We start from the raw sequence: 113,417 nt of genomic DNA on the forward strand, positions 1-113,417 counted from the left end.
CAGTGATGCCCAGATCCCTGTATCCGGCCGCTTTTCAAGGAGCAGCTTGTCCTGGCTGCGGATCCATAAGAAATGGCCCTGGCGGGTTGGGGTATTTTTTTTAGGCTTGGGAGTGGGAAGCTCGGCAGTGCGTCCCTCAATATGAGCAATGCAGCTGTCGCTGAAGGGGCAGCGGGGACAGTCCGGACTCTTGGGCGTACAGAGTGTCGCCCCGAGATCGAGAAGTCCCTGAGCGAAGTCCCGGTTATCTTCGGTTGGTGTCAGCAGCTCCGCCAGCTGCCAGAGCTTTTTATCGACAACAGTGGTGCCGGGAACTCCCTCAATGGCGAACTGGCGGCAAAAGACCCGCTTGACGTTGCCATCAACTATGGGGCCCGGCCGATTATAGGCAAAAGAGATCAGGGCTCCGGCCGTATAGCGTCCAACCCCCGGGATTTTTAACATCCCGTCCACCGTGTCCGGAAACTCTCCCCCAAGCTCATCGATGACATAGCGCGCCGCTTTTTGCAGATTGCGCGCCCGGGAGTAATAGCCCAGTCCCTGCCATAAACTCAGAACCTCGTCCTCGTTGGCCCGGGCCAGGCTATGGATATCCGGGAATCGCTCCATCCAGCGCTCAAAATAGGGGATCACTGTGATCACCTGGGTTTGCTGCAGCATGATTTCAGACACCAGGACCCGGTAGGGGGTTGGATTTTCCTGCCAGGGGAGCTGGTGGCGTCCGTGGGATCTCTGCCAGTGGAGAAGGCGGGTGGCAAACTGTTTTGGATCAACGCAAAGCTGGGTCATAACATACTCCTTTGGGGCGGCTAGTGTACCAAAAAAGCCGGGGATGGCCATGAATCTGCCTTATCGCGTAAAATCCTCTTGCCTGGGGCCGCCAACTCTGGATAATGCCCCTTCTTTGTTGTTCATTTGCTAGACGATATAACCATGACCGAAGTGACCAAGCCGGAATACGATGCCGACGGAAAATACCTGAGAAAAGTTCGCAGTTTTGTTCGCCGTGAAGGGCGACTCACCACCGGCCAGCAGCGGGCTCTGGATGAGCTCTGGTCTGTTTATGGCGTTGATTTTTCAAGCTCACGGGTTGATCCTCAGCAGCTGTTCGCCAATGAGGCGCCTCTGGTTCTGGAGATTGGTTTTGGCATGGGCGCTTCACTGGTCGAGATGGCAAAAAATGCTCCGGATAAAAACTTTATCGGGATTGAGGTCCATCGCCCGGGGGTCGCAACTTGTATGATGGCGGCCGATGAAGCCGGTGTCAGCAATCTGCGTGTGCTCTGTCACGATGCGGTTGAGGTACTCGAGGATATGCTTCCTGAGCATTGTCTGGACACAGTTCAGCTGTTTTTCCCGGACCCATGGCATAAGAAGCGCCACCATAAGCGACGGATTGTGCAACCTGAGTTTGTAGCCATGCTGCAGCGCTCTTTGAAAGCTGGAGGCACTTTTCACATGGCAACCGACTGGGAAAATTATGCCGAGCATATGCTGGAGGTGATGAATGCAGCTCCTGGCTACCAGAACACCGCTGAGGCTGACTATGTCGAACGCCCCGACTGGCGTCCCCTGACCAAGTTTGAACAGCGTGGGCATAATCGTGGTCACGGCGTTTGGGATCTGATCTTCAAAACGATCTGAGTCATAGGATAAATGATCTGCTTCCAGGAGGGAGGCAGATCTCTTTTGCTGCGGGAGAAAAGCGATGATGCCAACCAAAAATCAGTTAGAGCAGCTGGTGGAGGAGGTTTGCCCTTTAACTGGCAAGGGTAAGGTGGCGGATTATATTCCGGCACTGGGCTCTGTACCCAGAGATCGTCTGGGCATCGCTGTTTGTACCGTCGATGGTGAGCTGATCTGTGCCGGTGATGCCGGGGAGGCCTTCTCGATCCAGAGTATCTCCAAGGTGTTAAGCCTGACTCTGGCCCTCACTCTCTATGAGGAGGATGAGATCTGGCAGCGGGTTGGCAAGGAGCCTTCGGGGCAGGCGTTTAATTCCCTGGTTCAGCTTGAGTTTGAACACGGGATCCCGCGTAACCCCTTTATCAATGCCGGTGCACTTGTAGTAAGCGACCTGCTGCAAAGCCGGCTCGCGGCTCCCAAGCAGCGGACCCTGGAGCTGACTCGTCATCTGTCTGCAAACCAGCATATAGTGGCGGATCCAGTGGTGGCCCGCTCCGAATATATGCACTCTTCGCGTAATGCGGCGATCGCATACCTGATGAAATCTTACGGTAATTTTCACAACAATGTGGATGCCGTACTGCGCAGTTATTTTAATGCCTGTGCCATTCGGATGAGCTGTTGCGATCTGGCAAAGACCTTTCTCTACCTTGCCAACAAGGGGCTGCCACTCAATAGTGAGATCCCTCTGCTGGAGCCTCGAACCACCAAACGGCTCAATGCCCTGCTGACCACCTGTGGCCTCTATGATGAAGCGGGTGACTTTGCCTATCGGGTGGGGATGCCCGGAAAATCAGGGGTCGGTGGTGGGATCATTGCGGTGATCCCGGGAGAGATGTGCGTGGCGGTCTGGTCACCTGCCCTCAATGAGAGCGGTAACTCCCTGGCCGGCACCGCTCTTTTGGAACGTTTTGCCGAGCGTTTCGGCCGCTCGGTCTTTTAAGGTCTACTCCGAAGAGGGCTGTTGAGCTCAAAGTAAAATAGCTGCTGCATCTATGGTTGAACAGGGGCTATCTTCCACAGCTCTTTTTGCCCCAGCAGTTGTTGACTCTTTTCGGATAACAGCAGGTTTTCCAGATCAAAAGTCCGGCGCTTTTGCAGCTTGAGTTTTTTAAGGGCCAGGGCGATATCCGGACTTGAGTAGAATAACCGATCAAAACTCCCATCTTTTCTCATCAGCTCCAGGCCATGGGCGATGCGTTCGGCCAGCAGAGAGTTCTCTTTGTAGACAAAGAAATAGTGTGGCGCCGGGTAGCGCAATAACAGCTGGCTTTCTATGGCCAGATCCTGCTCAGGATGCCCTTCAAGCTCGGCATAGATCTCGGTCACCCCCCTGGGAAAGTAATCGATTCGCCCTATTGAGACCAGGGTGAACATATTGTTGTAGTTGGTGCCGGCAAAAATATTGAGTCCGCTATCCTTTAAAATCGTGGTATCGGGCCAGTCATGTCCCTGAATACCACGGAGCTTTTTCAACTCATCCAGGGTCCTAATCTTATCGAACACAGGCTGTCTTTCCCCGGAGATTAGAAATACCCTGTGACCCAGTAGACCCTTGAGGGTCGGAAAGTAGATGGCTCTTAGCTGAGATTCACGCTTGAGTGAGGTCATACTCCACATCACATCGATCTCTTCACCGACCTCCAGCATGCGAACGGCACGGCTCTGTTTCATCACCCGTTTGGAGGGTATCAGCTTAAACTCTCCATATTCACCCCTGGTTCTCTCCAGGGCCTGCTGCAGTAGTTCGACAAAATAGCGTGAGCGGAGATCTTCCTGGGTGAAAGGTTTGGGGTAACGGATCTCCATAGTCGGAGAGGTTGCCCGGCAGATGGAAACAGCCATGAAAATAGACAAGGCAAGGATGATGTACCGCATAAGCAGCCTTGATGATTGACTCTACCTATATATTAGCAGTGGCATTTCGAGTCCATCGGCTTCGTGCGATTGCAAAGAGAGCCTATACAGGCTGGAGCGACTGAAATATGCTGAGGTTAGCTTTTAAGAGTTATAGGTTTGTATCTGATGGATTGTGAGATCCGCCCTTGTCGGATTGAAGAAGCGAAGCAGCTGGAGGAGATCGAGCAGCGCTGTTTTTTGCTGGAGCGGATCGGGCTTCGCCAGTTTCGTTACCTGCAGCGTAGCCAGAGCGCAACCGTGCTGGTGGCCGCTCAGGCAGAGCAGATCCTGGGATATGGGGTGGTGCTCAGGCGATGTAACAGCAAAATTGCCAGGGTGTACGCTTTGGCGGTTGATCTGCCTTTTCAGCGAATGGGCGTTGGCCAAAGCTTGCTGAATGCTCTGGAGCAGCAGGCCCTGTCATGGGGAGCTCACAATATTCGACTGGAGGTTCATCAGGCGAACTATGGTGCCCAGAAGTTGTACCTGGATTCCGGCTACCTGGAGTTTGCCCGGCTCCCTTATTACTATACGGACCTTTGCAGTGCGATCCGGATGGAAAAGTCTCTTATCAGAGGCGGGAGTCTTTAGCTGGCCACACCTGGCAATAGGCCTCTGGTGTGAGGCCTTGCGGATGAGTTGACTACTCTTCGATTAAAAGCCCCAGCAGTCTGTTCAGATAACGCTGACCCCGGGTGGTCAACCGCCAGTGTTCAGCACCCTCCTCGAGCAGGCCCTCCTCGATTGCTTTTGTAAAGGGCTGTTTGACTTTATCCAGTGACTGGCCGGTAAAGGCCAAGTACTCCTGTTTTGGGATCGCCTCGAACAACCGCAGCCGATTCATGAAGTATTCGATCGCCAGCTCTTCGGGCTCTATCTGCCAACTCGAGTCGGTGAAGGAGCGCTGGGGGTCCAGATAGCCCTTGGGGTGCTTGATCTTACTGGTGCGGATCACCCGATTTTGCTCTGGCAGGGTTAGCTTGCCGTGCGCCCCACAGCCGATCCCCAGGTAGTCACCAAAGCGCCAGTAATTGAGGTTGTGGCGACACTGATGACCCTGTTTGGCATAGGCGGAGATCTCATACTGAGTAAAACCATGTTCAGCCAGTAGCTCTTTGCCCTGCTCCTCAATATCACACAGGGCATCCTCATCGGGCAGGGTGGGAGGCTTAAACCAGAACTGGGTCTGGGGCTCGATGGTGAGTTGGTACCAGGACAGATGAGTTGGTGTCAGGGCCAGGGCCTGTCTGAGATCATCGAGTGCCTGCCCGGGAGACTGATCCGGCAGACCATGCATCAGATCCAGGTTGAGCTCATCGAAACACTCCCGCGCCTGGTTGGCGGCGGTGATCGCCTGTCCCGGGGAGTGGATCCTACCCAGTGCCTGTAGTTTTTTCTCATCAAAGCTCTGGATGCCAATCGACAGGCGATTAACTCCGGCCTTACGGTAACCGATAAAGCGTTCAGCCTCTGTGGTTCCCGGGTTAGCCTCCATGGTGATCTCGGTTTTATCGCTGATGGTGAGCTGTTGATTGATCCCATCAAGCAGCCGGGTGATCGCATCGGGAGAGAACAGGCTGGGGGTTCCCCCACCGATGAAGATGGAGTGCAAACCACGCCCTTCGGCCATAGGTAGATCTTGTCGGAGATCGGCGAGCAGTGCATCCACATAGGCTTTCTCGGGCAATGCCTCTTTCTGGGCATGGGAGTTAAAGTCACAGTAGGGGCACTTGCGTACACACCAGGGGATATGCACGTATAGACTCAAAGGAGGTAGAGCCAGGGGTTGGGCTGAACTCATAGGGGGTTAATCCTCAAGGGCCAGGAACTGAGCCAGCTCCTGGGATAGCTTACGTAGCGCTTCGCCTCGGTGGCTAACGGCAAGCTTCTGCTCTTTGGTTAACTCGGCCGCGCTTTGCTTCCCCTGCAGAGGCTTGAAGATAGGATCGTAACCAAAACCATTCTCTCCCTGCATTTGAGTGAGGATCTCGCCTTCCCATGAACCACAACAGATAAGCGGTGTTGGATCATCGGCGTGGCGCATGCAGACCAGCACACAGCGGAAGCGGGCTTTACGCTCCGGCTGTGGAACCCCTTGGAGTGCCGCAAGCATCTTGTCGATATTATCCTGATCGCTGGCTGCTTCACCGGCGTAACGAGAGGAGTAGATCCCGGGCTGCCCCTTGAGCGCATCAACCTCGATTCCTGAGTCATCGGCGATCGCAGGAAGGCCGGTGATCCGAGCCGCATGGCGAGCCTTGATGATGGCATTCTCCACGAAGGTGGTGCCGGTTTCCGGGACCGAGTCCACATCAAACTGGCTCTGGGGCAGAACCTCGACATTGAGGGCCGAGAGGCGCTCGGCAAGCTCGCCGACCTTTTTTGGGTTGCCGGTGGCAAGTACCAAAGTTTGCATAGTTACTCCTTGCTGAGATGTCATTGAGTCAGCCATTGGGCGAGTTCATCGGGGAGCCGGGTTGGATCACTGATAGAGAACTGTTTGTAACGGCTGGATTGTCCACGCAGCAGACTGACTCTTTGTTTGGGGACGCCAAACTGTTTGGCTAAAAAGCGGATCAGGTATTGGTTTGCTTTGCCATCGACCGGTGGGGCGGTAATGGCGAGTTTGAGGGCGTCGCCATGCTCGCCCATCCATTGGTCACGGCTGGCCCGGGGCTGCACATAGATGGATATCTGCAGCCCCTGGCCGATGTGACGAACAGCCTGGGTCACAGATAGCCCCAGCTGAAGATATGGGTCGCAAACAGGATATTCAGCGCCTGCAGGATCAAAAACAGTACCAGCAGCGACAGATCCAGCCCACCAATGGGGGGGATGATGCGGCGGATCGGCCCCAGGAAGGGTTCTGTCAGCTGATAGAGCAGAAATTCGATCGGGTTACGTCCCTGGCTGACCCAGCTCATGATTGCCTGGATGATCAGCAGCCAGCACAGCAGTACCCCGGCTTTTTTGATCATGGTGAGGACCGCCAGCATGCCGATCTGCACCCAGATCACCCCTATCTGTTGCCACTCAAAGTTGAGGCGTAACAGGACGAATATCAGCGAGACGACAAACGCCAAAATGATCGCAGGGGTATCGATGCGGGCGGGGGATGGGATCACCTTGCGCATCGGTGCCAGGATCGGATTGGTGAGCTTGACCACAAACTGGCTGACCGGGTTATAGAAATCGGCCCGGGCCAGCTGCAGCCAGAAGCGCAGAATTACCACATAGAGATAGAGAGTCACAATGCTCTCAATCAGGAATGACAGTGCACTCATTTAGGGTTTCCTCTGGGTAAAGTTAAAACTGTTGTTCCATTTCGCTGGCGCGGGCGATTGCTGCATTCATCGCATTCGCCACGCCCTGTCTGAAGTTGTGCTGTTCAAAGCTGTCGATGGCACAGGCGGTTGCACCTCCCCTGGAGGTCACTTGCGCTCTTAGCTCAGCCAGTGAAACCTCCGGGTTTTGCCTCGCCATTTCGGCGGCGCCCAGGGCGGTCTGCTGGACCATCATTCGGGCCTCTTGTTCGTTGAAACCCAGGCTCCTGGCATGATCGATCATCGCTTCCATCATCAGAAAAAAATAAGCCGGCGCACTGCCAGCGGCTGCGATGACGCCATTTAACTGCTCCTCATCCTGAGTCCACAGGGTTTCGCCCACGCAGTTTAGCAGTGCCTGACAAAACGCGCGATCGGAACCGGCCACTTCGGGGGCTGCGTAAAGGCCTGTGACCCCCATGCCTAGCTGTGAGGGGGTGTTCGGCATGGTTCGGATCACCCGCTGATGGCCCCTGAGCATCTCCTGGAGTCTCTCCAGGCGAATGCCGGCGGCAATCGAGATCACCAGTTGCTCTTCACCGAACTGTGATTGCTGCTGCAGTGTTTCCAGCATTCCGGCCATCAGTTGGGGCTTGACCGCCAGGATCACCACTTGGGCAAAGCTCAGGGCTTCTGCATTGCTTTGACTGGTGTTCACTCCAAAGGTTCGCTTGAGATCCTGAAGTTTTCCATCGGTTGGGTTGCAGGCCAGGATATGAGAGGCCGGGTAGCCGGTTTCAATCAGGCCACTGATGATGCTGCGGCTCATATTTCCGGCGCCGATGAAGGCGATTTTTCTGTGTTGCATAGCTCAGGCCTTGGTTGAATAGTTGCGTGCACCAAAAATAGCGGTTCCAATCCGGACCATGGTGCTACCATGATTAATAGCAAGCTCTAGATCTGAAGACATGCCGATCGAAAGGGTATCTATATCCGGATCTTGTTGCTGGAGCTCAAGATAGGCCTGATGGAGTGCCTCCATCTGTTTGGCAAGCTGCTGCTGGTCCTGAGTATTCTCAGGAATTGCCATCAGACCACGTAGTTTGAGATTGGGGAGCTGGCTGACTTCGGCGGCGAGTTCAGCTAATTGTTCAAGACTAGTTCCTGACTTGCTGGGTTCTCCACTAATATTTACTTGAAGGCAGATGTTGAGTGGAGCAAGTGTCGGGGGGCGTTGTTCCGAGAGTCGGGTCGCGATTTTGTAGCGGTCAACACTCTGAACCCAGTCAAAGTGCTCTGCGACCGGACGAGTTTTGTTGGATTGCAGTGGGCCGATGAAGTACCACTCAATCTTTTGAGTAAACTGAGGATCATCTGCAAGAGCCTGGATCTTTTCGATCCCCTCTTGCACATAGTTTTCGCCAAAGCGGGTTTGACCAGCCTCAATCGCCGCCTTGACGGCTGCCAGAGGCTTGGTTTTGCTGACAGCCAACAACTGGATCTGATGTGTTGGGCGCCCTGCTGTGGTGGCTGCGCTGTCGATACGGGCCTGAACTTGTTGCAGGCACTGTTTGATTTCACACATATACTGATCTTTAAAGGATAAAAGGGAATAAGGGTAACAATATGGATATTACAGAGTTACTGGGCTTTAGTGTAAAACATAACGCGTCAGATCTACATCTATCTGCCGGAGTTCCCCCCTGATTCGTGTCGACGGGGATGTGCGTAAAATCAACCTGCCAGCGATGGACCACCGTGAGGTCCACTCACTTATTTATGACATCATGAACGATCGCCAGCGAAAAGAGCTCGAAGAGAACCTCGAGGTCGACTTCTCGTTTGAGGTGCCGAACCTGGCGCGTTTTCGTGTCAATGCCTTTCACCAAGCGCGCGGGGTTGCGGCAGCATTTCGTACCATCCCCAGTGAAGTTCTGACTCTGGAGGCTTTAGCGGCTCCGGATATCTTCAAAGAGATTTCCGAATTACCCCGTGGACTGGTGCTGGTGACCGGGCCGACCGGCTCGGGTAAGTCCACCACCCTGGCGGCGATGATTGATCATATCAATGAAAATAAATATGACCATATCCTGACCATTGAAGATCCCATCGAATTTGTTCATGAAAATAAGAAGTGTCTTATCAACCAGCGTGAGGTGTTCCGCGATACCCTGAGCTTCAATGCCGCTTTGCGTTCGGCGTTGCGTGAAGACCCCGACATCATCCTGGTAGGTGAGCTTCGTGATCTCGAAACCATTCGTTTGGCCTTGACGGCAGCCGAAACCGGTCACCTGGTTTTCGGCACCTTGCATACCTCCTCGGCGGCTAAGACCATTGACCGTGTAGTGGATGTATTCCCGGCGGCGGAGAAATCCATGGTGCGCTCGATGCTTTCCGAGTCGTTGCGGGCGGTTATCTCCCAGACCCTGCTCAAGCGAATTGGCGGTGGGCGAGTCGCGGCCCATGAGATCATGATCGGGATCCCGGCGGTCCGAAACCTGATTCGTGAAGATAAGATTGCCCAGATGTACTCGGTGATCCAGACCGGAATGAGCCATGGAATGCAGACCATGGATCAGTGTCTCAAGGAGCTGGTGATGCGCAGTATCGTGTCTCAGCAAGATGCGAAATCCAAGGCGGTCGATCCTACCTCAATCTAAGGAGAGAGCTATGCAAGCGTTGTCACTTGACCATCTGCTGGAGACCATGAGCAAGCTCAAGAGCTCAGATCTCTATATTTCAGTCGGGATAGAGCCAAATGCCAAGGTTAACGGACGTCTGCAGCCTCTGTGCGATCATAAGCTTAACTATGATGAGACTCTCTCTTTGGTATGCGAGGCGATGAGCGAAGATCGATATGATGAGTATTGTGCAAAGAAGGAAGCCAACTTTGCCCTGTCTCGTGACAATATCGGACGTTTTCGTGTCAGTGCCTTCTGGCAAAAAGATAATCCGGGCATGGTGCTCCGGCGCATCGAGATGAATATACCAACCTTTGAGGAGCTGGCTCTGCCTAGGATTTTGCAGGATGTCACCATGACGATCCGAGGCCTGGTCCTGTTTGTCGGGGCGACCGGTGCCGGTAAGTCGACCACCCAGGCGGCGATGCTTGGCTATCGAAACCAGCACATGGATGGGCATATCCTGACCATCGAGGACCCGATCGAATTCGTCCACGAGCATAACCGCTCCATCATCACCCAGCGAGAGGTTGGCCTGGATACCGATTCTTTTGATATTGCTCTGAAAAACTCACTGCGCCAGGCCCCCAATGTGATCCTGATCGGTGAGATCCGCTCTCAGGAGACCATGGAGTATGCGCTGGCATTTGCCGAGACAGGACACCTGTGTATGGCGACCCTGCACGCTAACAACGCAAACCAGGCGATGGATCGTATCATGCACCTGGTTGCCGAAGAGAAGCACCGGCAGCTATTGTTTGATCTCTCCTTTAACCTCAAGGCGGTAGTGGCTCAGCAGCTGTTACCAAGAAACGATGGCGAGGGGCGGGTTGCCGCGTTTGAGATCCTGCTCAACACCCCGCTGGTTTCGGATCTACTGCGTAAAGGGGAGATGCACAAGCTCAAGGATGTGATGACTCGCTCCCGGGAGCAGGGGATGCAGACCTTTGATCAGGCGCTGTTTGATCTCTATCAGCATGGGCATATCAACTACAGTGAAGCGCTGGCTCATGCGGACTCACCCAATGATCTCAGATTGATGATCAAGCTCAGCGGAGATAAGGATCTGGACTCGGGGATGCTGGATAATGTAACGGTGGATATTTAATCGTCCTGATGTTTTTGTAGTCTTGGATTAATACTCACTAAGCAGAGGGGAGACCCTCTGCTTTTTTTGATCCAGATCTTAGGCGGGCTCAGCTGTCTGAAGCTCCTTCCCTGATTCGGGCTCGTCATCAATCATCCGGGCCAGCTTAGGCGCAAACAGGGCGCACAGCACGCAGATCACCAAGGTCGCCAGTGCCATATACAGGAAATAATGGCTGTAGTGGCTGAGGGTCTCAAGTGGGGTTGTTACCTCTCCAGCCGTTTCTGAGGTTGCCGAAAATGAGGCGACCCAGGCACCACTGACCGAGGCCAGCGCCAGGGTCATATTCCATGCTCCAAAACTAAAGCCTCGAATGTGGCGTGGGAACAGCTTGGCGATCATCGACTGGCCGAGGGCGCTGATCAGAAGCTCACCGATCGCAAAAAACAGGTGAGGGCCACCAATCCAGAAGGAGCTGAGCATCCCCTGTTCATCGGCAAAGAATCGTGAAACTCCGGCCATCCCAAAGGCGATGGCACAGAAAAACATGCCGAAGGCAAACTTGGCGGGCATGGAAGGATCTTTGCCACGATTGTCCAGGTAGTTGTAGAAGGAGGCTAATACCGGACTTAACACAATGATCCAGAAGGGATTAAAGGCCTGGAAGGATGCAGCCGGAACCGCAATCCCAAAGATCGACGGTTCGATATTGTGCAGCGCAAAGAAGTTCAGCGAGGTTGGCATCTGGTTGTAGAGAATAAAGAACAGATAGGCCTGCACCATCAATATTAATCCAACTAGCATATGGATCCGGGTTTTGACGCTCTCTTTGAGCAGTACCCGGATGATCATCACCAGAATCACCACCGCGGCGATCCCCATCAGGTAGTGGGTAATGGTCAGGTGCTTGAGCAGATAACTGCTGATCGCTACCGCCACCAGGGCGCCCAGGGTGTAACCTGCCATGCGGACGCTGGATATATGCCTGTGGTCGGCTTCGGTTCCGGCCTGGCGGGTTAGCTTACGCATCATCACAAAGCCGATGACGTTGATCGCCATGCCGATCCCGCTCAGGGCGAAGGCGGTGGGAGCACCAAACAGTTTATAGATGATGGGGGCAACCAGTTGTGCCAGGAATGCGCCGATATTGTTGATCATGTAGAGATATGTAAAGGCGCTGTCGAGCCGTGAATCCTTATCTTTATAGACACTGGAGAGGATGATAGGTGGGGCTGTGTTGCCTATGGCCCGACCGATCACCACAAAGCCCAACCCGGCATAGAGATAGATGTAGGAGCCACTCAGTGCGGAGTAGGCGATAAAAAAGTAGCCCAGGCATTGAAAGCTGAACCCAAGAGTAAGGGTGCGTCTGGCTCCCATTAGTTTGTCAGCCATCCAGCCCCGACAAACAGCAGGGCGGCTCCTAGGGCGGCATATCCTCCAAAGATTGCAAAGGACAGCTCTTCATCCATGTGCAAGCTCTTATTGAGGTAGATGGGCAGCAGTGACCAGAGGCCGTAAAAAGACATGGCCCAGAAGAATTGGCAGAAGTAGATGACACCCGTGGTTCCCCGGGTGGATCTGAATCTATCCTGTGGATTCAGCGATTGCTCCATAAATCAGACACTCCAATGTTTGATGTTCACCATGCTCAGGGTGATTCGAAATATGTTTTGGATTAGATATATTTTTATGAATATTGAGCGGATTTTTGAGTGTAATTTGCCCGAATTGAGCGAGCAAACATTTAATACACCAGGTTGTGCATTTGTGATGAGTGTTGGATAAAGGATGCGGGCTTGGCGGTTGGGTGTTGATTTTAGTTACATCCAAACTCGGTTGACGTTTCAGATTTGGTTCTGCAGGTGGCATCCGGGATCTTGATTCGGTTATGCTGGTGGCTAGTAGAGCGTTTCAAGTGGTTTGTCGTTGCCTGAATATCATGTAAGGCCACGCAGTGAATCCGAATCTCCGTCATGGGATTCTTTTCCTGCCCAGCTTCCTGCTTCGTGTGCGTTGCTAAAAAGCAACTTACCCATGTATGCTCGACGCCGGCATCCATGCTGGCAACGGGCTAAATGATATTTCAGGCGCCCGTGAAGCGATCGTTAAGGCAATACAGATCTAATGCTCTGAAATGATGTACTAGTCGCTGGATATAGGAAATCGAACCCTCATGTTAATGCTGTTATCTCCGGCCAAGACGCTGGATTATGAATCCCCGCTGATGACTCAGGAGTACACTCGCCCTGAGCTTCTTGATAAGTCGCAGGAGCTGATCGAGGTGTGCCGTACCCTCTCGGCCCAGGATGTCGCCAAGCTGATGAAGATCAGTGACAAGCTGGCGGCGCTCAATATGGCCCGCTTTGGCCAATGGCATAAAGATTACTCTCTGGGGGAGGGGCGCCAGGCGATTCAGGCTTTCAAGGGAGATGTTTATACCGGGCTGGATGCTCAGAGCCTGACGACCCTGGATCTTGATTTTGCCCAGCGCCATCTGCGGATATTGTCTGGTCTGTATGGCTTGCTCCGTCCCCTGGATATCATGCTGCCCTATCGACTGGAGATGGGATGCAAGCTGGAAAATCCGGCAGGTAAAGATCTCTATCAATTCTGGGGGAGCCAGCTCACCGAAAAGCTCAACGAGGTGTTTGCCGAGCTAGGGGCACCCTTGCTGGTAAATCTTGCATCTAATGAGTACTTTAAGGCGGTCAAGCCAAAACTGCTTGATGGGCGAGTGGTCTCTCCCGTCTTTAAAGATTGCAAAAATGGCCAATATAAGATCATCAGCTTCTACGCCAAGAAGGCCCGGGGATTGATGGCCCGCTATATCATTGAGAATCGAATTACCCGGGTCGAGGAGATCCAGAATTTTGATGTCGCCGGCTATTACTATGCTCCGGAGGAGTCGACAGCGGATCAGCCGGTGTTTAAACGCGAAGAGCTAAGATGAGCGCGTTTTTGTGACTCAAGGCTGGCAGCTTCAAGCGACCAGCCTTGTGGTTTCATGCAGTTGGATTCGGGGTGATATGTTTCCCCCTATCTTAGGGAGTCGTCTTTTGGGACGATCCCCCTGCCTCAACAGGCTGGCTATTTATGGAAGCTGGCAACCTTTTCCATCATTTTTCCGTTCATCGCGATCGCCGCCCTGGTGCTGATGAGATACTTGAGCATGAAGGCCATGATCCGGTTTTTGAGCCCGGGAACTATGACCACCTTGCGTCCCAGTCCCTTAAGGGCTATTTTTGCAACGCTTTGGGGGCTCATGATCGACATGGGTGTTTTCGCAAAGTCGACACCGGTTCCCTCCAGCATGGGGGTCGAGGTTGGACCCGGAGTGAGTACGGAAACATCAATGTTATAGCGCTTTAGTTCCCAGTTCAGTGAGTAACCCAGGTTCTGCACATAGGCCTTGGAGCCGGCGTAGTTTGCAAAATAGGGGCTTGGCATAATGCCCGACAGACTGGTGATCAGCAGGATCCCGCCTTTTTTTCTCTCCTGCATCTTCCTGGCAAAATGATGAGTCAGGGCATACACACTGATGACATTAAGCTGCAGTAGCCTGAGCTCATCCTCCGCCGCTATCTGGGTGAATTTGCCATTATTCTCCAGGGCTGCGGATGGGATAAACAGGCCAATCTCGTAACCTTCAGATTTATCAATGAGCTCCCGGTACGCATCTTTTTGACTCAGATCCACAGAGATGGTGGCCACTTCGATGCTGTGGCGACTTGTCAGTGACTGAGCCTGTTGCTCCAGCTTTTGCTGGTTTCTTGCAGCGAGTAGCAGGTTGATTCCGGCTTTTGCCAGCTCCTCAGCCAACGCCGCTCCTATGCCTGAGGTGCCGCCGGTTACCAAGGCCCATGGACCATACTTTTCGAGAAGTGTGTTTTTCATGATTAATACCCTGTGTCTGAATCTCTGGGTAAAGAATAGCCTATTCATAAATCAATGGAATGGCCTATAATTTGATATTGCTTTTGCATATTTTGCATAACAGAGGGGATGATGAAAGAGATTAACCGGATGAAGGTGTTTGTCGTGGCGGCCAGGGCCGGGAGCTTTTCTCAGGCGGGACGTCAGCTGAATCTTTCCCCCTCTTCGGTCTCCCGGCAGGTCAGTGCCATCGAGGAGGAGCTTGAAGTTCGCTTGCTGCATAGAACCACCCACCACCTGAGCCTGACGGAAGCCGGTACCCTCTATTATCAAAGGGTCACCCGTCTTCTGGATGAGCTAGACGAGATCCACCACTCTTTGATGCAGCATAAAAATCAACCTAAGGGACAGCTTAAGCTCAATGTCAGCGGTGAGTTTGCGAGCCTGTATATCTCGCCTCATATTGGTGAATTCCTGATGCTGTATCCGGATATTCGGGTCGATCTGAACATCAATAATGACAGGGTGAATCTGGTTGAGCAGGATGTGGATCTGGCGATTCGCTATGACAGCATGGAGGATTCATCACTGATTGCCAGGAAACTGCCGGTAGATCACGGGATCCTGGTGGGGGCCAGCCCCGCATACCTGGCCCGCAATGGACAACCCCGGACTCCGGAGGAGCTGCTTGAGTATCACTGTATTCTGGCTAAATCGGTGAACACCGATCTTTGGCTCTTTAGGAAGGGGCAGGAGGTCCGGGAGGTGAGAGTGTCGGGTCGGCTGGCTTCGAACAGCGGGATAGCCATAGTCAACGCAGTGAAGGATGGTGCCGGGATCGCCATGATGCCCCGCTGGATCGCCCAGCCTGAGCTAAGTAGCGGCGAGATTATGCCAGTATTAGGGGACTACACCTGCTTTAACGGCAGCCTCAGGGAGCGCTTTCTGTATGCTCTTTACCCGGATCGCCACTACCTTCCCCTGAAGGTGAAACTGTTTCTGGAGTTTATCGTCCAGAAAATTTCTGAGTCATGAGGTCTTGAATTAGGCTGGTTTTTCTCTTTCTGCTTCGGTTGGTTGGGGCTCGAATAGCGAGCCCCGATTCTTGCTATCTTCCGATTGCCAGGGTTTGCTGCCGGGTCGCGAGAGTTCTCAGAGGTTGTGGAAGAGGGCGCCCTACCAGGGGAATCGCCAGCGCTGAAATTAAACCGATTAACAAGGTACTTAGCATCAGGTAGTTGAGATAGCTTGGATCTATGCTGGTTAATTGGGTGGCGATCATCGGGCTGAAACCACAGATAGCCATGCCGATCCCATAGCTGGTACAGCAGCCGCTGGCTCGAACCTCCCGGGGGAATAGCTCTGAACAAAGAGGGGTGGCAACTCCACCAATCCAGCAGGCCAGAATAGTGTAGATCATCACTCCAGTGCCGACACCTAGTAGTGATCCAGACATTAGCAGCTGGAATGCTGGGTAAAGCAGTGCAAGGTTAGCGAGAACCCCTGCGATCAATAGCTGGCGCCGCCCAAAGTAATCGGAGAGATAACCGAACCAGGGGACCAGGATGCAGGCAGACAGGACTCCAACTGTATTGATCAGCAGGGAGTCGCTCATGCTCAGGTGGCTATATTGCACCACAAAGGTCACCAGGTAGGTGAAGGCCATGTAGAAGGTTGTGCCCATCAGGGCGCTGATCAGAACAACCAGGCTGAAGGCCAGCTTATGTTTTTGCCAGATCAGTTTGTAGCTGTTGCTGGTTTTGGGGGCTGTTGGACGCTTTTTCTCTTCGGCTGCATGCTCTTTGGCCAGGTAGAGATGCAGCACCAGCAGTAATCCACCCACTAAAAAAGGAATACGCCAGATATAACCACTCTCATGAGCCGGGACGAAATTGATCACTAGGTAGCTGATCCCCGCCGCCAGCAAAAAACCGACCATAGAGACGGCGTAAGCCACTCCGCTGTAGTAGCCGGTATTTTTCAATTTTTTATCTTCGGCGGTAATGACCAGTAGGTTTCCCCACTGACCTCCCGCGGATAACCCCTGAACTACCCTGAGCAATACCAGCAGTACAGGGGCAAAAATCCCAATGCTGGCGTAGCCTGGCAGAAAGGCCATCAGTACGCTGGCACCTCCCATCAGGATAATCGACAGGTTCATCGCAAAGTGGCGGCCAATGCGATCACCAAAGTAGCCAAACAGGGCGCCTCCGATGGGGCGGGCGATCATACCCACCGCAAAGGTTGCGAAGGCGAGTAGCAGGTTACTTAATTGGCTCTGGCTGTGAAAAAACACCTGGCCTATGGTTGCAGCAAAATAACCAAACAAACAGAAGTCATACCACTCAAGAGCATTGCCAAAAGATATCTTTAGTAAGCGAATTAGTTTTGAGGGGGCTTTCATCTGTTTTTGATCCTTCATCCTTGTAAGAGCTTCGTATACTAAGTTTTGTTTTATGGCTGAGTCAACTCTGAGACTGCCCAATATAGGTTATTTGAGACGTGAAATCCTGTCGGTGATGCGGGTTAAGAAAGGGGAGTGGAGGAGGGTTCGAGCAACGACTAACGGTCTATGTCTTTGATTTGAATCTGAATTTGTTTGTTGTGCAGTCTTGGCTTCTATTTTTTAGCTATGCCTGGCTTTTCCGGTAAGGAAAATTTTTTCGAATCATTCTTTTTGTGTGCTAATTAAGTGTCAGAAAACCCATTTGCATGGGTACACTAGGTTATCAGGGGTTCAGCCTCAGGGCTGAACCTCACGGTGAATCGGGTTTTGCAAAGAGATCAGGGTCTCGGTGGATTGAACCTCTGGGATGCTCTGGATCTTGTGGATCAGCACCTGCTGTAGATCGTCGATGGAACGGACCATCAGCTTGATAAAGATGCTGTAGGTACCAGTGGTGTAGTAGGCCTCCACCACTTCGCTTAGCTTTTCGAGCTGTGCCAGCGCCGAGGGGTAGTCCCCGGCACTTTTGAGGTTGATCCCGATAAAGCAGCACACATCATAGCCCAGACGCTTGGGGTTGATCTGGACCCGGGTTCCCTCGATAAAACCCGCCTGTTTCATCTTTTCGACCCGGACATGGATGGTTCCCGGGCTTACCTCAAAGCGCTTGGCAAGCTCTGCATAGGGGGTACGGGCATTGTCCATCAGGGCGGTGAGGATCTGTTTATCCAGATTATCGATTCGATAATTATCCGTCATTTTTTTGCTCTACTATTAACGATTAATTATTTACTACCATTATTGATTGATGATTTAAAGGTGTGCTTGCTATTTTTATTGATGGATATTGAATTGAATGTGTTCTTTGTTGAAGAATCGCCAAACAATCAGTTTAAAGATGGCAGGTTCATTCATGAAAAAGCAGTATATCCGCACCCAGCAACAGATAAGTTTTGTAAAAGATTATTTCTCAGCGCAGTTGGCAAACCAGCTTGGTTTAACCCGGGTCGAAGCGCCACTTTTGAGCCAGGTTGGGGATGGGGTGCAGGATAATCTCAGTGGCTGGGAGCAGCCGGTTCAGGTCTGTCTTCGAACCATGCCTGAGCAGAGTTATGAGGTGGTACAGTCTCTGGCAAAGTGGAAGCGTTTGATGTTGGGCCGCTATGGCTTTGAGTGTGGCGAGGGGATCTATGCTCACATGAAAGCACTCAGGCCTGACGAAGAGGCACTGAGTCCGATCCACTCTGTCTATGTCGATCAGTGGGATTGGGAGCAGGTGATCAGCCGGGAATTCCGGGATACAGAGTACCTCAAGGCCTGTGTGCAAAAGATCTGGCAGGCGATCAAGAGCACAGAACGGGCTGTTTGTGGCGAGTATGGGCTGGACAGCCAGCTTGCCGAGAGCATTCATTTTATTCACAGCGAGGAGCTGCTTGAAAGTTACCCGACCCTCAGCCCTAAAGAGCGGGAGCGGGCGATCACTCGTGAATTGGGAGCCGTATTCCTGATAGGGATCGGAGACCGGCTGAAAGATGGCCAGCCCCATGATGTTCGGGCACCGGATTATGATGACTGGAGTAGCCTGTGCTCAGAGGGCAAGCGAGGGCTCAACGGTGATATCTTGGTGTGGAGCCCTCAGCTTGATGATGTGATTGAGCTCTCATCGATGGGGATCCGGGTCGATCCCGAGTCTCTGAAGCGCCAGCTAGAGATAAGTGGTGAGCTACAGCGTCAGGAGCAGCCCTGGCACCAAAAGTTGATGGCCAGCAAGATGCCGCTGACGATCGGCGGTGGAATCGGTCAGTCTCGTCTTACCATGCTACTGCTGCAGAAACAGCATATTGGTGAGGTTCAGGTAGGGGTGTGGCCCGAGCAGTTGCGAGCAATGGTCAGTGGATTACTTTAGTGCCGCTAAGCGTCATGGTCTTTACCGCTTATGCTGATGTTCCTGATTTGCGGCACAGCAGCAAACCCCGTCGGGGGTGCCGATGTATATGGATATGCGAATGCAACGATAACCAGAGATGGTGTTATACCAAGCCAGATGATTAAGTGATCAGTGTGTTGTTCACTCCAACTTGGATAAGCTGTGAGCCATTTAGCCCGTTGGCAGCATGGGCGAAGTTGCTAAGTAACGAAGCGAGAGCGATGGACCGCGAACAGGAAGGGGTTACCAGGAAGGTAGCCGCTGGCATCGAGCATACAGGATGTACTTGCTGCGTGGCGCAAATGGCTCATGGATTATCAGGGCAATCCGATCACTTTTCTTTCGTGATTAGTATAACTTCGCCCATAGCTCAAATACTTCATGGTAGAGGTGGGAGGTTAAGGTATTTGAGCTATGCGGTACTGGTTAATAAGGTGAGGGTAAGGAGGAGTTACTCTTTGCGACTCATGCTTCATAAGGCCCACCGCTAGCCAACAGCTATCGGTGGGGTTTTAGCTCTGTCAGCTGCTGGCTTTCTTTGAAGGTTTCTGAGACTTCTTACGCTGCTTTTTGGCTATTCCCTTGGCTCCTTTACCCTTCTTTGGCATCTTACTCTTCTTGGCCTTTTTCGGGGGGCGCGCCTCTCTATGTTTTGGCGGTAGCTCGGCGATGGTGCGGCGCTTCATCGGGTGCTGCATATAGCGCTCAATTTTACCCAGGATCTCTATGTCATGGGCCTCCACCAGGCTGATCGCGGATCCCTTGGCACCGGCGCGGGCGGTGCGGCCGATCCGGTGCAGGTAGACATCGGCACTCCAGGGGAGATCATAGTTGATCACATGGGTCACATCCGGGATATCCAGACCCCGGGCCGCAACATCGGTAGCCACCAGGATATTGCTGCGCTTTTCACGGAACTTGGTGAGGGATTCATTACGCTTTTTCTGATCCATCTCGCCCCGTAGGTAGGTGCACTCCAGGCCAGCCTGGGTCAGTTGCCCTACCAGCTGATGTAAGCGCTCACGGGTTTTGACAAAGACGATGCTGCGATGCTCAGGATCCAGGCGTAGCAGGTGGGTGAGCAGGGCAAACTTGTGTTCGGCATGATCGGCCAGATGGATCCACTGATGGATTTTTCCCCGCTCCCGCTTGGGTGGTTCAGCATTGAGCTCGGCCGGTTCAGTGAGCAGCTCTTCACAAAATCTCTGCAGCCCTTCTCCCTCCAGGGTAGCGGAGAACAGCATGCTTTGGCGGCGCCAGCGACATTCACCTGCGATGCGGTGAACCTCTTTACTAAAGCCCATATCCAGCATGCGGTCGGCTTCATCCAGGATCAGGATCTCGACGGCGCGGCTGTCGAAACTCTCCTCATCCATGTACTCCATCAATCGCCCCGGGGTTGCGATCAGCAGATCCAGGTTCTTCTCCAGCAGTGGACGCTGCTCAGCATGGTCGACACCACCTGTGATCACCCCGCAGTTGAGTTTGCAGAACTGGCTCAGGGCTTTTGCCTGCTCCTCGATCTGCATCGCCAGCTCGCGGGTTGGGGTCAGAACCAGAACTCGGGGAGGCCCGGGCTGACGACGCGGGAAGTCCAGCATGTGTTGCAATGCAGGCAGGAGGAAGGCCGCGGTTTTTCCGGTACCGGTCGGGGCAGATGCCATGATATCCCGGCCGTCCATCGCCTCGGGCAGAACCATCTTCTGGATGGTGGTGGGGCGTGCAAAGTTGAGCTGCTCCAGTGCCCTTAGCAAGTTCTCGTCGAGATCGAAGTTTTCAAATGACATCTATTTTCCTGTTCTGCAGTACAAAATTAGTTGATTGATGGCTCATTATAGAGAGATCTCGCTGCAAACTGTACAACTTAAAGGTTTTGCATAAAATGAAGGATTTTTGAGGTTGCCATGAAGCGAAGCGGCTTTAGCTTTAAGCGTTTTCATCTGGAACATGATCGCTGTGGTATGAAGATCGGGACCGATGGTATTTTGCTGGGAAGCTGGGCTCCCTTAGCCAGGGTGTCTCGGGCTCTGGATATAGGGACTGGCTGTGGGCTGATCGCTCTGATGCTGGCTCAGCGCAGTCCGGACTCCTGCCTGATAGAGGGAGTAGAGCTGGATGTGGATGCTGCAAGCCAGGCCGCAGAGAATGTTTGCCGCTCCCCCTGGGGCTCAAGGGTTCAGATCCATCATCAGTCGATTCAAAAGTTCAGCGCAGTCCCCTTTGACCTCATCGTCTCGAATCCGCCCTACTACCCCTATCAGCACAGGATGGATAATCATGCCCGTCGCCATGCCCGGCAAACGGTGACCCTGGGAGAAGATGAGTTGTGCCTGGCTGCACAGCGACTGCTTGCGCCCGAGGGAAAGCTTGCTCTCATCATTCCTGCGGAATGTGAAAAAAATTGGTTTGAAGCAGCAGAGGCGAATAATCTTCATATTATTGAGCGTTGTGAAGTAATTACTCGCGAGGGTAAATTACCCACCCGAATTTTATTATTATTAGCTCGTCAATCTCAGCCTTTGATAATAAAAAAAATATTGGTACACCAGGCCGATGGTCTCTATAGTGAGCAGTTCATCGCTTTAACCCGCGATTTTTACCTAAAGATGTAATTCGTGTGAATTCGGCTGGCTAATAAAAAAATTAATAGCAGCCTCAGACAGGCACAAGTAATTTGTGAGGATGTACTGTGAGCCAAAAACTAAAACTATTTGATATTTTCGGACTGGGATTTATGACCTTTGCGTTTTTCCTGGGGGCCGGAAATATTATTTTCCCACCTAAGGCTGGTTTTATGGCGGGTGGGCAGATGACTCCTGCCATGTTTGGTTTTTTGATCACGGGTGTTGGCCTGCCGCTACTGGGGATCCTTGCGGTTGCCTTTGCCGGTGGTGGCTTACCGGTGATGACCCGGCTGCTTCCGGCCCGGATCGCTCTGATGTTTGGGGTTGCCCTGAACCTGATTATCGGTCCGCTGTTTGGTACACCCCGCACCGGGTTGGTTGCCTATGAGATCGGGGTTCGACCTTTTCTGAGTCACCCGGGTGCCTTGGCCCTGCTTATTTTTACCGTCGGCTTTTTTGGGATCTCCATGCTGCTGGCCCTGACTCAGGGTAAGCTGCTGGATGCGGTCGGTAAGGTGTTGACTCCGGTGCTGATCCTGCTGCTGCTGGTGTTGGCCTGTGCGGTGATTATTGCGCCTCAGGGGACGACACCACCGGCTACGGGGGATTATATCAGTCATCCATTTTTTACCGGGTTCCTGCAGGGGTATAACACCATGGATACCCTGGCCTCACTGATGTTTGGCATGTTGATTATCGATGTACTCAAGCAGCGCGGGATCAAGGATGGACTCAAGCTGTTTAAGTACCTCGCCTGTGCCGGAATCATCTCGGCCTGTGGTTTGATCTTTGTCTATGTCTCTTTGTTTTATCTCGGGGCGACCAGTGGCGGATTGCTGGCCCATGCCAATAATGGTGCGGATATTATCTCTGCCTATGTCGTTTCCCTGTTTGGTCAACCGGGATTGATGATCCTGGCTGGGATTATCATGCTGGCCTGTTTGACCACCTCGGTGGGTCTTATTTCGGCGATCTCTGACTTTTTGCATCAACAGCTTAAACTCTTTAGCTATCGCAAGTGGGTTTTGCTATTGGGGGTAAGCTGCATGGTGGTGGCTAATGTTGGCCTGACCCAGCTGATCAAGCTCTCTTTCCCTGTGTTGGTGTTCTGCTACCCGGTGGCGATAGCTCTGGTGTTTTTGACCTTTGTACGACCTAAGCTGGTGCGTCCGGCCATGACCTATAAGATTGTCCTGTCCGTAACCGCACTGTTTAGCCTGTGCGATGGGCTCAGAACCATTCATGGTGAGTTTGCGCTCGCCCCCCAGTGGTTGGCACTTAAATTTTTTGATGCGCTACCATTGGCCGGGCAGGGGCTTGCCTGGGTGCTACCAGCAGCCATCTCTTTACTGGCGTGCACGCTGTTGATCCGAACTCCTGCTCCGGTTGGTGCTTGCTCAGCCACTTAAGTGACTGCCTGGCTCCCTGGCATTTTGCCGGGGCTAGTATGAAATGGGTCATGATTCATTATTTCTGATGATGATTCGATTACCTCAATTAGGAGAGGCCAGAAGCGTATTGACTTGTGGCCTCTCCTTCCCTAAGTTCGTCTGTCCAGATCTTGAGTCATCTCAGTGATAGCTCTCAGATGAATCTCAAATAAACCGTTTAATAGAAAATAAATACGCCCGAGGGTGATAGGGGATATTCGTGAGTCAGAAACTGAAACTACAGGATATTTTAGGCCTGGGGTTTATGACCTTTGCTTTTTTCCTGGGAGCGGGGAATATTATTTTCCCACCTAAGGCCGGATATATGGCCGGGGAGCATATGTCTCTGGCGATGCTGGGCTTTTTGATAACTGGCGTTGGCCTGCCTCTGCTTGGGATAGTGGCCGTCGCTTTTGCCCGGGGCGGCTTACCTGTGATGACACGGCTGCTTCCTTCCGGGGTTGCGCTGCTGTTTGGGGTGGTGATTAATGTCACCCTGGGGGCGGCTCTGGTGTGTCCGCGAGCCGGACTTGTAGCTTACGAGATGGGGATTCACCCCTTCTTTCCCGGTGCCGGACATGGCAGTTTGCTGCTGTTTTCTGTACTGTTTTTTGGTCTTTCAACGGTGCTGGCTCTGACCCAGGGGCGATTGCTGGATGCGATTGGCAAGGTGTTGACTCCTTTGCTTATTATCCTGTTGCTGGTGCTGGCATTTGCCGTATTTATTGCCCCCCAGGGAGGAACCCCGGCAGCGGTGGGTGATTATGTTGCTTATCCCTTTAGCACCGGCTTTTTGCAGGGCTATAACACCATGGATATCTTTGCATCCCTGATGTTTGGAATGCTGATCATCGATGTGTTGAAGGCGCGTGGTGTCCAGGATGGCCCCTCTTTGTTTAAATACCTGGCTTATGCAGGGATCATCTCTGCTATGGGGCTGGTGTTTGTTTATCTGTCGCTGTTTTATCTTGGTGCCACCAGCCTCGGGGTTGCACCAGCGACCGCCAATGGCGGTAACATTATTGCGGCCTATGTGATGTCACTGTTTGGTCAGCCGGGTCTGATAATACTGGCCGCGATCGTATTACTTGCCTGTCTGACCACGGCGATCGGTCTTATCTCGGCTAGCTCAGATTTTTTACATCAGCAGCTTGGGCTGATGAGTTATCGCAAGTGGGTCCTGTTAAGCGGGGTCTGCTGTATCCTGGTGAGTAATGTCGGCTTGAGTGAGCTGATTAAGCTTTCCTCTCCCCTGCTGGTGTTCTGTTATCCGCTGGTGATCACCCTGGTGCTACTGACTTTTGTCCGTCCCAAGCTGGCTCGCCCTGAGTTTACCTATAAAATCGTGCTGGGAGTGGGGGCTCTGTTTAGCTTGTGTGACGGGCTGCGCTCGATTCACAGTGAATTCCCGGGTTCACCCTCCTGGTTTGCCCTTAAGTTCTTTGATGCCGTGCCTCTGGCCGAGCAGGGGTTAGCCTGGGTCTTGCCTACGGCCGTCACTCTGCTGCTGTGCATGCTCACCCTACGCTTTGTGCAAAGTAAAACAGCCTGCGCTGTCAGTGGTTAAGGTTTCACCCTTCTCTCTCTGGGTGTCGGGCTCTGTCCCGGCATCCATGATTGCCAAGCCCGATAGTCACCTATAGTCGTACCCAGCCCGCCAATTCAGAGTTTACCGATTTAACGCTTTGTGCCCCCATGGAGCCGGGATAGTTTCAAACTCTGCATGGTTTAATCCTGGATACAAGAGTCGAAATGAAGTGCTTTGTCCTCTGTTTGGGAGCCCTGCTCCTGCTCGCCGGTTGTAGCTCAGCCCCTCCACCACCACGTCATATCGACAACCTGTGTTCTATATTTCATCAACATCCAGACTGGTATCGGGATGCTTACCGGGCTCAACGCAAATGGGGAGTCCCACTGCAGATCACTATGGCGATCATGTACCAGGAGAGTCGCTTTCGGGGGGATGCCAGTAACTCCCGAAGCTCTGCATATGGCTATTCACAAGCCCTGGATGGGATCTGGGATGAGTATCGGGATGCAACAGGAAGCTTCGGGGCTGAGCGGGATAACTTTGCAGACTCCATTGATTTCATGAGCTGGTATATCCATCACAGTCATAAGAAAAATGGTGTGTCCGTCTGGAATAGTTATGGTCAGTACCTGAACTATTATTATGGCTGGTATGGCTATCGTAAACATGCCGGCCATTACCAGAGCCAGGTCAAACAGATAGCTTTAGGAGTGAAGCGCAGGGCATCCCTCTATGGAGGGCAGTTGCGCCACTGTCGGGGCTTATAGAGAAACCAGGATCCATAAGCCGCCTTTTTGGCCCACACTAAGGGAAGATGCATTAGCTCCGAGTGGTATGGGGGCGTTATGAGTCAGAAACTGAAACTCTTTGATCTGCTGGGTCTTGGATTCATGACCTTTGCGTTTTTCCTTGGTGCGGGGAATATTATTTTTCCTCCCCTTGCGGGCTCCCTGGCCGGTGAGCACATGATGCCCGCCATGCTGGGCTTTTTAGCAACTGCCGTTGGCTTACCTTTGATCACGATTCTGGCCGTTGCCAAGGCGCGTGGTGGCATGCTGGTGATGACGCGGCATCTTCCCGGTCAAATCGCCCTGCTGGTGACGGCGCTGGTGTATATCATCATAGGGCCGGCGTTTGCGACTCCGCGCACCGGTCTGGTGGCCTATGAGATCGGTATTCGACCCTTCCTCGGGGATGTGGGGCAGGGGGCTTTGACTCTCTTTACCATACTGTTTTTTGTTATCGCGATGTCGCTGGCGTTTAACCAGGGAAAGCTACTGGATGCTGTGGGCAAGGTGCTCACCCCGCTGCTGATTCTGCTACTTATTGTGCTGGCGGTGGCGGTACTTGTGGCTCCTCAGGGGGGAATACCAACACCCGAGGGGGCTACGTGGAGCGCCCCTTCAGTACCGGATTTCTGGAGGGGTACAATACCATGGATACCTTCGCTTCCCTGATGTTCGGCATGCTGATCATCGATCTTCTCAAAGAGCGGGGGATTAGCGATCGCATGCAACTCTTTAAATACCTGGCTCTTTCAGGACTGATCGCCGCCTGTGGCCTGGCATTTGTGTATGTGGCTCTTTTCTACCTTGGCGGGACCAGCGAGGGAGTGATCGCCAATGCCAATAACGGTGGACAGATCATCTCGGCCTATGTGGTGGCCCTGTTTGGTCAGCCCGGCCTATGGATCCTGGCAGCGATTGTGGTGCTTGCCTGCCTGACTACTGCGGTGGGGCTACTTTCTGCCTGCTCAGATTTTTTCCATAGCCTGTTTCCAAAAATTGCCTATCGTCACTGGGTGTTGTTGTTCGGGGTACTGAGTGCTCTGGTGGCGAATATCGGGCTCAGCGAACTGATCAAGCTTTCCTTCCCGGTTCTGGTGCTCTGTTACCCACTGGCTATCTCTTTGGTGATGTTGACCTTCCTCGAGGGCTGGTTTGGCTGTCCGAAGCGAACATTTCGTCTGGTACTGCTGGTGACCCTGGTATTTGGCGCCATTGATGGAGTTCGAACCATCCCCAAGGTGTTTGAGGGGGCCCCCCAATGGATGCTGATGCAGGGGTTAGAGTACCTGCCACTCTTTGATGCCGGGCTTGCCTGGTTGCTCCCCACAGCTCTTGCCATCATATTGTCGCTACTCTTTATGCGAAGGCCCCATGACGCCCCTCCTGGTGACCAGGAGGGCTAGGCTATTGTCATTGATGAATTGAGTGGTTAACCAGGATCCAGGTTTGAGCGGATCTATAGAGGGTATCACTGGTAACCTGCCGGTTTCGAGCTAGCTTTAAAGCAAAGACCACTCTTTGGGAATCTTGTTGTATCTGGTGTAGATGCTAATATGCGCTGCATTTCGCGGGGGAAGGATTCCATGATTCGTATAAGAACCGAGATCATAGCGTTGTCCCCAAAGGCAGGAATTTGTTGTCAGGGGAGAACATGAGAGCTTTGTTTCGGTTTTTTGAGGGTGACTCTTTGGCTCGTTTGGGGATTGCTGCCCTGTTACTTCTGGGAGTGGCTGGCTGTAGCTCTGTTTCTTCTTCTCCGGATAAGCCTGCTTATAAGCCGGATCCTATCGCCGAAAAGGCTCTGATTAAGGCCCATAATTATCCGGGACTCATTGAGTATTATACCAGGCGGCTCAGAGCCGGGGAGGATCCGCAGACGCGAATCAAAATGGCGACAACCTATATGGATATCGGCTCCTATGATTCGGCACTCTACTACCTTAAGCCATTAGAGCAGCAATATACAGCCATCTACTATCCTGAGGTCATGCTGCGTCAGGGGGAAGCATTGATGTTAATGGGGGAGTATGATCGTGCCTTTAAGCTTCTCATCAGGGCGGCGATCTATCCTAAGCAGGCACCGGAGGCCTATAATCTTCTCGGATTGACCCAGGCTAATCTCAAAAACTATCAGCAAGCCCGCCTCATGTTTGAGAAAGCGCGAGAGCTGCACTTTGATGAGTTTAAGGTGATCAATAATCTGGCATTTCTGGATATCCTGGAGGGTAGAAGCCATGATGCTGTCTCCCGGCTCTATCCCTTATACCGTCATGATTTAGCCAATCAGAATACTCTGTCTAATCTGGTGATGGCCCTGATTTTGGATCATCGCTCACAGGAGGCAAAATTACTCCTGGGGAGGAGCTATTCAAGATTACATTTCCTGGCAATGGAGCAGGCTCTACTGCACTCCAGAGTTGCCTGCTGCGGCCCCGAGGACAAAGTGCGCCCAACTCAAGAGCCAGGAAAGACGTTGGAGCGAGGTTGGATTATTCAGCTTGGAATATTTCGTAGTGCTGGCCATATCAAGCACTTGGTGGAGCGCTTGAAACAGCAAGGATATGAGGCCCACATCGTCAGCTATAAAAGCTCGAAAAGTCTTAAACTGGTGTATGTCGGCCCTGTTTCCGGAAAAAACGAGGCTAGGCAACTACAGGCTCGATTAGAGAAGCTGACCGGACTCAGGGCTCAGCTCGTATTTCTCAGAGGCGGCTCCTGATCTCAGGTTATGCCTCTTTTGCTTGCTGCTGGAGCTGCTTCAGCCACTGCTCCAGGCGCTCATCGGTGAGATCATACTGGGTTGCCTCATCCAGAGCCAGGCCCACAAATTGACTCTTATCTTCGGTGAGTGCCTTGGAGGCTTCAAACTGATACTGCTCATCATTGGGCCAGTAACCGATAAAGCGACAGCCTGTTTTTTGCAGCCGCTGGTGAAGCATGCCCATCGCATCCTGAAACCACTCATCATAGCCCGCCTGATCACCCAACCCGAAAAGGGCAACGGTATGACCGGAGAGATCCAGGCTATCCAGAGCTTCCAGCTGATCTTCCCAGTCCGGCTGGTATTCACCAAAGTCCCAGGTGGAGATCCCGAGGATCAACAGAGGGTAATCCAGCATTCGCTGGACATCAGTGTCCTTGATGTTGTGGATATGAACCTGGTCGGCTCCCAGTTGATCGCGGATCTTTTCTGCCACTATCTCGGTATAGCAGGTACTGGAGCCGTAAAACAGACCAATTTGCATGATAAATCGCTCAGCTTAAGGAGAGGTTAGGGGCGATGCTATGCCCTGGTCTTACAGAATGCAAGCCGCAGACCTCTTATATCTTGGGGCATAATTAGCTCTTCCCGGCAGCATAGAGTCAGGGAAGCCTGTCTTTGAGAAGCTAAGGTGCGTACATACGCAAGAGCTGACAGATCTTCTATCTCTGATAAGTGGGTGGTCAAATATACAGTGAGCCAACAGGTGTGAGCCTTTTAACCACAGTTCTGGTAGTTCATGTTCTTTCTGAAAGACCATTACCAAATACTTGTCCATAATCCCAACAGCCTCAAGCAGGCCAATCGATCAGGATGATCGTTAAGTAACAGGAGCAGGATATGGATATCGAACAACATCAGTTAAGTAAGTGGCGCCGCAACTGCGTCAGGATCCCCTTGATGATCCTGATCATCATTGGCTGTATCTGTTGGGGGCTCTACTTTTCACCCTCTTCAAAGAACCTTGCTCATCAACAAGCGGCAACGGTACTTCACGATGGCCTGGCCTGCCGTGGAAAGGGGATGCTGGAGAGGCTGGATTCACTGGATTATGTGATTGACCATGGGTATGGCTACTACTTCACCGGTAGTCCGCGAGGCTCTCGCTGGGGTGATTGGCAGCTGAAGTTACTCCACTATTACCAAGACAAGCAATCTAAGCTTGTTCATTCCGGCTCCTGTATCCCACTGCACCGGGGGCAAATCGTTGAGCTTGATTACCTATCTGCCGCTCAGCCTTACGCGCAAATTATGCTTAATAACCATCAGTCCCGGCTGTGGGTGGACAAAGAGCTGGTGACCGGATAAGCACGGTGGAGCCTCTGGGTTTGAGGCAACTTTGACTCAAATCTGAGTGCCCGGACGAGGTTGCAGCCAATGAGCACCAGGGCTCAGATGGAAAAATACTTTGATTTACCGTATGTTAGCCTCTTTGTCTGATTCAGGATGAGATCATGGGAATCGCGGATTGGAGCGCCATGTTGGGGGTGCTTGTTTTAGTCGCCTTGATCAACTGGCGGGGGCAGCGTAGCAAGCAGGATTCGGTGGGTGACTATCTGTTTGCCGGTCGTAACACCGGAGTGTTTGCCCTGATGGCGACCCTGGTGATGACGGAGCTCAATACCTCGACCATGGTCGGCTTTGCAACTCTGGGTTATCTGGATGGCTACCGGGCGATCAGTCTGGCCTCGGTATTCCTGTTTGGCCTGCTGTTTTACAGCCTGGTGGTGGCACGGCGCTGGAAGCGTTATGACGGGTTTTCAGTCAGTGGCTATTTCAGCGACCGCTATCATCCCATGCTGGGACAGCTGGCGGCATTGGTGCTCTTTGTGGCCATGGCTGGATTTTCTGCCAACTACATCAAGTCCCTGGCTCTGCTGATGCAACCGCTGTTTCCATCTGTAAGCCTCCCGCTTGTCAGTGCCCTGTTTTCGATTCTGGTGCTAGCCCTGGTTCTTCGGGGAGGGCTGCGGGCGATTATCGGCTTTGATCGGTTGAGCTTTCTGCTGGTGCTGCTGTTTGTGCCTGCTCTTTACTATTTTTCCCGCCAGCTGGGAGGGGGAGCGGAGTTGCCACCGATACAGTTTGGTCATCTGAGCTCACAGTTTGTCTGGTCGCTGGTGATTATCACCTGTATGACCTATATCCTGGCTCCCTGGTATGGTCAAAAGATCTTTGCTGCACACAGGGAGAGAACCGCATTGTGGGCAATGTTGATTTGCTCTGTGTTTGTTTTTTTGCTGTATGCAGGGATCATTGCCGCAGCCGCTGAGGTGAGACGACAAGGCGTTGTATTGGCCGATCCCCAGCAGGTGATCCCCTATCTTGTTGCCAATGGTTTGCCGCCTTACATACGCGGTGCCAGTTATGCTCTACTATTTTGTATTGCCGCAACGACCCTGGCCGGAGTCTGGAGTGCCATGGTCTCTATCATTTTAGGGCCCGGGGTACTCGGGACACACCGGCAGCAGGGTTCATCCAGTACCGGGATGTTGTGGACCCTGGGCTGTGCACTGCTCAGCTGGCTGGGGGCGACCTTTTTTGTGGATCATATTCTCGACAAGATGATTTTGATGAATATCCCGATTTCGGCCCTGGCTTTCTCCCTGCTAGCCGGCTTTTACTGGAAGAGGGTTTCAACGCCATCGGCATTGGTCAGTATCCTGGTCGGTTTAATCGGGGGTTTTTACTGCTACTTTGCTTACAGTGAAGCAACCTACAGTTGGTATTGGGCCGTGTATGCGATTCCGGCAAGTTTCATTGCCGGGGCTGTGTGGACCTGGCTATCCGGCTATTTTGGGGGATCCTCTGTACAACAAGAGGTCAGTTGTCGGCTGGAGGGAAAATAGACTCATACGCTGTCATTAAAACGTCATAATCAGGCTCTATGCTAGCTCGGACTGAACGGCGGCTGAACCAGCCGCCTTTGGATTTGCCGACAGCTAGGATCTTTTATGACACGGACTTTTAAGCCTGCTCTGCTGAGCGTTTCTCTTGCCTTTTCTCTTTGTGCTGTAGTAAGCCCTTATGTTGCCGCCCATCCCGTTGCTGAAAAGCAAAGCTGGAGCAAGGCTTCACACACTTCAACCCCAATTAAGCATCTGGTGGTTATTTTTGATGAGAACATCTCTTTTGATCGCTATTTTGCCACCTATCCCCATGCGACAAATCCCAAAGGGGAGCCTGTATTTATTGCCAGGGCCGGAACGCCTCCGGTCAATGGCCTGACCCATCAACTGCTAATCAACAACCCCAACCGGGTGAATCCGTTTCTGCTGACACGCAACAAAGAGCCATGCGATCAGAACCATGGCTATGAGGCTGAGCAGGATGCCTACAACGGCGGGCTGGTCAATCAATTCCTGAGCGCGACCGGAAATACCAGTTCCAAGGCTTGCCAGAGAGAGGTGATGGGCTATTACGATGGCAACACGGTGACGGCGCTGTGGAACTATGCGCAGCATTTTGCGATGAATGACAACTCCTACGGTACCATCTTTGGTCCCTCAACCCCCGGAGCGCTCAACCTGATTGCAGGGCAAACAGGCCCGGCGTTGCCAAAAGATACCCCGGATGTGGAGAGCGGCAACCTGGTGGGGGATATTGATCCGCGCTTTGATGATTGTTCCTATAACGATGTCGAGAAAGCCAAGGGGGCAGAGCTTGCAACCTCAGTGACCGATGGCCTGGTGTATATCAAGGGCAAAAATATTGGCAACCTGCTCAATCAAAAAGGGGTGACCTGGGGCTGGTTTGAGGGTGGTTTTGACCCCAGTAGTTATACGGCGGCGGGAGTTGCGCGCTGTGATACCAGCAGCCATAACCGGTTTGGTGGGGCTGCCAAAGATTATATCCCGCACCACGAGCCCTTCCAGTATTACCTGTCTACCTCGAACCCTCACCATCTTCCACCCAGCAGTATTGCCATGGTAGGCAAGACCGACAGGGCTAATCATCAGTACAGCCTGAAAACCTTCTGGAAGGCGGCCGACAGTGGCAACCTGCCTGCGGTGAGCTTCCTTAAGGCTAAGGCGGTGGAGGATGCCCACGCCGGCTACTCGAATCCGCTGGATGAGCAAAGCTTCCTGGTGCGTACCATCAACCGTCTGCAGCAGCTACCCAGCTGGAAAAATACCGCGGTGATCATCGCTTATGATGACTCCGATGGTGACTATGATCATGTGATGCCACCGAAAAACCACTTCGCTAACCATCAGGGTCGCAGCGGCTATGGGCCCCGCCTCCCTCTGCTGGTGATCTCTCCCTACGCCAGGCAAAACTATGTGGATCACACCCTGACCGATCAGAGCTCAGTGCTGCGTTTTATCGAAGATAACTGGCAACTGGGACGTTTGGGGAAAGGTTCCATGGATGCGCATTCAGGCCTGCTCACCCATATGTTTGACTTCAAAACCGATAAGCCGGCTCCCAAGCTAATGCTGGATCTGAAAACCGGTGAAGTGATCTCCTGACTGAGAGTGGGGGCTGCCTGTGAGCAGCCTCCCTCTTCTTTTGTGTATTCATTTAATGGACTTTATCTCGATGTGGGTTAACTCTGTTCAACTTCGAGCTCAGCTCGGGCTACAGAACTGCTTGCTGAGGCTCAGGCCAGCGATTCCCTACCTGCAGGGGATGATGCTGTTAGCTCTTGTAGGATTACTACTGATCCCGCTATTCGGTCAGGCTCCCATCTACCAGTGGCAGACGCCCTGGAACAATGGTCAGCTTTTTAGTGAGTGGGTCTTGTGGGGAGTCTGGTATCCGGGAACCCTGCTCTCGGTATTGCTGGTGGGTCGGTTTTGGTGTGGCATTCTGTGTCCCCTGGGAGCCCTCAGTGAGTGGGTAAGCCGGGTTGGCGCTCAGTTCAGGCTACCGGGCTGGCTCAGGCATCCGATCGCACCGGCACTGAGCTTTATGCTGGTGACTCTGTGGGCACAGACCCTGGATGTTCGCGATGATCTCAGATCGGCACTGCTGCTGTTTGGGGTGGTGTTTGCCCTGGCGGTTGGCTGTGGCCTGCTGTTTGGTAGCAGCACAGCGGTGGGGCGGCGGGCCTGGTGCCGTCATCTGTGCCCGATAGGCTCAGTGTTGGGGGTCTTCTCGAGGTTGGGGGTGATGAGCCTGGAGCTGCTGCGTCCCTCGACAACTGCGGAGGGGTATCGGGAGCAGGGGATTTGTCCTACCAGCATAGAGCTTCGAACTAAGCAGAGCTCCCGGCATTGCATCAAGTGTGCTCGCTGCATCAAGCCTCAATCCCGGGGAGGGTTAGAGGTGACACTGCGTCGCCCCGGCACTGAGATCAAGGGGATTGAACGGCATGCCCCCTGTGGTGCAGAGCTGGCTTTTATCTGGTTTGCACCAGGCCTTGCGATCGCGGGTTTTATCTGGAGTGTCACCCCTCTTTATATTCAGCTGCGTCAGGGGCTTGGCCAGTGGGGAATGAGTCAGCACTGGTATGGACTGTTTGCCCGGGGGCCCTCCTGGTTGATGAACCAGAATGCCAGCATCGACCAACACTATCTGTGGTTGGATTTTTTCAGCATTACCTTGTTTATGTTAGGGGCGGCTCTGGTGTTGGCTCTGCTTCTCGGTGCCTGCTCCCTGCTGGGAGCCTGGGCCATGGGGCGAATGGAACAGTTGCCACTTTCAAAGAGGTTGACCCTGGTCGGTTATCAGTTTGCCCCCCTTGCCATGCTGTGTATTTTGCTGGGCCTTGGAAGCACTCTGTTTAGCTCCCTGAAATCGGCTTTCGGACCCTGGCTGATCTATCTGGAGCTTGGACTCTTGCTGATGGCTCTGCTGTTTAACCTGTGGATCTCCGCGCGCTGGCTGCTCCTTAAAAAATTGAATCACTGGCGCCTGGGGCTAAGCTTTACGGCGATCCTGATCGGCTGCCTGGTGATTAGCCTGGTGACGTTGTGGAGCATCTTCCCCGCTTATCAGCCAGGATAAGCCGAATCGGAGTAATGAGAAAATGAATAGATTTATCCGGGCAGGCATTCTTTGTAGCCTGCTCTTTTGCGGAGTCGCCTCATCGGCTTCCCTGGAACTTGGAAGCAAGGATTCATTCGGCATGCACCTTGTGAATGGCGTCGAGAGCGAAGGGGGGACGTTTGTGCTTTGGAGCCGCCTCAACGCCAACGCGATGAACCCCAATGGATTTATCACCAATGACTTTATTCCCTATTGTGTTATTGGCTATAAGCTGCAAAAGCTTGGCAGTGACTGGCATACCTCGGGCAGGGCGGTGATGCGCCTGACCCAAACCGGGCCTGAGTATGGGATGCAGGTTGGACTGGATGGCCCCGGAGTATACCGCTGGAGTATCCATTATCTTCCACCCAGTGCCGGTGGCTTCTATCGACACACGGATCATGCCACCGGCGTTGAGCCCTGGTGGCCTGCCTTTAAGCTTGATTACCGATTCACTGTGACCCGACAGGGACAGCTGGAGGGCACACACTCATGAAACTATGGGGAATATTTTTTGGTTGCATCTGTATGGTTTCTCATGTCTTTGGGATGAATGTGGTATTTGGCCCGGATGTGGGGATCCATGGGATGAAGGTGGGGGCAAGTTATATTCAGGGAGTCACCATGTCGCCGATGATGAAGGGCATGCCTCACAACGCAGATATCCATCTTGAGACCGATGTGCATGCCTTGCCCGGAAATCCACAGGGATTTTCGGCCACTGCCTGGATCCCCGGGCTGAAGATCCACTTTGTTCTGAGTAAGCCCGGAACCAACTGGCATAAGGAGGGGATTATCTTCCTATGGTGGCCCAGGGAGGCCCTCATTATGGGCTGAATATCAGGCTCGATGGTCCCGGCCATTACCTGCTGACCAATGACTACTATCCGCCCACGGCGAATGGCTTTTTTTCACTAAAGCAATCCGGGCTGGGCGTCTACCCCTGGTGGAAGCCTTTTAGCCGTCACTATGCATTTGATTTTTTCGGGGCAGGTAAACATGGCGGCTATTAAAAAGTTACTTCCGCTGTTTGCTGCCTTGATGCTGGCAGGTTCGGCGCACTCACAGCTAAGACCGCAGACGCCGGTCAAACACCTGGTGATCCTGATGCTGCAGGATCAAAGCTTTGATCGCTATTTTGGCCATTATCCGCTGGCGAAAAATCTGCCCGGTGAAAACCCATTTCAGGCTCTGCCCGGAACTCCAAAGGTGGATGGTTTCACCTCGGTATTACTCAAGCATAATCCGAACTTGTCGAATCCGTACCGGATGGCTCCGGGGAGCCGACCTGTGATCTCGGGTATGGTGTCTATGCACAAAAGCGCTCTTACAACCATGGGCGTAACAACATGTTTATCTGGAAGGATTTTGATACCAGCAGTGGCATCAATGATGATGGCTGTTTTCCCCAGTCGGTGATGGGCTACTACGATGGTAACACGGTGACGGCGCTGTGGAATTATGCTCAGCACTATGCGATGGCGGATCACCTGTTTGCCACGGATTACTCAAGTTCTGCGGGAGGGTTGATTGATCTCATCGCCGGGACGACTCAGGGGGTCAGACCCAGGGTGCTTCCCGGGGTGAGCTTTAAGGATCTATTACTGGAAAATAATCCGCCGCAGTTTGATGATGCCAGCCGGGGGAAATTTAAGGTCTGGGTTGATCGCACCAATATCGGTCAGCTTCTCAGCAAGCATGACGTGAGCTGGGGATTTTTTGCCGGAGGTTTTACACCCTCAGGCTATAGCCAGTCAGGAACGGCGCTTTTTGATAAGCGCAGCCTGAATAGTCAGGGGTCTTTGGTGGGTGACTATGAGCCAACCAGTGATCCCTTCCAATATTTTAAAGGGACGGCTAACCCCCACCATTTAGCCCCGGATTCGCTGGACAGGATAGGACTGAGCGGCCGGGCGAATCACCAATACGATCTGAGATTACTGTGGAAAGCATTAGCGGCGGGTAAGCTCCCGGCGGTCAGCTTTGTTTCCCCCGTTGTTGGGCAAAACGGCCATGTGGGGCGCTCATCTCCCCGGGACGAGCAAAAGTTTATCGTCGCAACAGTCAATCGGCTGATGCGCTCTTCAGTCTGGCCCTCGACAGCAATTATGCTGGTGTGGAGCAACTCTAATGGCTGGTATGATCACGTGACGCCGCCCAAGGCGCCCAAGGGGATGGACGGGACTGGCTATGGTCCCCGCTTACCCTTTGTGGTGATATCTCCCTGGGCGCGATCAAACTTTGTAGAGCACAGCATGCTGGATCAGAGCTCAGTGCTACGCTTTATCGAGTATAACTGGGGCTTAAGTTACCTGGGAAAGCAGACTCCCGACCGTTATGCCCATAGCCTCAGAGGGATGTTTGATTTCCACTCCCAACGAGTACAAAAGCCGTTACTCCTTGATCCTAATACCGGGCTGGTCAGAACAACGACTAAAGGCAGGGATCTGGCCCAACAGAAAACTTAGTCGTCACCGAATGATTACTCTTTGATGAACGCAGGGGCTGGCGGGATCTCTTTGGCTGTCCCTGTGTTTTTTTTCCTGATAAGCATCGGGCCTATGATGAGCGCGATTCCCGCCAGGGTCCACCAGTCCGGTATCTCATGGAAACCTATGATGCCGGCGAGGGTGACAAACACCAGCCCGGAATACTCGGCCAGGGCGATTTGGCTGGCGTGAGCCCGCTTGTAAGCGGCAATGGCGCACCCCTGGTAGCCTAAGTTAAACAGGGTGCTGGCCAGTACCCAGCCCACTCCGGACCAGCTCAAAGGCTGCCAGTCCCTGATGGCGAGTAGTGCAGCAAAGGGAACCGAGAGCAGCACAGTCCACAGCAGGGTGGTGATGAGTGGCTCATCAGAGGGGATTAACCTGACCAACAGATTATAAAGGGCCAGCGAGATGGCGCAGCCAAGGGCGGCAAGGGCCACAAAATTGATCGCCACCGGGCGCAGCACCACCAGCACACCGGCAAAGCCGATGCAGGTGGCGATGATCTTAAGTAGTCCGGGACGCTCTTTGAGAAAGAGAATCGCCAGGGGAGCATCAGCAACGGGGCCGCGTAAAAGATCGCATTCGCTGTCGCCAGGGGCAGCCCATGGATGGCGATCACCGCACAACCGCTACCGGTGAGAACCAGCAGGGCGCGCAGCATGGTGACACCGGGGCGGCGGATGGTCCTTTTTTCCCGGGGAAGCTTTAGCCAGAATGGAGCCAGCAGGAGCAGGCTCAGCAGCTGGCGGATCACAACATACTGGTAGGTGCCGACCGAACCCGCCATCAGCTTGATAGCGACATCAGACATGGCAACCGACAGATTTCCCAGGACTAACAGCAGCAGCCCCAGCGTCAGGGGGTTCAGGCCGGACATGGTTCGCTGGCTGGCCGTTTCATCTGAATGTGGGGGATCCCATCCTCCAGGTACCCCTCAGAGCTCACCTCAAATCCATGCTGGGTATAAAAGCTCTCCAGGTATTGCTGAGCTGAGATGGTGATCCCCTGTTCGGGCCACAGGCGGCGACACTCGGCAAGAGCCTGATTTAGCAGGCGGTGACCGATACCATTACCCCGGGCCTTGGGATGAGTCACCACCCGGCTGATGCAGGGCTGATCGAAGGTAACCCTTGCGGGGAGGAGACGGATATAAGCGATCAGCTTTCCATGCTGATACCCCAGCAGGTGATAGACCCCTGCCACCCTGTCTTTATCATCCAGATCCGGGTAGACACAGTCTTGCTCAACCACAAAAACATCGCTTCTGAGCTTGAGTAGATCGTAGAGCTGAGTGGTGGTCAACTGATCAAAGGAGAGGGTAAACCATTGCATGAAAGAGTCTCGATTTGATGAAGAGGTCACCTGACTCTACCCATTCCCCCTTGGGATAGCGTTAACAAAGGTTAATTTATCTAACTTTTGTTAGTTGATTTTCGGCTGGTGAAGCATGGCTGGGTTACCTGCAGGGATTTGGGGGCACAAGGGGACTCTATCATTTTTGCTTACCTCGAATTGAGGTGTGGGGTTAGAGAAGATCCCCCGGGCTATTTTTGAGTTGTGAGTGGGGTTGCCTATGAGTGTGTACTCTTGCCCTGGACATTGGGTGGTTCCAAAGCGATTGCTCCAGCTGTTCCAGAGCTGCCCGTTTGCGCTTAACAAAGTCTGAATACTCCTGCACGCTAACCTCTATATTTCCAAGTAATCCAGTCTTGGGATCCATAGCTCTTTCCTTATAGGATGAAATGGTCACGGTGTTCTCGGAGCAGACCTCGCAGCGGGTGGTGGAAGTCATAAGCTTGTTGTTATTTAGCAAGCGGTGCCGGAAGTATTGCGCTTTGATACTTTCTGGCATCCACATAGTAGCTATAACCAAGCATTAATAGCTCAAACCTAGGTATTTAAAAGGAGAACGCCCCTGTTGAACAGGGTAGCTCATACCCTGTTCAACAGGGGCCTGACCTGATATAATGCGCCGCCTATTTTTTGACCGGTCAAAGGGGTGTTCGATGGAGTTTTCAGTAAGTTCAACGGCGAATGAGTCGGAAAAAAAAGAGATTGTCGACAGTCTGTGGGAGTATAACTCTCAATTTGAACCGGTAGAAATAATCCCCCTTCGAGTCACCCTTCGAGATGAAAAAGGAGTCTTGCTAGGTGGTTTAGTTGCGGAAACCTGGTGGGGAGGCTTGGATATTCAGTACTTATGGGTTAACCCTGAATATCACAAACAGGGATTGGGTACCAAGTTGATGAGAATGGCGGAAGAGGAAGCCAGGAAAAGAGGTTGCCACATGGCATACGTTGATACCCTGAGTTTTCAAGCCATTGGTTTCTACCAGAAGCTCGGCTACTCAGAGTTTGGCACATCTAAAGATTTTGCCCATAAATATAGCCGCCATTATTTGCAGCGGAGCCTTTAATCAAGGCTGGTATGTGTAGCTATTTCGACAGAGGTTAACTTAAGTGGGTTTGAAATAGCTCATAACCACAAGGGAAAGTGGTTTAATGGATCCAGATAAAACAAAAATTTTTGAAAGTGCAATATCGCTTCTTGAGTATCTAGATATCCCTTATGGAATCAAGGATAGCGAGTCCAGGCATGTCTTTATGAATGAGGCGGCAAAGTCATACACAAACACGCCCTCTAATTTTTCACTGGAGGGAAAACTAGACTCTGAGTTCCCGGTGGAGTGGAGCGAGCTTGCCGATGAGCTTATCGAGCATGATAGAGCCACCGAGAAATCTATGGGCTCGGTTTCTGTGATTGAGACACATTACTGGAACAATTCGCCAACACTCATACCCTATTTGAGTGAAAAAACTCCAATTCTGGATAAGAGCAGAAATTGTATCGGTACAATCTGGAGTGCCAAGCGAGTAAAGCTCATCACATCAAATATTGATCTGTGTACCAAGACCCCGTCAGTATTGACGACAACTCCTGCGACATCTTTGTTTACCAACAGTGAACTGGATGTTATTTACCATGTGATGCAGAACAGAACGAGCAAGGAAATAGCGAAATTACTGGATAAATCAACACGAACCATTCAAAACAAAATTAATGATATGTATCAAAAAGCCGGAATTAATAACTTGATTCAATTTAAAGAGTTTTGCATTAATCTCGGCCTTGATAGTTTTATTCCCGAGTCCAGCCTAAAGAAAGGTATTAGATTTTTATTATGAGCAGTTTCAGTGATTACCCCACAGATAAAGTGCCACAAAACAAGCGATTATCATTTCTCAGCGTGGCTCTTGTCCATGCTGGTATGGTGACTGCGCTTGATCAGTTCATGATTGGTGCCGTCCTCGGCCACTCGATGACGATTGCGGATGCCTGGCTTGCAATCGCGATTGCAAGCGTTATTTTTGCCATCATCACCATAGCCATGGGATATGCCGGGATGAAAACGGGTCTGAACAGTGGACTTCTGGCACGCCAGTATGGCTTTGGACGTGCTGGCTCTGTGATCATATCTCTGGTCATCGCTGTCTCACTTATTGGCTGGTTCGGGGTGCAGACATCCGTGTTTGCTAAAGGGCTGGATTATGCTCTCGGGCATTACCTTGGTTTCAAGTTGTCTGCTGCACTATCGGGCACGCTTTTGACCATTCTTGTTGCTTTTGGTTTTAGAGCACTTCGACTCGCGGCGAGGATTGCGGTACCGCTTTTCATCATAGTTGTGGTGACTGTGTCAACTATCATCCTCACCGGACAGGATACTGCGGCTCTGTTTCACTCAGCTCCCAAGGGAGAAGTGATTAGCATCTCATCTGCGATAACATTGATTACAGGTGGTTATATAGTGGCAACTTTAATTACCCCTGATATCACCCGTTTTTCAAAAAATGGACGGCACGTTTTTTGGCAGGTCATGGTAACGATTATCGCAGGAGAGTTTATCGTTAATGGGTTGGCTATTACCCTTGCCCGTGCGCTGGGTTCATCTGATGTGGTAACCATCATGTCTCAAGCGGCTGGTGGAATTGGCTTACTGGTTGTGATCTCTTCGACTTTGAGAGTAAACGATATCAATATTTACTGCTCATCTCTTAATATCGCAAATGCGATTGAGGTCTTTACCGGTAAAAAGGCCCGCTATGTCCCGATTGCTTTGTGTGTTGGCTTTGTAGGAACGGCATTGTCTGTTGCAGGAATTTTGGATCGCTTTATTGATTTCCTTGAGCTGCTTGGGGTTGTTTTTCCGCCAGCAATTGGAGTGATTCTTGTTAATTACTTCATCATTAATAAGTGCCAGGAGGATGAGTCTAAAATTACCGGGCATACAGAGAGCACATGGCTGATTGCAGCTGTATGCTGTGTTATTTCAAGTCTGATTGGCTACTACATTCAGTGGGGTGTTCCGGCCTTAAACGCCCTTATCTCTGCAGGGGTGTTTTATTTCATCGGCTGCAAGTTGTATCGAACCATCATGCCGCAAAGCCCGCAACTTAAAGAGCAGGCAACTGAGTGACAGATGATTAATCTATGATGGGACTCCCAGGCATAGGTTGAGAGCATCCTTTACGGCTTAAGCATCCCCCGAGTCAGCGAATGACTCGGGGGATTTTTATTGGGAGTAAATATTGTTTCTGTTTTCTATTCAGTCGCTTGCGGGCGTTTGAGGTGAGAGTCGCTACAGGGGAGAGCCATACAGGATGGGGAGTAGTTGTCGTGGATGTGATGAATGAACGTATCGGTGAAGCTACACTTGTAGAGGTGACACTCGGTGAGGATGAGATCTGTTATGGGGTTGGATGAAGATATTCACAACTTGTACGAGTCGCTGGTGATCCAGCAGATGGATAGAATGGGTCTAAATGAGACTTACAATGAGATGATTATTGCGGATCTTTGTTGTTTAACCCTGAATAAGCTCCCGACTAAATATATCCGAAGCCGTGTCGATGCGCTCTCACATCTCACCGAGCGCGACTCCTATGAAATTGAAAGTTTAGTCCGTTCCGCCCTCCTGAGTAGCCTCGATTTCATCAAGAAGGATCCAAGGGTGGCCAGGTAAATGTACTTTTGCCCGGCTTGAGTATGTTTGGATTAATCGGGGGCATCACTTCAACCTGAGTCACAGAACTTCTGATTTTGCTAAGCTGACCTTCTGCACCAGAGGCGCCGCTGCACCGCAACAGGGCCTAATATATATCAATTTGGTTAAGCAGGTCCCTTCACCCGCGGGATAACAAGGCTCAGGATTTCAGGCGCTTTTTGATCCGGCTCAGACTGATGGGAGTGATCCCAAGATAAGAGGCGATCTGATAGTTACTCAGCTTGGTAGCCAGCTTAGGAAACTGCTGAATAAACAGGCAGTAACGCTGCTCCGGGTTATTCAGCAGCATGAAGCGCTCCTTGCGCTCCTTGTAACCAAGTTGGGTCTCCAGCAGTTTCACATAGGCTGGGCTAAGTTCGTGGCGCCACTGCTGCAGGCAGCTCCACGGCAGAGCCTGTAGCCGAGCCGGGCCGAGAGTTTCCAGCTGATAGGGGAGGGGCGATCATCCAGCAGAGATTCGAAGCCGATGATAAACTCTGGCTCCCAATAGAACTCCTTACTGAACTGTTTTCCCTCCGCCGTGAGATAACAGGCCTGGCAGGTGCCCTGCTCCAGGAAAAAGAAGTGGCAGGGAGTTGTTCCCTGCGGTTGGATAATCTCTGAGCTGCCGATGGTTATTGGCTGAGCCAGCCTGGTTAGCCTGGAGCTTTCTTCGCGGCTGACTCCCAGGGATTGTAGGTAGTCGGATAACACACTGGGCATCAGGATTTCTCCTGTGCCTCATACCAGTATCCCTGGTTGACCAGGGCAGTGATGATAGTGATGAGCTCACAGAGCATACCGTGTTCACCTAACAGATCCATATCAAACTGCTCATGATCACACAGGGCGAACGCAGCCTCTGCACAAAGCTTGGGAAGTTGAAAGCGCTCTCCCTGGATGTAGAGCTGGCAGGGGTCCTCTGCCAGATAGAAGGCCCTGAGTCCGCCAAGGCGCTCAAAGCGTACCCCCTGATGCAGTGCCAGGGCCAGCTCCTGATCGCTCCAGTTTGGCTCGGCGGGAGCCAGATCCAGCTCATGGCGGGACTGACTGATAAACTCGCCAAACCATTGCTTGATGAGCTCGGGTTGCTCCGTCAGCTCCCGAAGTTGCTGCTGGATCTGGGTTACATCATCTGTGGCTATCGCGCCCGTTGCCCGGGTGAGCTGGCGCTGCGGATCCTGATAGCGTGTCCCGCCCAGCTCGTGGCGCAGGGCAAAATCGGCAAAGCCGCTCAGGAGTTCACGCTGGTTGGGGGCGCGAAAGCCGATGGAGTAGTTCAGAGATGGCTCCAGTGCATAGCCCTCATGAGGAAATCCCGGGGGAATGTACAGGATATCGCCGGGCTCAAGCTCCACATCCAGGATCGCATCAAAGGCTTCAACCTGCAGCAGATCCGGGTGGGGGCAGTGCTCCCTGAGTGCTTTTCTTTCACCGACACGCCAGTGGCGCTTGCCGCTACCCTGGACAATAAATACATCGTACTGGTCTGTATGGGGACCAACACCGCCGAAGGGGGCGGAGAAGCTGACCATCAGATCGTCGAGTCGCCAGCTTGGCAGGGCCCGGAAAGGTTGCATCAGCCTGGCGGCCTGGGGATGCCAGTGATCGACGGCCTGAACCAGCAAAGACCAATGCTGCTCTCCCAGCTCATCGTAATCTTCGAAGGGGCCATGCTGTACCTGCCATTGCTCATTGGCATTACTCACCAGGCGTGACTCTATTTCAGGTTCCATGGCCAGCCCGGCCAGCTCGTCAGCGCTGAGTGGATCCTGAAAGTCAGCAAATCCCTGGCGGATCACCGCAGGCTTCTTTTGCCAGTGCTCGTGGATGAATGTTTCAAAGCAAAAATTAAATTGGTACATGTGATGACGTATCGCTAAAGAGAGTGGGCAGAGAGTATCATGAGTGAGCCTTAGATTCAGAATGGTGAGTGGATATTCATCATAATGAATTGAAAAACGTCAGCCGGCTTTGCATCACTGGCCAGCACCGGATGGCTGGTTTAGCATAAGAGCCAAGATACAGAATCGGTTGTGGCCGACCAAGGAAAAGGTGTGGGATCAGAGTTAGTTGAGCAGTTTCTTGAGGCCGGTTGGCTGGAGAAGGGGTTAGCCCCCAACACCATTAGTTCATATCGTCAGGATCTGGAGCAGTTTATCCAGTGGCTTGAAGAGCAGGGGGAGTCGGTGTTAAGTGTTGAGCCCCTCACTCTGCAGGGATTTCTGGCCCTGCGGGTTGACCAGGGATATAAGGCAAGCTCCAGCGCCCGGCTTTTGAGTGCCTTGAGGCGTTTTTACCAATACCTGCTGCGTGAGCAGCTGCGCGGAGATGATCCGACCTGCCTGTTGGCAAGTCCGAAGCAGGCCCGCCTGCTCCCCTCAACCCTCAGTGAGCGGCAGGTGGAAGATTTGTTGAATGCACCGGACTGTGAGGATGCGGTGCAGCTCAGGGACAAGGCGATGCTTGAGCTCCTGTATGCCACTGGGCTCAGGGTCAGCGAACTGGTGTCACTGAACATGGATAACGTCAACCTGCGTCAGGGAATGGTTCGGGTTATTGGTAAGGGGGGCAAGGAGCGGTTGGTGCCCATGGGAGAGGAGGCCTTGTATTGGCTGGAGCAGTTTGTGGGCTCCGGGCGAACTCTGCTGCTGGGGGCGAATAGCTCAGATGTACTGTTTCCCTCCAAGCGGGGCAAGGAGATGACGCGCCAGACCTTCTGGTACAGGGTTAAGCATTATGCTAGCGTGGCTGGAATTGACAGCGAACTCTCACCTCATACTCTGCGCCATGCGTTTGCCACTCACCTGATTAACCATGGGGCGGATCTTCGGGTGGTACAGCTGCTGCTGGGACACAGCGATCTCTCGACAACCCAGATCTATACCCATGTCGCGACAGAGCGCCTTAAGGAGCTGCATCAGCAGCATCATCCAAGAGGCTAGAGCGTTTTCCGGATAAACCGGTTCATCTCATGAAAGCAGCTTTGACTTTGAGCGCTGACTCGCAAGTCACATCCATGTTGCTCTACTGCAGCATCCTTGCTGCAGAAGGTCAGCTTAACAAAGATCAAAGCAGCACTTGAACTTGAGGGGCTCGAATAACTACCCGGATTAAACCCAAAATGCTCTAGCTTTTGTGTGGCAGGACCCCCTGGGTTTTAGCCTGTCTTGTTCTTCAGGGGGGCAGGAAGAGCAGCTCACTGGGATGATTGATCATGAAGTCTGGCTGCCGGGTAGCCAGGGTCTTTGGACAGTTATATCCCCAGCTGACGCTGATGATCGCAATGCCACTGCGCCTGGCTGCATCAATATCCCGCAGCTCATCTCCGATATAGTAGGTGTGTCGCGGGTCCATATTGCGCTGTTTCATCAGCTTGCGGATCGAGCGTGCCTTACCAAAGATCCTCGGCTCAGAGATGATTTTTTCAAAATGATTGGCATCATGATTCTCCATCAAGCGGGAGATGCTGGCTCCTGAATTGGAGCTTACGATATACAGGCGGCACTCCCGGGCTTTGAGGGAGATAAGAACCTCCGGCCAGCCGGAGAACATCTGTTGGGTATTCAGCTCCTTTTTAAACTCTTTGCGGACTCTTCTGACCACTCTTGGCAGGTGCAGCATAGAGATCCCGAGATCCCGGAAGATCTCCCGGCCACTCATCTGCTGATAGCGGGCGATGTGCTCATCAGAGATATATTTAAAGCCATACTCCCGGTGGATCGAACGCATCACCTTGAGGTAAAGGGAGAAGGTGTCCGCCAGGGTTCCATCAAAATCAAAAATAAGGTTCATGCAACGCCTTGTCCTGCCATGGGGAACTTTAGGCTCTGTTAACGTTTCAATTTTGAGCCTGTTGCCCCTGAAAATGCTCTGTTCGCGACGCGAATCATGAGGTTTAGTTGTTCTTGTTCTAAATAAGTGATGAGCAACAATGAACAGGTTTTTTTCAGGCGCAACCCGAAGTGCAGTGGTCATTTTTCCATCCAACTACGTTATCAGATGTTCATGTAGAACAACTACACCACACATCTTCTGCCTTGCTGGATGAAAAAATTACTAACTGCAGAACCAAATCTGAAACGCCAACAGAACCTATGGGCTCTTCATCAATTATGTCACCCTTTACCGCGAAAAGCAGAATCATGGGGGATCACCTCACCTCTTTGATTGCATTTCGTGATGGTCGGGGGTAATTTGTGCTTTTTGACTCGCCGGCCCCTGTGCTCCCCGGCATCGAATGTGAGACTGTGCATGATCCCGACCATTAAACGTCGTCCCCTTGCGGATGATAGTGCCCTTCCCCCGCTGCTTCATCCCAGAATTCGCCAGATCTATGCCAGTCGCGGGGCCGTGGAGGCAAAGGATCTGGAGCAGCGGCTCCAGGGACTGGATGCACCTTCCGGGCTCAAGGGGCTGGAGCAGGCTCTGACCCTGCTGGTGGATGCCCTTGCACAGCAGAAATCGATTTTAGTGGTGGGAGACTTTGACTGTGATGGAGCGACCAGCTCGGCGCTGATGGTGTCGGCACTGCGGGCGATGGGGGCACAGAAGGTCGATTTTCTGATCCCCAACCGCTTTGATTATGGCTATGGATTGAGTCCGGCGATCGCAGAGCTGGCGGGACAGCGAGGCGCCGAGCTTTTGATTACGGTCGATAACGGGATCTCCAGCATCGAGGGGGTTGCCACGGCTCAGCGCCTCGGGATGCAGGTTTTGATTACAGATCACCACCTGCCGGGGGAGCAACTGCCGGCGGCGGAGGCGATCGTCAATCCAAACCAGCCGGGATGCCCCTTTCCAAGTAAGTCGCTGGCGGGAGTCGGGGTCGCTTTTTACCTGATGATGGCCCTGCGGGCACGCCTGGTAGAAATTGACTGGTTCAGTTCCCAGGGACTGTTTGTGCCGAACCTGGCCAGCTACCTGGATCTGGTGGCTCTGGGTACCGTAGCGGATCTGGTGGCCCTGGATCGAACCAACCGGATCCTGGTTTATCAGGGGCTACAGCGGATGCGAGCCGGTGCCTGCCGACCCGGGTTGCAGGCCCTGCTTAAGGTTGCCGGACGTGAGGGGCGCGATCTCAAGGCGAGCGATCTCGGGTTTGTGCTGGCTCCAAGACTCAATGCGGTCGGAAGGCTCCAGGATATGACCCTGGGGGTGAGCTGCCTGCTGAGTGAGGATGCTGGGCTGGCGCTGCAGATGGCCGAAACCATGGATGGCCTCAATCGGGAGCGTAAAAAAATTGAGGAGGAGATGAAGCAGGATGCCCTGGCGATGCTCGACGAGCTGCAGTTCAATGAGAATGCTTTGCCCATGGGGCTGGTCCTGCATCAGGAGGATTGGCACCAGGGGGTCGTCGGCCTGGTAGCCTCCCGGGTGAAGGAGCGTTATCACCGCCCGGTGATCGCCTTTGCCAGGGTTTCTGATTCTGAGCTCAAGGGCTCAGCCCGCTCGATCAACGGGGTGCATATCCGGGATCTGCTGGAGCGACTGGACAGGGATCACCCCGAGCTGATTCAGAAATTTGGCGGACATGCGATGGCGGCTGGCTTATCTCTGGATCCCGGGAAGCTGGAGCTGTTTCGTGAGCTATTTACCCGGGAGATCGCCAGCTCGATCAGTGAAGATCAGCTACAGGGGGAGCTTCTGACCGACGGCGAGCTGAGCTCTCATGAGCTCAGCATGGAGATGGCTGATGAGCTGCACAAGGCGGGCCCCTGGGGACAGGCATTCCCTGAGCCCTGTTTCGATGGGGTGTTTCGGATCCTCAACCAGCGCCTGGTGGGGGAGAAGCACCTTAAACTTACCCTGGAGCCTGAGCAGGGGGAGCCGCCATCGATGGGATCGCCTTTAATGTGGATCTTGAAACCTGGCCCGCCCCCGAAGTGAGCTGGGCCCGGCTGGTGTATCAGCTGGATATCAATGAGTGGCGAGGCCGCAAGTCTTTGCAGTTACTGGTTTCTCATCTTGAGGCCTGCTAATTCCACATTCTCCTCGCCGGCTTAGTCGAGGCTCACTGCTGAGCCGGTGATATGGATTTCCCTGATAAGATCCCCTGTTGTGCGCTGAGCCGCTCATACTGAAGATGAGCGTGCCACCATCTTGAGTGATAGGCCGTAAGCTCCGCGCCCTGCTCGGATAGCGAGAAGGACTCCCCCATCTTTGGCGTTGCCAGCGGGGCATGATCCTGTCTGGCCAGGGCCGTGATCTGCTCGAGAGGATCGCTCCACTGATGAAACGCCAGGTCAAAGGTCCCGTTGTGAATTGGGAACAGGATCTTAGCCTGCAGATCTTTAAAGGCCTGATAGCTCTGTTGTGGGCTCATATGGACGCCTGGCCAATCCTTGTCATAGGCTCCGGTCTCAACCAGGGCCAGATCAAAGGGCCCGAGTCTTTGGCCTATGATTTTAAACGTCTCGAAGTAGCCGGTATCTCCGGTGTAATAGATATTGTTCTGACCAGAGCGGATCGCCCAGCCCGCCCATAGTGTTTTGTTACGATCCCTCAGACCTCTTCCTGAGAAGTGCTGACCGGGAGCTGCGGTCAGTGTCAGGCTACCCAGAGTTTGTTGCTGCCACCAGCTCATCTCGTGAATCTTACTTGGGGCCACGCCCCAGGCCCTGAGCCTGGCTCCCACCCCTAGGGGGACGGCAAAAAATTTCACCCTGGAGTGTAAGGACAATATGCTTCCCTTATCCAGGTGATCGTAATGGTCGTGGGAGATGATGATCCCCTCAATCTTGTCCAGGTTCTGGTAGTCCAGGGGTACGGGGTGAAAGCGCTTGGGACCAAGCCACTGCAAGGGAGAGGCTCGTTGACTAAATACCGGGTCGATTAACCAGGTGGAGGACTCATTGCGCAGCAAGATACTGGAGTGTCCCAGTCGGGTTAATTCCAGATCGCCGGGCTGGACGGGGGGCAGATTTTCGACCCTTGTCTGTACCAGGGGAAGAGGGCTCTCTGGAACTGTGTTTACCTTTTTTTCAAGGATAAAGCGGCGGATCAATCCCAGGGTTCGCCATAACCCAAGGTCCTGCATTTTTTGCAGATTTTGATATTTTCCTTGGTGCTGGCGGGGTGGAGTGAGTTCTGCCGGTTGTTCCTGAGGGGGGAAGATCGTTGTTACAGGCTCGCTCACCGCAGCTGCATCGGCGTTACCGATATCCTGGAAAAATAGTTTTTCGTACCACTTTTTGGTCATCGACATAAGTTCCCCCGAAAAGTAAACTAATGAGTGTAGATTATATATTAATCAGAAAACTCAAAAAGTAAACCTATAAGTTTACTTTTTTGGTTTCTAATATCGAAGGGCACAGGAATCTTATGAAACTCTCTGAGCGCAAGAGGCTGGATATACTCAATGCAGCGCGGACCGAATTTATCCGGCATGGCTTTGCAGCCACTAGTATGGATGCGATCGCCAAGGCAGCAGCAACCTCTAAGCGGACCGTTTATAACCATTTCTCCTGTAAAGATGTTCTATTTGAAGCGATTGTGGCGCAGATGCTGGAACAGGTATTTTCTGCCTCGGCGCTTCCCTTCTCTTCGACTGAGCCGTTGCGCGAGCAGCTGGTGAGCATTGCCAGGCAGGAGATTGAACTATTTGAGCAGGAGGAGGTGATCGCCCTTTCCCGGGTGGTGCTCGCCCACGCGATGCATGATGGCAGCTTTACCCAAAAGGTCTTCGGCAGTCTCGGTGAGTATGAAACCGGGATCCAAGCCTGGCTCAGGGCCGCCCACCATGCCGGGGTACTCAGGGTGGAGGATCCTGCCATGGTGTCAGAGCAGTTTATCGGGATGCTCAAGAGCTTCTATTTCTGGCCTGTCATCATGGGGATCCCTAAAGGTGGTAAAGCCCCGGTGAAGGATAAGATCATAGATTCGGTTGTCGATATGATTCTATTTAGCTGTGGTTACCAAGCTAAAAATTAGGGGAGAGAGCTGCATCGCAGAGCATCCTCAGCTATATGGACAGGCAGTTTATGCCGTTTCTTCAGAGTAATCTGGTATCGGCAGGGTGATGGTGAATTCACAGCCCTGTCCCGGGGTGCTGTTGGCGTAGATCTCCCCTTTGAGCTGCTGAGTTACCAGGTTATACACCAGGTGCATTCCAAGGCCCGTTTCCTGGCCCCCCCGCTTGGTGGTGAAAAATGGCTCAAAGATCTGTTGCAGATGCTCATCATCCATCCCCACACCGTTGTCCCGGTAATGGATGATGAGCTGTTGATCGCCATGGCGAACCTCAATCTCGATCTGCCCCTGATCACGGCCTTCGAACCCATGGACAATCGAGTTATTCACCAGGTTATCAAAAATGGCGATAAAGCTATCCTGGTAGCTGGTTATTTCCAGCTGCAGTGGGCAGTGGATGAAGAACTCCACTTTGGGGTGGAGTTGGCGAGTGTTGATGACGATCCGATCCAGTAGTTCATAGAGATTAAAGTTCACCACGGCTTGTTGATCGGATCGTACCGAGATCGATTTAAAGCGTTTCACCAGATCTGAGGCGCGGTTTAAGTTTCGCATCATCATCTCGATCAGCTCTTCGGTGGTCACAAAATATTGATTGATGATGGTCTGGGTGAGCTGATTTTTTTTGATATGGGATTTCAGTTCATTGGACTCATCCGCGAGATAACTGGCGGCGGTGATTGAGGTCCCGAGTGGGGTGTTTATCTCGTGAGCGACTCCGGCGACCACATTGGCCAGTGAGGCCATCTTTTCCGCTTCAACCAGCTTCTTCTGAGTGAGCTTGAGGGAATCAAAGGATTCCTGTAGTTGCCGGGTACGTTCGGCAACCCGCTCTTCGAGTTCATGGTTAAGCTTTTCAAGTTTGAGGTTCAGGGAGGCCAGCTTGTCCTGGGCCTGTTTGCGTTCACTGATTTCACTGCGCAGGGTATTGCTGTATCTCTCCAGATCGTCCATGAAGTGGTTGAAATACTTTGATACCTGACTAAGCTCGTCGTGGGCCGTCTTGTGCTCATGAATTCGCACCGAGAAGTCTCCCGATGCCGCCAGGGAGAGGCGATTGACCAGCTTTTTCAGGGGGCTGATGATCGATGAGCTCAGTAGCAAAGACAGGGGGATGGTCAACAGCAGCATCAGCAGGATAAAGGCGATATTAATCCACAGCAGGGCCTTGAGAGGTTGATAGAACTCCTCGGAATAGGTGGATGAGACCACAATCCAGTCAAACTCGGGCAGGTAGTTGTAGACCACGAACTTATCCCGGTAGCTTTCTTCTCCGGGGTTTTTCCAGCTGTAAAACAGGGAGCCGTTCTTGCCATCGACTATGGTTTTGAAAAATGGTTGTCCCCGGTGATCTTTGACATGGTAGAAGTTCCCCTGGATAAAGGGGTGGATGATCATGTCCCCCTTGCCATTGAGCACATAAGGGTAGCCGGTTTCACCGAATCGAAGGGAGAGGATTGAGTCCTTGATTGAGTCGATATCGATCAGGGAGTAGAACTCGTTGCGATACGAAGAGGCCGAGATGATCCAGTCCCAGGGCTCAAAATAGACCATATACAGGGCCTTATTGCGCAGCTTGGGCTCTCCCGGGTTTTTCCACTGATACTCCAGATAACCACTCTTTAGTTTCATCTGTTGCTGAATGAAGGGGTAGCGGGAGAGATCGGTGATTCCCTCCCTCAGTACCGGGTGCACCTGAATGATCCCCTTGCTGTCGACCACATAGGGGTAGCCGGTTTTACCTATCTTTTGCTCTTTCATAAAGCGAGCCGCCAGCTTCTTGGCCTGGGTTTCGCTGAGCTCTCCGCGCTGATATTTCTGGTAATGGCTGAGTACCATCTGCAGGTTAGTTTCGGCAATTGCCCGAAGGTGATTCTTAATCGAGGCGTTGGCAGTCAGCCGCACCTGATCCAGGATCGCATCGGTGGTGATCTTGAGCTTACTCTCGATCTCGCGGGTCACTATATCCCGGACCTTGTAGTAAAGAACGGCGTCGGCGATGATCAGGACGGAGATGAAGATAAACAGGTAGCCAAACGTCAGGCGAACCGGAATTTTTAGTCGTCTGAGGAACTGTTCGCTACGGGTCATCTGCTCCTTCCTTGTGAGCTAGAGTTGTTGAGGGTGAAGGCTATTGATTCAGGAGGCTCCCTCTTACAGATAAGCATAGATAACCTGTGCCATGAGCATGGGGGATTTTGCAGGGATTGGACTGTTTATTCTTTCTTCATTTCGTTAAAATGCCCTGTTTTCTTTTTAACTGATTGAGACGATGATGTTTGAAGTAAATCCTGTACTGAATAAGCTTAAGGAGATGTCTGAGCGGACAGCTCTCCTTAGGGGGTACCTTTGACTATGACCACAAGAAAGAACGCTTAGAAGAGGTCAGTGCCGAGCTGGAACAGCCCGATGTCTGGAACGATCCGGGCAAGGCTCAGGCTCTGGGTAAGGAGCGGGTCGCCCTTGAAACCGTGGTTAAGACCATAGATACCCTGGAGCAGGGGGTCGAAGATATTCAGGAGCTGGTCGATCTGGCCCTCGAAGAGGAGGATGAAGAAACCTTCCTTGAGGCACAAAATGAGCAGCATGAGCTGGAGAAGCAGTTAGAAGGTCTGGAGTTTCGCCGGATGTTTAGCGGCGGCCAGGACAGTGCGGACTGCTATCTGGATATTCAGGCAGGTTCAGGCGGAACCGAAGCTCAGGACTGGGCCAGCATGCTGATGCGGATGTATCTGCGTTGGGGTGAAGCCCATGGCTTTAAGACAGAGATCATCGAATTGTCGGACGGCGATGTGGCCGGGATCAAATCGGTCACCATTAAGTTTTCCGGAGAGTATGCCTATGGCTGGCTGCGCACCGAGACCGGTGTTCACCGCCTGGTTCGCAAGTCTCCGTTTGATTCCGGCGGGCGTCGTCATACTTCATTCTCATCGGCTTTTGCCTATCCGGAGATTGATGATGATATCGAGATCGAGATCAATCCTGCAGATCTGCGTATCGATGTCTATCGTGCCTCTGGTGCCGGTGGCCAGCACGTAAACCGGACCGAGTCCGCGGTGCGGATCACTCACCTGCCAACCAATACAGTGGTGCAGTGTCAGAACGATCGCTCTCAACATAAGAATAAAGATCAGGCGATGAAGCAGCTCAAGGCAAAGCTCTATGAGCTTGAGTTGCAAAAGCAGAATGCTGAGAAGCAGGCCAAAGAAGATGGCAAGTCGGATATTGGCTGGGGAAGCCAGATCCGCTCCTATGTTCTGGATGATTCCCGGATCAAGGACCTGCGCACCGGGGTTGAAAACCGTAATACCCAGGCGGTGCTCGATGGTGATCTCGACCCCTTCATCGAGGCAAGCCTGAAATCAGGCCTGTAACGGCTCGATTGTAGTTTCGATGACTCGGACAAACCCGCTCTCTGTAGCGGGTTTTTTTATCAGGGTTTAGTGTGCTGTGCTTAATGCCGGGAGAGTAGGGAGAGGGTTTGCGAAAATGTATCGGTGAAATAGAGTGCTGCTGCCAGCATCAGCAGGACAAACAGGGATGAGATCATCACGAGTTTGAGTGTTTTTGCAAGGCTGTGCATGGTGAAGTTCCTCCGTCAATTTGCTGGCACTAAAACCTTTTGGAGCAAAGGGTGGGCCACAATTGAGGCCCTTGGTGGCTTTCTTAAAAGCCGTGTTGCATCATGATGTTGCTCAGCGTGCCATCCTTTTTCATCTCTTCCAGCGCCCGGTTGAAGTCTTTGAGTTTTTGCTGGGAGTTCTCTGCTTTTTTAGAAAAGGCGATGTAGAGATCCTTTTTTTCCAGCTCAGGCTCCATAAACACCACGCCGTTAAGCAGGTAGGGTAGGTTGTTTTTCAGGAGATGCAGCGCCACAAATTTATCGATAAAGATCAGATCGATGCGCCCGTGGGAGAGCTTTTTAAGATTCTGTTCATCGCTGATCGCCTCAGATTTTTTCAGATACTCCGCTTCATCGAAGGTCTTGGTGTTGATGTAGCCACGGACCACCCCAAATCGATATTGGCTTAATTCTTTGAGTGCTTGAGCCTGGTCGACCCTGGGATCGGTTTTAAACTGGATGGGGGAGTTTTGCCGCTTATAAAAACCAACTGGTCCACCGGGGAAGGGGGCGGAGAACACAAAATCTTTCTTTCGCTCTTCACCATAGTATTCGGGAAAAATCCCATCGGCGACACCGGCCCTGGCATACTTCAGGGCCCTCGCCCAGGGAAGAAAATCTATGTTGACCTGGTAACCCGCCCGGGTAAAGGCTTGGTGGACCAGCTCAAAAACATAACCATTGCCCGGCATGCTCTTACCAATATAGGGCTCCCAGGTGAGGGTTGTCAGAGAAACACTCTTGGTTTTTGCCAGAAGCTCACAGCTTGCCACGAGCAATATGGCACAGCTAAATATCCGGATAAGCTTGAACATATCGGCTCTTCCCCCCGCACTTTTACTTATTTGAGTATAGAAGAATCCGGATCCTCAGGACTTTCTCCCTTAGGGGATCCCTGTGCGGATGAATGATTATTTATGAAACACTATTTTACATTCAACTGTCTTTTAGGATTTGGCCGGGACTTTCACATCTGTGCGGCTATGGTAGAATCGCGCCTCGCGAAGGTTTTATCTGTCTGAACCCGCGAATCCCCCCCAATAAGACAGAATGGGAATGATGTACTATGTCTAGCAATGATATGTCACACACCTCTACGAACCAGCCTCAGTCTGCCCCCAGTAAGCGATCCATCGATCGCTTTTTTTATATCTCACAGCGAGGAAGTTCGGTTAAGCAGGAGTTAATTGCCGGGGTTACGACCTTTCTGGCCATGGTTTATTCGGTGATCGTTGTCCCCAATATGCTGGGTGATGCAGGCTTTGATAAGGGAACGACTTTCGTGGCGACCTGCCTGGTTGCCGCTTTTGGTTCTCTGGTGATGGGGCTGTGGGCCAAGCTGCCGATGGCGATCGGCTGTGCCATCTCACTGACGGCTTTTACCGCCTTTAGCCTGGTGCTTAACCAGGGCGTTTCTATTCCGGTGGCACTCGGAGCTGTGTTCCTGATGGGGGTGATCTTTACCTTTATCACTGTGACTGGGATCCGTCAGTGGATTCTCAAAAACCTGCCGATGGGAGTTGCCCATGGTACCGGAATCGGAATCGGCCTGTTCCTGCTGCTGATCGCCGCCAATGGCGTGGGCCTGATTACCAAAAATCCCGGACCTGGATTGCCGGTGGAGCTGGGACATATCACCGCCCTGCCGGTGGTGATGTCTCTGTTTGGACTGGCTGCTATCTTTGGCTTGGAAAGCCGCCGGGTGCCTGGTGGGATCCTGCTGGTGATCGTGGTGCTGTCGATTCTTGGGCTGATTTTTGACCCCAAGGTCACCTTCCACGGGGTATTTGCAATGCCTTCGCTGACCGATGCCAAGGGGGAATCCCTGATTGGCCAGATGGATATCATGGGAGCCTTGACTCCGGCGGTCATTCCGAGTGTCCTAGCCCTGGTGATGACGGCTATCTTTGATGCGACGGGAACGATTCGCGCGGTTGCCGGTCAGGCAAACCTCCTGGATAAGAATGGGCAGATCATCAATGGTGGTAAGGCCCTGACCTCTGACTCAGTCTCCAGTATCTTTGCGGGCCTGGTTGGCGGAGCTCCTGCTGCGGTCTACATCGAGTCGGCGGCAGGGACGGCGGCCGGTGGAAAAACCGGTCTGACCGCGGCCCTGGTGGGACTGCTGTTCCTGCTGATGATCTTCCTGGCTCCGCTGAGCTTTCTGGTGCCGAGTTATGCAACAGCGCCGGCCCTGATGTATGTGGGTCTGCTGATGATGGGCAATGTCACCAAGATCAATTTTGATGACAAGGTCGATGCCCTGTCCGGTCTGATGTGCGCGGTCTTTATTGTTCTGAGCTGTAATATTGTGACCGGGATTATGCTGGGATTTGCCACCCTGGTGGTGGGACGACTCTTTGCCGGGCAGTGGCGTAAGCTCAACCCGGGAAGCGTGATTATTGCTGTGATTCTGGTGGCGTTTTATGCCGGAGGCTGGGCAATCTAAGTCAGTATGATTAAGAGGGGATCTGGCACCCCTTCTTAATCATTCAGCACAAACTGGCTCCAGCTCTGGAGCATCTTTTCAAAGTCTTCCAATCCGCAAACCGAGACCTGCTCATCGTCATAAAAATCAAGATCCTGCTCCAACTCCTCTGAGTCGGCCGCGATGGCGTTGGCCTGAACCAGGGCTTCATCGCCACTGAGTAGCAGGTTCAGCTGCTTGCCGGAGTAGAGCCATTCACGATTGCTGTCACGGATCTCAGTTATTTTTTTTAGCAGGGCTTCAAGCTGTGAGATGTTGTCGCCGAGCTCCTCGATGAGCCAGCGGCCCAGTGCTTCGTGACCCATAGAAAAGAAAGCACGATAGCTTCCATCCAGGCTAAAGCGCCGAAACTCATAGTCCACTTTGATTCTCACTCTTGATTAGGGGAGGGCTATTTTGCGTCATTTATTTACAAATGCAACAGTTGGGCCTTGGAGATGGCTTTTCAGACACAAGGTGCCTTGCTGGCACCTTGTGGGCTGAGCTTTAAATGAGCTCAATGTGTACTGAGACGGACCTCTTTCAGAGCATTGAAAAGCTGTTTCTGATCTTTAAGGGTCAGCATAGGGACCTTGGTCGCCTTCTCAAAGCTGGGCCACAGCCCATCATCAACAGGTCCCCGAACCTCCAGCAGCTGATGGAGGGCCTCAAGGATACTCTCATTGAGGCGCATCAGATCCGGACGCAATTTTATGTAGAGATCGGGTGGAGTGAAGTCGATATTGCCGGTTTGCCAATAGGCGCGCCAGCGATACTGGATCGCCTTGGCTGCTGCAACCTGAGCAAGCAGAAAGTCCTGGGCACTAGCCGGGTCAACCTTATAGCGTGCTGAAAGCTCAGCCGTTGCTGCCAGCTCCAGCTTTTCACGCTGCAGATCTTCAACGGGCATGTGGTGCAATGCCTTGAACGCGGCGAAATTTTTCATGACCTGCAGGCGCTTTGATACCAGAGAGAACAGGCGGTCACTCTGGGGAGAGCTTTGCTGAGCGTTGGCGATGGCAGGAAGCATCAGCAGGCTCAGCAATAGGAATAGTACGACAGATACTCTTTGCATTGGGGGCTACATACAACTGGTTGCTTTTTGTACCAGCAATTTTAAACGTTGGCGGACTAATGTGAAATTTTTTTACTGAATAATGGAAAAAATAGCCATCAAATGGGTGGTTTGTTTTTCGAATGAATCTCTTTTTCGGCTTGTTACACCTGAATGGGGAACTTTCTATCGTTCCTTGTGTTCTGCTGTAGCCTCCATGCTGCAGAAAATCAGAAACTCTCGCTCGAGCTGAACCTGTGCCCCCCAGAATGAGTCCGATGGTGCTCTATAAGCTGTATGACCCTATAAAAACCGGTGATAGCAGGCCGGTTGTGCCTGCTATCACCAAATTTTTCGCAGCTTACCTGTCGTAGAAAGAGTCGTAATCGATACCGATCGATTTGGCCAGTTGCTGGTAATCCTCTTCGTAGATCCCGACCAGTTCGTCATGGGAGTTGGCGGCGTACAGCATGATGATCTCCCAATAGCTGACTTGGTACTCTTCTGCCAGAGAGCGAATAAACATGGTGATATTGTAATCTCGGTATTCATCCATGCTGATCCCCAGCATTCGCGCATGTTGCTGCTCTAAGTTATCAAGCAGCGCCTGCAGCTCAGGGTGAGCGGCTATGATGCGGCGAATTGCCTTGTGTTTGAGGATCTGGTGTTTTTCGTAAGGCATGCGGGAGCGCTCCATATTGTCCCCGGGGGATCCAATTTAGCACCGAATTGTTTCTTTTGCAGGCGACTTGTTTGATTTTTGTTGGAAATGCAGGGGGGATCAAAAAAATGCGATCCCGTTTCCCGGGCGAGCATTCGCCATGATCAAGGCAACACTCTCCCCTTATAATGATCTCCGGGATACTCAAATAACAATACCCGAGGAGACGTCATGGATAGATTTATTGAGGGGTTACCTAAGGTTGAGCTACATATGCACCTTGAGGGGAGTCTGGAGCCCGAGCTGATGTTTCGCCTGGCTGAGCGCAACGGAGTGACCCTTCCCTACCCGGATATAGAGACACTGCGCCAGGCTTATGATTTTCATAACCTGCAATCCTTTCTGGATCTCTACTATCAGGGAGCCCAGGTGTTGCTCACAGAGCAGGATTTTTATGACTTGGCCTGGGCCTATCTGGAGCGCTGTGCCGAAGATAATGTACGACACACAGAGATCTTCTTTGACCCACAAACCCATACAAGTCGCGGGGTCCCGTTTAAAACGGTTATCCAGGGGATCAGCCGCGCCCTCAAGGACGGGGAGCAGAAGCTTAAGATCAGCTCCTATCTTATCCTGTGTGTCCTGCGTCACTTAAGTGAGGCCGAGGCGATCAAGACCCTGGAGGAGGCTCTAGCCTATAAAGAGCATTTTATCGGGGTTGGTTTGGATTCATCCGAGGTGGGAAACCCTCCCGCTAACTTCGCGGGCTTTTTTGATCTGGCACGGCAGCAGGGGCTTAAGCTGGTGGCCCATGCGGGTGAGGAGGGGCCCGCGGACTATATCTGGCAGGCCCTTGATCTATTGCAGGTGTCGAGAATAGATCATGGAGTGAATTGCACCGAGGATCCCAAGCTGGTGCAGCGGCTGGCAGATAGCCGGGTACCCCTGACCGTCTGCCCCTTATCCAACCTCAAGCTTAAGGTAGTCGATGAAATGGAGCAGCATAATCTACTCAAGCTGCTTCACTCCGGGCTGTGTGTGACGGTCAATAGTGATGATCCCGCCTATTTCGGGGGGTATATGACACAGAATTTCAAGGCGATTGCCGAGGCTCTCAATCCCGATTGTGAGGAGATAAGGCAGCTCTCACTGAACGCGGTGGAGGCAAGTTTTCTGCCAGACAGTGCCAAGCGTGAGCTGGTGCAGGAGATCCTTCGTTATCAGGGGTAGGGGGTCAGGGGGGCGGTTATCTCCCCCTTTTTGCATTATTGCTTAGGGCTCATCATCGGTGATCCGCTCTAGGTTGAGCAGGATCAGTAGCTCGTTATTATCTCCCTGCTGGCTGACCCCCTGGATGAACTCAGCGGTGGCTTCGGTTCCGATTCCCGGGGCCGAACCAATATCGGAGTCACTCATCCAGATCACCTCGGCGACCGTGTCGACCAGCAGGCCGATCGGATGATTGTCATTTTCTAAAACGATGATCCTTGATGAATCGTTCGGCTCAGCGAACGGCAGGCCAAAGCGGGTGCGTAGATCAATGATGGTGATGATGATGCCGCGAGAGTTGATGATCCCCAAAATGTAATCGGGGGCGCCGGGAACAGGAACAATGTCGACAATCCTGAAAACTTCCTGAATGGTGACAGCTTTCAGAGCGTACTTTTCTTCGAAGAGTTTGAAAACAACCCAGGGGTTGAGATGGCTATTGTTAGTGTTGCTGTTTGATTCAGACTGGGTGACGGTTTCTTGTTCACTCATGAATATTCCTTACTCAAGCCTGGCTCGCAGTGAAAGTTTGTATGTTGCTGATTTCAGGTGTCCTTATCTACATACTTTAGCGAAAAACTCGCCAGCTCTCGAACTCAAGGCTTCAGTTTTGCGAGATAAACTCCAGGAATTTCTTCGAACAGTTCCAATAATTCAAATTTATTTCCTCCGGATGCCTGACTGAGAGCAGGCTCTCTTCATTGTTGCGACGGTTTTTGAGACTATGAATTTTTGAGCATATTCAACGACTAAAACCTGCGATGCCTCTTCTTGCCATTATTCTCATTATCATTTCGGCCGCCATGCATGTGGGGTGGAATCTTATCAGCAAGAGGCAGCAGCCCAGTGCGGCATTTTTTATGATTGCCAACGCCATGGGAGTGGCGATGCTCCTTCCCGCTCTGCTATTACCGGGTCGCTTGCCGCTGTCGGATGTTCCGGCGCAGATATGGTGGTTGCTTGGGCTGACCAGTTTTTGTATGGCGGTCTATAGTGCAGCGCTTGCCGGGGCCTATCGCTGTGGTCAGATGTCGGTGGCTTACCCGGTTGCACGGGCAATGCCCGTCATTCTGGTTGCCCTGGTGGCATCGAGTATCGGCCATAGCGTGGCGCTGTCGTGGCAGAGTATCACCGGAAGTGTCCTGGTTGCGGGCGGTTGCCTGCTGCTTCCCCTGCTGCGTTTTAGTGAGTTGCGCCTGTCCAACTACCGGAACTTAAGTTGTGCCCTGGCTTTGCTGGCCGCTCTTGGGACCGTGGGCTACTCGCTTATTGACTATGATGCCCTGCAACTTTTGAATCGCTTGCGTGCTCCCGGTGTCAGTACCCTGTTGCAAACCCTGCTATACGCAGGTCTTGAAACAGGCTTATGTGCTTTGTGGCTCGGCCTGTTTGTTGCAGTGCGCCGCCGAGAGAGGCATCAGTTGAGGGAGCTTTGGCATGGCGGACTCAGACAGGCGGTCCTTGCCGGGCATATCATGTACCTTGGCTATCTTTTGGTATTGATCGCCCTGACCCTGGTGACGAATGTCAGTTATGTGGTGAGCTTTCGCCAGTTGAGTATTCCGCTGGGGGCGGCTTGCGCCATTATTTTTCTTAAAGAGCCCGCCAGTCACCCTAAAACGGCCGGGGTGGCCATCGTATTTATTGGCCTGTTGCTGGTGGTAACCGGCTAATGCTAATGTCGGGGTCGCCCGACTGCGAGCAAAGGGGCAAACGCTTTTTCCCTTTGCTATCCCCTCGCGCTCCGGATCTCGCTTTATCCTCGGCTCACCTGAGGCTTAAAGTTCCGAACAGACAGTATGTCCCTATACTGACTGTTCTCTTGAAACCTCCTGTTTCTCGACTTCCATCCTCTACGGTTCACCTCTGTGCTCGCTCACGGGGGGATCATGTTCTTTTCTCCGATTCGGCTATAGAGGAAATTTAGGTTTTTATGTGTTAGAGGCAGGATGCCGAGCCACGCAGGTCGATGTCGGGAACATCGTTCCGGAGTGAGCCTTTGGTTACTTTGAGCGATATCAAAGTAACTCGACCACCGGGCGAATACGGTTATATGGCAAAGCCATAAATATCAGTCCGAAGGACAAAGCAGAAGTTTGCTTTGTACCAATAGCGAACTTTTCATTGTGCTGCGCACGACTGATTTGCAGCGGTGCTGCATATGCCGGTGCTGATCGGCGGCAGGCAAGAAGGTGCGCTCGCCCGCACCCTCTTGCATCTCCCGGGGCGCCCCAGATCTCGCTTTATCCTCGGTTCAGCTGATGATTGAAGCACCGCATAGACAGACCTTCCATGGTCTGGCTACGCTTTCGCAACGTCCTGTTGCTCAACTCCAATCCTCTATGCTTCACCTCGGCGCTTGCTCACGGGGGGTAATTCCCCTTTGATTCGTGCCTGAAAATCATAATGCGAGTGAAGCCGAATGGCAGGACGCCATGAGTGCATAGCCACGCCAGGGGTGGAGTCTCTCCCAGAGAGACGGAACGAGAGATAGGGATATCGAACTGGGGAGGCATATCATGGATGGTATGCGGCGTGTCTATGCTTGAGCTTCAAGGAGTAAGTGATTTTCAGGATTTCCACGAATCGAGGGGCACCCTCGGGGTTGTTAGGGGGACTGGGTGAGCAGTCCCCCTGACCCGTAGTCCGCGGCCGGACAATTGTGCCACAGGCACAAATAATTAGTCCGAAGGACAAAAAGCTAAGGTTCGCTTTGTACCAATAGCGAGTCTTCAGTTGTGCTGCGCGCGGCGAATCTGCAGCTTCGCTGCAAGTGCCGATGCTGACCGGCGGCAGGCAAGAAGGTGCGCTCGCCCGCACCCTCTTGCATCTCCTGGGGCGCCCCGGATCTCGCTGAACCTTCGGCTCACCTAAGGATTAAGGTACCACTTAGACGCAACATCCCTGTCGCGACTAAGCTCTCATCACATCCATGTGATTCGACCTGAATCCTCAACGGCTCACCTCAGCGCTTGCTCAAGGGGAAGTTGGGCCCCGTTTATTTGCGCCGAAAGCTTCATTGTTGATGAGCGTATCAATCACAAGGATGTGATTGAAGGGCAGCCAGAACAGGGATGTTCTGTCTGTCCGTTAGTGAATCTGGTGAAGCATGAGGATGAAGCAAATACCGGGGTGTCCTTGGGAGTGAAGAGGGCATTGGACAAGCAATACCCTTTTCCCGCCGCCGCTCGGCAGCGGCAATGTGCCACAGGCACAAATATTCTGCCTGAAGGGCAAAGGAGAAGGTTCGCTTTGTACCAACAGAGAACTTGATAGCATTGCATGCAGCTAATATTGTGGCTTAGCCATAGATATATCGGGGCGCCGACAGCGCCTGACTTTTGTATCGGCAAAAGTCAGCAAACCCCTTCGGACTGCATGAGCTGCATAACAGTACAGCTAGCTGTTGAGTGATACGGGATTAGCCCATCAGAGCGGTTAGACAGAATGCGATCCCGATACTGATGGCGGCTTCAAGGCTGGCAACTCCGGTATTTTGCTGGCGGTCCACCTCACGGCAGCGATCGATGCCATGCAGGATCACCCGCTTGGCGATTTCGACCAGCAGATTGAGCAGAATCATGGCGAACAAGCTAAACAGTAGCCAGCCTAAAAAGTTGACCACCAGACTTTCGGGACGGTAGGGGACAAATCGGCTGGCACTTGAGATCACCAGAGCCGTACTGATCATTTCGCCACCATGGCGGATCGCCAGGGGGATCTGAAAAAGCTGTAGTGCCTGCTGCAGTGAGGCTCCCTGATTATCCCGGCGGTAATAATACTCACGCAGCCGGGTGATAAACAGCAACAGGGCCTGGGCGACGACAAACCCGGTGATGATCCCAAGCAGAGCGTAACCATCGAAGCCATGTACCCATTTCAGAACCGCGCGGATCACTATGGCGGTTGAGACAGAGGCCGCGGCATCGACCAGGGCAACACTCACATTGCGCTGGCGGATCTCTTCGGTTTTATCCAGCTCGGCGAGGATCAGCTTATCGTGGATCCAGCGGCCGATCTGAATCAGCAATAACCCTATCAGCCCATAGATGGTGATTCCGACCAGTTCACGAGATAGGGTAAAGGCGGTTTGGTTTTCTATGGCTCCGGTCAGTACCAGGGCGATCGCCATGATGCTACCTGCGAGGCTAATACCAAATGCAAAGTTATCCCGGTCGGCGAGCTCTTTACCCGTGTTCACATGGCTTATCAGGCCACTTAGATAACGGGTGACCCCATGATCAGGATCACCAACAGAATATTCAGGGATAAGTAGAGCAAAAATTGGGGATCATGCTGACTTAAAATGAGATCCAGTAGTTCTATACCTCGGGTCTGTTCACTGGTCATCGATTCATGCCTGGTTCATCTGAGTTCCTTGCCTTTATCAAACGTGTTTTATCCCGAGTTGGCAAGTTTTGTGATTGTTTCGGGGGTGTCAAGGCGATTAAAAAGGGGTATGTTTTGGCTATCACAGTCAGGATGAATCTTTATGGATCGATTACCCAAGGAACTTGTTTGTCACGCAGATCCCTATTGGCAGCGCCTCAAGAGTGAACTTGAGACACAAGAGCTGAGTCAGGAGCAGTTATCTCAATTGCATCAAGCCTGTGCTTACAGTGATTTTATTGCCAGTGCCTGCATTCGTGAACCCGAACTCGCAGTAGTATTGCTGGATTCAGAGTCATGTCAGAGGAATTACCAGGGGCAGTTACAAACCCTGCTGCAATCGGTCGGGACGGAGGCGGAGCTTCATCGGCAACTGAGGCGTTTTCGACAGCAGGAGCTGGCGCGGCTTGCCTGGTTTCAACTGTTCGGATGTTTAGAGATTGAAGATCTGCTGATTCGCCAGTCGGATCTGGCGGATGCCCTGATCCAGGGCGCCAGGGACTGGCTCTATGCCAAGCTGACAGAGCGCTGGGGGACTCCAGTTAATGACAACTCAGAGCAGCAGAGTCTCCTGGTGATAGCTATGGGTAAGCTTGGGGGACGGGAGCTTAATTTTTCATCCGATATCGATCTCATTCTGGCGTTCATGGAGCATGGGCAGACCCGGGGAGGCGAGCGTAGTTGCAGCAATCAGGAGTTCTTTACCAAGCTTGGGAGACAGCTGGTGCGGGCTCTGGATGAGATGACCGCCGATGGTCAGGTGTATCGGGTCGATCTCAGATTACGCCCCTTTGGGGACTCTGGCCCATTGGTTGCGAGTTTCGCAGCCCTTGAGGATTACTATCTCTGTCATGGCCGGGATTGGGAGCGCTACGCCCTGATCAAGGCACGACTGATTGGTAGCTCAGCGCTGGAGCATCAGGAGCTGCATCAGCTCCTCAGGCCCTTTGTGTATCGCCGCTATATCGATTTTAGTGTGATTCAGGCGTTGCGCAGCATGAAAGGAATGATCAATGCTGAGATCCGGCGCCGGGATCTCAGGGATAATATCAAGCTGGGCGCAGGCGGGATCCGCGAGGTTGAGTTTATCGCGCAGTCATTTCAGCTGATGCGTGGTGGTCGGGAGCCGGCATTGCAGACCCAGAGTTTGTTGAGCGCCCTCGAGCAGCTTAGTGCCGATAAGATGCTACCCGATGAGCAGGTCTGTGAGCTGAGAAAACACTACCTCTATCTGAGGCAGGTAGAGAACTATCTGCAGCTTTTCAATGATAAGCAGACCCAGACTTTACCCTCGGAGTCTCATGAGCGGTTGCGTCTTTGTAGTTTGTTGGGATTTGCAACTTGGCAGGATTGTCAGCAGCAGATCGCCGGGGTCATGGCATCGGTTCATGGGGTATTTTTGCAGATCGCAGGGGAGGGGGATGCTCAGAGTGAGAGTGCAGCTCCCTTCTGGTTCGAGCTATGGAACTCCCCATTTACCCCAGAAAACTGTGTGGAGCAGTTATCGCAACGCATCAGTGGCCCCAGGCTGAGCAGCTGGCCCGTGCTCTGGATGGGATCTTAGAGCATTACCAGAGTAAAACCCCACCCAAGCGCGCCCGTGAGAGCCTTAAAGCCCTGATGCCGCAGATCTTGCAGCAAACGGCGCAGTCACAACAACCGGGCCTGTTACTGGAGCGGGTGTGGCGACTTTTGACCGCAGTGATGACTCGGCCGACCTATCTGGAACTGTTGGTCGAAAATGGGGGAGCTCTCAAGCAGCTACTGGCGCTGTGTGAGAGTAGTGCCATGGTTGCCGAGCAGCTGGCTCGCTATCCGATCCTGCTCGATGAACTGCTGGACCCCTGCCTGCTGGCCAAGCCCACCCCTCTGGATCAATATCGTCAGGAGCTGCAGCAATTCATGCTGCGGATCCTTCCCGAGGATGAGGAAGGGCAGCTGGAGGGGCTTCGTCAATTTAAGCAGATCCAACAGCTGAGAGTTGCGGCCGCAGATGTTTCCGGCAAGCTACCCCTGATGAAGGTCAGCGATCATCTGACACGCCTGGCGGAGGTGTTGATTGAGGCTGTGGCGAACCTTGCCTGGCAACAGCTGGTGGGTCGCCATGGTCTCCCTCGGGTTGGCGAGTACGGGATTGAGCGTGGCTTTGCCATTATCGGCTATGGCAAGCTTGGAGGATTGGAGCTGGGATATGGCTCAGACCTGGATCTGGTGTTTGTGCATGATTGTCAGGCGCAGCAACCGACTCAGGGTCCCAAGGCGATTGATAGTGGCCGCTTTTATCTGAAACTGGCGCAGCGGATACTGCATATTTTTACCACCCGTACCAGCAGTGGCATCCTTTATGATGTTGATATGCGACTGCGTCCATCCGGTAAGTCGGGGTTGCTGGTCTCTTCCTGCCATGCCTATCAGAGCTATCAGCTCAATGAAGCCTGGGTCTGGGAGCACCAGGCTCTGGTTCGCGCTCGCCTGGTCTATGGGGCCGAGCCATTTCGCCAATGGTTTTCAGATGTGAGGGTCCAGGTGTTACAGCAGGAGCGAGATGAATCAAAGCTCCGTGATGAGGTCAGGCTGATGCGCCAGAAAATGATGGAGCAATCAGCGCCCCGGGGTGGCTTTGACCTTAAGCGCTCCCATGGGGGGATCATCGATATAGAGTTCATCGCCCAATATCTGGTGCTTCGCTATACCTCCCCGGCCTGTGAGGCGATGAGTCGCTGGAGCGATACCATCCGAATTTTGGATGAGGCCGTGCTGGCCGGCTTGCTGGAGCAGGAGCAGGCAAAACGACTTCAGGGGGCTTACCGCAAGTTGCGAGAGCTGATCCACCGTCACACCCTGGATCGCCTGGAGCCTCATCTTGATGATGTGTCGCCCGAGCGGCAATGGGTGATCGATGCCTGGCAGCAACTGTTAGGCAGCGGCGGCGTGGAGACTAAGGAGCCTCAACAAGGTTGAGGGAGCTTGCATGACCCAAAATAAAAAGCTGATGGTCGGGGTACTGTTTCTGCTGACTCTCTCCTGTTCGGTGAGAGCTGAGCCCTCTTCGAAGCTTCTGTGGGCCGGAGTGCTGTTTCGCCACGGGGACAGAACTCCCACCGCAGCACTCCCCAAACACCCTTATCCCTGGCATCAGGGGCTGGGCCAGTTAACGGCAAGGGGGATGCACCAGGAGTATCTGCTTGGACAAAGCCTCAGGGAGCGGTATGTGCAGCGCTACTCCCTTGTGGAGCCGCAATTTTCTGTCAGTGAGCTCTATGTTCGCTCTACGGATAAAGACAGAACCCTGATGAGCGCCAGCTCATTACTCTATGGGCTCTACCCTCCTGGGAGCGGCCCTAAGCTTGATACAGGGCAGGATGCCCTGCCCGGGGGCTTTCAGCCGATCCCGATCCACACGGTCCTACGCAGCCGGGATCCACTGCTCAGACCTCAGGAGCTCCACCATAAAGAGATATACAAGCTACAGCAGCACTATGTGTACGCCTCACCAACCTGGCAGCGTACAGAGCAGAGCCTGGGCAAATACTTCGCCAACTGGAGCCGGGTTTCAGGGTTTGAGATCGACAGCCTGCAAAGTGCCAAAAAGTTTGCCAGTAATCTCTATATCAGAAGTTTGCACCAGATCCCTCTGCCCGCGGGGCTATCACCGATAGAGCTTAAGGCACTGATTCCACTGGCTGGCTGGATCCATGCCGAGCAGTTTAAGCCCTACCCGGTTGGGGTGGTGGTCGGAGGGCCATGGCTCAGGGAGGTTAGTATGCAGATGCAAGCTTATCTTAAGGGGAGCTCTTCGGTGCGGTTGCGACTCTATAGCGCGCACGATACCAACATCCTGGGAGTGATGAGCGCCTTGAGAGAGCCTCTGTCGACTAATCCCCCATATGCCTCACGGATCCAGGCTGAGCTGTTTCGTCGGCAAGGTCATGACAGGGTGGAGTTCCGTTATAACGGCCAGCCGATTGCCCTGCCTTGTAGCCTCAATGGCAGGAGCTGCTCCTTAGAGCGCTTTATTCAGTATGTTGCGGGTTTAAAGCCTGGTTGATCTCAACCTGCATCAGGTAATGGGTGATGCCCACCTCCACAAAAGGATCGCCGATAACTTCAAAGCCAAGCTTTTTGTAAAAATTCACGGCATTATCGCGGGCGTGGCAGGTAACCCGCTCAAGACCCTGCTCCGTCGCATAGTTTAATAGCAGATGAACCAGCTTCTGGCCGATCCCTTCTCCCTGCAGGGGAGTATCGACCGCCATCTGGCTCAGCCGTGCCTGTTTTGAATCCGCTTGTTCCTGAATTAACAGGACGCAGCCCACGGCCTGCTGATTCTTTATAGCAACAAAATGGGCAGAGCAGTGATCGTTCATCTCCCAGCCAAAATCGGCGATGCCAATCGGTCTGAGCAGGATGCGATTACGTAGCTCCCGCTCCTGTTGATAGAGGGGATCATTGAGCTGGATCTGCTGACAGAGGACCTCCTCATGTCTGAACTTTTTGGCGGTGGCTGGCATAGCGTTCCTTTGGATAGGCGTGAGTTGCTCGGAGTCTATCTTATCAGTGTTGACCTCATTACCGCAGCAGTTGCGATGGTAGAAAGAGAGGGGGATCAGGATACTTCTATACTCATGAGTAGTGTCGGTCGTCAGGAGTCATAGGATGTGAAGCTTTACGGGAAGCTGCTAAAGGGGTATTGGCTGCTATTGCTGATGTTTATGGCGGTTGCCTTTCCTCTGGGCGCAATAGGCCAGGATAAACCCTGTGTGATGAAAATGGTTTGGGAGCCATGGCCCCCCTATCAATATCGCAGTGAGCAGGGAGAGATGACGGGCCTTGATATTGAGCTTGTCAGTGCTGTGGTAGAGGAGATGGGATGCAAGCTTGAACTGTATCGCAGGCCCTGGGTGAGAGGGTTACGTGAGCTTGAGTCAGGGTTACTCGATATACAGGCCGGAGCTTCTGTGACGGCGGAACGTCAGGCCTGGGCTTATTTCAGTGATCCCTATCGGCAGGAGGTTATGTCTCTTTTCGTGTTGAAGGGTAAGAGTGGCCAATACCCCTTAGGGTCTCTTGGCGATATTGTCGAGATGGATTTCTCTTTGGGGATAAATCGGGGCACCTTTTATGGTGATGAGTTTGAGGGGCTGATGGAAAGCTACCCGTTTATTCGCAGCACCCATACTTTCAATACTGAGAAACAGAAGGTGAAAGCCTTGTTGATTGGCCGTGTCGATGGGCTGATTGGTAACCCGGTTTCAACGTTTCATATCCTGCGAGGGCTCGATGCGGTTGATGATGTTGAGATCCACCCGCTTAAAATTCATTCGGCAAATCAGCATGTGATCTTTAGTAAAGAATCGACTTCTGCTGAGTTAGTTAAACGCTTTAATGATGCGCTTCGCAGGCTTAAACAAACCGGTGAACATCAGCAGATCACATTGAAGTATTTGAAATGACGGTAAAGGGCCCCCTTAGCGTTGTCAGGGGGCGCATCCGTAGCATACAAGGAGGGTATCAATGCCTGTGGTTGGCCCGACACCACCTGGCAGCCCTTCTCAGGCACAAATCACTGAGCATCAGCCAGGCTATGTGTCTCGGTCTGTATCAGGTCGATAGTTGTTGACTACTGGCTCAGGGGATATTCAAACAGATGGAACCCCTCCTCATAGTACTCCTTGAGGATCCCGTCACGGTAGCGGGTGATCGCATCGCTTTGTTCGAGGATCTTACGAAATCCAAACTTAGCATAAGCCTTCAGTGCCCAGTCGGCTTTGGGATGGCAGAGCAGGATCATCGATTGCTGACCTAGTTCGAGGGCCTTGCTCCGGGCAAATTTCAGAAGCTCGTGGCCAAATCCTCTGCCCACGTATTTAACATCCAGATAGACATAACCCAGATAGCTGAGCTTGCCAAAATGCTGGATTGAGAAAAAGCCAACCTCATTGTCATCTGTATCTGTTGCGAGATAAAAATCACGGCGCTCAAAGTTCTTTGTGATCCAGTCTGCTCCAACATCATGCTCCTGCATATCCAGATCACTGACAAAGGGGCGATACCAGGGGCTGAGGAGCGGATAATATCGGCAATCAACGGCATCTGCTCAAGGGTGGCCCGATGGATTGTTAAAGAGACTGAGGTTTGCTTCATGAAATATCCTTTTCAGTCATTGAAGGGCGGCAGGGGGTTACCGGGAGTGTCTTCACAAATCGAGACACTCCTCGAAAGCAGGTTTAAACCTTGGCGGTCATTGGAAGGGCCGAGCCCTGAGGCTGGCGGAGGGTACGTAAAGGGTGGGGCAGACTGCGCCCAACCAGGGGAACTGCCAGGGCGGCGGCCAGCCCAATCAGCAATGAGGCAAGCAACAGGTAGTTGAGATAACCGGGATCTATACTGGTGAGCTTGGTTGCTATCATGGGGGCAAAGCCACAGATAGCCATCCCTATGCCATAACTGGCACAGCAGCCACTGGCACGCACCTCCCGTGGGAAGAGCTCAGAGCAAAGAGGCATGGCAACTCCGGCTAGCCAGCAAACCATCAGGGCATAGAGCATCACCCCGGCTCCTATGCTAAACAGACTATGGCTGGTCAGCAGGGTAAATGCCGGGTAGAGCAGTACAAGGTGAATCAGGATCCCGCTAATAAAGAGGTTACGGCGACCAAAGTAGTCGGAAAGATAGCCAAAGGCGGGGATCAGGAAGCAGGCGACGACCAGTGCAATGGTATTTATGAGAAGCGCATCGCTCATGCTGATCTGGCTGTATTCGACACTGAAGGTCACCAGGTAGGTAAAGGCCATGTAGAAGATGGTTCCGAGAAATGCACTGATCATTACCACCAGGCTGAAGGCGAGTTTATGCTCTGTCCAAAGCTGGCGATAGCTGTTTGCCTGATTTGCTGATCCGGCGGGGGCTTGGGCTTCCTCTTCGGCTGCGTGCTCTCTGGATAACCACAGGTGCAGCACCAGCGGGATGGCGCCAATCACAAAGGGAATTCGCCAGGCGTAGTCACTGTGTGCCGGGGCAAAGTGCAAGATCAGGTAGCTGACTCCGGCGGCCAGCAGAAATCCAACCAGGGAGACTGAATAGGCGATCCCTGTGTAGTAGCCGGTATTCTTTAGTTTTTTATCTTCAGTGGTGATCACCAACAGGTTACCGAATTGTCCGCCGGCAGAGAGCCCCTGAATGATGCGGACCAGGATCAGCAAAATGGGAGCCGCGACCCCGATGCTGGCATAGCCGGGCAGGAATGCCATTGAGATGCTGGCAAGGCCCATCAGGATAATCGAAAGATTCATCGCGAAATAGCGACCGGTACGATCGCCGAGATAACCAAAGATAAAACCGCCGACGGGACGGGCAACGAAGCCAATAGCGAAGGTGGCAAATGCCAGTAGTAGATTGCTCAGTGGACTTTGGCTGTGAAAAAACACATTGCCTATGCTGACAGCGAAATAGCCGAACAGACAGAAGTCATACCATTCAAGGGCATTCCCTAGAGATATTTTTAGTAAGCGAACTACTTTTGAAGAGGGTTCCATAATTTAAATTAACTCAATTATTCCCTGAAAGCTTAGTATGCTAATAACTAATGTCCCTCCAAGTCAACCTGACGAGCTCAGCCACAATCCATTATTGTGTCGTGAATCGTGTGCTTTCTTCTGTTTTTTATGGCTTTTTTATGGCTGAGGTTTTTTTGGTTAGCATGGTTAGATCTTTTGTGTGCCCATGCTTTGGGCTGTGGTTTTGTGGAGTGCCAGCTAGATTTTAATGTTTGTGTGCAAATAAATAGTAAAATTTTATTGTTGCTGAGTCGGAACCAGGTCGGGCCGATTACAGCTGGTTTTATGGCGCTGTTAAGCTGGGACGGCGTGGAGTCGCATGGGCCAGCCAAATGGCTGGAGGAGCAGGGAGAAAACAGCTTCAGAGATGTGAGGGGGGAGACAGCCCGTGGGGTTCGGGCTGGTGGGAGGGCTCAGTAGCGGTAGGGTTCGCCCTCAGGAACCGTCTTAAAGCGCCGATGCATCCACATATACTGCTCGGGGGCTTTGCGGACCGCCCCCTCAATGATCTGGTTACAGCGGCTGGCATCCGCTATCTCATCCCCCTCGGGGAAGTTCTCTAAGGGGGCTCCGATTACCAGCCTGTAGTGGCCATTGGACTCCCGGTAGGTAAAGCAGGGCAGGGTCTGAGTTTTTTTGACCCGGGCCAGAGTCGCGGTCCCGGTAATGGTGGCTGCCTTATCGACGGCAAAGAAGGGAACAAACACACTGGCATGGATTCCATAATCATGATCCGGGGCGTACCAGATCACCTCACCTTTGCGCAGTGCCTTGATCATGCCGCGCACATCCAGGCGATCCAGCAGGTATTTATTGGAGCGGCAGCGCCCATGATATTGCAGGTATTCGTAAGCCGGATTGGTATTAGGGCGGTAGACTCCGATCCCGGGCTTGAGCATCCCGAACATCCGGGCATTGAGCTCCAGCGTCAGAAAATGGGCACTCAATAGCAGCATCCCGGATTGCATCTGTTCGGCGGCACGGACATGTTCAGCTCCCTCAATAGTGGTGATCTTCTCGAGGCGCTTATCCGGCCAAAACCAGGCCATTCCCAGCTCAAACAGGGCGCAGCCCACATTCTCAAAGTTCTTTACTATGAGTTGCTCCCGGGCCTCATCCGTGAGCTCGGGCATCGCCAGTTCGAGATTGCGACGGGTAATTTTGACCCGGGACTTGAGTAGCTTCATGGTCAGGCGTCCCAGCAGGCGACCTATCGCCATAAACCAGGGGCGAGGCAGTTGCACCATCAGCCAAAGCAGGCCGAACCCCAGCCAGGTGAGCCAGTAGCGGGGATGGAGCAATTTTGCTGTGAATTTGGGTGTGTTCATCCGGTATCTTGCAGGCGACAAAGTGTTTCTGCCGCTCATTCTAATGAACTCCGGCCAGTTTCGCCACACACAGCCTCAGGCTGTCGAAGAATTAGCCGTGTCCTCATCCTTGGTTATGATACAATGGCGCGGTTTTCAACAATAGCCATAGAAATTATGAAGATCGAGTTACCTGATTTTGCAAAAGCGAGTGTGCTGGTGGTCGGCGATGTGATGCTGGATCGATACTGGCACGGTCCTACCAGTCGTATCTCACCAGAGGCACCGGTTCCTGTGGTGAAGGTTGAGCAGATTGAGGAACGTCCGGGAGGCGCTGCCAACGTAGCCCTGAACGTCTCGGCATTAGGCTCTTCGGTAAACCTGCTCGGATTAGCAGGAGAGGATGAGGCTGCGGACTCCCTGGCCGGACGGCTGGAGAATGTGAAGGTTAAATGTGATTTTGTTCGCCTGCCTGACTACCCAACGATTACTAAGCTCAGGATCCTGAGCCGCAACCAGCAGCTGATCCGACTCGATTTTGAAGAGGGCTTTAGCGGTGTGGATGCCAAGCCGTTGCTTGAAAAGATCTCCGGGCAACTTGCTGGGGCTGGTGTGGTGATCCTCTCCGATTATGCCAAGGGAGCACTCGCCGAGGTACAGCAGATGATCCAGCTGGCAAAGGCGGCCGATGTGCCTGTACTGGTTGACCCTAAGGGAACTAACTTCGAGAAGTATCGCGGCGCGACCCTTTTGACTCCAAACATGACAGAGTTCGAGGCTGTGGTCGGCAAGGTCTCCGATGAAGAGGATCTGGTCGCCAAGGGGCTGGAGCTCATCAATCGCTTTGAGCTGGAGGCCCTTCTGGTCACCCGCTCTGAACACGGAATGACATTGATCCGCGCCGATCAGGATGAACTGCACCTGCCGGCTCAGGCTCAGGAAGTTTATGATGTGACCGGTGCCGGAGATACTGTGATTGCGACGCTGGGAACCAGCCTGGCGGCGGGGTGCTCCCTGGATGATGCCTGTGCGCTGGCCAACGCGGCAGCCGGGGTCGTGGTCGGTAAGCTGGGTACCTCTTCTATCAGTACCATTGAGCTGGCCAACGCGATGGAAGGTCCCCAAGAGAGTGGCTTTGGCGCGGTAACCGAGGAGCAGCTTAAGTATGCGGTGAGCGCGGCGCGCCGTCGTGGCGAGCGAATCGTGATGACCAATGGCTGCTTCGATATTCTGCATGCCGGGCATGTCTCCTATCTGAACAATGCCCGCAAGCTGGGGGATCGCCTGATCGTTGCGGTAAATGCGGATGAATCGGTGACTCGCCTCAAGGGTGAGGGGCGTCCGGTGAACCCGGTTGAACGCCGGATGGCGGTGCTGGCTGGTTTGGGCGCCGTGGACTGGGTGGTTCCTTTTGCTGAGGATACGCCGCAGCGGATCATCTCTGAAATCCTGCCAGACTGCCTGGTCAAGGGCGGTGATTATGTGGCTGAGGAGATCGTGGGCTACCGTGAGGTGACCCACAACGGTGGTGAGGTCAAGATCCTCAACTTTGAACAGGGCGTTTCAACCACAGAGATTATCCGAACCATCAAGACCCGCAGCGAATAGCGAGCGGCTCCTGACTCAAAAAAGGCTCCGAAGGAGCCTTTTTTGTTTTAGTTAGTGCTTCGGATGGAGGCGGATCCTGGCGCCTTTGACCGCAAATCCCTTTTTCGCCATCGATAGCAGCTCCCGATCGGCGGGCAGGTTGCCATAGGCTTCGACGATCTCTGGGGTTAGCCCCTCTTCCTTAAACAGGCTATTGAGCCTTAGTTCCTTGTGATGATGGGAGCACTCATTTTCATAGCGTCCCGAGTAGAGCCCGGGTTCACTCTCCAACAGTTCGGTGCCCACCACCCTGGCAACCGGCCATCCCAGTCCCTGGATCACTCCTTCGATGAAGGGGCGTGGACTGGCGGTGACTACCCAGACCTGAATTCCGGATGCGGCTAACTCGCTTAGTTGATGGAATACCGGCTGATTGATAGTAAAGCGATCGGCACACTGTTGACCTATCTCCCTGAGTCGCTGCTCGTCACTTTGGTGCAGGCAGCGGTGGTAGAGCTTATGCTTGATGGTGGTTCGAACCCCACGACGCAGCATCTTTCCCTTGAGAAATTCAGGGATCAGCAGTGGCCACAAACGCTTGCGGCGACTCACCTCCTTAAAAAGGGTGCCAAGTGAATTTTCCAGGATCAGGGTCTGGTCAAAGTCAAACAGAGCCAGTTTATTCAAGGGAGCAACTCCATATCAGCAGTGCATAAAATTTTAGCTCGCTATGATGGCATGCTTTGATGGCTACGAGAAGGGGGCAATGGCTGCGAGAATGACCAGTTCACAAAATAACAACAAACTTGCTCTGTGAGGTCGCTGGATGGGGCTGCTTCATTGATAATGAGAGAAGGGCAAACACTCTGAGCTTAGGCATGAGATAGGAGAGGGTATGAGTTATCAACGAATATTGCTTGCGCTGGATCTGGTTCAGGATAACCCGGTACTGGTTCGTCGTGCCGGTAAGTTTGCCAGTCGCTGTGGGGCTAAGCTGCACCTGTTGAATGTGATATCTCCAGTCAGCCTGAATTTTTGGCAGGTGATGACCCCTCACGCAAGTCAGGAAGGGATGCAGGAGATCCTGGACGCAACCTTTGCCAAGCTGCAGATCCTCAAAGATCAGTTGCCCTGTGAGGTCGAAAATATCTCAGTAGTCACCGGACGGGTTGCCACCGAGATTGAGCGATATGCTGCTGAGCACAGTTGCGATCTGTTGATCATCGGTCATCACCAGACAGTGCGCTTTTACCAGATGTTGCAGCTGTCGATGGGGGAGGAGCTTCTCACTCACAGTAATTATGATCTGCTGGTGCTGGATGATGAGGCTCCCTTCTGGTCTGAGCCGATCAAGATGCTGGTGGCGACCGATTTTGATGAGAGGGCAAACCCCCTGCTTTCCCGCGCAGCAGCTCTGAGTAAGGTGATTGGTGCCTCGATGAGCCTTTTGTATGTGATGGACCTGGTGCAGCACGCCAAGATAGGGCTGGATCTTGAAGATGAGGCGGATCGGGTACTCAATGAGCTGGAGCAAAAATCGGAGCAGCAGATCCGTGAACTGGTATGGCAGCAGGATTATCAGTTGGATCAGCTTAAGGTATTACGCGGCAGTGTATCTCGGGAGATCGTGAGCCAGGCCAAAAGCCAGCAGGTGGATCTGGTGGTGATGGGCGGGCAAAGTGATGAGCAGGAGCGTCTCAAGCTCGGAGCCCATGCTCAGGCGGTATTGCATCAGGGAGGAGGGGATGTTCTCGTCCTCAGGATTCCGCGGCATGGGCAGGAGCTCTAGGCTCTGTTGAGTTTCTGCGCCTCGTGGTGGTGTGGGTGGCTCGCCGGACTCGCGGCGATCCATTATTCTTATAGATAGAGGCTTCTAATCTTAAGGTGAGCCCTTGCCTGAGCAGATCCTCAAAAAACTGGTCTGGAGTGAAGAGCTCGCGACCGGGATTGAAAGTATCGACTACCAGCATCGCAAGATTCTTGGCCTGCTGGAAACCCTCTATGACTCAGCCTCCGGGGTGGATGGTGACTTCGTCAGGCGTTTGAAGCGGTTTTCTATTCAGGTGATGCAGCACCATGAGTCGGAGGAGAAGCTGTTTGAGGCCAAGGGTAATGAGCACTATCTTCAGCAAAAGCAGGCCCACCAGTATTTCATCCGCAGCATTTTAAAGTTTATCAATCAGTCCAGGGCTGGAGAGCTCTCCCCTGAGGAGTGTGTTCGCTTCTATCTCAAATTATGCGAGAACACTCTCTTGCATATTCGTGAGGACCAACAGGCGCTTGGGGACAACAGCCCTACCGGTGAAGGTGAAGACTAGCGCGTTTTCCGGATAAACCGGTTCATCTCATGAAAGCTGCTTTGACTTTGATCGCTGACTCGCAAGTCACATCCATGTTGCTCTACTACATCGATTATCTTCCCTGATAATCTTTTCCAGTTCAGCCTCCCTGCTTCTCGCTACGTTGCATTGCAACTCCACCCTTGCTGCAGAAGGTCAGCTTAACAAACCTGAGCTGCGCATAAGAGGGGAACTAAAAGCCCAAGCTGCGATCTGATCGTTTGTCCAGAACCATCAATCGCCAAGGAGCTTGGGCATGATCAATTTAGAAGCTATTTTCGTTGATGTCGATGATTTCTGTCAGGTCTTTCTACCCGCTTGGCAAAAACAGCAGATCTCCTTAGGTGTGAAGCAGCGGAACAGACCCTCTCGCCTGGCTGTCAGTGAAGTGATGACCATCGTCATCGCATTCCATCGCTTGGGATTCCGAGACTTTAAATCCTATTATCTTCAGTTCGTATGTAAGTACTGGAAAAGCGAGTTCCCCGGCCTGGTGAGTTACACCCGGATGTTGAAATTGATGCAAACGACCCTTGTCCCTTTGTGCTCCTATTTCACCCACAGACAAGCAAAACCTACTGGGATTGCATTCGTCGACTCAACAAAACTTCAGGTTTGCCATAACCTTCGCATCCCTCGACATCAAGTATTTCAAGGTGCTGCCAAGCGTGGCAAAGGAACCATGGGGTGGTTTTATGGATTTAAATTGCACCTTATCATCAATGATCAAGGTGGTGTTATCTCGGTCAAATTAACCCCAGCCAATGTTGATGACAGAACTCCTCTTCCTGAAATGTGCGAGCAGCTCTGGGGTTCACTCTATGGAGATAAAGGCTATATTTCAGGACCACTTGCAGAAGAGCTGGCAGACCAAGGGGTCACATTAATTACCAGCATCAGGAAGAATATGAAACCAAAGTTGATGCGGCTATGGGATAAGCTGATGCTTCGCAAACGCTTCATCATTGAAACCGTCTTTGATCAGCTGAAGAACATCTCTCAGATAGAACACTCACGGCATCGTAGCTGCGTCAGCTTTATGGTGAATCTCCTTGCTGGCCTCATTGCATATACCTTCCAGGAAAAGAAGCCGAGCATCCGAATGTCTCGGCTTGAAAAGGAAGCGCTTATGCAGATCTGAGGTTAACAAAGCTCAAAGCTGCACTTGAACTTGAGGGCGCGAGTAACTACCCGGATTAAACCAAAAATTCTCTAGAATCATTTAGTTAGCCATACAGGTAGTGATTTTGTGCCTGTGGCACAGGTGTCGGGGACGTCCAACAGCGCCCTACTTTTGTATCGTCAAAAGTAGGCAAAATCTCGCTCCGCGCTGTGAGTCCCTCCACAGAGCTACGCAGCTCGGCATCCTGCCTCTAATATTTAAAAATCAGGTGAGTTCAAAAAACGGGACTTTACTCCCCAGCTAGCGCCAAGGCGAGCCGTAGAGGATTTAGGTTATGTGATGAGAGCTTAGTCGTGACAGGGAACTGCCGCCATCTATGGATCATGTTCCACTGGTACACTCCTTGTTCGGCAGGAGTGGCGCTAAGGAGAGCTTTAATCATCAGGTAAGCTGAGGATATTAGCGAATGTCGGGGCGGGGCCTATGAAGGAGGAGAGTCACTCTCCCCCTTGCGTTATTAGTGCTGAGGGGCGGCTTCAGATTCCGGAATCGGAAACACCAGATCGTAGCACCAGTTAAAGATGTAGGCGTACACTACATAAAATAGTGCCAGCGCGATATCCATGATCAGTGCCTGCAGCAAGCTGACATTGAGCCACCAGGCGGTGATCGGCAGGGCGATAATCAGCATCCCGAGTTCAAAACAGATGGCATGCACCCCACGGATCCACATGGTTTTCCTGGTACTCCCACGGGTGAGGAGCATCAGTTTATCGAACCAGAGGTTGTAGAAAAAATTCCAGATCGGAGCAAACAGGGCAAAGCCGATCGCCAGGATACCCATGTGGGTACTTTGGACCTTAAATACTGTGGTGCTCAGAGGGATCACCAGGATGAGCCCGATGACTTCAAATAGCAGGACATGGCGCATGCGATCCCAATAACTTCTCATACTTTTTCCTCCTGCTTTGCAAACATATCTATCTGAAACCGACAGGGTAATAGAATAATCTGATAGGAGTTAGTTAGTTACTATCTGAAAAACAGATAGGTATCAGGCTGAACTCGATCTTTTTCTGAATCTGGCGACTTTTGCGATAGTTTCATGAGACAGAAACTGTCGGATTGGCTTTTCCATAAATCGACCAAAGGATGGGTCTCTTTGTTGAGAAAAAAACTGGGAAGCCTTTATCCATAAGGGATGAGGAGTCAGGTTGCAGTTTGTCAGTTGGATTTTTTTCGGCCAGCTGTCATCGCACTGTCATATAGATAGCTTAAATTCTCCCTGTTTTTCGTTTGTTGGCGGAATCAATCAGCTGAGGCTCATCTGCTGCTGTAGCTATGCTGATCATTTTTATCATTGAAGATAATCTTAAACAGGTAGGTTTAACTCATGGCTCAACAGGCAACGGCGTTACAGCAAGACAGCGACTCATCAACGACTCCTCACCTGAGCGTGGTTTCGAGTCAGGAGAGTGATAATTCAAGCGATAACTCCTCTTCGGCAAACTCTGACTCCCAGGCAAACCAACAGCAGGGTGATTCCTCACAGACAAAACAAGACTCGGATAACAAAGGGTGGGAGCTTAAAAAAACCACCCAGAAGTCTGCCAATTTGACGATCAATGTCGAGGGGGTCTTTTCGATGCAGGCGCTGGCGGAGATGAAAAGCTTTGCCGGGATCAGCCATACCAATTACCTGGGGGATTACTCCAAGATAGGGATTGGCCTCAAATGGGAGCTTTATCTGGCCCGGGTGTATAAGCTTTGCGCCATCTCCACGGAAACCAAGGGTTATGAAGTTAAGTTCAGCGCCAAGACTCAAGAAAATATGCTCAATCTGGGTAAGTTCCTGATGCGCCACAATAAGACGGTTGCCACAGAGCAGGCCATTGTTGGAGCTCAACAAAACGTGGTGGCAGATCAAACCGATGTTATCGCCTTGCGGACCCAGAGCAATGCCTCTGAAGTATCTGCTACTGGAAGCCTGGTTGTCCAGAGAGCTTCGATGGTTTCTGATGCTGGTAGCGAAGTAAGCTCCCGAGGCTCCCTGGTTTCTAATCGAACCAGCTCGGTGGAATCATTTCAATCCTGTGTCAGCCATATTGACAGTGATGTTAGCCAAAGGGGAACAGTGGTGATCAGCGAGGGGACAAAGGTCGGTAGTTCTGGCACCATAGTGCAATCTTTGGGGGGGGCCTGGCTCATTGATTGATGGATAGGAAGGGCTCTTATCACACCCTGCTATAGGATAAGAGCCTGGATATTATTTTGAGGCCAGTGGCTGCTTCTGAGCCGGGAGCGGAAATCCCCAGTCATAGGCCCAGTTAAAGAGATAGGCATACACCAGGTAAAACAGGGCCATCGCCAGATCCATGGTCAAAGCCTGCCACAGGCCGATGCTAAACCACCAGGCAGTCAGCGGAACTGCGACAACCAGCATCACGCCTTCGAAGCCAATGGCATGTAGCACCCGCAAACCGAGAGTTTTTTCCACCGTGCCGCGAGTTTTTAGCATCAGCTTGTCGAACCGCAGGTTATAGAAAAAATTCCACAGGGGCACGACCAGCATACAAGCCAGTGCCAGGGCACCCATCTTGCTCCCGGAAACATGAAAAAGAGTGCTGCTCAGAGGGACTATGGCCAGAATGCCACAGATCTCAAACAGCAGTGTATGGCGGATCCGATCCCAGGTTGTTCTCATGGCGATTGCCTCATTGTTTGGAAAATCTGAGGCCAGAATAAACGCATAGATAGATACTTTGTAGTCAGTATCTATCTATTATTTAGATAGGATCAGGGGTGCCTGCAGCCGCAGAGATTACTGCTGCTCTTCCACCGAGTAGGGGAGTTCACTTACTCTGAATTCGGAGTTCTCATCATCTTTGATACGGAAGTGGTCTTCATCCGAGATATCCAGGGGCAGGATCGCCAGCATCAGGGCTTCCCCTTGATGTTGCCAGTGATTGAGAATCGTCCCTGTGCTACGCCAGCCCGACTCCAGCTTTCTTTCCAGGGTACTCTCCGGGGTGAGAAGTGAGCCGACGGTGCCAGTTAACAGATAAACCCGGCGCTTATTGGCTCCCCGGTAGCGGGCGCGAGCCACCATCTCCTGACCTGTGTAGCAGCCTTTTTTAAAGGAGACGCCACCCAGCAGTTGCAGATTGAGTGATTGTGGCAAAAATTGCAGCTGCTGCTCGGCGCCTAAGTGAGCCAACCCGGCCGCAATCTCCAGTCCATTCCACAGGCTTTCGTCGAAGGCGTCCGCCTCCAGAGATTTGATCATATCCTGTGCCTGGGCCTTGGGAAGCACAAACAGCTTGCGCTCAACGGGCTGACTGAAGCTCAGCTCCATTCCCTGTTGATGGAGCTGGCTGCCTTCGGTGGGGAGCTCGGAGTGAAAGCGCCCGGCCAGGTGCGGCCCGGCAAGTGCCAGCACACTCCACTGGTCACTGGCATCTTCCAGGGTAACCTTAGAAAATACCGCGTACTTTTTCAGTTCGGCCAATAGCTTGTCGAGCAGGCTTTTTTGGGTGAGCAGCAGTAGCTCCTCACCCAGGTTGAGAACTCTCAGCTCGGCCAGCATCTTGCCTTTGGGATCACAACAGGCTCCCAGCAGTTGCATGCCGGGCTCGATATTGTTCAGATCACAGGTTAGTTGCCCTTGCAGATAAGTTTGACGATCCGGGCCAGTGGCGCGGATCACCGCATACTGCTGCAGCTCGCAATATCCGAAATCCGGCAGCTGCTTCAGCAGTGAGATGTAAGGAGAGGACATCAATTTATCCGATTTGTTTAACATAAGGGTCATAGTAAAGATGACGTGGGGCTTTGTCAGCCGTAAAATCACTGGGGATTGGATTTGTCCTCAACCAAGGGAGGTAAAGTGGCAGAGATAATTGAGCATTCTCGTCTGCGTTGGGCGTGTCGTCGTGGCATGTTGGAGTTGGATGTGATCCTGATGCCTTTTTTTGAGCATGAGTTTGAGTCGCTTTCAGAGCTTCAGCAGCAGCAATTTTCTGAGCTGTTAACCCATGATGATCCGGATCTGTTTCAGTGGTTTATGAAGCACCAAACACCACAGGAGGCACATTTGGCAGCTATGGTGGAGCTTATTCTTGAACGAAACCGGGCTCGCCGTCAGGGTTAATCCTGCAGCCAAGCAGCTCATGTCCTATATTGCGCTCTATCTGGGAGGCGGGCTGCTGGGCGGGTATTGGCTCTCTGGCTGGACACTCATTCCCTGGGCTGTGCTGCTTCTATTGGCATTTGCCTGGAGCTGCTATCGCAGAAATAGCTGGCTACTGGAGCTCTATGATGAGGGGGAGTGCCGGCTCGATGGCCAGCCTCGCCGGCTAACACCTCGCTCCCGGGTCGGCTCCGGTTTTTGTCTGCTGCATTTTGCAGGGCCGGATTCACACTGGCGAATCGTCTGGGATGATGCGCTGGCTGAGCCAGCGCAGTTTCGGCAACTGGCCCGCTATGTGCGCGAGCTCAGCCGCCAAAGCCGTTAAGGCTCAGGAGTCAGGATGGTGGGCCCGGAATTCTCAATTTTTTCAGGGTAATCCAGGTTGTAGTGAAGGCCGCGGGATTCCTTACGCTCGATGGCGCAGCGAACCATCAGATCGGCGACCTGTAGCAGGTTACGCAGCTCCAGCAGGTTATTGGAGACCCTGAAGTGTGAGTAGTACTCCTGAACCTCCTGCTTGAGCAGCTCGATGCGCCGCTTGGCCCGTTCCAGGCGTTTGTTGGTGCGCACGATTCCCACATAGTCCCACATAAAGAGGCGCAGCTCGTGCCAGTTGTGATGGATCACCACCTCCTCATCGGAGTTTTCAACCTGGCTTTCATCCCAGCGCGGTAGCTTGGGAGGCTCACTGGCTGCGGGGAGCTTGGTCAGAATATCCTTGGCCGCCGAATGGGCAAATACCACGCACTCCAGCAGCGAGTTTGAAGCCATCCGGTTGGCGCCATGCAGGCCGGTGTAGGTGACCTCTCCGATGGCATACAGGCCGGAGATATCGGTCTGACCGTGGAGATCGACCATGATCCCGCCACAGGTGTAGTGGGCCGCCGGAACCACGGGGATCGATTGCGTTGTGATATCGATCCCTATCTTGAGACAACGCTCATAGATGGTCGGGAAGTGATGCCTGATGAATTCAGGCTCTTTATGACTGATGTCCAGGTACATGCACTCGACACCCAGTCGCTTCATCTCGTAGTCGATGGCGCGGGCCACTACATCCCGGGGGCCAGCTCGGCACGCTCATCAAAATCTGGCATGAAACGGCTGCCGTCGGGACGCTTAAGGTAAGCCCCTTCACCGCGCAGGGCCTCGGTGAGCAGGAAATTTTGATCGGCCTGATGGAACAGGCTGGTGGGGTGAAACTGGTTGAACTCCATATTGGCGACCCGGCACCCGGCGCGCCATGCCATGGCGATCCCATCCCCCGAGGAGACATCCGGGTTGGATGTGTATTGGTACACCTTGGAGGCTCCCCCGGTGGCCAGGGCAACAAAGCGGGCGCGAATGGTTTCAACCTGCTCCTTATTGCGGTTCCAGGCATAGGCCCCGAGCACCCGGTTTCCGGGAAGGTTCAATTTGCGGGTGGTGATGAGATCAACGGCGTTAAAGCGTTCGAGAAGGGTGATGTTGGGGTGTTCGCGAACCCGCTGCACCAGGGTGTTCTCCACTGCCCTTCCGGTTGCATCGGCGGCGTGGAAGATTCGGCGGTGGCTGTGGCCTCCCTCCCGGGTCAGGTGATAGGAGCGTTCGCCGTTGGCTTTCTCCTCCTGGTCGAAGGGAACTCCCTGCTCAATCAGCCACTGGATGCTCTGTTTGGCGCTGGATGCGGTGAACTGGACTACATCCTCCTCACAGATCCCGGCTCCGGCGATGAGTGTATCCTCTACGTGAGACTCTACGCTGTCGGTTTCATCGCAGACGGCTGCGATGCCTCCCTGAGCATAGTAGGTTGAGCCTTCGCTGAGAGGTCCTTTACTTAGCACGCAGACACTTGCATCATTTGCCAACGAGAGGGCAAGTGATAGTCCCGCGGCTCCACTTCCTATGATGAGTACATCACAAAGGTGTTCAACTTCTTGTTTCATAAGTATCATGGCCTTGGACTTTAAACTGCACTCAATCTTACCGGAACACTCAGATGATGGGCAGTCAGTCGATTAACTTTTATATAATTTGAGCAGATTCAAAAAAATCGAGTCTATGAGCGAACTTTTACAGATAGCAATAGTCATAATTAGTGCGTTCATCATGGGCCATCGTGGCTGATCATTTGATATTGCAGGAGATGAGTGGCTCGAATGAGCGAGCAGATAACAGACCAGAAACTTGTCGAGCGGGCCCAGAATGGGGACAAGAAAGCGTTCGGACTGCTGGTCAAAAAATACCAGTTTAAGGTGTTGAACCTGATCGGGAGGTATGTAAACAACCAGGGTGACGTTGCCGATGTTGCACAGGAGACCTTTATCAAGGCTTACCGTGCTCTGGCTTCGTTTCGTGGCGAGAGTGCTTTCTATACCTGGTTGTATCGTATTGCGGTCAATACCGCCAAGAACTATATCGTGGCTCAGGGGCGGCGTCCGCCAGTCACAGATGTAGAGCTTGACGATACTGGCTACATGGAGAGCCCGGATGCGCTACGTGAGCGGGCAACCCCGGAGAACCTGCTACTCTCAGATGAGATCAAGCAGGTCGTGTTTGACACCATAGAATCGCTCCCCGAGGAGTTGCGCATGGCGATCACCCTGCGTGAACTAGAGGGGATGAGTTATGAAGAGATTGCGACTGTCATGGACAGTCCGGTCGGTACAGTTCGTTCGCGGATCTTCAGAGCCAGAGACGCGATAGATAAAAAGATCCAGCCGCTGTTACAGCGCTGAGGGAGATATTCATGTCGGACAGAGAACAATTATCAGCATTCATCGATGGTGAACTGGATGATGATCGCCTGTTGGATCTGCTAGTCGAGGAGCATGAGAGCTCTGTGACCTGGACTCGCTACCAGCTCATCGGTGATACGATGCGAGGTGAGCTTCCCGAGATGGTCTCTTTTGATCTGGCTGATCGGGTCACCGCGGCCCTGGAAGATGAGCCTACTGTGCTAGCTCCCAAACGCCAGAGTTCTGAAAGATCTGGCAGGGGCAAAGGCTGGGTTGTGCAGTTTAGTAAGCGAGTCGGTCAGTATGCAATTGCAGCGGCCGTGGCCGGGGTGGTGATTGTTGGAGTGCAGAAATATGGCGACCAGCAGACGCCCAGCTCTCCTGGCTCAGTTCTGAACACTGTTCCCCTGGGGGGAGGTGCAACACCGGTTAGTGCAAACTTCAATATGGCACCCGCACAGAATGAAGCCCAGATGACGCCGGAGCAGATCCAGCAACAAAGGCAGATGCTCAGCGCTTATTTTCAGGACCACTTCCTGCAGGGACGAGTGCTGCACCAGTAGCAAAGAGACTTATAGTGACCAAGTATTTGATTCCTCTCGTCGGCTGCCTGATTGCGTTTAGCTTTCAGGCAGCCGCACAAACGCTCAGCCCTCAGCAGTGGCTGACGCGGATGCAGCAAAGCAGCCATGATCTTAACTACCAATTTTCCTACGTTGCTCTGCATCAGGGACGCAGCGAGCCAATTCGCCTGAGCCATGTTTCATCCAAGGGCAAAGATATGTTTGCCATGGAGTATCTCAATGGTCCGGTGCGTCAATATATTCGACGGGATAACAAGGTCAGCTTTTTTGAGCCGGACCATCAACCCTATACCCTGAATCACACCAAGATGCCGGGCTTGCTGCCAGCCCTGTTTAATATGCCTCTGCCTGAGGTATTTGATAGCTACCATGCGCTACTTGCCGGCCAGAGCCGGGTGGTGGGGCGTCAGGCGCAGATCGTGCGGTTGGCTCCCGAGTCGGCAGATAAATACAGCTATGTGTTGTGGCTTGATCAGGACAATGGTTTGCTGCTGCGGGTCGATGTGCTGACCCCTCAGGGGCAGCTGGTTGGTCAGTATCTTGGGGTGACCCTGGATGTGATGCAAAAGCCCACCAAGGCGTTACTGGCGCTGTTTAACCTCAAGCTGCCAAAGACCCTGGAGGCCAGCGATGTCTATCAGGCACCCCAACGTAAGCTGGATTGGAGTATCGGCTGGTTGCCTCAGGGGTTCAAGGTTATCTCGCGGGATCGCCACCTGCTGGTGGGAGTCAATCAGCCGGTGGATTACATGATGGCCTATGATGGTTTGGTGCTGGTCTCTATCTATGTGGCCCCGGTGACAGCCACCACGGCGGAGCAGAAGCAGCTGGTGCGTCTTGGAAGTACCAACCTCTTTACCTTTGTGAATTCGGAGCGGATGAAAGTGACAGTGGTGGGGCAGATCCCGGCCCAGAGTGCGCTGCATATTGCAGAATCTGTCCGTTTGAAGCTTCCCTCCAAGACTCAAACCGAGCAACCGGCTCTTTCCGGAGCCGCCAGCTCTTAAAACCAACGCCTGGTTATTAACTGGTTATTAATCAGGCGTAGCAGATCCACGATAAATTCAGTAGAATCACCCCCTCAGACAAGACCAGGCTAGCAACAGTTCAAAACATACATGAAGCATATTCGTAATTTTTCAATCATTGCCCATATCGACCACGGTAAATCAACCCTGTCGGATCGACTGATCCAGCACTGTGGAGGCCTCTCCGATCGTGAGATGCAGCAGCAGGTTCTCGACTCCATGGATCTGGAGCGTGAGCGCGGTATTACCATCAAGGCCCAGAGCGTAACCCTTAACTATAAGGCAAAAGATGGCAATGATTACCAGTTGAACTTTATCGATACCCCGGGACATGTGGATTTCTCCTATGAGGTTTCCCGCTCGCTGGCGGCCTGTGAAGGGGCCCTGCTGGTGGTCGATGCAGGACAAGGGGTCGAGGCGCAGACACTGGCGAACTGTTATACGGCGATCGACATGGATCTGGAAGTGGTTCCGGTTCTTAATAAGATCGATCTGCCGCAGGCCGACCCGGACAAGGTTGCCCAGGAGATCGAAGATATCGTTGGTCTGGATGCTATGGATGCGGTGCGCTGTAGTGCCAAGACCGGGATCGGGATCGAAGATGTGCTGGAGACCATTGTTCAGGATATCCCGGCTCCGGTTGGTGAGCCTGAGGAGCCGTTGCAGGCACTGATCATCGACTCCTGGTTTGACAGCTACCTGGGTGTCGTCTCCCTGGTGCGGATCAAAAATGGATCTCTGAAGAAAAACGACAAGATCAAGGTGATGAGCACGGGTCAGGTCTGGGGTGTGGATCGCCTGGGGATCTTCTCACCGAAGCAGACCGATACCACAGAGCTCAATTGCGGTGAAGTGGGCTGGGTCGTGTGTGGAATGAAGGATATCCATGGTGCACCGGTCGGGGATACCCTGACGATGGCCAAGCATGGCGCCGAGACTGCTCTGCCCGGCTTTAAGAAGGTGAAGCCTCAGGTTTATGCGGGCCTGTTCCCGATCTCCTCTGAAGATTATGAGGCGTTCCGCGATGCGCTGGATAAACTCAGCCTCAACGATGCATCTCTGTTCTATGAGCCGGAAAATTCGGCGGCTCTCGGTTTTGGTTTCCGCTGTGGTTTCCTGGGGATGCTGCACATGGAGATCATTCAGGAGCGTTTGGAGCGTGAGTATGATATCGAGCTCATCACCACTGCGCCGACCGTGGTCTATGAGATCGAGATGACGGATGGCAAGACCATCTATATCGATAGCCCAGCGGCCCTGCCTCCGGTGACCAGTATTCAGGAGGTCCGTGAGCCGATCGCTGAGTGCCATATTCTGTTGCCACAGGAATATATGGGCAATGTGATCACCCTGTGTATTGAGAAGCGTGGTGTGCAGACCAATATGGTGTATCACGGCAATCAGGTGGCGCTGACCTATGAGATCCCGATGGCCGAGGTGGTATTGGATTTCTTTGACCGCCTCAAGTCAACCAGCCGTGGCTATGCCTCTTTGGATTATGGTTTTAAGCATTTCCAGGCATCTGATATGGTCAGACTGGATGTGATGATCAATGGCGACCGGGTTGATGCCCTGGCGATGATCACTCATAAAGATAATGCACAGTTTCGTGGCCGTCAGCTGGTGGATAAGATGCGCGAGCTGATCCCGCGCCAGATGTTTGATATTGCGATTCAGGCTGCAATTGGTAACCAGATCGTGGCTCGTAGTACAGTAAAAGCCCTGCGTAAGGATGTAACAGCTAAGTGTTACGGTGGTGATGTGAGCCGTAAGAAGAAGCTGTTGCAAAAGCAGAAAGATGGTAAGAAACGTATGAAGCAGGTAGGGCGTGTGGAAGTCCCTCAGGAAGCGTTTCTTGCAGTTCTCCATATTGGAAAGGACTAATTGATTATGGCTAACCTGTTTTCCCTGATATTGACGCTGGTCACTGTGCTGACCGGTATTATCTGGATAGTCGATAAGCTGGTGTTTAAGCGTCGTCGTCAGGTGCTGATCGATGAGGCGCAGCAGCAGAGTGAAGAGCCACTGAGCAAGGAGCAGCTGGCCCAGGTGGCACCGGTTCCGGGCTGGCTGGAGAACGGGCGTTCCATCTTTCCGGTGATCCTGGTGGTTCTGATCCTGCGCTCCTTTATCTTTGAACCCTTCCAGATCCCAAGTGGTTCCATGATGCCAACTCTGCTGCCGGGTGATTTTATCCTGGTTCAGAAGTTTGCCTATGGGCTGCGCGATCCTGTGTTCCATCACAAGTTCCTGGAAACCGGTGAGCCCAAGCGCGGTGATGTGGCTGTGTTCCGTTACCCGCCCAATCCGAAAATTGATTACATCAAGCGGATTGTCGGTCTGCCGGGCGATACCATCATCTATCAGAACAAGACTCTGTATGTGAAGCCGGCCTGCCATGGAGCTAAGACCTGCCCCGGCCTGCAGCAGGTGACCAAGAACTATATCGGACCCAGCCAGTTCTCCCAGATGGGAATGCCACTTGAGCGTTACCAGGAGCAGCTTGGCAAGGTGACTCACGATATCTTGCGTAACCCTATGCTGCCCGAGCAGTATCCGAGTTATTACCGCCAGCCTGGCCAGGAAGTCGGGGAGTGGGTGGTACCACCGGGGCACTACTTCGCGATGGGTGACAATCGGGATAACAGTGCCGATAGCCGCTATTGGGGCTTTGTGGCCGAGAAGAACCTGGTGGGTAAGGCGGTTGCGATCTGGATCAGCTTTACCTTTGATCATTCGGCCGATTCCTGGCTGCCAAGCTGGGTACCAACCGGCGTCCGCTTTAGCCGGATCGGAGGTATCACATGACCCTGAATATTGAACGGGTCCAGCGTAAGATTGGCTACCAGTTTAAAGATGTCAGCCTGCTCAAGCAGGCCCTGACTCACCGTAGCGCCAGTGGCCAGCACAACGAGCGCCTGGAGTTCCTGGGAGACTCGGTGTTGAGCCTGGTCATCGCCAATGCTCTTTACCTGCAGTTTCCCAAGGTGGATGAGGGCGACATGAGCCGGATGCGTGCCACCCTGGTACGGGGCAAGACCCTGGCCGAGTTTGGCCGTGAGTTTCAGCTCAGTGATGACCTGATCCTGGGGCCGGGTGAGCTCAAGAGCGGTGGATTTCGCCGCGAGTCGATTCTGGCCGATGCCATCGAGGCGATCATCGGGGCCATCTACCTGGATGCGGGGATCGAGCAGGCACACCAGACGATCCTCGACTGGTATCAGGAGCGTTTGAAATCGATTCGCCCGGGGATTGAGCAAAAAGATCCCAAAACAAGATTGCAGGAGTTGCTTCAGGGACAGCGCCAGCCACTGCCGGAATATCACGTGGTGCAGATCCGTGGAGAAGCTCATAACCAGGAGTTCACCGTTGAATGCCTGGTCAAGACGCTCGATGGTGCTGCGACCGGAGTGGGAACCAGCCGCCGCAAGGCGGAGCAGGACGCCGCTCTAAAAGCACTGGAGCAGTTACAAAATGACTGATGAAACAACTTATTGCGGCTTTGTGGCGATCGTCGGTCGCCCCAATGTCGGTAAATCGACCCTGCTGAACCAACTGCTGGGGCAGAAGGTTTCGATCACTTCCAAGAAGGCTCAGACCACCCGTCACCGGATCCTGGGCATCGACACCGATGGTGCCTATCAGACCATCTATGTGGATACTCCCGGACTGCATAAAGAGGAGAAGCGGGCGATCAACCGGTTGATGAACCGGGCGGCGACCAGCTCCCTGGGTGATGTGGATATGGTGATCTTTATCGTCGAGGGGACCAAATGGACCAGCGATGATGAGATGGTGCTCAATAAGCTGCGTCACAGCCGTTGCCCTGTGGTGTTGGCGATCAATAAGATCGATAACGTCCAGGAGAAGGAGGAGCTGCTGCCGCACATCGAGTGGCTCTCTAAGCAGATGGACTTTGCCCACATCCTGCCGATCTCGGCAACCCGGGGTGACAATGTGCCGCAACTGCGTGACTGGGCCCGTGAACTGCTGGTCGAGGGGGAGCACTACTTCCCTGAGGACTACATCACGGATCGCTCTTCGCGCTTCATGGCCTCTGAGATCATCCGTGAGAAGCTGATGCGTTTCATGGGAGATGAGCTTCCCTATTCGGTGACCGTTGAGATTGAGCGCTTTCAGGCCCAGGAGAATGGGGTGTTTCATATCAACGCCCTGATCCTGGTGGAACGTGCGGGTCAGAAACGGATGGTGATCGGTAATAAGGGCAGCAAGCTCAAGCAGATCGGTGAAGAGGCCCGGGCGGACATGGAGCGGTTGTTTGATAACAAGGTGTTCCTGGAGCTGTGGGTCAAGGTGAAGTCTGGCTGGGCCGACGATGAACGCGCCCTTCGTAGCCTGGGGTATGGCGACGAGTAAGTCGCCTCAGTTGTTCTTATCCTACTGGCGGCAACCAGCCAACACGCGAGCTTCATCCCTGAGGCTTTGCTGTGACTTCCCTGTCACAGAAAGTTGGCTTCATTGCCGCCAGTATGCTCTACCCCACACCTGGTTACTTTCGGCGACTAAATTGAGAGAGGAGTGATCTGTGATTGAGAGCTCATTAGGCTTTGTGATCCACTCCCGTCCCTACCGTGAAACCAGCCTGATCGTCTATCTGTTTTGCGAGCATGAGGGACGGGTCAGTGTGGTGGCCCGGGGCGCCCGCTCTCCCAAGAGTCCCCTCAAAAGCATCCTGCAGCCGTTTCGCCTGCTGGAGCTGGGTTACCGGGGGCGGGGGGCTCTCAAGACCCTTACCCATGCCGAACCCTGCGGGATGCCGCTCAAGCTTGCCGGGACTCGCCTCTACAGTGGCTTTTATCTCAACGAGCTTTTGTACCTGCTGTTGCGTGATGGCTCGCCGTTTCCTCAGCTTTTTGCCACCTATCGGCAGCTTTTGAGTACCCTGGTGGACATTCCCCGGGTAGAAGTAGCACTGCGCCACTTTGAGCTCTCTTTGCTGGAGAGCCTAGGCTCGGCGATCAGTTTCGTGCGTACCGCAGACAGCGAGCAGCCGATTGTCCCCAGGGTTGTTACCGATATCACAATGAGCTGGGTTTTATCGCTTGTGATTCATATGAGAGATCTCATACCATATTTTCCGGAGAGCAGTTGTTAGCAATCGCGTCCTACCAGCTGGATAACGAACAGAGTTTACAGGCGGCCAAACGTTTTACCCGATTGGCACTTCATCCCTATCTTGGCCACCGTAAACTGAGGAGCAGGGAGCTGTTCCTGAAAATGACAAATAAGAGGAAAACCAAGTGAAAGAGATTTTGTTGGGTGTGAATATCGATCATATCGCCACTTTGCGTAATGCCCGTGGGACCAGCTATCCGGATCCGGTGCATGCGGCGGCCATCGCGGAGCAGGCGGGCGCAGACGGGATCACGATTCACTTGCGTGAAGACAGACGTCACATCCTGGATCGGGATGTGCGGGTACTGCGTGAGACGCTGCAGACCCGGATGAACCTTGAAATGGCGGTGACCGATGAGATGATCAAGATCGCCTGTGAGACCCGCCCTGAGTTTGTGTGCCTGGTCCCGGAAAATCGCCAGGAGGTGACGACCGAAGGTGGGTTGGATGTGGCTGGCCAGCTCTCAAGGATCAAGGATGCGGTCAAGCAGCTGGCGAGTGCCGGGACCAAGGTTTCCCTGTTTATCGATGCAGATCGTGAGCAGATCGATGCCGCTGTTGCCAGTGGCGCGCCTTTCATCGAGATCCACACCGGCTGTTACGCCGATGCCACCGATGAGAATATCCAGCAGGAGGAGCTGCACCGGATCGCCGATGCGGCGCGCTACGCTCACTCCAAGGGGCTGAAGGTCAATGGCGGTCATGGCCTGCATTACCATAATGTTCAGCCGATTGCGGCGATTCCTGAGATGCTGGAGCTGAATATCGGTCATGCGATTATCGCTCGTGCGGCCTTCGAAGGGCTGGATAGTGCGGTACGCGAGATGAAGCGACTGATCCGCGAGGCGCGTCACGCCCATTGCTAAGCCTTACCCTGCGGGCGGTTTAATGCTGCTCGCAGGGGCTGTATTTTTTATTCCCTTCAGCCGCGGAGCCTTATTGCTGGCTTACTTTATAAGAAAGAGTGACCACTAAACCTAGAGCATTTTCCGGATAAATGGGTTCACTCTCCATAAGAGCTGCTTCGATTTTGAATGCTGACACGCAAGTCACATCCATGTTGCTCTACTGCAGCATCCTTGCTGCAGAAGGTCAGCTTAACAAAGCTCAAAGCTGCGCTTGAATCTGATGGGACGAATAGCGACCCTGATTAAGTCAAAAATGCTCTAGTGGCTCTGGTGATATTTCTGATCAAGGGCGATGTGAATTATCATCTTGGGATCATACTGGCAATCTCTGACTCTATTGGCGCTTATATCGGCGCCCGGGTCTGTTCAAATTACTTCCAAGGCTCATCCAGTAAGCCATTGTGGAGATAACCCTGAGTATGTCAGCTTGGTTATCGAAGTTTGTTGCGATTTAAGAGCCTTGGTTAGAAGAGAGCGGCCAGCAAACGGGCTGTGCTGGCCGATATTATTATGCGGGCTGTGGGTAGTAGTTGCGCTCTGTGGGGTTATCACTGAAGTACTGCACAAACTCGACCTCATTGCCATCGGGGTCCATGAAGTAATAGCTCTTACGAAACGGCTCATCGCCACTTTGGCTGTGATAGTCAAATCCTGCCTGTTGCAAGCGGGTAACCATGGCATCGAGATCCTGGGTAATGATCCCAAAATGGGCCAGGCCAACCTGGTGACCACTCAGGTCGCGATTTTGTCCCTCGCCGTTGTCATTGAGAGTCAGGTATTGGTAATCATCCCCGAAGTGCAGCCAGGTTCTTGGTTTTCCATACCACTCTCCGGTGCCTTGTCCGCGGATTGTCCAGTGAGGGAAAGCAACCTGGTAGAAGTTCAGGGCACGTTGGATATCTTTTACAACCAGGTTCAGGTGCTCGAGTTGGATCATCATTTTTCTCCTTGTTAGTGATTTTTATGGCTTGTTTTAGCTCAGAATTAGCGGGGCTAACTCCGGGCTTTAGCCAGTCATAATCCCTGATCTGTTTTATCCTTGGGTATCGATCAGTCCTTCGGGTCTTCTCATGATTTACATGCCAAAGCAGTACTCCTGTTGGTTGGGGTAGCTCGAGTGCTGACGGCGCACCTCGGTGAGGGCCTGTGCATACAGGTAGAGCATATGCAGGCTGTAATCGATTCTTTCGCGTAGTTGCTGCTCCAGAGGGGTTAGTTCTATATCTGGATTGAGGATGTTGGTTGCATCGCGCAAGATCAGGTGATCCGGGATGGCGACCAGCTTGATGTTTTTTAGAGCGTTCATCCTGAGTTCCGCAATGGGATAAGCACCGCTGATACCACTGACCACAGAGGCCAGCAACACAGGTTTATGAGCCGTATCCTGCAGGTTACACATCAGCAAAAAGTTTTTGAGTAACGGAGTCGCCATCCCATGCCACTCGGGGGTGATTAGGGCAAGAGCATCGGCCTGACGGATCTTTAGCTCCAGCTCATGCCAATCAGAATCCTCTGCGTACTTAGAGTCTTGCTCCCCACTCCAGAAAGGAAGACGGTAACGGATGAGTTCCAGATGTTCGACCTGCTCAAAATCTTGTGATCTGGTCTTGATAAATTCAGCGACCTTGGCGCTCTGGGAGTGGGATCTTTGGCTGCCACTAATGATGAGAAGCTTCATTTAGTAAACTTTTTTGTTTATTAATTGTTATGTAAAGTAGAACCTTCACTAAATAAAGTAAAGAAAAAAGTTTACAAAATAGCTGTCTGGGGAATAATGGCTCCAGGAGGTGCTATGAAAACCAGTGATAAAATCATTCAGCTAATCAAGCGAGAGGGGGCTCTGACGGCTAAGACCCTGGCCAGTGAGCTTGGGATCACCAGCATGGGAGCGCGCCAGCACCTGCAACAGCTGGAAGATGAGGGGATCCTCAGCTTTGAAGATAAAAAGGCTGCGCGTGGGCGACCGACCCGCTACTGGTCATTAACTGAAAAGAGCCGCTCTTTTTTTCCGGACCGGCACTCGGAGCTGACTCTGCAGATGATAGGCTCGATCAAGGAGATCTTTGGCCCCGAGGGGCTGGAACAGCTGATTATACACAGAGAGAAAGCCTCTTTTGAAAGCTACCAGCAGGCATTAGCCGGCAAGTTCGGATTGGCCGATAAGCTCCGGGTGTTGGTTGAGCTCCGCAGCCAGGAGGGTTATATGGCGAGCCTGGAGCAGCGCGATGGAGTGTTCTGGTTGTTAGAGAATCATTGCCCTATCTGTGCTGCTGCCAGTCAGTGTCTTAGTTTTTGCCGCTCTGAGCTGCAACTCTTTGAGCAACTACTCAGTGAGCAGGCCACAGTTACTCGTGAAGAGCATATTCTTGAGGGAGCCAGGCGCTGTGCTTACCGAATTACACCTGTCAGGGGTTCAGTGGATGAGGAGCTGCCATGACACCCGCGGTTAAGCTTGCGATAAAGCGTAAGATCTCCCATCAGCTCCATGAATACAGACACGATCCAGCAAGCGAGTCTTATGGTACAGAGGCGGCGGATAAACTTGGAATCGAGGCGGCTCGGGTATTTAAAACCCTGGTTGTCTCCCTTGATAGCAGGGAGCTGGTGGTTGGGATTGTGCCGGTCTGCTCCATGCTGAGCCTCAAGCAGATAGCTAAGGTTGCCGGGGCCAAGAGGGCGACGATGGCCGATCCTCTAGTGGTGCAGCGGGCGACCGGCTATGTGCTGGGAGGTGTCAGCCCGTTAGGCCAGAAGAAGCGGCTTAAAACAGTTCTGGATGCCTCTGCACTTGAGTACGACTCTATCTTTGTCAGTGCCGGGCGTCGAGGGCTTGAGATAGAGCTTGCTCCCGGGGCGCTACTGGAGTTGACCTCAGGGCGAACCGCCAAGATAGCCCAGCCTGAAAAAAGTTAAATTAGTAGCTATTCAATCCGATAGACTCCGGGTAGCTGAGGTTCTGGTTTCGGTACTTATGCCAGATTCGCATGAGGTAGGCGCTGGCAGTTATCAGAACTACGCCGCTCAGCCACAACGATGGCAGCGTAAGGCCGGTTTGGGCCAGCAAAGGAGAGCCGATGGCATAGGTGATGCCAGCCAGGGAGCCTATGGTCAGGGAGGCGGAGCCGATCACCCAAGATGGGTGTCTGAGCAACAGGATACGGGTGAGAGCGTTGTCGACTAGCAGCCAGGTGATGGCCCCCTGCAGCAGCAGAGTGATGAGAAAACTCAGGGGAGTGAGCTCGGGAGTTACTATGTTCAGCGCCAGAATGAAGATCACACCCGGAAGCTGGACCCAGGCCTCTTCCAGGTAACCCAGCATCCAGATACAGCCAAGGGAGAGGGCGGTTATCAGGATGTCTTCGATCACATCTCCCGAGAGTTGCTGATGGATGATACAGGTGGTGATGACCCCAAGCACAGACACTATAGCCAGGGTATGGATATAGGCGCTGTCCCTAAGGTAGGCCAGGGTCAGGGCACAGAGCGCACTGAGCAGCAGGGCCGATAAGCTGATATGAAGCTCAAACAGATTGAGGCTTGCACCAGAGAATACCAGCGCAAAGATGGCGAGGATATTGACGATACACAGGCAGCCACTTTTCCAGGCGAATTCACGGTATTTTGGGCTAACCGCAAGTGTTTTGACTGAAAGCAGGATGGCGTATGAGATAGGAATATAGGCGATAGACAGGCCAAAGCCCCATAGGAAGTAGAGCATGGCATTGTTATAAATTTCGTCAAATGGTGCCGTTGAATTTACAACGACATAGAAGTACAGTCCAGCGATGATAGCCGCACAAAACTGTGAGGTTAATGATGAAAGAGTAGCTCTAAACCAGAAACCATAATTCCTAAAAGACTTATAGATATGAGAGAAAACGATTATATCAACGACTGATGCTATCAGTGCATCAATTGCACTATATGCAATATCAAAGGGGAGATACGCCATTTTATTTAAATCGAGACTATGAGCATATTCGGGTGAGTTTGATGATATAAGAAAGAAGAGCTTGAGTAGTGCTGATGAGATTAATAGAATTATGCATGATTTGAATATTATCCTAAGGCTCCTGTTTCTCCCATAAAGTTCTGTTAGGCAATCCTCAAATACAAACGTCAAAGGGAAGACAAGCCATGACAGAGGTGTTGGAAAGCCAAACCCATCAAAGGTGCTTGCATCAGCAAAGCAAGCGGTCAAAATAGCTAATGTATAAGCAACAAATAGTATTGGAATAAAGATGGTTCTGGAGTAACTATAAACCGCCACACTGCCTTTATTATTGGCGACGACGATGGAGTCGTCGATTTGGGCGGCGCTGTAGCCTATCTGGATTCGGTCTTGATCACTGAATTGCTCGGTGAGGCCCTGGTTGACCAGCTCAAGGGCAGAGGTGCGCAGCTGCTTCCCGCTATTGCGGTCGCGGTATAGCAACTTCTCTCCCTGCTGGCCGCTAAGCTGGTAGCGGGGCTGTCGTTTAAGTCTGAGCATTGGTATTAAGGTCTCGTTCCCTGAGGCCGCTATCTTAGCGTTTTTGCCTGATATGTAACAGTCTCGTTTGGCTTTGATTCAGGTATTTAAGGGCTTTTCCGGGATGGCTCTCCATCCCGGATAACTTGGCTAGAGTTATCCATGCACTCATGTTAGAGGGCTGAACGAGATAGGTTTGCTTTGGTCAGCAGGAGCAGCGGTGCTTTAAGCTTAAAGTTGCCTGAGATGATAGGCCACGTCGTGGGTATCAGAGTAAGGGAAGTAGAGCTTTCGGTATTTCTGCCAGGTTCTCATAAGGTAGATGCTTGCGATGAACAATACGGTGGCTGTTATCCAGAGGGCTGGCAGGGGAAGCTGGGTCTTGGCCAGCAAAGGAGAGCCGATGGCATAGGTGATGCCAGCCAGGGAGCCTATGGTCAGGGAGGCGGAGGCGAGAAGAAAAGATGGGTGTCTTACTAACAGGATGCGAGTGAGGGCGTTGTCGACTAGAAGCCAGGCGATGGCCCCCTGCAGCAGCAGAGTGATGAGAAAACTCAGGGGAGTGAGCTCGGGAGTTACTATGTTCAGCGCCAGAATGAAGATCACACCCGGAAGCTGGACCCAGGCCTCTTCCAGGTAACCCAGCATCCAGATACAGCCAAGGGAGAGGGCGGTTATCAGGATGTCTTCGATCACATCTCCCGAGAGTTGCTGATGGATGATACAGGTGGTGATGACCCCAAGCACAGACACTATAGCCAGGGTATGGATATAGGCGCTGTCCCTAAGGTAGGCCAGGGTCAGGGCACAAACACCGCTTAGCAGCAGTGCCGAAACGCTGATATGGAGATCAAAGATATTGAGACTTGCCCCCGAGAATACCAGCGCAAAGATGGCGAGGATATTGACGCTGCTCAGGCAGCCACTCTTCCAAACGAACTCACGATATTTGGAGTTAACAGTAAGCCGTTTAACTGAACTTATAATTAAATATGCCAAAGGTAAGTATAGGACAGCAAGGACCATGTTATAAACCCAGAATAGGAACATATTCCCATAAACTGAATCAAGAGGCATAGAAGGCAAGGTATATATAATTATAAATCCACCAACAATTGAGCAGACCAGTTGAGATATAAAAGAGGAAGCTAGTGATCTGAACCAAAACCCGTAATCCCTTATTTTCTTAAACAGTATTGAGAATCCAAGTAGATCTATAAAGGAAGATAACGCAGCGTTTGCTGAGCTGAATGCAAGGTCGTTAGGAAGAAAGCTAAATGTAGTTGAAAGGTAATTTGCCTTCTCAATCGGAGATTGCCTAGCTAAAATCAATATCACTTTAAATGAGATAGCACAAACTATGAGAATTGATAATGACTTCACTATCATCATCAAACCTTTTTGAAATCCATAAAGCTCTGTTACACAGTCCTCTATCACAAAAACAAAAGGGATCAATAAAAAAGTAACTGGCGTGTTGATGTCTAGTATATTTATCGTTACAGGATCAAATACACATGCTAGCAAGATAAATAAAATATAAGAGGATAAAAGTATTGGATAAAATAAGGTTCTGGAGTAACTATAAATCGCCACGCTGCCTTTATTATTGGCGACGACGATGGAGTCATCGGTTTGGGCTGCGTTATAGCCTATCTGAATTCGGTCCTGATCACTGAACTGCTCAGTGAGCCCCTGGTTGACCAGCTCAAGGGCAGAGGTGCGCAGCTGCTTACCGCTATTGCGGTCGCGGTATAACAGTTTCTCTCCCTGCTGGCCAATCAGCTGGTAGCGGGGCTGTCGTTTAAGTCTGAGCATTGGTAATAAGGTCTCGTTCCCTGAGGCCGCTATCTTAGCGTTTTTACCTGATATGTAACAGTCTCGTTTGGCTTTGGTTCAGGTATTCATGGGGTTTGCCGGGATGGCGCTCCGTCCCGGCTTAGTTGACTAGTCAAGAGCCGAATTTAGGTTAAAGGGAGCGCCCTCGATTCCCACTAACTGTAGCTGTTCCCAATGAGCCTGGCTTTTGATGTGCTGGGCCAATAGTTGGGTCGATGTACCCTGCAGCATCAGGCGAATGCTCTCCAATGCCTTGAGCTGACGGCTTTCTCCCTCAATGTTGATCAGCATGTGCTGATCGAGTTTGAGATAGTCGACGCTTAGTTCACTGAGGTATTGCATTCCCTCAACCTGGCGCCCGGCCCGGTTGATGCAGAGCTTACACCCCAGGGCATGAAGGGCGAAACAGCCGAGTTTGATCTTATCAAGCAGTCTGGTTACTTCTGATTCTCTTATCTCAAAAATAAGACGTTGGCGAATGTTGGTTGGGTATTGATAGAGAGTAATCAGCAATTGGTTGAGCTTGAATGGGCTAGCTATGACCTTGGCGTGGGTGGTAATGCTCAAAGAGCCTTCAATGGTGTGGAGCAGATTATGGGCCGCGCTGAGCTTGAGCCTGAGAAAGGGGAGTTCGAGGCTACTTTTTTCTGCCAGCAGGCAAAGCTGCTCATCACCCAGGGTGTTACCACAGATCCCGTCGGTGAAGGCGCAGAGATTATTAAAAATCAGCTGTCGTTTCACGCCATAGAAGGGGGTTAGCTCAAACTCGATTTGCTGCTCCCTGATGCAGAGAGCCAGGTGCTTGCTCCAGTTATGCCAGCCGTGAGACTCGGGATAGTGAAGGCCCTTTTCAAGGATGAACCAGCAGCGCTGGTGGATGTGTCGCGCCTGGTGTAGGGCTTCTTCGGCCTGTGAGAGGATCTCAGAGACGGTCTCCATATAGGTAAAACAGACGATTCCGATATTAAAGGCGGTATCATCCGGGCTTTGAGTAAAGTAGTTATGGAGGGTCGCGCAGATTCTGGGGGCGAGCCCGCTAGCCAGCTGCTCGGTGTGGTTTGGCAACAAGATGGCGATGCTGGTGTGAGAGAAGCGGGCGACCAGGTGATTGGGGTATTCACGTAGCAGATGGTGGATGCTCAGGCTCAGGAGCTTGAGGGTGTCTTCATCTTTCAGGTGATTAAATTCGATTAAAAAGACTGAGCCGGTCGGGGCCTGCGTATTATCGCGATGGCGATCACCGAATAATATGATGTCGATCACCTCAACATCCCGTCTCACAGACTGGGTTATTTTTTACCCTGAGTGATCGGCATCCGTCAACTCTGCGGTGATTTTTCTCATCGATTCTCCGCATAATTCTACACGGATCGCTCCATGAACCAGACGATCCAGGATCGCATCCGCATGGGTTGATTCACCGATCATTGTGTGCCAGTGCTCCAGCGGAAGCTGGCTGCCGATCAGTGTGGCTCCGTGACCATGGCGAGCATCGATTAACTCCAGTAGATCGCTACGCTGAAGCGCATTCAGCGACTCCAGTCCCCAGTCATCGAGGATCAGAAGCGGCGTGTTTCTCAACTGAACCATCAGCTTTCGATAGCTGCCATCAGCCTGAGCCAGCTGCAGTTGCTCCAGCAGCTCTTTAAACCGGAAGTAGCGAACCCCGAGTCCCTGCAGACAGAAGTGATGGCCCAGGGCGCAGGCCAGATAGGTTTTCCCGCACCCGGTCGCCCCGGTCAGGATCAGAGTCTGCCCCAGGCTAAGCCAGTATCCCTCTGCCAGTGAGCGGATCTGGGCTCTATGCAAGCCGCGATCACTTCGATAATCCAGTTGCTCCAGATTTGCCTGCAGCCGGAATCGGGCCTGCTTGATAAGGCGCTCGATCCGCCGCTGAGACCGATCCGTCAGCTCCTGCTCCAGCAGCAGGCTGAGTCGCTCTTCGAACCCGAGTTCCTGGTAGTGCCCGGGTTGCTGATGTTGCCTTTCCAGGGCATCCCGGATACCACTTAGTTTCAGCTCCCGAAGTTGCTGTTTGAGTTGTTCTGTCATCTTTGATCCTTAGTGATAGTAGCCTGAGCCACGGATATTGAGGTGAGTGAGCTCCGCCAGACGATCCGGCTGAGTTTCGGGCAGTGGCTGGCCATCCAGCCCCTTTTCCAGGATGGAGCGGATCCCTTTCTGATAGTAAACGCCCGTTCGGTCTGCTCGCTGGCAGGCCGCTTCTAAGCGGGGGCGTCCATATCGCTTTTCCAGGTTGAGGATCCCAAGGCTGGCCCGATATCCAAGCTCCGGGTGGGACTTTCGGTAGAGCAGCTGTTTGATCACCGCAAGCGTGGAGGGGCCTATCTCCTGAGCCCAGTTCAGAAAGCGTCCCGGGGTCCATTGCATCTGCTTTTGGTGTGCGACCGGCATATGATCGGGGTGGGTGGTTTGCCCTCCCTGCTGATAGCTGCGTGGATGTGTCGCGACACAGCGACCACCATGATAGATCCGTACCAGGTTGTCGCAGATATGCGCTTCAAGCTTGCGTTTGAGCAGGGTATAGGGAACCGAGTAGTAGTGCTTGTCGAGCTCGATGTGATAGTCGATATGAACCCGAACCGCCTTCACCCGGGTGAACTGATAGGGGTTTTGAGGCAGCGATTTGAGCACCGGTTTGTCTAGCAATTCAAACTGTGATTTACGGCTTCCCGGCAGCTTCTTGAACGGGCGATTGTTCAACTCGGTGAGCAGAGCCCCGATCCGCTGGTTTAGCTGAGCCAGACTGAAGAAGGTCTCATGGCGCAGTTTTGCCAGGATCCAGCGCTCAACGATCTGCACGCCCACCTCAGCCTTGGCTTTATCTTTGGGCTTGTAAGGACGGGCAGGAAGCACTGCAACACCATAGTGTGCAGCCAGCTGCTGATAGGTAGGATTGAGATCTGGCTCGTAGCGACACGCTCTACTGACTCCGCTTTTGAGATTATCCGGAACGATCATCTCTGGTACTCCCCCCAGAAATTCGAAGGCCCGTTTATGGCTCATCACCCAGTCTTCCAGCCCCTGACTCAAGGTTGCATCGGCGTAGGTGTAGCTGGATGCACCCATCACAGCGACAAAGATCTGAGCCCGACGCTCCTCCCCAGTCCTCGGATCCACGATGGGCACGGTTGGACCGCAGTAATCAACAAACAGTTTTTCACCGGCTTTATGGCTCTGACGCATTGAGGGAGACTGGCATTTACGCCACTCACGATAACGCATGCAGTAATGGTTATAGCTGTAGTGGTTCTTGGGATGTCGCTCAGCATACTCCTCCCACAGGAGTTGTAGCGTCATCCCTTTGCGTCTGAGCTCCTGATGGGCCACGGCCCAATCCGGCAGAGGAGGTGTCTGACGAACCGTGATCCGGGTCTCAAGGAACTCACGGCGCAGCCGCTCTTCATCCCACTCAGCAGGCAGAGGCCATTGGCATAGCCCCATCTGTTGGGCCCTTTTGCAGTAATTGGACACAGTCGACGGAGACACAGACAGGCTGCTTGCGATCTGGCGGTGACTCAGGCCGCCTTGGTACTTGAGTCTGAGGATCTCTTTGAGTTTTCGCATGGTGATATGCACCGTTGGCATGGCTGGCTCTCCGCTCGAGGTCAAACAGAGAGCATAGCCGGTTAAAAAAACACCTGCGAAACGGGAGTTGAAATGAATAACATTTCGGTCGGGACTGCATAATATTCATGCCGATCACCCAATAATATAAAACTCAAAAGTGATCGCCATCGATATTATTGAGCGATCGCGATCGATATTATTCAGTGATCGCTATCGATCTTATTGGGTGATCGCGATGGACCAAAAAACGCAGGGCCTCGGGATTGGAGAGTTCGGCGTGAAGGGTGTGATCAAAGCGCTCGCGATTGGCTATTTTCATTTCGGGGTAGCGAAACAGGTTGTTGCGGTAGTTTGCATCCATCTGTAGGCGGCGGTTTTGTTTCTCCTGCTGCAGCTGGATCTTCTCATCGAGTTCACAGCGCTTGCTCTGGGGCCATTCATCGTCGGGATTATGGCTTAGACGGTAGAGCTGGTGGTTTTCAGCAAGCTTGCGACGATGCTCAAGGAGGGCTGCTCCGGAAACGGCTTGCTGTTGGCACTGGTAGCGGCGCCACAGGTAGAAGGCTGCCAGCAGCAGGGCAGCCATAGCGACTGAGCTACCGACATAGGCTGGTATTAATCCCTGAAAGACTCCAAGAGAGAGCTCGGTTTCATAGGTAATGCCCAGCAGAACCAAGGCGGTAATGCTACCAAAGGGGAGCAGGAGACGGCTTGGCTCGCGGGTTACACGCTTTAGAATCGCCAGGTCCAGGGCAAGGTAGATGATACCTGCCTGCAGGGCCAGGGTCACCGGGATACTCAAGGCGTCGAGTTCCATTTGAAGTGAGATAATGAGGATCAGGGTGGCGGCTCCCGCCAGCTGAAGCGGGGTGTTTCTGAGATAAGCCAGTACCCAGATACAGCAGAGGACGATGACATTAATCCATAGACTATCAGTATTTAGCTCGGGGATAGAATTACGTAGAAGAAGAGTTACCAAACAAGCAATTAGAGAAACAGCAATAAGAGTCCAAAGGTAGGCGCTGTCACGCAGGTAAGTAAAGCTCAGGGTGGCCAGCAGGGTCAGTAGCAGGATAGCAATGCTAACTTCGGCGCCAGCGAACTCCAGCGTCATCCCTGACATCAGGAGTGCCATGATGGCGAGAATCGAGACTGTGCTCAGGCAGGGAATATTCCAACGAAAATTGCGGTATTTAGGATCTACCTGCCGTTTTTTTTTACATACCAGAGAATTGCATAGGAGAGTGGCAGATACACTATGGACAAACCAAATCCCCACAGGAAATAAAGCATTGCACTGTTATATGTCTCGCTAAAGGGGGCAGTGCTTATAGTTGTAATATAATAGAAAATCCCGACTAGGAATGAGCAAACAAGTTGTGCAGTTAGTGAAGATACAGTAGCGCGAAACCAGAATCCATAGTTTCGGAATTTCTTATATATAAAAGAGAATACAATAATATCAACGGCGGATGATACAAAGGAGTTAAATCCTCCATATGCAATATTAAAAGGAAGAAAACCCATTGTTTCTAAAAAACGATTGTTCACATCTCCACCTGCATATGCGGATAGGGCAAAGATCCCTTTAACAATGACAGATGTGATTATTAAAAGAATAAAAGCCTGAAAAATGACTTGTAGACCTTTTTTTCTTCCATACAGTTCTGTAACACAATCCTCAAAAACAAAGGTTAATGGGTAGGTGATGAAGGATAGAGGCGTAGCTATACCAAATCCATTGAAAGTTCCAGCATCAGCAAGGCACGTGATCAATAAGACTGTAATATAAGCTGCAAATAGAATAGGAATAAAAAAAGTTCTGGAGTAGTTATAAACCGCCACACTACCCTTGTTGTTGGCTATAACAATTGAGTCATCCTTACGGGCGGCAGCGTGGCCTATGGTGGCGCGGTCTTCATCGCTAAAGAGTTCGGTGAGTCCCTGATTGACTATCTCCAGCGGATTCATGGAGAGGCGTTTATTAGTTTTGATATCTTCGAACTCAATTGTGTCCCCTTGTTCCACAATCAGCTCGTAGCGGGCTTTTCTGCGCAGCATTATGATCCAAATCCCTTGGGCAGTTATTCAAAAAGCTGGCATTTTATACGTAAGGGTTATGGGTGAATAGCAACAAAAGGATACAAATAGCCAAAATCTATAGCTTTACCCATTTTTGAAAGTCTTTGTGTGATGACGGGGTGGCTATTGGTTGTTTTTAGAGCACTAGTAAATTGAGATTGCCTTTGTCTTTTCGGTGACAGCTCGACACTTGGGAGCTTGAATAGAGGAAAGTGATTGCGTTCGAATTTGTTCTGGCTTATCGGTATTTCCCCTTTGATTCACGCTGAAAAATCGTAAAGCGATTGAAGTCGAATGGCAGGACGCCATGAGTGCGTAGCCACGCCAGGGGTGGAGTCTCTCCCAGAGAGACGGAACGAGAGATAGGGATATCGAACTGGGGAGGCATATCATGGATGGTATGCGGCGTGTCTATGCTGAGCTTCAAGGAGCAAGTGATTTTGAGGAGGTAGTGAATCGAGGGGCACCCTCGGGGTTGTTAGGGGAACTGGGAGAGCAGTTCCCCTGACCCGCCGCCGCTCGGCAGCGGCAATATGCCACAGGCACAAACAGCCGACCACAGGTCAACAGAGTCTAGTCTGTGAGTTTCGCCAGCTGTTGGCGGGCCGCGCTGATGGTCTGGTTGAGGATATCTTCAAGCTCCAACAGCTCAGGCTCAAGCTCATTGAGGAGTTCGCCCTGTTTGAGGGCGGACTCCAGGGTGTAGAGCAGCCGTTGCAGGCGCGGCACCCCCGAGTAGGCGCATCCCCCATGGAGTTTATGGACCAAAGCCTGAAAATCCTTGGCTTCGGAGGGGCGCTCCATTGCATCCTGCAACTCGGGGATAAACTGCTGCATCTGCTCGTAGAGCATCTCCAGCATCTCTTTAGCGAGATCAGGCTTGCCGGCGGCACGCTCAAGGGCCAGGGCCCAGCTCAGGGTGCTGTGCTCTCCCTGAGGCTCACTGGCGCTGCGAAGCTGTGGTTCCGGCTCCGGTGCTTCCACCTGCTTGGGGGCCTGGATCCGGGTCGCCGGGCCGCAGAAGCGCTCAATCACTTTTTGCAGGGCCCGCTCATCGATGGGTTTGGCCAGGTAGTCATCCATTCCCTCACGCAGCAGCAGCGCCTTTTCTTCGGAGAAGGTGTGGGCGGTGACGGCGATCACCGGGGTTTCCTTGTTGCGGTCGTGTTCGCGGATCTGCAGGGTGGCATTGAGGCCGTCGATCTCCGGCATCTGGATATCCATGAAGATAAGATCGAACTTGCTGTGGGTTGCCTTGTCGATGGCGTCACGGGCCGAGGAGCAGCTGACAACCTCCCGGACATGATCTTCTAAAATTGCCGAGATAAGCTTGAGGTTGGCCAGGTTATCATCCACCGCCAGCACCCGCAGATCCCAGTAGGGGGTTGTAGTGGTTGGCTGGGGCTGCTCGCTTACCGGGCGCTGGGGTTGGACCTCACCCGGAAGATCAGGGTGTCCCTGCATCAGTTGCGCCAGTTTGCGGTGGTTGAAGGGCTTGGTCAGGCAGCCAGTGGCTCCCATGGCCAGGGCTTTCTCACTGAGGTTGGGATCGCCGCTATTAAGGAGCAGCAGTACCTTGGTGCAGCTCGAGGTCGCTTGCTCCAGCTGCTCGAAGGTGTATTGCAGATCGTCAGACTGACTCTGGCCGATGATGATGGTGGAGTAGGCGAGCTTGAGACTGTCTTGCCAGTCGGCCGGTTGATTGCAGGGAGCGACTCGTCCTCCCCAGCTTTGGAGTTGCTCGGTCATGGCGCGCTGGGTATAGGGATCGCGCTCGAACAATAAAATGGACTGACCGGCCAGGGCTCCCTCAGAGAGCTGGGTCCTGGATGGCAGCGCATTGAGTGACATCTCGAGAGTAAAGGTGAAGGTAGAGCCTTTACCCTGAGAGGAGTTGATGCTGATCTCTCCGCCCATCAGTTGGATCAGGTGTTGGGTGATCGCAAGACCTAAGCCTGTGCCCCCATGGCGGCGGGTAATGCTGCTGTCGGCCTGATTGAAGGGGCGGAACAGCAGGCTTTGCTGCTCGGGTGAGATACCGATTCCGGTATCCATCACCTGGAAGGAGAGGCGCGCCTTGCGCTCACTGACCATTTTGAGCTGTTGGATGGTCAGCACTATGTTGCCGCGCTCGGTAAACTTGATGGCGTTACTGATGAGGTTGGTGATGATCTGCTGATAACGCAGGGGATCACCGGTGACGGCATCACACACTTGTGGGTCTATCTGTACCGTGAGTTCCAGACCCTTCTCCTGGGCGCCCGGAGCCAGCAGCGACATCACCTCATCGGTGGTTTCACGCAGGCTGAAGGGGATGAGCTCCAGGGTGAGCTTGTGGGCCTCGAGCTTGGAGAGATCCAGGATGTCGTTGATGATATTTAGCAGGTTGCGCGCCGAACGCTCGATGATCTGCAGGTAATCTTTCTGCCCCGCACCCAGCGGGGTCTTGAGGAGTTGGCGAGTAAAGCCCATCACCCCGTTGAGTGGGGTGCGCAGCTCGTGAGAGATGTTCGCCAGAAACTCGGATTTAACCCGGGCCGCCTCCTGGGCCTTTTTCTTGGCCAGCGCCAGCTCGACGTTCTGGATCTCCATCTGCTCCAGGGTTTCGCGAAGATCTGAGGTCGCCTGGTCGATGCTGAGCTGCATCTCCTCGTGATATTCGGAAATTGATTTTGCCATGGCGTTGATGCCGTTTTTAAGGGTATCGAGCTCGCCGGAGAATTCACCTCGGATCCGGGTTTCTAGTTTACCTTTACGGATCTGATAGACGGCATTGACCATGTTGCTGATCGGCTGGATGATGCCGCGGAACAGCTTGAGGCTGGAAAAGGCACTGAGCAGTAGCCCCAGCAGGACGATCAGCACGGAGACGATGGCATCACGATACTGGAGCAGTAGTACCTTGTCGGTATTTATCTCGATCGAGATATAGCCCAGGATGGGAGCCTTAGCCCGGGACAGGTTGGCCACTCCATTGTTTGCCGCCGCATCCTCAAGGATTGGGGTGCGCAGGATCAGGGTCTCGCCTAAGCGTTGTACCGTGGTGAAATGCTCCAGGGCCTTGCCTTTGGGCTGGCGCATCTTGATATAGTCACGGTGATAGTTGGAGGTGATGAAGAGCTTGTTGTCTTTGGTAAAGATGGCGATGGCATCGATCAGCGGAGAGTTTTGGCGGTGAGCCAGGTTGATCAGGCGCTTGAGATGCTCCGGGGCCCGCTGCTCCATCCCATATTCACTGGCGATGGCCAGGGGTTCGATGACATTGATCCCCTGCTGAATAATGTTGTGTTCCAGCTGCTGATAGCGATGGAATGTGAAGTAGCCCGCCATCAGAATGCCTATTACCAGGGTTGGGAGGATGGTCAGCGTTACAACTCTTGCTCTGAGGCCATATTTGGTCATGGTTTAAATCTTATGGGAGAATGGCTACCTCGAATCTGAACTGTTTATGATGACATAGACTAACTTGCGTACCAAGCACCATGGCCCAGATATTTAAAGCAAAACCCAATAAACTCGACCGCAAACACTTTGAGCTGAAGATTGAACGTCTCGATCACCAGGGATTGGGGGTCGGCAGGCATCACAACCGGGTAATCTTTGTCACCGGCGCCCTGCCGGGTGAGAAGGTAGTGGTGCAGCTGATTGAGCAGAAGAAAAATTATGCCAAGGCACGATTGATTAAGGTGCTGGAGGCCTCCCCATTGCGGACCCAGCCACCCTGTCCCCACTTTGAGTCTTGTGGTGGCTGCTCCTTGCAATATATGTCAGCCGAGCAGCAGCGAGAGTACAAGGAACAGGCGTTCGGTGGCCTGATGAGCAAGTTTATCAAGAGCGAGTCACTTCCCCTGTCCGAGACCCTGGCCTCGGATCCCTGGAACTACCGACGGGTTTGCCGGCTGGCGGTGAAATATGATCCTAGGAATAAAACCCTGGCGATGGGATTTCGCCAGCGCAATGGTTCCGGAATCGAGATGATCCAGGGCTGCCAGGTGCTGGAGCCGGATCTGGAAGTGTTGCTGGCTCCGTTACAGCGATGTCTCGAAGGGTTGTCATTGCGCAAACAGATAGGGCATGTGGAGCTTTACCGCACCGACACAGGTGTGAGTCTGCTGCTGCGGCACTTAGCTGAGCTACAGCCAAGGGACCGACAGGCACTTGAGACCTTTGCCAAAGAGCAGGGGTGTGGGATCTGGCTCGATGGCCCCGAGCGGGAGGTTGAGTCGCTGACCAGGGAAGCTACCCTGCCTGGCTATCGGCTGGCAAACTATGCGCTTGAGTTTAACTTTGTGCCAGGGGACTTTATTCAGGTCAATGAAGCGGTTAATCTCAAGATGGTTGAGCAGGCGCTGGATTGGCTGGAGGCTAGCGCCGAGGATCGGGTGCTGGATCTGTTTTGCGGGGTCGGTAACTTCTCTTTGCCACTGGCTAAACAGTGCCGGGAGGTGGTCGGGGTTGAAGTTGTTGAGCGGGTTGTGGAACTTGCGCGGCGCAATGCGGGTCATAACCAGCTTGAAAATGTAAAATTTCATCGGGCGGATCTGGCCAGTGACTTTTCCGGGCAGAGCTGGGCTCGTCAAAGCTTTAGTCATGTACTGCTTGATCCGGGGCGTGCCGGTGCGGCGGGGACCATTCCCTGGCTGATTAAACTCGCCCCACAGCGCATTCTTTATGTCTCCTGTCACCCGGTTACTCTGGCGCGAGACAGTGAGCAGTTGCTAAAGTCCGGTTACCGGCTGGAGAAAGTTGGCTTGCTGGATATGTTTCCTCATACGGGGCACGTGGAGTCGATGGCCCTGTTTGTTTACCAAGGATAAGGACGGATAAGGAAAAATTATGGTTGCGGTTCGAGATACACATATGTTGTCGGTTTTTAACTTAGAGCAGTGGCTGGAGTCCCTCGCTCTGGATGTATCTGAACGTGAGCAACTCAAACGAATTTACTCGGATTGCCTTGAGCTGGGCTCAGAGGAGGAGCAGGAGAAGCTGATTGGCCGGGCGGTCGAGATGGTGGAGATCCTGATGACCCTGAGCATGGATCTGGATACTTTGCGGGCGGCGACCCTCTACCCCTTCTTTAGCAAGGGGCTGATCGATGGGGTGCAGCTTACCGAGCGCTACGGCGAGGATATCTGCAGGTTGGTGTGCGGGGTCTCAGAGATGAAGGCGATCAGCTCTCTGGAGCTGATTCACGAGGAGGATGTGAATCCGGCCCAGGTGGATAACATCCGCCGAATGCTGCTGGCGATGGTTGAGGATGTGCGGGCGGTAGTGATCAAGCTTTCGGAGCGGATCACCCGATTGCGCGAGGTGAAGGATGCCGATGAGGAGGAGCGGGTACTGGTGGCCAAGGGGATCGCCAATATTTACGCGCCGCTGGCCAATCGCCTGGGGATCGGTCAGCTCAAGTGGGAGCTTGAAGATCTGTCGTTTCGCTACCTGCATCCGGAGACCTATAAGCGGATTGCCAAACTACTGGATGAGAGGCGCATCGACCGTGAGCGTTATATCGATGCCTTTGTCTCCTATCTGCAGGGCAAGATCGAAGAGGCGGGGATCAACGCCGAGGTGTATGGTCGCCCCAAGCATATCTACAGCATCTGGCGCAAGATGCAGAAGAAGAGTCTGGACTTCACCGAATTGTTTGATGTGCGGGCGGTACGGATCATCGCCGACCGGTTGCAGGACTGCTACGCGGCGCTGGGGGTGGTGCATACCCAGTGGCGCCACATTCCCCGGGAGTTTGACGATTATGTGGCCAATCCCAAGCCCAATGGCTACCAGTCGATTCATACCGTGGTGCTGGGGCCAGAGGGCAAGACGGTCGAGATCCAGATCCGTACCGAGCAGATGCACCAAAATGCCGAGCTTGGGGTGGCGGCCCACTGGAAGTACAAAGAGGGGCCACAGACTGGCAAGCGAACCGGCTATGAAGAGAAGATCGCCTGGCTGCGCAAGCTTCTGGCCTGGCAGGAGGATATGGCCGAGAGTGGCTCGCTGGTGGATGAGCTGCGCTCCCAGGTGTTTGATGACAGGGTGTATGTATTTACCCCGCGTGGGGATGTAGTGGATCTCGCCTCGGGCGCGACCCCCCTTGATTTTGCCTATCATGTGCACAGCATGGTGGGACATCGCTGTATCGGTGCCAAGGTGGATGGGCGGATCGTACCCTTTACCTATAAGCTGCAGACCGGCGATCAGGTGGAGGTGATCACCCAGAAGGAGCCCAGCCCCAGCCGCGACTGGCTCAATCCCAATCTTGGATTCATCTGTACCAGCCGCGCCCGGGCCAAGGTGGTGAACTGGTTTAAGAAGCAGGATAGAGATAAGAATATCATTGCCGGCAAGGAGCTTCTGGAGAGTGAATTGTCACGCAATGGCCTGAACATGGGGCAGGTGGATGATGCGGTGCTCAAGCGCTTTAACATCAATGCCATGGATGAGTTGTGGGCGGGGATCGGCAGTGGCGATCTCAGGATCAATCAGTTACTCAACTTCCTGCAGAATCGCCATAATCAGCCGACGGTTGAGGAGGTTGAGCAGCAGCTCCTGGATAAGCTGCAGCAGAAAAATGTCCCTCAGGAGAAGAAACCCCGCGATCACATAGTGGTGGATGGGGTGGGTAACCTGATGACCCACCTGGCACGCTGCTGTCAACCGATTCCCGGGGATATCATCAATGGCTATATCACCCAGGGTCGGGGGATCTCGATTCACCGGGCCGACTGTGAGCAGTTCAAGCAGCTTATGCAAAAGCATCCGGAGCGCACCATCAATGCGGTGTGGAACGAGAGCTACTCCAGCGGTTATGCGCTGAAAATTTTGGTGACAGCCCATGATCGCACCGGCCTGCTCAAGGATATTTCCGCCATTTTGGCCAATGACAAGATCAATGTGCTGGGAATGCAGACCCGCTCCGATACCAAGCGCCAGCGGGCGGACATTGAGCTTGAGGTGGAGCTGTACAACATAGATGCGTTAGGAAGGGTGCTAACCCGAATTAACCAGCTGCAGGATGTGATCGAGGCAAAACGCCTGTGATGTTGATTGCTTTACGGGGCTGTTCAGCCCCTTTCATGCGGCTGCGGCGCATTTATTGAGCTTTGTGTTTGTCACTCTTTCTGGAAAGAGTAACCAGAAAGTCGCTCCGCGCTGCGAGTCCCTCCGCAGAGCTTCGCAGCTCGCCATCCCTGGCTTGTAAAAACATCCGGGCTAGATATTCGCTGGTAATTATGTAATCGAAGAGAGGATTTTTTATTCCCCGTGAGTGAGCGCTGAGGTGAGCTGTAGGAAATTGAGGCTGAGCGATATGGACATCGCGAGAGCTTAGCCATCACATGGACGTGATGTCTAAGCGATGCCCTAATTTTCAGGTGAACCGAGGGTTAAGCGAGGTCCGGGGCGCGCGGGGATTCATAAGGGGGAGAGCGGCTCCCCCTTATGGCTCTGCCGGGAGCTCTTGGCATAACTGCAGCAAAGCTGCAAATAAGCTATCCGAAGGATGACTTAGAACAGCCTTCGCCCCATGCCTGATATCAGGCAGAGCAGATGAAACCAAAATTTAAGAGAAACTGATGACCGAAAAAACCTACACCCTCAATGATCTCCTCGATGTGATGAGTACCCTGCGTGATCCCGATAAGGGATGCGCCTGGGATCGCAAGCAAACCTTCGCCACTATCGTTCCCCATACCCTGGAGGAGGCTTATGAGGTTGCCGAAACCATAGAGCAGCAGGATTTTGCGGCGCTGCCCGGTGAGCTCGGGGATCTGTTGTTCCAGGTGGTGTTCTACAGCCAGTTAGCCAAAGAGCAGCAACTGTTTGAGTTTGAAGATGTGGTCAACCAGGTGACACAAAAGCTCATTCGCCGTCACCCCCATGTGTTTGCCGGGGTCAGTTTTGCCGATGAACAGGCGATGAAACGCAACTGGGAGCAGGAGAAAGCCAAAGAGCGCGCTAGTAAGAGTGGCGAAGCGGGTAGCGTGCTGGATGATATTCCGACGGCTATGCCTGCCCTGACCCGGGCCAACAAGATTCAGAAGCGTTGTGCCGGGGTTGGGTTTGACTGGAATGAATTGGCTCCGGTGGTGGCTAAGCTGCATGAGGAGATCGATGAGGTGATGGCCGAAGTGAATGCCCCCGAGCCCGATCAACAAAAAGTTACAGAAGAAGTCGGGGATTTGCTGTTTGCCTGTGTTAACCTTGTCCGGCATTTAAAGCAGGATCCCGAACAGGCGTTGCGCCAGGCCAATGATAAATTTTGCCGCCGCTTTCGCGAGGTGGAACAGAGAGTTCACCGTCAGGGACAGCAGCTGACCGATTGCTCGCTGGAGCAGTTGGATCAGATCTGGGATCAGGTGAAACGCGCAGAATCATAAGGTGACAGGTGAAAATGGCTTGCCGGAGCGGCTTGCTTGGATTAAACTGTCGCCCCGTCTCGTATTTCTGCGTTTAACGCACAACTTCCTTGCATTTCAGGTTCCGAATGACGACTAAATTTATTTTTGTGACGGGTGGTGTTGTTTCTTCCTTGGGTAAAGGCATAGCAGCCGCATCTCTGGCCGCTATTCTTGAAGCTCGGGGACTGGATGTCACCATTATGAAGCTGGATCCCTATATCAACGTCGATCCAGGCACAATGAGCCCAACTCAGCACGGTGAGGTTTTTGTCACCGAAGACGGCGCTGAGACCGATCTCGACCTTGGCCATTATGAGCGTTTCATCCGTAACAAGATGACCCGCCGGAATAACTTCACTACCGGCCGGGTGTACGCGGATGTACTGCGTAAAGAGCGTCGCGGCGACTATTTGGGTGCGACCATTCAGGTCATTCCACACATCACCAATGCCATCAAGGAACGAGTACTGGCGGGTGCCGAGGGGCACCAGGTTGCGATTGTTGAGATCGGCGGAACCGTCGGAGATATCGAGTCTCTGCCGTTTCTGGAGGCTCTTCGTCAGCTGGCAACCGAGCTGGGACGTGAAAATGCGATGTTTATGCACCTGACGCTGGTTCCATACCTGTCGGCGGCGGGTGAAGTGAAGACCAAGCCTACCCAGCACTCGGTAAAAGAGATGCTGTCTATCGGGATCCAGCCGGATGTGCTGATCTGCCGTAGCGATCGGGTGGTTCCTGCCAATGAGCGGGCCAAGATCGCCCTGTTCTGTAATGTACCTGAGCGTGCGGTTATCTCTCTGAAGGATGTGGATAGCATCTATAAGATCCCGGCACTTCTGAAGTCTCAGGGGCTGGATCAGCTGTTTGTTGACCGTTTTGGCCTGGAGTGTCCCGAAGCGGATCTCGGCGAATGGGAGCAGGTGATCTATGAAGAAGCCAACCCTGTGGGTGAAGTCACCATCGGCATGGTGGGTAAGTATATTGAGCTGCCTGATGCCTATAAGTCGGTGAACGAGGCGCTTAAACATGGTGGACTGAAGAACCGTCTGACTGTGAAGATCAAATATATCGATTCTCAGGATCTTGAGAGTCGTGGTACCGAGCTACTGGAAGGGCTGGATGCGATTCTGGTCCCAGGTGGTTTCGGTGAGCGGGGTGTTGAGGGCAAGATCCTTGCTGCGCAACATGCTCGCGAGAATAACATCCCTTATCTTGGGATCTGTCTGGGAATGCAGGTGGCGTTGATCGAGTATGCTCGCAATGTTGCCGGGCTCGAAGGGGCCCACTCCAGTGAGTTTGATAAAGAGAGCAAGCACCCGGTTGTCGCGCTGGTGACCGAGTGGATTGATGGCGAGGGGAATGTTGAGATGCGTAGCGAGAGCTCGGATCTTGGAGGAACCATGCGCCTTGGCTCTCAGCTGTGCCACCTTGAGAAGGGGTCTAAAGTGCATGAGCTGTATGGCAGCAGTGAGATCCACGAGCGCCATCGCCATCGCTATGAGGTGAATAACCATTTCCTGCCTAAGATTGAGGAGGCAGGCCTCAAGATCAGCGGTCGCTCAGCTGATCACAAGCTGGTTGAGATTATTGAAAATCCACAACATCCCTGGTTTGTCGCGTGT

The 113,417-nt window shown here is 52.8% G+C and carries 108 protein-coding genes and 8 pseudogenes (2 of these 116 running past the window's edge); 63 read left to right on the forward strand and 53 right to left on the reverse strand.

Annotated features, from left to right (window positions below):
• Nucleotides 1-789 carry the 5' portion of an A/G-specific adenine glycosylase gene (gene mutY, locus DB847_RS02760; protein WP_108649338.1) on the reverse strand. 252 nt of this gene lie to the left of the window's left edge, so only the first 789 of its 1,041 coding nucleotides appear in the window; it begins with the start codon at nucleotides 787-789; its stop codon lies off the left edge, out of view.
• 144 nt (nucleotides 790-933) lie between these two features.
• Between mutY and trmB the strand changes: the two genes are divergently transcribed.
• Entirely contained in the window at nucleotides 934-1,644 is a 711-nt protein-coding gene (trmB, locus tag DB847_RS02765; protein WP_108649339.1) for a tRNA (guanosine(46)-N7)-methyltransferase TrmB, read from the forward strand.
• A gap of 64 nt (nucleotides 1,645-1,708) precedes the next feature.
• On the forward strand, nucleotides 1,709-2,629 hold the full coding sequence (glsB, locus tag DB847_RS02770) for a glutaminase B (RefSeq protein WP_108649340.1): 921 nt from the start codon (nucleotides 1,709-1,711) through the stop codon (nucleotides 2,627-2,629).
• 50 nt (nucleotides 2,630-2,679) lie between these two features.
• Here glsB and DB847_RS02775 read toward each other — a convergent pair whose 3' ends face one another.
• Nucleotides 2,680-3,564: a substrate-binding periplasmic protein gene (locus DB847_RS02775; protein ID WP_108649341.1), complete on the reverse strand. Its 885-nt coding sequence runs from the start codon at nucleotides 3,562-3,564 to the stop codon at nucleotides 2,680-2,682.
• Between the two features lie 147 nt (nucleotides 3,565-3,711).
• Here DB847_RS02775 and DB847_RS02780 point away from each other — a divergent pair, with 147 nt between their 5' ends.
• On the forward strand, nucleotides 3,712-4,176 hold the full coding sequence (locus DB847_RS02780) for a GNAT family N-acetyltransferase (protein ID WP_159084349.1): 465 nt from the start codon (nucleotides 3,712-3,714) through the stop codon (nucleotides 4,174-4,176).
• A gap of 52 nt (nucleotides 4,177-4,228) precedes the next feature.
• On the opposite strand, the gene hemW is transcribed toward DB847_RS02780, so the two are convergent.
• The 6 genes from hemW to DB847_RS02810 are packed head-to-tail and all read right to left on the reverse strand — an operon-like array spanning nucleotide 4,229 to nucleotide 8,433.
• Nucleotides 4,229-5,386, reverse strand: coding sequence for a radical SAM family heme chaperone HemW (gene hemW, locus DB847_RS02785; RefSeq protein ID WP_108649343.1), 1,158 nt, complete (start codon nucleotides 5,384-5,386; stop codon nucleotides 4,229-4,231).
• Nucleotides 5,387-5,392: 6 nt separating this feature from the next.
• Nucleotides 5,393-6,001 carry an RdgB/HAM1 family non-canonical purine NTP pyrophosphatase gene (gene rdgB / locus DB847_RS02790; RefSeq protein ID WP_108649344.1) on the reverse strand — a complete coding sequence of 203 codons (609 nt, stop codon included), beginning with the start codon at nucleotides 5,999-6,001 and terminating at the stop codon, nucleotides 5,393-5,395.
• A 20-nt stretch (nucleotides 6,002-6,021) separates the two neighbouring features.
• Complete coding sequence (locus DB847_RS02795) at nucleotides 6,022-6,318, reverse strand: DUF167 family protein (RefSeq protein WP_108649345.1); 297 nt, start codon at nucleotides 6,316-6,318, stop codon at nucleotides 6,022-6,024.
• Nucleotides 6,315-6,869, reverse strand: coding sequence for a YggT family protein (locus DB847_RS02800; protein ID WP_108649346.1), 555 nt, complete (start codon nucleotides 6,867-6,869; stop codon nucleotides 6,315-6,317). Before DB847_RS02800 ends, DB847_RS02795 begins: the two co-directional genes overlap by 4 nt.
• 22 nt (nucleotides 6,870-6,891) lie before the next feature.
• Entirely contained in the window at nucleotides 6,892-7,716 is an 825-nt protein-coding gene (gene proC / locus DB847_RS02805) for a pyrroline-5-carboxylate reductase (RefSeq protein ID WP_108649347.1), read from the reverse strand.
• Between the two features lie 3 nt (nucleotides 7,717-7,719).
• Nucleotides 7,720-8,433, reverse strand: coding sequence for a YggS family pyridoxal phosphate-dependent enzyme (locus tag DB847_RS02810; RefSeq protein WP_108649348.1), 714 nt, complete (start codon nucleotides 8,431-8,433; stop codon nucleotides 7,720-7,722).
• Between the two features lie 41 nt (nucleotides 8,434-8,474).
• On the opposite strand from DB847_RS02810, the pseudogene DB847_RS02815 reads away from it, so the two are divergent.
• Nucleotides 8,475-9,508 (forward strand): annotated as a pseudogene (locus DB847_RS02815) (type IV pilus twitching motility protein PilT).
• Between the two features lie 19 nt (nucleotides 9,509-9,527).
• Nucleotides 9,528-10,637 (forward strand): PilT/PilU family type 4a pilus ATPase, encoded by a 1,110-nt coding sequence (locus DB847_RS02820; RefSeq protein ID WP_108652893.1) that lies wholly within the window; start codon nucleotides 9,528-9,530, stop codon nucleotides 10,635-10,637.
• A 78-nt stretch (nucleotides 10,638-10,715) separates the two neighbouring features.
• On the opposite strand, the gene DB847_RS02825 is transcribed toward DB847_RS02820, so the two are convergent.
• Both DB847_RS02825 and DB847_RS24675 read right to left on the reverse strand, forming a co-directional pair.
• Entirely contained in the window at nucleotides 10,716-12,011 is a 1,296-nt protein-coding gene (locus tag DB847_RS02825) for an oligopeptide:H+ symporter (protein ID WP_199911692.1), read from the reverse strand.
• Entirely contained in the window at nucleotides 11,996-12,232 is a 237-nt protein-coding gene (locus DB847_RS24675; protein WP_199911693.1) for a hypothetical protein, read from the reverse strand. Before DB847_RS24675 ends, DB847_RS02825 begins: the two co-directional genes overlap by 16 nt.
• Nucleotides 12,233-12,792: 560 nt before the next feature.
• On the opposite strand from DB847_RS24675, the gene yaaA reads away from it, so the two are divergent.
• Nucleotides 12,793-13,569, forward strand: coding sequence for a peroxide stress protein YaaA (gene yaaA, locus DB847_RS02830; protein ID WP_108649350.1), 777 nt, complete (start codon nucleotides 12,793-12,795; stop codon nucleotides 13,567-13,569).
• Between the two features lie 137 nt (nucleotides 13,570-13,706).
• Here yaaA and DB847_RS02835 read toward each other — a convergent pair whose 3' ends face one another.
• Nucleotides 13,707-14,513, reverse strand: coding sequence for an SDR family NAD(P)-dependent oxidoreductase (locus DB847_RS02835; RefSeq protein ID WP_159084350.1), 807 nt, complete (start codon nucleotides 14,511-14,513; stop codon nucleotides 13,707-13,709).
• A gap of 111 nt (nucleotides 14,514-14,624) precedes the next feature.
• On the opposite strand from DB847_RS02835, the gene DB847_RS02840 reads away from it, so the two are divergent.
• Nucleotides 14,625-15,527: a LysR family transcriptional regulator gene (locus tag DB847_RS02840; protein WP_159084351.1), complete on the forward strand. Its 903-nt coding sequence runs from the start codon at nucleotides 14,625-14,627 to the stop codon at nucleotides 15,525-15,527.
• A gap of 73 nt (nucleotides 15,528-15,600) precedes the next feature.
• Here the strand turns inward: DB847_RS02840 and DB847_RS02845 are convergent, their stop codons facing one another.
• Nucleotides 15,601-16,896, reverse strand: a complete 1,296-nt coding sequence (locus DB847_RS02845) for an MFS transporter (RefSeq protein ID WP_159084352.1) — start codon at nucleotides 16,894-16,896, stop codon at nucleotides 15,601-15,603.
• A gap of 339 nt (nucleotides 16,897-17,235) precedes the next feature.
• Nucleotides 17,236-17,697 carry a transcriptional regulator AsnC gene (asnC, locus tag DB847_RS02850; RefSeq protein ID WP_108649354.1) on the reverse strand — a complete coding sequence of 154 codons (462 nt, stop codon included), beginning with the start codon at nucleotides 17,695-17,697 and terminating at the stop codon, nucleotides 17,236-17,238.
• A gap of 154 nt (nucleotides 17,698-17,851) precedes the next feature.
• On the opposite strand from asnC, the gene asnA reads away from it, so the two are divergent.
• Nucleotides 17,852-18,844 (forward strand): aspartate--ammonia ligase, encoded by a 993-nt coding sequence (asnA, locus tag DB847_RS02855; RefSeq protein WP_108649355.1) that lies wholly within the window; start codon nucleotides 17,852-17,854, stop codon nucleotides 18,842-18,844.
• 542 nt (nucleotides 18,845-19,386) lie between these two features.
• On the opposite strand, the gene srmB is transcribed toward asnA, so the two are convergent.
• Complete coding sequence (gene srmB, locus DB847_RS02860) at nucleotides 19,387-20,652, reverse strand: ATP-dependent RNA helicase SrmB (RefSeq protein ID WP_108649356.1); 1,266 nt, start codon at nucleotides 20,650-20,652, stop codon at nucleotides 19,387-19,389.
• Nucleotides 20,653-20,769: 117 nt separating this feature from the next.
• On the opposite strand from srmB, the gene DB847_RS02865 reads away from it, so the two are divergent.
• The 6 genes and pseudogenes from DB847_RS02865 (at nucleotide 20,770) to DB847_RS02890 (ending at nucleotide 27,957) form a co-directional block, all read left to right on the forward strand.
• Complete coding sequence (locus DB847_RS02865) at nucleotides 20,770-21,477, forward strand: tRNA1(Val) (adenine(37)-N6)-methyltransferase (protein ID WP_108649357.1); 708 nt, start codon at nucleotides 20,770-20,772, stop codon at nucleotides 21,475-21,477.
• A 122-nt stretch (nucleotides 21,478-21,599) separates the two neighbouring features.
• On the forward strand, nucleotides 21,600-22,898 hold the full coding sequence (brnQ, locus tag DB847_RS02870) for a branched-chain amino acid transport system II carrier protein (RefSeq protein WP_234418578.1): 1,299 nt from the start codon (nucleotides 21,600-21,602) through the stop codon (nucleotides 22,896-22,898).
• 286 nt (nucleotides 22,899-23,184) lie between these two features.
• Nucleotides 23,185-24,486 carry a branched-chain amino acid transport system II carrier protein gene (brnQ, locus tag DB847_RS02875; protein WP_234418579.1) on the forward strand — a complete coding sequence of 434 codons (1,302 nt, stop codon included), beginning with the start codon at nucleotides 23,185-23,187 and terminating at the stop codon, nucleotides 24,484-24,486.
• A gap of 185 nt (nucleotides 24,487-24,671) precedes the next feature.
• Nucleotides 24,672-25,217, forward strand: coding sequence for a transglycosylase SLT domain-containing protein (locus DB847_RS02880; RefSeq protein ID WP_108649360.1), 546 nt, complete (start codon nucleotides 24,672-24,674; stop codon nucleotides 25,215-25,217).
• A 123-nt stretch (nucleotides 25,218-25,340) separates the two neighbouring features.
• Nucleotides 25,341-26,641: pseudogene (gene brnQ / locus DB847_RS02885) on the forward strand (branched-chain amino acid transport system II carrier protein).
• 248 nt (nucleotides 26,642-26,889) lie between these two features.
• A complete protein-coding gene (locus DB847_RS02890) occupies nucleotides 26,890-27,957 on the forward strand; it encodes an SPOR domain-containing protein (protein WP_108649361.1) in 1,068 nt (355 codons plus the stop codon).
• Nucleotides 27,958-27,964: 7 nt separating this feature from the next.
• Here DB847_RS02890 and fldB read toward each other — a convergent pair whose 3' ends face one another.
• Complete coding sequence (fldB, locus tag DB847_RS02895; RefSeq protein WP_108649362.1) at nucleotides 27,965-28,483, reverse strand: flavodoxin FldB; 519 nt, start codon at nucleotides 28,481-28,483, stop codon at nucleotides 27,965-27,967.
• Nucleotides 28,484-28,839: 356 nt separating this feature from the next.
• On the opposite strand from fldB, the gene DB847_RS02900 reads away from it, so the two are divergent.
• The 8 genes and pseudogenes from DB847_RS02900 to DB847_RS02940 all read left to right on the forward strand — a co-directional run.
• Nucleotides 28,840-29,307, forward strand: a complete 468-nt coding sequence (locus tag DB847_RS02900; protein WP_108649363.1) for a hypothetical protein — start codon at nucleotides 28,840-28,842, stop codon at nucleotides 29,305-29,307.
• Between the two features lie 146 nt (nucleotides 29,308-29,453).
• Nucleotides 29,454-30,848, forward strand: coding sequence for a sodium:solute symporter family protein (locus DB847_RS02905; RefSeq protein ID WP_108649364.1), 1,395 nt, complete (start codon nucleotides 29,454-29,456; stop codon nucleotides 30,846-30,848).
• A gap of 105 nt (nucleotides 30,849-30,953) precedes the next feature.
• Nucleotides 30,954-32,471: an alkaline phosphatase family protein gene (locus tag DB847_RS02910; RefSeq protein WP_108649365.1), complete on the forward strand. Its 1,518-nt coding sequence runs from the start codon at nucleotides 30,954-30,956 to the stop codon at nucleotides 32,469-32,471.
• Nucleotides 32,472-32,541: 70 nt separating this feature from the next.
• Nucleotides 32,542-33,951, forward strand: a complete 1,410-nt coding sequence (locus tag DB847_RS02915) for a 4Fe-4S binding protein (RefSeq protein ID WP_159084353.1) — start codon at nucleotides 32,542-32,544, stop codon at nucleotides 33,949-33,951.
• A gap of 22 nt (nucleotides 33,952-33,973) precedes the next feature.
• On the forward strand, nucleotides 33,974-34,468 hold the full coding sequence (locus DB847_RS02920) for an iron transporter (protein ID WP_108649367.1): 495 nt from the start codon (nucleotides 33,974-33,976) through the stop codon (nucleotides 34,466-34,468).
• Nucleotides 34,469-34,560: 92 nt separating this feature from the next.
• Nucleotides 34,561-34,985, forward strand: a pseudogene (locus DB847_RS25315) (iron transporter).
• On the forward strand, nucleotides 34,972-35,391 hold the full coding sequence (locus DB847_RS25320; protein ID WP_108649370.1) for an alkaline phosphatase family protein: 420 nt from the start codon (nucleotides 34,972-34,974) through the stop codon (nucleotides 35,389-35,391). Before DB847_RS25315 ends, DB847_RS25320 begins: the two are co-directional and overlap by 14 nt.
• A pseudogene (locus tag DB847_RS02940) lies at nucleotides 35,313-36,440 on the forward strand (phospholipase C); the annotation flags it as partial. The gene DB847_RS25320 and the pseudogene DB847_RS02940, both read left to right, overlap by 79 nt.
• A 14-nt stretch (nucleotides 36,441-36,454) precedes the next feature.
• Here the strand turns inward: DB847_RS02940 and DB847_RS24680 are convergent.
• The 4 genes from DB847_RS24680 to DB847_RS02955 all read right to left on the reverse strand — a co-directional run bounded on the left by DB847_RS24680 (nucleotide 36,455) and on the right by DB847_RS02955 (nucleotide 38,184).
• Entirely contained in the window at nucleotides 36,455-36,850 is a 396-nt protein-coding gene (locus DB847_RS24680; RefSeq protein ID WP_234418497.1) for a DMT family transporter, read from the reverse strand.
• Nucleotides 36,838-37,275: a hypothetical protein gene (locus DB847_RS24685; RefSeq protein WP_199911695.1), complete on the reverse strand. Its 438-nt coding sequence runs from the start codon at nucleotides 37,273-37,275 to the stop codon at nucleotides 36,838-36,840. The genes DB847_RS24680 and DB847_RS24685 overlap by 13 nt, the downstream gene beginning before the upstream one ends.
• Before the next feature lie 53 nt (nucleotides 37,276-37,328).
• The gene (locus tag DB847_RS02950) at nucleotides 37,329-37,796 is read right to left on the reverse strand and encodes a GNAT family N-acetyltransferase (protein ID WP_108649372.1); all 468 of its coding nucleotides are present in this window, start codon (nucleotides 37,794-37,796) and stop codon (nucleotides 37,329-37,331) included.
• A gap of 193 nt (nucleotides 37,797-37,989) precedes the next feature.
• A complete protein-coding gene (locus DB847_RS02955; protein ID WP_108649373.1) occupies nucleotides 37,990-38,184 on the reverse strand; it encodes a hypothetical protein in 195 nt (64 codons plus the stop codon).
• 286 nt (nucleotides 38,185-38,470) lie between these two features.
• On the opposite strand from DB847_RS02955, the gene DB847_RS02960 reads away from it, so the two are divergent.
• The 5 genes from DB847_RS02960 to DB847_RS02975 all read left to right on the forward strand — a co-directional run bounded on the left by DB847_RS02960 (nucleotide 38,471) and on the right by DB847_RS02975 (nucleotide 41,485).
• Nucleotides 38,471-38,881: a GNAT family N-acetyltransferase gene (locus DB847_RS02960; protein WP_108649374.1), complete on the forward strand. Its 411-nt coding sequence runs from the start codon at nucleotides 38,471-38,473 to the stop codon at nucleotides 38,879-38,881.
• An 85-nt stretch (nucleotides 38,882-38,966) separates the two neighbouring features.
• Nucleotides 38,967-39,650, forward strand: a complete 684-nt coding sequence (locus tag DB847_RS02965; protein ID WP_108649375.1) for a helix-turn-helix transcriptional regulator — start codon at nucleotides 38,967-38,969, stop codon at nucleotides 39,648-39,650.
• Nucleotides 39,647-40,939 (forward strand): cytosine permease, encoded by a 1,293-nt coding sequence (locus tag DB847_RS02970; protein ID WP_108649376.1) that lies wholly within the window; start codon nucleotides 39,647-39,649, stop codon nucleotides 40,937-40,939. Before DB847_RS02965 ends, DB847_RS02970 begins: the two co-directional genes overlap by 4 nt.
• A 152-nt stretch (nucleotides 40,940-41,091) precedes the next feature.
• Nucleotides 41,092-41,226, forward strand: coding sequence for a hypothetical protein (locus DB847_RS25885; RefSeq protein ID WP_267897734.1), 135 nt, complete (start codon nucleotides 41,092-41,094; stop codon nucleotides 41,224-41,226).
• On the forward strand, nucleotides 41,213-41,485 hold the full coding sequence (locus DB847_RS02975; RefSeq protein ID WP_159084354.1) for a late competence development ComFB family protein: 273 nt from the start codon (nucleotides 41,213-41,215) through the stop codon (nucleotides 41,483-41,485). Before DB847_RS25885 ends, DB847_RS02975 begins: the two co-directional genes overlap by 14 nt.
• 181 nt (nucleotides 41,486-41,666) lie before the next feature.
• Here DB847_RS02975 and DB847_RS24690 read toward each other — a convergent pair whose 3' ends face one another.
• Genes DB847_RS24690 through DB847_RS02985 form a run of 3 tightly spaced genes read right to left on the reverse strand, consistent with a single transcriptional unit; the run spans nucleotide 41,667 to nucleotide 43,371 of the window.
• The gene (locus tag DB847_RS24690) at nucleotides 41,667-41,816 is read right to left on the reverse strand and encodes a cyclic nucleotide-binding domain-containing protein (RefSeq protein WP_199911696.1); all 150 of its coding nucleotides are present in this window, start codon (nucleotides 41,814-41,816) and stop codon (nucleotides 41,667-41,669) included.
• A 47-nt stretch (nucleotides 41,817-41,863) separates the two neighbouring features.
• Complete coding sequence (locus tag DB847_RS02980) at nucleotides 41,864-42,229, reverse strand: Crp/Fnr family transcriptional regulator (RefSeq protein WP_199911697.1); 366 nt, start codon at nucleotides 42,227-42,229, stop codon at nucleotides 41,864-41,866.
• Nucleotides 42,229-43,371, reverse strand: a complete 1,143-nt coding sequence (locus DB847_RS02985; RefSeq protein WP_108649378.1) for a ribosomal protein uL16 3-hydroxylase — start codon at nucleotides 43,369-43,371, stop codon at nucleotides 42,229-42,231. The genes DB847_RS02980 and DB847_RS02985 overlap by 1 nt, the downstream gene beginning before the upstream one ends.
• Before the next feature lie 192 nt (nucleotides 43,372-43,563).
• On the opposite strand from DB847_RS02985, the gene xerD reads away from it, so the two are divergent.
• Entirely contained in the window at nucleotides 43,564-44,451 is an 888-nt protein-coding gene (xerD, locus tag DB847_RS02990; protein WP_108649379.1) for a site-specific tyrosine recombinase XerD, read from the forward strand.
• A 232-nt stretch (nucleotides 44,452-44,683) separates the two neighbouring features.
• Here the strand turns inward: xerD and DB847_RS02995 are convergent, their stop codons facing one another.
• Nucleotides 44,684-45,301 (reverse strand): HAD-IA family hydrolase, encoded by a 618-nt coding sequence (locus DB847_RS02995; protein WP_159084355.1) that lies wholly within the window; start codon nucleotides 45,299-45,301, stop codon nucleotides 44,684-44,686.
• Between the two features lie 459 nt (nucleotides 45,302-45,760).
• Between DB847_RS02995 and recJ the strand changes: the two are divergent.
• Nucleotides 45,761-47,487: pseudogene (gene recJ / locus DB847_RS03000) on the forward strand (single-stranded-DNA-specific exonuclease RecJ).
• Between the two features lie 32 nt (nucleotides 47,488-47,519).
• Here recJ and DB847_RS03005 read toward each other — a convergent pair.
• Nucleotides 47,520-48,707 (reverse strand): MBL fold metallo-hydrolase, encoded by a 1,188-nt coding sequence (locus tag DB847_RS03005; RefSeq protein ID WP_108652894.1) that lies wholly within the window; start codon nucleotides 48,705-48,707, stop codon nucleotides 47,520-47,522.
• A gap of 122 nt (nucleotides 48,708-48,829) precedes the next feature.
• Here DB847_RS03005 and DB847_RS03010 point away from each other — a divergent pair, with 122 nt between their 5' ends.
• Complete coding sequence (locus tag DB847_RS03010) at nucleotides 48,830-49,438, forward strand: TetR/AcrR family transcriptional regulator (protein WP_108649381.1); 609 nt, start codon at nucleotides 48,830-48,832, stop codon at nucleotides 49,436-49,438.
• Between the two features lie 48 nt (nucleotides 49,439-49,486).
• Here DB847_RS03010 and DB847_RS03015 read toward each other — a convergent pair whose 3' ends face one another.
• Nucleotides 49,487-51,568: a cache domain-containing protein gene (locus DB847_RS03015; RefSeq protein WP_108649382.1), complete on the reverse strand. Its 2,082-nt coding sequence runs from the start codon at nucleotides 51,566-51,568 to the stop codon at nucleotides 49,487-49,489.
• A 184-nt stretch (nucleotides 51,569-51,752) separates the two neighbouring features.
• Between DB847_RS03015 and prfB the strand changes: the two genes are divergently transcribed.
• Nucleotides 51,753-52,851, forward strand: a protein-coding gene (prfB, locus tag DB847_RS03020; RefSeq protein WP_108649383.1) for a peptide chain release factor 2 whose coding sequence is annotated in 2 segments (ribosomal slippage) — nucleotides 51,753-51,827 and nucleotides 51,829-52,851 — 1,098 coding nt in all. Because the reading frame shifts where the segments join, the coding sequence is not laid out codon by codon here.
• Nucleotides 52,852-52,931: 80 nt separating this feature from the next.
• Here prfB and DB847_RS25890 read toward each other — a convergent pair.
• Both DB847_RS25890 and DB847_RS03025 read right to left on the reverse strand, forming a co-directional pair.
• On the reverse strand, nucleotides 52,932-53,060 hold the full coding sequence (locus DB847_RS25890; protein WP_267897735.1) for a hypothetical protein: 129 nt from the start codon (nucleotides 53,058-53,060) through the stop codon (nucleotides 52,932-52,934).
• Between the two features lie 83 nt (nucleotides 53,061-53,143).
• Nucleotides 53,144-53,914 carry a substrate-binding periplasmic protein gene (locus DB847_RS03025; RefSeq protein ID WP_108649384.1) on the reverse strand — a complete coding sequence of 257 codons (771 nt, stop codon included), beginning with the start codon at nucleotides 53,912-53,914 and terminating at the stop codon, nucleotides 53,144-53,146.
• 266 nt (nucleotides 53,915-54,180) lie between these two features.
• On the opposite strand from DB847_RS03025, the gene DB847_RS03030 reads away from it, so the two are divergent.
• Complete coding sequence (locus tag DB847_RS03030; RefSeq protein ID WP_108652895.1) at nucleotides 54,181-55,548, forward strand: NCS2 family permease; 1,368 nt, start codon at nucleotides 54,181-54,183, stop codon at nucleotides 55,546-55,548.
• A gap of 35 nt (nucleotides 55,549-55,583) precedes the next feature.
• Here the strand turns inward: DB847_RS03030 and DB847_RS03035 are convergent, their stop codons facing one another.
• The 3 genes from DB847_RS03035 to DB847_RS03045 all read right to left on the reverse strand — a co-directional run bounded on the left by DB847_RS03035 (nucleotide 55,584) and on the right by DB847_RS03045 (nucleotide 57,302).
• Nucleotides 55,584-55,949: a YacL family protein gene (locus tag DB847_RS03035; protein ID WP_108649385.1), complete on the reverse strand. Its 366-nt coding sequence runs from the start codon at nucleotides 55,947-55,949 to the stop codon at nucleotides 55,584-55,586.
• A gap of 134 nt (nucleotides 55,950-56,083) precedes the next feature.
• Nucleotides 56,084-56,641, reverse strand: a complete 558-nt coding sequence (gene aroQ, locus DB847_RS03040; protein ID WP_108649386.1) for a gamma subclass chorismate mutase AroQ — start codon at nucleotides 56,639-56,641, stop codon at nucleotides 56,084-56,086.
• Between the two features lie 340 nt (nucleotides 56,642-56,981).
• Nucleotides 56,982-57,302, reverse strand: coding sequence for a DUF6388 family protein (locus tag DB847_RS03045; protein WP_108649387.1), 321 nt, complete (start codon nucleotides 57,300-57,302; stop codon nucleotides 56,982-56,984).
• 210 nt (nucleotides 57,303-57,512) lie between these two features.
• On the opposite strand from DB847_RS03045, the gene DB847_RS03050 reads away from it, so the two are divergent.
• Entirely contained in the window at nucleotides 57,513-58,511 is a 999-nt protein-coding gene (locus tag DB847_RS03050; RefSeq protein WP_108649388.1) for an adenosine deaminase, read from the forward strand.
• A 42-nt stretch (nucleotides 58,512-58,553) separates the two neighbouring features.
• On the opposite strand, the gene DB847_RS03055 is transcribed toward DB847_RS03050, so the two are convergent.
• Entirely contained in the window at nucleotides 58,554-59,042 is a 489-nt protein-coding gene (locus tag DB847_RS03055) for a chemotaxis protein CheW (protein ID WP_108649389.1), read from the reverse strand.
• Nucleotides 59,043-59,311: 269 nt separating this feature from the next.
• Here DB847_RS03055 and DB847_RS03060 point away from each other — a divergent pair, with 269 nt between their 5' ends.
• Complete coding sequence (locus tag DB847_RS03060) at nucleotides 59,312-60,223, forward strand: EamA family transporter (RefSeq protein WP_108649390.1); 912 nt, start codon at nucleotides 59,312-59,314, stop codon at nucleotides 60,221-60,223.
• Between the two features lie 1,748 nt (nucleotides 60,224-61,971).
• On the opposite strand, the gene DB847_RS03065 is transcribed toward DB847_RS03060, so the two are convergent.
• Nucleotides 61,972-62,751 (reverse strand): DUF350 domain-containing protein, encoded by a 780-nt coding sequence (locus tag DB847_RS03065; RefSeq protein WP_199911698.1) that lies wholly within the window; start codon nucleotides 62,749-62,751, stop codon nucleotides 61,972-61,974.
• A gap of 17 nt (nucleotides 62,752-62,768) precedes the next feature.
• Nucleotides 62,769-62,900, reverse strand: coding sequence for a hypothetical protein (locus DB847_RS25895; protein WP_267897736.1), 132 nt, complete (start codon nucleotides 62,898-62,900; stop codon nucleotides 62,769-62,771).
• A 142-nt stretch (nucleotides 62,901-63,042) separates the two neighbouring features.
• On the opposite strand from DB847_RS25895, the gene glnE (DB847_RS25325) reads away from it, so the two are divergent.
• From glnE (DB847_RS25325) to DB847_RS03075, 3 genes are read left to right on the forward strand one after another with little or no spacing between them, the layout of a single operon-like run.
• Nucleotides 63,043-64,503, forward strand: a complete 1,461-nt coding sequence (gene glnE / locus DB847_RS25325; RefSeq protein WP_234418498.1) for a bifunctional [glutamate--ammonia ligase]-adenylyl-L-tyrosine phosphorylase/[glutamate--ammonia-ligase] adenylyltransferase — start codon at nucleotides 63,043-63,045, stop codon at nucleotides 64,501-64,503.
• Nucleotides 64,401-65,900, forward strand: coding sequence for a bifunctional [glutamate--ammonia ligase]-adenylyl-L-tyrosine phosphorylase/[glutamate--ammonia-ligase] adenylyltransferase (gene glnE, locus DB847_RS25330; RefSeq protein ID WP_234418499.1), 1,500 nt, complete (start codon nucleotides 64,401-64,403; stop codon nucleotides 65,898-65,900). The genes glnE (DB847_RS25325) and glnE (DB847_RS25330) overlap by 103 nt, the downstream gene beginning before the upstream one ends.
• Nucleotides 65,901-65,910: 10 nt before the next feature.
• A complete protein-coding gene (locus DB847_RS03075) occupies nucleotides 65,911-66,987 on the forward strand; it encodes a histidine phosphatase family protein (RefSeq protein ID WP_108649391.1) in 1,077 nt (358 codons plus the stop codon).
• Here DB847_RS03075 and DB847_RS03080 read toward each other — a convergent pair.
• Complete coding sequence (locus tag DB847_RS03080) at nucleotides 66,953-67,450, reverse strand: GNAT family N-acetyltransferase (protein ID WP_108649392.1); 498 nt, start codon at nucleotides 67,448-67,450, stop codon at nucleotides 66,953-66,955. The genes DB847_RS03075 and DB847_RS03080 overlap by 35 nt on opposite strands.
• On the opposite strand from DB847_RS03080, the gene DB847_RS24175 reads away from it, so the two are divergent.
• Together DB847_RS24175 and DB847_RS03085 are read left to right on the forward strand one after the other, a co-directional pair.
• A complete protein-coding gene (locus DB847_RS24175) occupies nucleotides 67,421-67,594 on the forward strand; it encodes a hypothetical protein (protein WP_159084356.1) in 174 nt (57 codons plus the stop codon). The genes DB847_RS03080 and DB847_RS24175 overlap by 30 nt on opposite strands.
• 3 nt (nucleotides 67,595-67,597) lie before the next feature.
• Complete coding sequence (locus tag DB847_RS03085) at nucleotides 67,598-68,392, forward strand: substrate-binding periplasmic protein (RefSeq protein ID WP_108649393.1); 795 nt, start codon at nucleotides 67,598-67,600, stop codon at nucleotides 68,390-68,392.
• Between the two features lie 167 nt (nucleotides 68,393-68,559).
• Here the strand turns inward: DB847_RS03085 and DB847_RS03090 are convergent, their stop codons facing one another.
• The 3 genes from DB847_RS03090 to lpxL all read right to left on the reverse strand — a co-directional run bounded on the left by DB847_RS03090 (nucleotide 68,560) and on the right by lpxL (nucleotide 71,823).
• Nucleotides 68,560-68,964, reverse strand: coding sequence for a GNAT family N-acetyltransferase (locus tag DB847_RS03090; RefSeq protein WP_108649394.1), 405 nt, complete (start codon nucleotides 68,962-68,964; stop codon nucleotides 68,560-68,562).
• Nucleotides 68,965-69,166: 202 nt separating this feature from the next.
• Complete coding sequence (locus DB847_RS03095; protein ID WP_108649395.1) at nucleotides 69,167-70,474, reverse strand: MFS transporter; 1,308 nt, start codon at nucleotides 70,472-70,474, stop codon at nucleotides 69,167-69,169.
• Nucleotides 70,475-70,908: 434 nt separating this feature from the next.
• Nucleotides 70,909-71,823, reverse strand: a complete 915-nt coding sequence (lpxL, locus tag DB847_RS03105; protein WP_108649397.1) for an LpxL/LpxP family Kdo(2)-lipid IV(A) lauroyl/palmitoleoyl acyltransferase — start codon at nucleotides 71,821-71,823, stop codon at nucleotides 70,909-70,911.
• Nucleotides 71,824-71,979: 156 nt separating this feature from the next.
• Between lpxL and hldE the strand changes: the two genes are divergently transcribed.
• A complete protein-coding gene (gene hldE / locus DB847_RS03110; protein WP_108649398.1) occupies nucleotides 71,980-73,410 on the forward strand; it encodes a bifunctional D-glycero-beta-D-manno-heptose-7-phosphate kinase/D-glycero-beta-D-manno-heptose 1-phosphate adenylyltransferase HldE in 1,431 nt (476 codons plus the stop codon).
• A gap of 51 nt (nucleotides 73,411-73,461) precedes the next feature.
• Here the strand turns inward: hldE and DB847_RS03115 are convergent, their stop codons facing one another.
• Nucleotides 73,462-74,076, reverse strand: a complete 615-nt coding sequence (locus DB847_RS03115; protein ID WP_108649399.1) for an HAD-IB family phosphatase — start codon at nucleotides 74,074-74,076, stop codon at nucleotides 73,462-73,464.
• A 208-nt stretch (nucleotides 74,077-74,284) separates the two neighbouring features.
• Here DB847_RS03115 and DB847_RS03120 point away from each other — a divergent pair, with 208 nt between their 5' ends.
• The 3 genes from DB847_RS03120 to DB847_RS03130 all read left to right on the forward strand — a co-directional run bounded on the left by DB847_RS03120 (nucleotide 74,285) and on the right by DB847_RS03130 (nucleotide 76,869).
• Entirely contained in the window at nucleotides 74,285-75,178 is an 894-nt protein-coding gene (locus tag DB847_RS03120; protein WP_108649400.1) for a universal stress protein, read from the forward strand.
• 103 nt (nucleotides 75,179-75,281) lie between these two features.
• Entirely contained in the window at nucleotides 75,282-75,707 is a 426-nt protein-coding gene (locus DB847_RS03125; RefSeq protein WP_108649401.1) for a hemerythrin domain-containing protein, read from the forward strand.
• 277 nt (nucleotides 75,708-75,984) lie between these two features.
• The gene (locus DB847_RS03130; protein ID WP_108649402.1) at nucleotides 75,985-76,869 is read left to right on the forward strand and encodes an IS982 family transposase; all 885 of its coding nucleotides are present in this window, start codon (nucleotides 75,985-75,987) and stop codon (nucleotides 76,867-76,869) included.
• A 499-nt stretch (nucleotides 76,870-77,368) separates the two neighbouring features.
• Here the strand turns inward: DB847_RS03130 and DB847_RS03135 are convergent, their stop codons facing one another.
• A complete protein-coding gene (locus DB847_RS03135) occupies nucleotides 77,369-77,803 on the reverse strand; it encodes a PACE efflux transporter (RefSeq protein ID WP_108649403.1) in 435 nt (144 codons plus the stop codon).
• Between the two features lie 441 nt (nucleotides 77,804-78,244).
• Between DB847_RS03135 and DB847_RS03140 the strand changes: the two genes are divergently transcribed.
• Nucleotides 78,245-79,066 (forward strand): hypothetical protein, encoded by an 822-nt coding sequence (locus DB847_RS03140; RefSeq protein ID WP_108649404.1) that lies wholly within the window; start codon nucleotides 78,245-78,247, stop codon nucleotides 79,064-79,066.
• Nucleotides 79,067-79,117: 51 nt separating this feature from the next.
• Here DB847_RS03140 and DB847_RS03145 read toward each other — a convergent pair whose 3' ends face one another.
• On the reverse strand, nucleotides 79,118-79,555 hold the full coding sequence (locus tag DB847_RS03145; protein WP_108649405.1) for a PACE efflux transporter: 438 nt from the start codon (nucleotides 79,553-79,555) through the stop codon (nucleotides 79,118-79,120).
• A gap of 117 nt (nucleotides 79,556-79,672) precedes the next feature.
• The gene (ygfZ, locus tag DB847_RS03150; protein WP_159084357.1) at nucleotides 79,673-80,629 is read right to left on the reverse strand and encodes a tRNA-modifying protein YgfZ; all 957 of its coding nucleotides are present in this window, start codon (nucleotides 80,627-80,629) and stop codon (nucleotides 79,673-79,675) included.
• A gap of 108 nt (nucleotides 80,630-80,737) precedes the next feature.
• Here ygfZ and DB847_RS03155 point away from each other — a divergent pair, with 108 nt between their 5' ends.
• Both DB847_RS03155 and DB847_RS03160 read left to right on the forward strand, forming a co-directional pair.
• On the forward strand, nucleotides 80,738-81,001 hold the full coding sequence (locus DB847_RS03155; RefSeq protein WP_108649407.1) for an FAD assembly factor SdhE: 264 nt from the start codon (nucleotides 80,738-80,740) through the stop codon (nucleotides 80,999-81,001).
• Nucleotides 80,970-81,365 (forward strand): protein YgfX, encoded by a 396-nt coding sequence (locus DB847_RS03160; protein ID WP_159084358.1) that lies wholly within the window; start codon nucleotides 80,970-80,972, stop codon nucleotides 81,363-81,365. The genes DB847_RS03155 and DB847_RS03160 overlap by 32 nt, the downstream gene beginning before the upstream one ends.
• Here the strand turns inward: DB847_RS03160 and nadB are convergent.
• Nucleotides 81,362-82,965, reverse strand: a pseudogene (nadB, locus tag DB847_RS03165) (L-aspartate oxidase). The gene DB847_RS03160 and the pseudogene nadB sit on opposite strands and share 4 nt — an antisense overlap.
• 213 nt (nucleotides 82,966-83,178) lie before the next feature.
• On the opposite strand from nadB, the gene rpoE reads away from it, so the two are divergent.
• From rpoE to pdxJ, 9 genes and pseudogenes are all read left to right on the forward strand, one after another.
• Complete coding sequence (rpoE, locus tag DB847_RS03170) at nucleotides 83,179-83,757, forward strand: RNA polymerase sigma factor RpoE (RefSeq protein WP_108649409.1); 579 nt, start codon at nucleotides 83,179-83,181, stop codon at nucleotides 83,755-83,757.
• Nucleotides 83,758-83,768: 11 nt separating this feature from the next.
• Nucleotides 83,769-84,320, forward strand: a complete 552-nt coding sequence (locus DB847_RS03175; protein WP_108649410.1) for a sigma-E factor negative regulatory protein — start codon at nucleotides 83,769-83,771, stop codon at nucleotides 84,318-84,320.
• Nucleotides 84,321-84,334: 14 nt separating this feature from the next.
• A complete protein-coding gene (locus DB847_RS03180; protein WP_108649411.1) occupies nucleotides 84,335-85,348 on the forward strand; it encodes a MucB/RseB C-terminal domain-containing protein in 1,014 nt (337 codons plus the stop codon).
• A gap of 111 nt (nucleotides 85,349-85,459) precedes the next feature.
• Nucleotides 85,460-87,253 (forward strand): translation elongation factor 4, encoded by a 1,794-nt coding sequence (gene lepA, locus DB847_RS03185; RefSeq protein WP_108649412.1) that lies wholly within the window; start codon nucleotides 85,460-85,462, stop codon nucleotides 87,251-87,253.
• Between the two features lie 6 nt (nucleotides 87,254-87,259).
• On the forward strand, nucleotides 87,260-88,177 hold the full coding sequence (lepB, locus tag DB847_RS03190; RefSeq protein WP_108649413.1) for a signal peptidase I: 918 nt from the start codon (nucleotides 87,260-87,262) through the stop codon (nucleotides 88,175-88,177).
• Nucleotides 88,174-88,851, forward strand: coding sequence for a ribonuclease III (gene rnc, locus DB847_RS03195; RefSeq protein ID WP_108649414.1), 678 nt, complete (start codon nucleotides 88,174-88,176; stop codon nucleotides 88,849-88,851). The genes lepB and rnc overlap by 4 nt, the downstream gene beginning before the upstream one ends.
• Nucleotides 88,844-89,746, forward strand: coding sequence for a GTPase Era (gene era / locus DB847_RS03200; RefSeq protein WP_108649415.1), 903 nt, complete (start codon nucleotides 88,844-88,846; stop codon nucleotides 89,744-89,746). Before rnc ends, era begins: the two co-directional genes overlap by 8 nt.
• A 172-nt stretch (nucleotides 89,747-89,918) precedes the next feature.
• Nucleotides 89,919-90,634 (forward strand): annotated as a pseudogene (gene recO, locus DB847_RS03205) (DNA repair protein RecO).
• On the forward strand, nucleotides 90,631-91,371 hold the full coding sequence (pdxJ, locus tag DB847_RS03210) for a pyridoxine 5'-phosphate synthase (RefSeq protein WP_108649416.1): 741 nt from the start codon (nucleotides 90,631-90,633) through the stop codon (nucleotides 91,369-91,371). Before recO ends, pdxJ begins: the two are co-directional and overlap by 4 nt.
• A 550-nt stretch (nucleotides 91,372-91,921) precedes the next feature.
• Here pdxJ and DB847_RS03215 read toward each other — a convergent pair.
• Both DB847_RS03215 and DB847_RS03220 read right to left on the reverse strand, forming a co-directional pair.
• Complete coding sequence (locus DB847_RS03215) at nucleotides 91,922-92,353, reverse strand: VOC family protein (protein ID WP_234418500.1); 432 nt, start codon at nucleotides 92,351-92,353, stop codon at nucleotides 91,922-91,924.
• 135 nt (nucleotides 92,354-92,488) lie between these two features.
• On the reverse strand, nucleotides 92,489-93,091 hold the full coding sequence (locus DB847_RS03220) for an NADPH-dependent FMN reductase (RefSeq protein WP_108649418.1): 603 nt from the start codon (nucleotides 93,089-93,091) through the stop codon (nucleotides 92,489-92,491).
• Between the two features lie 114 nt (nucleotides 93,092-93,205).
• Between DB847_RS03220 and DB847_RS03225 the strand changes: the two genes are divergently transcribed.
• Together DB847_RS03225 and ybaK are read left to right on the forward strand one after the other, a co-directional pair.
• Complete coding sequence (locus DB847_RS03225) at nucleotides 93,206-93,850, forward strand: helix-turn-helix transcriptional regulator (RefSeq protein WP_108649419.1); 645 nt, start codon at nucleotides 93,206-93,208, stop codon at nucleotides 93,848-93,850.
• Nucleotides 93,847-94,326, forward strand: a complete 480-nt coding sequence (gene ybaK / locus DB847_RS03230) for a Cys-tRNA(Pro) deacylase (RefSeq protein WP_108649420.1) — start codon at nucleotides 93,847-93,849, stop codon at nucleotides 94,324-94,326. Before DB847_RS03225 ends, ybaK begins: the two co-directional genes overlap by 4 nt.
• A gap of 1 nt (nucleotide 94,327) precedes the next feature.
• Here the strand turns inward: ybaK and DB847_RS03235 are convergent, their stop codons facing one another.
• Nucleotides 94,328-95,683, reverse strand: coding sequence for a queuosine precursor transporter (locus DB847_RS03235; protein WP_234418580.1), 1,356 nt, complete (start codon nucleotides 95,681-95,683; stop codon nucleotides 94,328-94,330).
• Nucleotides 95,684-95,722: 39 nt separating this feature from the next.
• Here DB847_RS03235 and DB847_RS25900 point away from each other — a divergent pair, with 39 nt between their 5' ends.
• Nucleotides 95,723-95,845: a hypothetical protein gene (locus DB847_RS25900; RefSeq protein WP_267897777.1), complete on the forward strand. Its 123-nt coding sequence runs from the start codon at nucleotides 95,723-95,725 to the stop codon at nucleotides 95,843-95,845.
• A gap of 270 nt (nucleotides 95,846-96,115) precedes the next feature.
• Here DB847_RS25900 and DB847_RS25335 read toward each other — a convergent pair whose 3' ends face one another.
• Both DB847_RS25335 and DB847_RS26495 read right to left on the reverse strand, forming a co-directional pair.
• Nucleotides 96,116-96,883: a hypothetical protein gene (locus DB847_RS25335; protein ID WP_234418501.1), complete on the reverse strand. Its 768-nt coding sequence runs from the start codon at nucleotides 96,881-96,883 to the stop codon at nucleotides 96,116-96,118.
• Nucleotides 96,884-96,928: 45 nt separating this feature from the next.
• Nucleotides 96,929-97,480 (reverse strand): annotated as a pseudogene (locus DB847_RS26495) (VUT family protein); the annotation flags it as partial.
• 39 nt (nucleotides 97,481-97,519) lie between these two features.
• Here DB847_RS26495 and DB847_RS25905 point away from each other — a divergent pair.
• Entirely contained in the window at nucleotides 97,520-97,642 is a 123-nt protein-coding gene (locus DB847_RS25905; RefSeq protein ID WP_267897737.1) for a hypothetical protein, read from the forward strand.
• A 189-nt stretch (nucleotides 97,643-97,831) separates the two neighbouring features.
• Here the strand turns inward: DB847_RS25905 and DB847_RS03245 are convergent, their stop codons facing one another.
• The 6 genes from DB847_RS03245 to barA form a co-directional block, all read right to left on the reverse strand.
• The gene (locus DB847_RS03245; RefSeq protein ID WP_159084360.1) at nucleotides 97,832-98,986 is read right to left on the reverse strand and encodes an EAL domain-containing protein; all 1,155 of its coding nucleotides are present in this window, start codon (nucleotides 98,984-98,986) and stop codon (nucleotides 97,832-97,834) included.
• 33 nt (nucleotides 98,987-99,019) lie between these two features.
• The gene (istB, locus tag DB847_RS03250) at nucleotides 99,020-99,775 is read right to left on the reverse strand and encodes an IS21-like element helper ATPase IstB (RefSeq protein ID WP_108649424.1); all 756 of its coding nucleotides are present in this window, start codon (nucleotides 99,773-99,775) and stop codon (nucleotides 99,020-99,022) included.
• A gap of 9 nt (nucleotides 99,776-99,784) precedes the next feature.
• Nucleotides 99,785-101,332, reverse strand: coding sequence for an IS21 family transposase (gene istA / locus DB847_RS03255; protein ID WP_108649425.1), 1,548 nt, complete (start codon nucleotides 101,330-101,332; stop codon nucleotides 99,785-99,787).
• Between the two features lie 178 nt (nucleotides 101,333-101,510).
• On the reverse strand, nucleotides 101,511-102,437 hold the full coding sequence (locus tag DB847_RS03260; RefSeq protein WP_159084361.1) for a hypothetical protein: 927 nt from the start codon (nucleotides 102,435-102,437) through the stop codon (nucleotides 101,511-101,513).
• Between the two features lie 77 nt (nucleotides 102,438-102,514).
• Nucleotides 102,515-103,375 carry a queuosine precursor transporter gene (locus tag DB847_RS03265; RefSeq protein WP_108649427.1) on the reverse strand — a complete coding sequence of 287 codons (861 nt, stop codon included), beginning with the start codon at nucleotides 103,373-103,375 and terminating at the stop codon, nucleotides 102,515-102,517.
• A gap of 594 nt (nucleotides 103,376-103,969) precedes the next feature.
• Nucleotides 103,970-106,798, reverse strand: a complete 2,829-nt coding sequence (gene barA, locus DB847_RS03270) for a two-component sensor histidine kinase BarA (protein ID WP_108649428.1) — start codon at nucleotides 106,796-106,798, stop codon at nucleotides 103,970-103,972.
• An 80-nt stretch (nucleotides 106,799-106,878) separates the two neighbouring features.
• Here barA and rlmD point away from each other — a divergent pair, with 80 nt between their 5' ends.
• The 4 genes from rlmD to DB847_RS03290 all read left to right on the forward strand — a co-directional run.
• Nucleotides 106,879-108,213: a 23S rRNA (uracil(1939)-C(5))-methyltransferase RlmD gene (rlmD, locus tag DB847_RS03275; protein WP_108649429.1), complete on the forward strand. Its 1,335-nt coding sequence runs from the start codon at nucleotides 106,879-106,881 to the stop codon at nucleotides 108,211-108,213.
• A 19-nt stretch (nucleotides 108,214-108,232) separates the two neighbouring features.
• On the forward strand, nucleotides 108,233-110,437 hold the full coding sequence (gene relA / locus DB847_RS03280; RefSeq protein WP_108649430.1) for a GTP diphosphokinase: 2,205 nt from the start codon (nucleotides 108,233-108,235) through the stop codon (nucleotides 110,435-110,437).
• A 533-nt stretch (nucleotides 110,438-110,970) separates the two neighbouring features.
• Complete coding sequence (gene mazG, locus DB847_RS03285) at nucleotides 110,971-111,774, forward strand: nucleoside triphosphate pyrophosphohydrolase (protein ID WP_108649431.1); 804 nt, start codon at nucleotides 110,971-110,973, stop codon at nucleotides 111,772-111,774.
• 107 nt (nucleotides 111,775-111,881) lie between these two features.
• On the forward strand, nucleotides 111,882-113,417 hold the 5' portion of the coding sequence (locus DB847_RS03290; RefSeq protein WP_108649432.1) for a CTP synthase. It continues 102 nt past the right edge of the window; only the first 1,536 of its 1,638 coding nucleotides appear in the window; it begins with the start codon at nucleotides 111,882-111,884; its stop codon lies off the right edge, out of view.

Origin of the sequence: Dongshaea marina, from assembly GCF_003072645.1 — a bacterium.
GTDB lineage: Bacteria > Pseudomonadota > Gammaproteobacteria > Enterobacterales > Aeromonadaceae > Dongshaea > Dongshaea marina.

Bases quoted from the DNA above. Each gene is read 5' to 3' on its own strand.
- trmB (WP_108649339.1), top strand. From the start codon at position 934: ATGACCGAAGTGACCAAGCCGGAATACGATGCCGACGGAAAATACCTG.
- glsB (WP_108649340.1), top strand. From the start codon at position 1,709: ATGATGCCAACCAAAAATCAGTTAGAGCAGCTGGTGGAGGAGGTTTGC.
- DB847_RS02775 (WP_108649341.1), bottom strand. From the start codon at position 3,564: ATGCGGTACATCATCCTTGCCTTGTCTATTTTCATGGCTGTTTCCATC.
- DB847_RS02780 (WP_159084349.1), top strand. From the start codon at position 3,712: ATGGATTGTGAGATCCGCCCTTGTCGGATTGAAGAAGCGAAGCAGCTG.
- hemW (WP_108649343.1), bottom strand. From the start codon at position 5,386: ATGAGTTCAGCCCAACCCCTGGCTCTACCTCCTTTGAGTCTATACGTG.
- rdgB (WP_108649344.1), bottom strand. From the start codon at position 6,001: ATGCAAACTTTGGTACTTGCCACCGGCAACCCAAAAAAGGTCGGCGAG.
- DB847_RS02800 (WP_108649346.1), bottom strand. From the start codon at position 6,869: ATGAGTGCACTGTCATTCCTGATTGAGAGCATTGTGACTCTCTATCTC.
- proC (WP_108649347.1), bottom strand. From the start codon at position 7,716: ATGCAACACAGAAAAATCGCCTTCATCGGCGCCGGAAATATGAGCCGC.
- DB847_RS02810 (WP_108649348.1), bottom strand. From the start codon at position 8,433: ATGTGTGAAATCAAACAGTGCCTGCAACAAGTTCAGGCCCGTATCGAC.
- DB847_RS02825 (WP_199911692.1), bottom strand. From the start codon at position 12,011: ATGGCTGACAAACTAATGGGAGCCAGACGCACCCTTACTCTTGGGTTC.
- DB847_RS24675 (WP_199911693.1), bottom strand. From the start codon at position 12,232: ATGGAGCAATCGCTGAATCCACAGGATAGATTCAGATCCACCCGGGGA.
- yaaA (WP_108649350.1), top strand. From the start codon at position 12,793: ATGTTAATGCTGTTATCTCCGGCCAAGACGCTGGATTATGAATCCCCG.
- DB847_RS02835 (WP_159084350.1), bottom strand. From the start codon at position 14,513: ATGAAAAACACACTTCTCGAAAAGTATGGTCCATGGGCCTTGGTAACC.
- DB847_RS02840 (WP_159084351.1), top strand. From the start codon at position 14,625: ATGAAAGAGATTAACCGGATGAAGGTGTTTGTCGTGGCGGCCAGGGCC.
- DB847_RS02845 (WP_159084352.1), bottom strand. From the start codon at position 16,896: ATGAAAGCCCCCTCAAAACTAATTCGCTTACTAAAGATATCTTTTGGC.
- asnC (WP_108649354.1), bottom strand. From the start codon at position 17,697: ATGACGGATAATTATCGAATCGATAATCTGGATAAACAGATCCTCACC.
- asnA (WP_108649355.1), top strand. From the start codon at position 17,852: ATGAAAAAGCAGTATATCCGCACCCAGCAACAGATAAGTTTTGTAAAA.
- srmB (WP_108649356.1), bottom strand. From the start codon at position 20,652: ATGTCATTTGAAAACTTCGATCTCGACGAGAACTTGCTAAGGGCACTG.
- DB847_RS02865 (WP_108649357.1), top strand. From the start codon at position 20,770: ATGAAGCGAAGCGGCTTTAGCTTTAAGCGTTTTCATCTGGAACATGAT.
- brnQ (WP_234418578.1), top strand. From the start codon at position 21,600: ATGACCTTTGCGTTTTTCCTGGGGGCCGGAAATATTATTTTCCCACCT.
- brnQ (WP_234418579.1), top strand. From the start codon at position 23,185: ATGACCTTTGCTTTTTTCCTGGGAGCGGGGAATATTATTTTCCCACCT.
- DB847_RS02880 (WP_108649360.1), top strand. From the start codon at position 24,672: ATGAAGTGCTTTGTCCTCTGTTTGGGAGCCCTGCTCCTGCTCGCCGGT.
- DB847_RS02890 (WP_108649361.1), top strand. From the start codon at position 26,890: ATGAGAGCTTTGTTTCGGTTTTTTGAGGGTGACTCTTTGGCTCGTTTG.
- fldB (WP_108649362.1), bottom strand. From the start codon at position 28,483: ATGCAAATTGGTCTGTTTTACGGCTCCAGTACCTGCTATACCGAGATA.
- DB847_RS02900 (WP_108649363.1), top strand. From the start codon at position 28,840: ATGGATATCGAACAACATCAGTTAAGTAAGTGGCGCCGCAACTGCGTC.
- DB847_RS02905 (WP_108649364.1), top strand. From the start codon at position 29,454: ATGGGAATCGCGGATTGGAGCGCCATGTTGGGGGTGCTTGTTTTAGTC.
- DB847_RS02910 (WP_108649365.1), top strand. From the start codon at position 30,954: ATGACACGGACTTTTAAGCCTGCTCTGCTGAGCGTTTCTCTTGCCTTT.
- DB847_RS02915 (WP_159084353.1), top strand. From the start codon at position 32,542: ATGTGGGTTAACTCTGTTCAACTTCGAGCTCAGCTCGGGCTACAGAAC.
- DB847_RS02920 (WP_108649367.1), top strand. From the start codon at position 33,974: ATGAATAGATTTATCCGGGCAGGCATTCTTTGTAGCCTGCTCTTTTGC.
- DB847_RS25320 (WP_108649370.1), top strand. From the start codon at position 34,972: ATGGCGGCTATTAAAAAGTTACTTCCGCTGTTTGCTGCCTTGATGCTG.
- DB847_RS24685 (WP_199911695.1), bottom strand. From the start codon at position 37,275: ATGTCTGATGTCGCTATCAAGCTGATGGCGGGTTCGGTCGGCACCTAC.
- DB847_RS02950 (WP_108649372.1), bottom strand. From the start codon at position 37,796: ATGCAATGGTTTACCCTCTCCTTTGATCAGTTGACCACCACTCAGCTC.
- DB847_RS02955 (WP_108649373.1), bottom strand. From the start codon at position 38,184: ATGGATCCCAAGACTGGATTACTTGGAAATATAGAGGTTAGCGTGCAG.
- DB847_RS02960 (WP_108649374.1), top strand. From the start codon at position 38,471: ATGGAGTTTTCAGTAAGTTCAACGGCGAATGAGTCGGAAAAAAAAGAG.
- DB847_RS02965 (WP_108649375.1), top strand. From the start codon at position 38,967: ATGGATCCAGATAAAACAAAAATTTTTGAAAGTGCAATATCGCTTCTT.
- DB847_RS02970 (WP_108649376.1), top strand. From the start codon at position 39,647: ATGAGCAGTTTCAGTGATTACCCCACAGATAAAGTGCCACAAAACAAG.
- DB847_RS02975 (WP_159084354.1), top strand. From the start codon at position 41,213: ATGGGGTTGGATGAAGATATTCACAACTTGTACGAGTCGCTGGTGATC.
- DB847_RS24690 (WP_199911696.1), bottom strand. From the start codon at position 41,816: ATGCTGCTGAATAACCCGGAGCAGCGTTACTGCCTGTTTATTCAGCAG.
- DB847_RS02980 (WP_199911697.1), bottom strand. From the start codon at position 42,229: ATGCCCAGTGTGTTATCCGACTACCTACAATCCCTGGGAGTCAGCCGC.
- DB847_RS02985 (WP_108649378.1), bottom strand. From the start codon at position 43,371: ATGTACCAATTTAATTTTTGCTTTGAAACATTCATCCACGAGCACTGG.
- DB847_RS02995 (WP_159084355.1), bottom strand. From the start codon at position 45,301: ATGAACCTTATTTTTGATTTTGATGGAACCCTGGCGGACACCTTCTCC.
- DB847_RS03005 (WP_108652894.1), bottom strand. From the start codon at position 48,707: ATGACCAAAAAGTGGTACGAAAAACTATTTTTCCAGGATATCGGTAAC.
- DB847_RS03010 (WP_108649381.1), top strand. From the start codon at position 48,830: ATGAAACTCTCTGAGCGCAAGAGGCTGGATATACTCAATGCAGCGCGG.
- DB847_RS03015 (WP_108649382.1), bottom strand. From the start codon at position 51,568: ATGACCCGTAGCGAACAGTTCCTCAGACGACTAAAAATTCCGGTTCGC.
- DB847_RS25890 (WP_267897735.1), bottom strand. From the start codon at position 53,060: ATGCACAGCCTTGCAAAAACACTCAAACTCGTGATGATCTCATCCCTG.
- DB847_RS03025 (WP_108649384.1), bottom strand. From the start codon at position 53,914: ATGTTCAAGCTTATCCGGATATTTAGCTGTGCCATATTGCTCGTGGCA.
- DB847_RS03030 (WP_108652895.1), top strand. From the start codon at position 54,181: ATGTCACACACCTCTACGAACCAGCCTCAGTCTGCCCCCAGTAAGCGA.
- aroQ (WP_108649386.1), bottom strand. From the start codon at position 56,641: ATGCAAAGAGTATCTGTCGTACTATTCCTATTGCTGAGCCTGCTGATG.
- DB847_RS03045 (WP_108649387.1), bottom strand. From the start codon at position 57,302: ATGCCTTACGAAAAACACCAGATCCTCAAACACAAGGCAATTCGCCGC.
- DB847_RS03050 (WP_108649388.1), top strand. From the start codon at position 57,513: ATGGATAGATTTATTGAGGGGTTACCTAAGGTTGAGCTACATATGCAC.
- DB847_RS03055 (WP_108649389.1), bottom strand. From the start codon at position 59,042: ATGAGTGAACAAGAAACCGTCACCCAGTCTGAATCAAACAGCAACACT.
- DB847_RS03060 (WP_108649390.1), top strand. From the start codon at position 59,312: ATGCCTCTTCTTGCCATTATTCTCATTATCATTTCGGCCGCCATGCAT.
- DB847_RS25895 (WP_267897736.1), bottom strand. From the start codon at position 62,900: ATGACCAGTGAACAGACCCGAGGTATAGAACTACTGGATCTCATTTTA.
- glnE (WP_234418498.1), top strand. From the start codon at position 63,043: ATGGATCGATTACCCAAGGAACTTGTTTGTCACGCAGATCCCTATTGG.
- glnE (WP_234418499.1), top strand. From the start codon at position 64,401: ATGGAACTCCCCATTTACCCCAGAAAACTGTGTGGAGCAGTTATCGCA.
- DB847_RS03075 (WP_108649391.1), top strand. From the start codon at position 65,911: ATGACCCAAAATAAAAAGCTGATGGTCGGGGTACTGTTTCTGCTGACT.
- DB847_RS24175 (WP_159084356.1), top strand. From the start codon at position 67,421: ATGTCTGAACTTTTTGGCGGTGGCTGGCATAGCGTTCCTTTGGATAGG.
- DB847_RS03080 (WP_108649392.1), bottom strand. From the start codon at position 67,450: ATGCCAGCCACCGCCAAAAAGTTCAGACATGAGGAGGTCCTCTGTCAG.
- DB847_RS03090 (WP_108649394.1), bottom strand. From the start codon at position 68,964: ATGCAGGAGCATGATGTTGGAGCAGACTGGATCACAAAGAACTTTGAG.
- DB847_RS03095 (WP_108649395.1), bottom strand. From the start codon at position 70,474: ATGGAACCCTCTTCAAAAGTAGTTCGCTTACTAAAAATATCTCTAGGG.
- lpxL (WP_108649397.1), bottom strand. From the start codon at position 71,823: ATGAACACACCCAAATTCACAGCAAAATTGCTCCATCCCCGCTACTGG.
- hldE (WP_108649398.1), top strand. From the start codon at position 71,980: ATGAAGATCGAGTTACCTGATTTTGCAAAAGCGAGTGTGCTGGTGGTC.
- DB847_RS03120 (WP_108649400.1), top strand. From the start codon at position 74,285: ATGAGTTATCAACGAATATTGCTTGCGCTGGATCTGGTTCAGGATAAC.
- DB847_RS03130 (WP_108649402.1), top strand. From the start codon at position 75,985: ATGATCAATTTAGAAGCTATTTTCGTTGATGTCGATGATTTCTGTCAG.
- DB847_RS03135 (WP_108649403.1), bottom strand. From the start codon at position 77,803: ATGAGAAGTTATTGGGATCGCATGCGCCATGTCCTGCTATTTGAAGTC.
- DB847_RS03140 (WP_108649404.1), top strand. From the start codon at position 78,245: ATGGCTCAACAGGCAACGGCGTTACAGCAAGACAGCGACTCATCAACG.
- DB847_RS03145 (WP_108649405.1), bottom strand. From the start codon at position 79,555: ATGAGAACAACCTGGGATCGGATCCGCCATACACTGCTGTTTGAGATC.
- ygfZ (WP_159084357.1), bottom strand. From the start codon at position 80,629: ATGTCCTCTCCTTACATCTCACTGCTGAAGCAGCTGCCGGATTTCGGA.
- rpoE (WP_108649409.1), top strand. From the start codon at position 83,179: ATGAGCGAGCAGATAACAGACCAGAAACTTGTCGAGCGGGCCCAGAAT.
- DB847_RS03175 (WP_108649410.1), top strand. From the start codon at position 83,769: ATGTCGGACAGAGAACAATTATCAGCATTCATCGATGGTGAACTGGAT.
- lepA (WP_108649412.1), top strand. From the start codon at position 85,460: ATGAAGCATATTCGTAATTTTTCAATCATTGCCCATATCGACCACGGT.
- lepB (WP_108649413.1), top strand. From the start codon at position 87,260: ATGGCTAACCTGTTTTCCCTGATATTGACGCTGGTCACTGTGCTGACC.
- rnc (WP_108649414.1), top strand. From the start codon at position 88,174: ATGACCCTGAATATTGAACGGGTCCAGCGTAAGATTGGCTACCAGTTT.
- era (WP_108649415.1), top strand. From the start codon at position 88,844: ATGACTGATGAAACAACTTATTGCGGCTTTGTGGCGATCGTCGGTCGC.
- DB847_RS03215 (WP_234418500.1), bottom strand. From the start codon at position 92,353: ATGATGATCCAACTCGAGCACCTGAACCTGGTTGTAAAAGATATCCAA.
- DB847_RS03220 (WP_108649418.1), bottom strand. From the start codon at position 93,091: ATGAAGCTTCTCATCATTAGTGGCAGCCAAAGATCCCACTCCCAGAGC.
- DB847_RS03225 (WP_108649419.1), top strand. From the start codon at position 93,206: ATGAAAACCAGTGATAAAATCATTCAGCTAATCAAGCGAGAGGGGGCT.
- ybaK (WP_108649420.1), top strand. From the start codon at position 93,847: ATGACACCCGCGGTTAAGCTTGCGATAAAGCGTAAGATCTCCCATCAG.
- istB (WP_108649424.1), bottom strand. From the start codon at position 99,775: ATGACAGAACAACTCAAACAGCAACTTCGGGAGCTGAAACTAAGTGGT.
- istA (WP_108649425.1), bottom strand. From the start codon at position 101,332: ATGCCAACGGTGCATATCACCATGCGAAAACTCAAAGAGATCCTCAGA.
- DB847_RS03260 (WP_159084361.1), bottom strand. From the start codon at position 102,437: ATGTCAGGGATGACGCTGGAGTTCGCTGGCGCCGAAGTTAGCATTGCT.
- DB847_RS03265 (WP_108649427.1), bottom strand. From the start codon at position 103,375: ATGCTGCGCAGAAAAGCCCGCTACGAGCTGATTGTGGAACAAGGGGAC.
- barA (WP_108649428.1), bottom strand. From the start codon at position 106,798: ATGACCAAATATGGCCTCAGAGCAAGAGTTGTAACGCTGACCATCCTC.
- rlmD (WP_108649429.1), top strand. From the start codon at position 106,879: ATGGCCCAGATATTTAAAGCAAAACCCAATAAACTCGACCGCAAACAC.
- relA (WP_108649430.1), top strand. From the start codon at position 108,233: ATGGTTGCGGTTCGAGATACACATATGTTGTCGGTTTTTAACTTAGAG.
- mazG (WP_108649431.1), top strand. From the start codon at position 110,971: ATGACCGAAAAAACCTACACCCTCAATGATCTCCTCGATGTGATGAGT.